The sequence below is a fragment of the Vibrio sp. 397 genome (genome assembly GCF_033339395.1).
Taxonomy (GTDB): domain Bacteria; phylum Pseudomonadota; class Gammaproteobacteria; order Enterobacterales; family Vibrionaceae; genus Vibrio; species Vibrio alginolyticus.
Map to the genome: position 1 here is coordinate 172508 of NZ_JAWOUN010000008.1, position 106479 is coordinate 278986.

General features: G+C 43.1%; 95 protein-coding genes, 1 tRNA gene and 2 pseudogenes (1 of these 98 running past the window's edge). 37 read left to right on the forward strand and 61 right to left on the reverse strand.

Annotated features, from left to right (window positions below; genetic code table 11):
- From R7P36_RS14765 to R7P36_RS14800, 8 genes are all read right to left on the reverse strand, one after another.
- Positions 1-19: the 5' end (the start) of a hypothetical protein gene (locus R7P36_RS14765; protein ID WP_318122206.1), read on the reverse strand. It extends 974 nt beyond the left edge of the window; only the first 19 of its 993 coding nucleotides appear in the window; its start codon is at positions 17-19; its stop codon lies off the left edge, out of view.
- 135 nt (positions 20-154) lie between these two features.
- Positions 155-664, reverse strand: a complete 510-nt coding sequence (locus tag R7P36_RS14770) for a hypothetical protein (protein ID WP_191116293.1) — start codon at positions 662-664, stop codon at positions 155-157.
- A gap of 148 nt (positions 665-812) precedes the next feature.
- Complete coding sequence (locus R7P36_RS14775; protein ID WP_054702902.1) at positions 813-1283, reverse strand: GNAT family N-acetyltransferase; 471 nt, start codon at positions 1281-1283, stop codon at positions 813-815.
- A 237-nt stretch (positions 1284-1520) separates the two neighbouring features.
- Positions 1521-1838, reverse strand: a complete 318-nt coding sequence (locus R7P36_RS14780; protein ID WP_318122207.1) for a DUF6232 family protein — start codon at positions 1836-1838, stop codon at positions 1521-1523.
- 657 nt (positions 1839-2495) lie between these two features.
- Positions 2496-3032: a nucleotidyltransferase family protein gene (locus tag R7P36_RS14785; RefSeq protein WP_318122209.1), complete on the reverse strand. Its 537-nt coding sequence runs from the start codon at positions 3030-3032 to the stop codon at positions 2496-2498.
- 132 nt (positions 3033-3164) lie between these two features.
- Positions 3165-3707: a hypothetical protein gene (locus tag R7P36_RS14790; protein ID WP_155604213.1), complete on the reverse strand. Its 543-nt coding sequence runs from the start codon at positions 3705-3707 to the stop codon at positions 3165-3167.
- Positions 3708-4951: 1244 nt separating this feature from the next.
- Positions 4952-5440, reverse strand: a complete 489-nt coding sequence (locus tag R7P36_RS14795; RefSeq protein ID WP_104975429.1) for a hypothetical protein — start codon at positions 5438-5440, stop codon at positions 4952-4954.
- Positions 5437-5850: a hypothetical protein gene (locus R7P36_RS14800; protein ID WP_050549549.1), complete on the reverse strand. Its 414-nt coding sequence runs from the start codon at positions 5848-5850 to the stop codon at positions 5437-5439. The genes R7P36_RS14795 and R7P36_RS14800 overlap by 4 nt, the downstream gene beginning before the upstream one ends.
- Positions 5851-6196: 346 nt before the next feature.
- Between R7P36_RS14800 and R7P36_RS14805 the strand changes: the two genes are divergently transcribed.
- Complete coding sequence (locus R7P36_RS14805) at positions 6197-7159, forward strand: integron integrase (protein WP_017636093.1); 963 nt, start codon at positions 6197-6199, stop codon at positions 7157-7159.
- A gap of 43 nt (positions 7160-7202) precedes the next feature.
- Here R7P36_RS14805 and R7P36_RS14810 read toward each other — a convergent pair whose 3' ends face one another.
- The 8 genes from R7P36_RS14810 to R7P36_RS14845 form a co-directional block, all read right to left on the reverse strand.
- Complete coding sequence (locus tag R7P36_RS14810; RefSeq protein ID WP_017636094.1) at positions 7203-7676, reverse strand: DUF2947 domain-containing protein; 474 nt, start codon at positions 7674-7676, stop codon at positions 7203-7205.
- A gap of 13 nt (positions 7677-7689) precedes the next feature.
- A complete protein-coding gene (locus tag R7P36_RS14815; RefSeq protein WP_005376917.1) occupies positions 7690-8277 on the reverse strand; it encodes an HD domain-containing protein in 588 nt (195 codons plus the stop codon).
- A 1-nt stretch (position 8278) separates the two neighbouring features.
- Entirely contained in the window at positions 8279-8863 is a 585-nt protein-coding gene (gene rimJ / locus R7P36_RS14820) for a ribosomal protein S5-alanine N-acetyltransferase (RefSeq protein WP_025767303.1), read from the reverse strand.
- Between the two features lie 36 nt (positions 8864-8899).
- Positions 8900-10444, reverse strand: a complete 1545-nt coding sequence (gene tyrR, locus R7P36_RS14825; protein WP_025767302.1) for a transcriptional regulator TyrR — start codon at positions 10442-10444, stop codon at positions 8900-8902.
- Positions 10445-10544: 100 nt separating this feature from the next.
- Complete coding sequence (locus tag R7P36_RS14830) at positions 10545-11585, reverse strand: YcjF family protein (RefSeq protein WP_005388274.1); 1041 nt, start codon at positions 11583-11585, stop codon at positions 10545-10547.
- On the reverse strand, positions 11582-12958 hold the full coding sequence (locus tag R7P36_RS14835; protein ID WP_064368575.1) for a YcjX family protein: 1377 nt from the start codon (positions 12956-12958) through the stop codon (positions 11582-11584). Before R7P36_RS14835 ends, R7P36_RS14830 begins: the two co-directional genes overlap by 4 nt.
- A gap of 256 nt (positions 12959-13214) precedes the next feature.
- Positions 13215-13400 carry a hypothetical protein gene (locus R7P36_RS14840; protein ID WP_005376906.1) on the reverse strand — a complete coding sequence of 62 codons (186 nt, stop codon included), beginning with the start codon at positions 13398-13400 and terminating at the stop codon, positions 13215-13217.
- Between the two features lie 174 nt (positions 13401-13574).
- Complete coding sequence (locus R7P36_RS14845; protein ID WP_005376905.1) at positions 13575-15092, reverse strand: fumarate hydratase; 1518 nt, start codon at positions 15090-15092, stop codon at positions 13575-13577.
- Positions 15093-15362: 270 nt separating this feature from the next.
- Here R7P36_RS14845 and pabB point away from each other — a divergent pair, with 270 nt between their 5' ends.
- On the forward strand, positions 15363-16727 hold the full coding sequence (gene pabB / locus R7P36_RS14850) for an aminodeoxychorismate synthase component I (protein ID WP_017820445.1): 1365 nt from the start codon (positions 15363-15365) through the stop codon (positions 16725-16727).
- Positions 16728-17092: 365 nt separating this feature from the next.
- Here the strand turns inward: pabB and R7P36_RS14855 are convergent, their stop codons facing one another.
- Positions 17093-18793 (reverse strand): ATP-binding protein, encoded by a 1701-nt coding sequence (locus R7P36_RS14855; protein WP_017820446.1) that lies wholly within the window; start codon positions 18791-18793, stop codon positions 17093-17095.
- A gap of 7 nt (positions 18794-18800) precedes the next feature.
- The gene (locus R7P36_RS14860) at positions 18801-19340 is read right to left on the reverse strand and encodes a heme NO-binding domain-containing protein (protein WP_005388282.1); all 540 of its coding nucleotides are present in this window, start codon (positions 19338-19340) and stop codon (positions 18801-18803) included.
- 231 nt (positions 19341-19571) lie between these two features.
- On the opposite strand from R7P36_RS14860, the gene R7P36_RS14865 reads away from it, so the two are divergent.
- From R7P36_RS14865 to R7P36_RS14885, 5 genes are all read left to right on the forward strand, one after another.
- Positions 19572-20171, forward strand: coding sequence for a CoA pyrophosphatase (locus R7P36_RS14865; RefSeq protein WP_005376901.1), 600 nt, complete (start codon positions 19572-19574; stop codon positions 20169-20171).
- Between the two features lie 345 nt (positions 20172-20516).
- The gene (locus R7P36_RS14870) at positions 20517-21770 is read left to right on the forward strand and encodes an aromatic amino acid transport family protein (RefSeq protein ID WP_005388284.1); all 1254 of its coding nucleotides are present in this window, start codon (positions 20517-20519) and stop codon (positions 21768-21770) included.
- 97 nt (positions 21771-21867) lie between these two features.
- Positions 21868-23229, forward strand: a complete 1362-nt coding sequence (locus R7P36_RS14875; RefSeq protein ID WP_005376899.1) for an L-serine ammonia-lyase — start codon at positions 21868-21870, stop codon at positions 23227-23229.
- A gap of 212 nt (positions 23230-23441) precedes the next feature.
- Positions 23442-25157 carry an EAL domain-containing protein gene (locus R7P36_RS14880; protein ID WP_042522777.1) on the forward strand — a complete coding sequence of 572 codons (1716 nt, stop codon included), beginning with the start codon at positions 23442-23444 and terminating at the stop codon, positions 25155-25157.
- Between the two features lie 94 nt (positions 25158-25251).
- Positions 25252-25719 carry a GNAT family N-acetyltransferase gene (locus R7P36_RS14885; RefSeq protein WP_017636099.1) on the forward strand — a complete coding sequence of 156 codons (468 nt, stop codon included), beginning with the start codon at positions 25252-25254 and terminating at the stop codon, positions 25717-25719.
- 89 nt (positions 25720-25808) lie between these two features.
- On the opposite strand, the gene queD is transcribed toward R7P36_RS14885, so the two are convergent.
- Positions 25809-26171 (reverse strand): 6-carboxytetrahydropterin synthase QueD, encoded by a 363-nt coding sequence (gene queD, locus R7P36_RS14890; RefSeq protein ID WP_005376896.1) that lies wholly within the window; start codon positions 26169-26171, stop codon positions 25809-25811.
- Positions 26172-26464: 293 nt separating this feature from the next.
- On the opposite strand from queD, the gene R7P36_RS14895 reads away from it, so the two are divergent.
- Both R7P36_RS14895 and asnS read left to right on the forward strand, forming a co-directional pair.
- Positions 26465-28090 carry a methyl-accepting chemotaxis protein gene (locus tag R7P36_RS14895; RefSeq protein ID WP_042522778.1) on the forward strand — a complete coding sequence of 542 codons (1626 nt, stop codon included), beginning with the start codon at positions 26465-26467 and terminating at the stop codon, positions 28088-28090.
- Positions 28091-28279: 189 nt separating this feature from the next.
- Complete coding sequence (asnS, locus tag R7P36_RS14900) at positions 28280-29680, forward strand: asparagine--tRNA ligase (RefSeq protein ID WP_017636101.1); 1401 nt, start codon at positions 28280-28282, stop codon at positions 29678-29680.
- Between the two features lie 91 nt (positions 29681-29771).
- On the opposite strand, the gene R7P36_RS14905 is transcribed toward asnS, so the two are convergent.
- Both R7P36_RS14905 and R7P36_RS14910 read right to left on the reverse strand, forming a co-directional pair.
- Positions 29772-29996 carry a hypothetical protein gene (locus tag R7P36_RS14905; protein ID WP_033905633.1) on the reverse strand — a complete coding sequence of 75 codons (225 nt, stop codon included), beginning with the start codon at positions 29994-29996 and terminating at the stop codon, positions 29772-29774.
- 98 nt (positions 29997-30094) lie between these two features.
- The gene (locus R7P36_RS14910; protein ID WP_042522779.1) at positions 30095-31486 is read right to left on the reverse strand and encodes a PLP-dependent aminotransferase family protein; all 1392 of its coding nucleotides are present in this window, start codon (positions 31484-31486) and stop codon (positions 30095-30097) included.
- 258 nt (positions 31487-31744) lie between these two features.
- Here R7P36_RS14910 and R7P36_RS14915 point away from each other — a divergent pair, with 258 nt between their 5' ends.
- From R7P36_RS14915 to R7P36_RS14925, 3 genes are all read left to right on the forward strand, one after another.
- Entirely contained in the window at positions 31745-31975 is a 231-nt protein-coding gene (locus R7P36_RS14915) for a hypothetical protein (RefSeq protein ID WP_318122211.1), read from the forward strand.
- 245 nt (positions 31976-32220) lie between these two features.
- Entirely contained in the window at positions 32221-32520 is a 300-nt protein-coding gene (locus R7P36_RS14920) for a hypothetical protein (protein WP_005376885.1), read from the forward strand.
- Positions 32521-32851: 331 nt separating this feature from the next.
- Positions 32852-34042 (forward strand): amino acid aminotransferase, encoded by a 1191-nt coding sequence (locus R7P36_RS14925; RefSeq protein ID WP_318122213.1) that lies wholly within the window; start codon positions 32852-32854, stop codon positions 34040-34042.
- Positions 34043-34131: 89 nt separating this feature from the next.
- Here the strand turns inward: R7P36_RS14925 and R7P36_RS14930 are convergent, their stop codons facing one another.
- Positions 34132-34773, reverse strand: a complete 642-nt coding sequence (locus R7P36_RS14930; RefSeq protein ID WP_025767291.1) for an outer membrane beta-barrel protein — start codon at positions 34771-34773, stop codon at positions 34132-34134.
- Between the two features lie 314 nt (positions 34774-35087).
- Here R7P36_RS14930 and R7P36_RS14935 point away from each other — a divergent pair, with 314 nt between their 5' ends.
- Complete coding sequence (locus tag R7P36_RS14935; protein ID WP_104979487.1) at positions 35088-36977, forward strand: DUF294 nucleotidyltransferase-like domain-containing protein; 1890 nt, start codon at positions 35088-35090, stop codon at positions 36975-36977.
- Positions 36978-36985: 8 nt separating this feature from the next.
- On the forward strand, positions 36986-37705 hold the full coding sequence (locus R7P36_RS14940) for a 3'-5' exonuclease (RefSeq protein ID WP_005376881.1): 720 nt from the start codon (positions 36986-36988) through the stop codon (positions 37703-37705).
- A gap of 69 nt (positions 37706-37774) precedes the next feature.
- Here the strand turns inward: R7P36_RS14940 and R7P36_RS14945 are convergent, their stop codons facing one another.
- The gene (locus R7P36_RS14945; protein ID WP_005376880.1) at positions 37775-39658 is read right to left on the reverse strand and encodes a methyl-accepting chemotaxis protein; all 1884 of its coding nucleotides are present in this window, start codon (positions 39656-39658) and stop codon (positions 37775-37777) included.
- A gap of 231 nt (positions 39659-39889) precedes the next feature.
- Positions 39890-41461: a BCCT family transporter gene (locus tag R7P36_RS14950; protein ID WP_005376879.1), complete on the reverse strand. Its 1572-nt coding sequence runs from the start codon at positions 41459-41461 to the stop codon at positions 39890-39892.
- A 387-nt stretch (positions 41462-41848) separates the two neighbouring features.
- Here R7P36_RS14950 and R7P36_RS14955 point away from each other — a divergent pair, with 387 nt between their 5' ends.
- Positions 41849-42325, forward strand: a complete 477-nt coding sequence (locus R7P36_RS14955) for a MarR family winged helix-turn-helix transcriptional regulator (RefSeq protein ID WP_005376877.1) — start codon at positions 41849-41851, stop codon at positions 42323-42325.
- 40 nt (positions 42326-42365) lie between these two features.
- Here the strand turns inward: R7P36_RS14955 and R7P36_RS14960 are convergent, their stop codons facing one another.
- The 6 genes from R7P36_RS14960 to R7P36_RS14985 form a co-directional block, all read right to left on the reverse strand.
- The gene (locus tag R7P36_RS14960) at positions 42366-43004 is read right to left on the reverse strand and encodes a response regulator (protein ID WP_005376875.1); all 639 of its coding nucleotides are present in this window, start codon (positions 43002-43004) and stop codon (positions 42366-42368) included.
- Positions 42997-44352: a cache domain-containing protein gene (locus R7P36_RS14965; protein WP_318122214.1), complete on the reverse strand. Its 1356-nt coding sequence runs from the start codon at positions 44350-44352 to the stop codon at positions 42997-42999. The genes R7P36_RS14960 and R7P36_RS14965 overlap by 8 nt, the downstream gene beginning before the upstream one ends.
- 151 nt (positions 44353-44503) lie before the next feature.
- Complete coding sequence (locus tag R7P36_RS14970; RefSeq protein ID WP_005376871.1) at positions 44504-45790, reverse strand: TRAP transporter large permease; 1287 nt, start codon at positions 45788-45790, stop codon at positions 44504-44506.
- Positions 45791-45802: 12 nt separating this feature from the next.
- The gene (locus tag R7P36_RS14975) at positions 45803-46342 is read right to left on the reverse strand and encodes a TRAP transporter small permease subunit (protein WP_005376869.1); all 540 of its coding nucleotides are present in this window, start codon (positions 46340-46342) and stop codon (positions 45803-45805) included.
- A 115-nt stretch (positions 46343-46457) separates the two neighbouring features.
- Positions 46458-47549, reverse strand: a complete 1092-nt coding sequence (locus R7P36_RS14980) for a TRAP transporter substrate-binding protein (protein ID WP_017636112.1) — start codon at positions 47547-47549, stop codon at positions 46458-46460.
- A gap of 414 nt (positions 47550-47963) precedes the next feature.
- Positions 47964-48368, reverse strand: coding sequence for a hypothetical protein (locus tag R7P36_RS14985; RefSeq protein WP_005376863.1), 405 nt, complete (start codon positions 48366-48368; stop codon positions 47964-47966).
- A gap of 273 nt (positions 48369-48641) precedes the next feature.
- Here R7P36_RS14985 and R7P36_RS14990 point away from each other — a divergent pair, with 273 nt between their 5' ends.
- Complete coding sequence (locus R7P36_RS14990; protein ID WP_005376857.1) at positions 48642-49307, forward strand: DUF2982 domain-containing protein; 666 nt, start codon at positions 48642-48644, stop codon at positions 49305-49307.
- Between the two features lie 18 nt (positions 49308-49325).
- Here the strand turns inward: R7P36_RS14990 and R7P36_RS14995 are convergent, their stop codons facing one another.
- The 15 genes from R7P36_RS14995 to nrfB all read right to left on the reverse strand — a co-directional run bounded on the left by R7P36_RS14995 (position 49326) and on the right by nrfB (position 63819).
- Positions 49326-49982 (reverse strand): MBL fold metallo-hydrolase, encoded by a 657-nt coding sequence (locus tag R7P36_RS14995; protein WP_318122215.1) that lies wholly within the window; start codon positions 49980-49982, stop codon positions 49326-49328.
- 129 nt (positions 49983-50111) lie between these two features.
- The gene (locus R7P36_RS15000; protein WP_031778936.1) at positions 50112-50660 is read right to left on the reverse strand and encodes a DUF882 domain-containing protein; all 549 of its coding nucleotides are present in this window, start codon (positions 50658-50660) and stop codon (positions 50112-50114) included.
- Positions 50661-50826: 166 nt separating this feature from the next.
- Entirely contained in the window at positions 50827-52368 is a 1542-nt protein-coding gene (locus tag R7P36_RS15005; RefSeq protein WP_005376852.1) for a L,D-transpeptidase family protein, read from the reverse strand.
- 153 nt (positions 52369-52521) lie between these two features.
- Entirely contained in the window at positions 52522-53604 is a 1083-nt protein-coding gene (locus R7P36_RS15010; RefSeq protein ID WP_318122217.1) for a DUF1513 domain-containing protein, read from the reverse strand.
- A complete protein-coding gene (locus R7P36_RS15015; RefSeq protein WP_318122218.1) occupies positions 53585-54622 on the reverse strand; it encodes an imelysin family protein in 1038 nt (345 codons plus the stop codon). The genes R7P36_RS15010 and R7P36_RS15015 overlap by 20 nt, the downstream gene beginning before the upstream one ends.
- Positions 54623-54632: 10 nt before the next feature.
- Entirely contained in the window at positions 54633-56015 is a 1383-nt protein-coding gene (locus R7P36_RS15020; RefSeq protein ID WP_318122219.1) for a di-heme oxidoredictase family protein, read from the reverse strand.
- Between the two features lie 92 nt (positions 56016-56107).
- Positions 56108-57370: an imelysin family protein gene (locus R7P36_RS15025; RefSeq protein WP_318122220.1), complete on the reverse strand. Its 1263-nt coding sequence runs from the start codon at positions 57368-57370 to the stop codon at positions 56108-56110.
- A 174-nt stretch (positions 57371-57544) separates the two neighbouring features.
- On the reverse strand, positions 57545-58141 hold the full coding sequence (locus R7P36_RS15030; protein ID WP_025767283.1) for a GTP cyclohydrolase II: 597 nt from the start codon (positions 58139-58141) through the stop codon (positions 57545-57547).
- 271 nt (positions 58142-58412) lie between these two features.
- Complete coding sequence (locus R7P36_RS15035) at positions 58413-58589, reverse strand: hypothetical protein (RefSeq protein ID WP_020480909.1); 177 nt, start codon at positions 58587-58589, stop codon at positions 58413-58415.
- Between the two features lie 146 nt (positions 58590-58735).
- On the reverse strand, positions 58736-59146 hold the full coding sequence (nrfF, locus tag R7P36_RS15040; protein ID WP_085569796.1) for a heme lyase NrfEFG subunit NrfF: 411 nt from the start codon (positions 59144-59146) through the stop codon (positions 58736-58738).
- The gene (locus R7P36_RS15045; RefSeq protein WP_054577026.1) at positions 59133-59666 is read right to left on the reverse strand and encodes a DsbE family thiol:disulfide interchange protein; all 534 of its coding nucleotides are present in this window, start codon (positions 59664-59666) and stop codon (positions 59133-59135) included. Before R7P36_RS15045 ends, nrfF begins: the two co-directional genes overlap by 14 nt.
- Positions 59644-61551 (reverse strand): heme lyase CcmF/NrfE family subunit, encoded by a 1908-nt coding sequence (locus R7P36_RS15050; protein WP_104975450.1) that lies wholly within the window; start codon positions 61549-61551, stop codon positions 59644-59646. The genes R7P36_RS15045 and R7P36_RS15050 overlap by 23 nt, the downstream gene beginning before the upstream one ends.
- A 9-nt stretch (positions 61552-61560) precedes the next feature.
- Entirely contained in the window at positions 61561-62532 is a 972-nt protein-coding gene (gene nrfD / locus R7P36_RS15055) for a cytochrome c nitrite reductase subunit NrfD (RefSeq protein WP_005386801.1), read from the reverse strand.
- A complete protein-coding gene (gene nrfC / locus R7P36_RS15060) occupies positions 62529-63215 on the reverse strand; it encodes a cytochrome c nitrite reductase Fe-S protein (protein WP_017636123.1) in 687 nt (228 codons plus the stop codon). The genes nrfD and nrfC overlap by 4 nt, the downstream gene beginning before the upstream one ends.
- Position 63216: 1 nt before the next feature.
- Positions 63217-63819 (reverse strand): cytochrome c nitrite reductase pentaheme subunit, encoded by a 603-nt coding sequence (gene nrfB / locus R7P36_RS15065; RefSeq protein WP_053306575.1) that lies wholly within the window; start codon positions 63817-63819, stop codon positions 63217-63219.
- Between the two features lie 450 nt (positions 63820-64269).
- On the opposite strand from nrfB, the gene nrfA reads away from it, so the two are divergent.
- A complete protein-coding gene (nrfA, locus tag R7P36_RS15070; protein WP_132936792.1) occupies positions 64270-65697 on the forward strand; it encodes an ammonia-forming nitrite reductase cytochrome c552 subunit in 1428 nt (475 codons plus the stop codon).
- A gap of 130 nt (positions 65698-65827) precedes the next feature.
- On the opposite strand, the gene R7P36_RS15075 is transcribed toward nrfA, so the two are convergent.
- The 3 genes from R7P36_RS15075 to gyrA form a co-directional block, all read right to left on the reverse strand.
- On the reverse strand, positions 65828-66382 hold the full coding sequence (locus R7P36_RS15075) for a hypothetical protein (RefSeq protein ID WP_132936793.1): 555 nt from the start codon (positions 66380-66382) through the stop codon (positions 65828-65830).
- A 42-nt stretch (positions 66383-66424) separates the two neighbouring features.
- Positions 66425-67048, reverse strand: coding sequence for a tetratricopeptide repeat protein (locus R7P36_RS15080; protein WP_165935359.1), 624 nt, complete (start codon positions 67046-67048; stop codon positions 66425-66427).
- A gap of 123 nt (positions 67049-67171) precedes the next feature.
- Positions 67172-69892, reverse strand: a complete 2721-nt coding sequence (gene gyrA, locus R7P36_RS15085; RefSeq protein ID WP_225495385.1) for a DNA topoisomerase (ATP-hydrolyzing) subunit A — start codon at positions 69890-69892, stop codon at positions 67172-67174.
- A 475-nt stretch (positions 69893-70367) separates the two neighbouring features.
- Here gyrA and ubiG point away from each other — a divergent pair, with 475 nt between their 5' ends.
- The 10 genes from ubiG (at position 70368) to R7P36_RS15135 (ending at position 84136) form a co-directional block, all read left to right on the forward strand.
- The gene (ubiG, locus tag R7P36_RS15090) at positions 70368-71075 is read left to right on the forward strand and encodes a bifunctional 2-polyprenyl-6-hydroxyphenol methylase/3-demethylubiquinol 3-O-methyltransferase UbiG (protein WP_017636129.1); all 708 of its coding nucleotides are present in this window, start codon (positions 70368-70370) and stop codon (positions 71073-71075) included.
- Positions 71076-71576: 501 nt separating this feature from the next.
- Positions 71577-73859, forward strand: a complete 2283-nt coding sequence (nrdA, locus tag R7P36_RS15095; protein WP_005376819.1) for a class 1a ribonucleoside-diphosphate reductase subunit alpha — start codon at positions 71577-71579, stop codon at positions 73857-73859.
- 203 nt (positions 73860-74062) lie between these two features.
- Positions 74063-75289, forward strand: coding sequence for a tyrosine-type recombinase/integrase (locus R7P36_RS15100; protein ID WP_047725734.1), 1227 nt, complete (start codon positions 74063-74065; stop codon positions 75287-75289).
- Positions 75286-76917: a site-specific integrase gene (locus tag R7P36_RS15105; protein ID WP_318122221.1), complete on the forward strand. Its 1632-nt coding sequence runs from the start codon at positions 75286-75288 to the stop codon at positions 76915-76917. The genes R7P36_RS15100 and R7P36_RS15105 overlap by 4 nt, the downstream gene beginning before the upstream one ends.
- 2 nt (positions 76918-76919) lie before the next feature.
- Positions 76920-79154: a hypothetical protein gene (locus R7P36_RS15110; protein WP_206953353.1), complete on the forward strand. Its 2235-nt coding sequence runs from the start codon at positions 76920-76922 to the stop codon at positions 79152-79154.
- The gene (locus R7P36_RS15115) at positions 79147-79545 is read left to right on the forward strand and encodes a hypothetical protein (protein ID WP_047725737.1); all 399 of its coding nucleotides are present in this window, start codon (positions 79147-79149) and stop codon (positions 79543-79545) included. The genes R7P36_RS15110 and R7P36_RS15115 overlap by 8 nt, the downstream gene beginning before the upstream one ends.
- Positions 79545-79988: a hypothetical protein gene (locus R7P36_RS15120; protein ID WP_047725738.1), complete on the forward strand. Its 444-nt coding sequence runs from the start codon at positions 79545-79547 to the stop codon at positions 79986-79988. The genes R7P36_RS15115 and R7P36_RS15120 overlap by 1 nt, the downstream gene beginning before the upstream one ends.
- Complete coding sequence (locus R7P36_RS15125; RefSeq protein ID WP_206953355.1) at positions 79988-82174, forward strand: ATP-dependent RecD-like DNA helicase; 2187 nt, start codon at positions 79988-79990, stop codon at positions 82172-82174. Before R7P36_RS15120 ends, R7P36_RS15125 begins: the two co-directional genes overlap by 1 nt.
- A gap of 313 nt (positions 82175-82487) precedes the next feature.
- Positions 82488-82718 carry a hypothetical protein gene (locus R7P36_RS15130; protein WP_047725740.1) on the forward strand — a complete coding sequence of 77 codons (231 nt, stop codon included), beginning with the start codon at positions 82488-82490 and terminating at the stop codon, positions 82716-82718.
- 299 nt (positions 82719-83017) lie between these two features.
- Complete coding sequence (locus R7P36_RS15135; RefSeq protein WP_024699245.1) at positions 83018-84136, forward strand: helix-turn-helix domain-containing protein; 1119 nt, start codon at positions 83018-83020, stop codon at positions 84134-84136.
- A gap of 448 nt (positions 84137-84584) precedes the next feature.
- Here R7P36_RS15135 and R7P36_RS15140 read toward each other — a convergent pair whose 3' ends face one another.
- Together R7P36_RS15140 and R7P36_RS15145 are read right to left on the reverse strand one after the other, a co-directional pair.
- Positions 84585-86027, reverse strand: coding sequence for a DUF4041 domain-containing protein (locus tag R7P36_RS15140; RefSeq protein WP_253651859.1), 1443 nt, complete (start codon positions 86025-86027; stop codon positions 84585-84587).
- Between the two features lie 3 nt (positions 86028-86030).
- Positions 86031-86312, reverse strand: a complete 282-nt coding sequence (locus R7P36_RS15145; protein WP_017789258.1) for a hypothetical protein — start codon at positions 86310-86312, stop codon at positions 86031-86033.
- Between the two features lie 322 nt (positions 86313-86634).
- Here R7P36_RS15145 and R7P36_RS15150 point away from each other — a divergent pair, with 322 nt between their 5' ends.
- Complete coding sequence (locus R7P36_RS15150) at positions 86635-87189, forward strand: hypothetical protein (protein ID WP_017789259.1); 555 nt, start codon at positions 86635-86637, stop codon at positions 87187-87189.
- A gap of 253 nt (positions 87190-87442) precedes the next feature.
- Here R7P36_RS15150 and R7P36_RS15155 read toward each other — a convergent pair whose 3' ends face one another.
- From R7P36_RS15155 to R7P36_RS15180, 6 genes are all read right to left on the reverse strand, one after another.
- Positions 87443-87580, reverse strand: coding sequence for a hypothetical protein (locus R7P36_RS15155; protein ID WP_158005881.1), 138 nt, complete (start codon positions 87578-87580; stop codon positions 87443-87445).
- Positions 87581-88462: 882 nt separating this feature from the next.
- Positions 88463-88825 carry a transcriptional regulator gene (locus tag R7P36_RS15160; protein ID WP_068864088.1) on the reverse strand — a complete coding sequence of 121 codons (363 nt, stop codon included), beginning with the start codon at positions 88823-88825 and terminating at the stop codon, positions 88463-88465.
- A gap of 13 nt (positions 88826-88838) precedes the next feature.
- Positions 88839-89036: a hypothetical protein gene (locus tag R7P36_RS15165; protein ID WP_047725753.1), complete on the reverse strand. Its 198-nt coding sequence runs from the start codon at positions 89034-89036 to the stop codon at positions 88839-88841.
- Entirely contained in the window at positions 89026-89235 is a 210-nt protein-coding gene (locus tag R7P36_RS15170) for a hypothetical protein (RefSeq protein WP_047725754.1), read from the reverse strand. Before R7P36_RS15170 ends, R7P36_RS15165 begins: the two co-directional genes overlap by 11 nt.
- 60 nt (positions 89236-89295) lie before the next feature.
- Positions 89296-90603, reverse strand: a complete 1308-nt coding sequence (locus R7P36_RS15175; protein WP_223976035.1) for a HipA domain-containing protein — start codon at positions 90601-90603, stop codon at positions 89296-89298.
- A gap of 1 nt (position 90604) precedes the next feature.
- Positions 90605-91198, reverse strand: coding sequence for a hypothetical protein (locus tag R7P36_RS15180; RefSeq protein WP_318122223.1), 594 nt, complete (start codon positions 91196-91198; stop codon positions 90605-90607).
- A 51-nt stretch (positions 91199-91249) separates the two neighbouring features.
- On the opposite strand from R7P36_RS15180, the gene R7P36_RS15185 reads away from it, so the two are divergent.
- The 7 genes and pseudogenes from R7P36_RS15185 (at position 91250) to yfaE (ending at position 96894) form a co-directional block, all read left to right on the forward strand.
- A complete protein-coding gene (locus R7P36_RS15185) occupies positions 91250-91459 on the forward strand; it encodes a helix-turn-helix domain-containing protein (RefSeq protein WP_039453138.1) in 210 nt (69 codons plus the stop codon).
- A 686-nt stretch (positions 91460-92145) separates the two neighbouring features.
- Positions 92146-92988 carry a hypothetical protein gene (locus R7P36_RS15190; protein WP_039453133.1) on the forward strand — a complete coding sequence of 281 codons (843 nt, stop codon included), beginning with the start codon at positions 92146-92148 and terminating at the stop codon, positions 92986-92988.
- Positions 92966-93370, forward strand: coding sequence for a hypothetical protein (locus tag R7P36_RS15195; protein WP_039453131.1), 405 nt, complete (start codon positions 92966-92968; stop codon positions 93368-93370). The genes R7P36_RS15190 and R7P36_RS15195 overlap by 23 nt, the downstream gene beginning before the upstream one ends.
- A gap of 524 nt (positions 93371-93894) precedes the next feature.
- Positions 93895-94508: pseudogene (locus R7P36_RS15200) on the forward strand (transposase); the annotation flags it as partial.
- 47 nt (positions 94509-94555) lie between these two features.
- Positions 94556-94924, forward strand: a pseudogene (locus R7P36_RS15205) (transposase); the annotation flags it as partial.
- A gap of 555 nt (positions 94925-95479) precedes the next feature.
- Complete coding sequence (nrdB, locus tag R7P36_RS15210; protein WP_005376818.1) at positions 95480-96613, forward strand: class Ia ribonucleoside-diphosphate reductase subunit beta; 1134 nt, start codon at positions 95480-95482, stop codon at positions 96611-96613.
- Positions 96613-96894 (forward strand): class I ribonucleotide reductase maintenance protein YfaE, encoded by a 282-nt coding sequence (gene yfaE / locus R7P36_RS15215; RefSeq protein ID WP_005376817.1) that lies wholly within the window; start codon positions 96613-96615, stop codon positions 96892-96894. Before nrdB ends, yfaE begins: the two co-directional genes overlap by 1 nt.
- 96 nt (positions 96895-96990) lie before the next feature.
- On the opposite strand, the gene R7P36_RS15220 is transcribed toward yfaE, so the two are convergent.
- Entirely contained in the window at positions 96991-98223 is a 1233-nt protein-coding gene (locus tag R7P36_RS15220; protein WP_033905660.1) for a CinA family nicotinamide mononucleotide deamidase-related protein, read from the reverse strand.
- A gap of 191 nt (positions 98224-98414) precedes the next feature.
- Between R7P36_RS15220 and R7P36_RS15225 the strand changes: the two genes are divergently transcribed.
- The gene (locus tag R7P36_RS15225) at positions 98415-99317 is read left to right on the forward strand and encodes a DUF3943 domain-containing protein (protein ID WP_033905662.1); all 903 of its coding nucleotides are present in this window, start codon (positions 98415-98417) and stop codon (positions 99315-99317) included.
- Positions 99318-99538: 221 nt separating this feature from the next.
- The gene (locus R7P36_RS15230) at positions 99539-100051 is read left to right on the forward strand and encodes a glycine cleavage system protein R (protein ID WP_005376814.1); all 513 of its coding nucleotides are present in this window, start codon (positions 99539-99541) and stop codon (positions 100049-100051) included.
- A 76-nt stretch (positions 100052-100127) separates the two neighbouring features.
- Here R7P36_RS15230 and nspC read toward each other — a convergent pair whose 3' ends face one another.
- The 4 genes from nspC to R7P36_RS15250 all read right to left on the reverse strand — a co-directional run bounded on the left by nspC (position 100128) and on the right by R7P36_RS15250 (position 106478).
- Positions 100128-101261 carry a carboxynorspermidine decarboxylase gene (gene nspC / locus R7P36_RS15235; RefSeq protein WP_213899816.1) on the reverse strand — a complete coding sequence of 378 codons (1134 nt, stop codon included), beginning with the start codon at positions 101259-101261 and terminating at the stop codon, positions 100128-100130.
- Between the two features lie 103 nt (positions 101262-101364).
- On the reverse strand, positions 101365-102609 hold the full coding sequence (locus tag R7P36_RS15240) for a carboxynorspermidine synthase (RefSeq protein WP_213899817.1): 1245 nt from the start codon (positions 102607-102609) through the stop codon (positions 101365-101367).
- Positions 102610-102627: 18 nt separating this feature from the next.
- Positions 102628-105504, reverse strand: coding sequence for a pyridoxal phosphate-dependent class III aminotransferase (locus R7P36_RS15245; RefSeq protein ID WP_213899818.1), 2877 nt, complete (start codon positions 105502-105504; stop codon positions 102628-102630).
- 898 nt (positions 105505-106402) lie between these two features.
- Positions 106403-106478, reverse strand: a tRNA-Gly gene (locus tag R7P36_RS15250).
- Between the last annotated feature and the right edge of the window lies 1 nt (position 106479).

The following is a 106479-nucleotide window of genomic DNA, read 5'->3' on the forward strand; positions in this document are numbered from 1 at the left end:
TATTTTCTGAATCTTTCACCAATTATCCTTGAGGTTATAACGCCTTGTTAAGGTGTGAGGCACGCAATACCGAAGCTTCCGCATACAACCTTAACCACTAAAGCCAACGCATAGTAAAAATGCCACGCGTGCCGAATCACTCTTGAACAATTTGTTATAACTTAGATGACACAGCATCTCTAAGTAACTCGATGACACCAACCAAACTTTCCGATTTATTGGTACTTTCAATATCGTCAGGGCAGATCCAATTTAAAAAGTCATCAGCATGTTGCCCACCAAACATTTCAATGATTTCTTTTTGCACTTCGGTCGGTGAAAGATGCACAGCTCTATCACTAACATGCGCAACGCAATGATTTCTCAGTTTGTTAATTGCTTTGTTCTTTTTGACGGCTTCATTAAATTTCCCTCTTACCTTATTGTGTTCAGGAATTAATTTATTGAGCTCATTGCCATACTTGGTGTTTAACTCTACATATTTACAGCAATTAATCACTAATGAAAATGTACACAACCGCCAAATACATTGCTTTTTTACAAAGTTCTGTGGTTCTTGCAGAAATGGCTTCGATTCATAGTCCTTTAAAACAGTCACAGCCATCGCCAGATCTCCAAGTAAATCTGTCAAAATTTGCTCTATTTCAACCCATTTTTTTGACATAGCTTCCTCTGAGTTATAACGCCTTGTTAAGGTGTGAGGCACGCAATACCGAAGCCTACGCATAGCACCTTAACCACTAAAACTAACGCATAGTAAAAATGCCACGCGTGCCGAATCACTCTTGAACAATTTGTTATGTAGCCGACTTTCAGCTTAGTGCTTTCTGCCCAATTAGGATTTTGGGGGCAATACCAGCTTTGCGATACAAACCTAAAGCAGATTCATTGAAGGAATATACTTCTAAAAACAGCTCTTCTCCGCCGTTAGAAATAGCCCTTTCCTCAAATGCCTCTATTAGCGCCAATCCAACGCCTTGGCTTCTAAAGCATGAATCCACTACTATTTGTTCAATGCTCGCGATTTTTCGCTGTTTGAGCGTCCAAGACTTACGAACCCATAGCTCACCAAAAACAAAACCTACTAACAGCCCTTTGCTTTCGGCTACCAGAAAAATCGAGCTTTCACTTTCGATTATCTTGTGCAGGTCTATTTTTTGTTCAATTTCTTCCGGTGATAAGAAGTCATCAGGTAAATTTGCTTGATGATACTCATTAAGCTGAAACTGTAGTTTCTTGATAACACTGATATCTTCAATGCGAGCTTGGCGAATATTTAACATATATAAATCCTTTTAACTTACCGTCCTCTCGTGGCTACATAACGCCTTGTTAAGGTGTGGGGCACGCAATACCGAAGGTTCCGCATAACACCTTAACTACTAAAGCCAACGCATAGTAAAAATGCCACGCGTGCCGAATCACTCTTGAACAATTTGTTATACGAATTTCTTCAGTGCCAACACTTGCTGTTCAAATAACTCACAATCTGACTTTGAGTATGACTTAGCGACATTAACTCATTGAACGCCCGTTTCATCTATGTGACGAAACTCGACTTGAAGTGCATATTTAGAACAACGAAAAAGAGCAAAAACCAAACCTACAACCGTCAGACTAAGAACTAAAACTAGTAGCCATTGTGGCACCTCTTCCAACCTTGGAATAACTAACCAAACTGCCCCTGAAAAAACACATACCCAGAATAAAACTTGACCTAAATTATCAAGAAAACTTAACTTTTTAACCCTAACATTGTTTATCTTAGACAAAGGATATGAGTCTTTCTTAAACCTGAACTCTTTTGAATCCAAGTTAAAATCATTACTTTTGTACATAATTTCCCTCTATTCGTATAACGCCGCGTTAAGTGGTGAACAACGCTGACACCAAACCTAAACCATTGTACCTTAAACACTTAACCCGACTAGAACTGAAATCGCCAAGCGTTGTGAATCCGCCTTAAACGCCTTGTTAGGCGAAGTTTTCCACCAGTGTTTAAGTTGTTTTGAAAGCAGATTACCCGAAACCAAATAAGCAACCAAACACCCACTGACTTTTTGTGATTCAAGAACTACTGAAGCCACTATGTTTCAGCCAAGATTTTAACAACCACGAAATGCTGACCTTCAGCAACAAAGCAGGTTTTGAACCCGAGAATGCCAAAGCTACAAACTAGCAGCAAAATCGAAAGCCTCAATTGACTTGCCCTTGCCACACTTTGAGCCAGTGAAACTCACAACCAACCGACTATGAAAGCCAATGAGGCAACCCGAAAACCTTGGCATGTTTTACGGCCAGAGAGATTCAAGAATTTGAACCGACAATCTTGAATTGCCGACTTAGAAAAACGAATGCTCAAAGAGACCTAAGAAAATGAGAACAAAGAACTTTCCTGCCCGTCGCCTAACGCCGCATTAAGGTGTGAGCGGCGCTTGGCTATACTTGAGCGAAGCGAAACTGCCAAGCGTTGCGAATCACTCTTAAATGCTTTGTTATGGCGCAACTCTCAAAGATGGCCACCTAACTAACCACCCTTTCGAATTTACACGATTTTCAAATATTGCTCGTGACCTTTTCGGATTATGCGTGATGCAGTAGCCAAATAAAGATTCGACCCCAAATGCTGATACAACTTCATATTGATTCACACCTGTTTGACGAACGCCAACGGCAGTTTCTTTTTCAGGCCAGTAGCTCATAGCATCCACTGAACTTTGATAAGGTTCATCACCATTACGTTCATGCATTTGAGCTTGATTTCGAACTTGCCAATTAAGCTCAGGCATACAACCTTTCAAGTACTCTTCATAACCCAGATAGGCATTAGGATTCGATTCATTAAGATCAAAGTAAATCACATCAACGTCATTCAAAGCAGTCGTAGATTCAAACCCATGTAACGAGTCCCAAACTAAATTTCGCACGAAACCCGCTGCTATATAACACTGAGGTAGGTTCAGCAGAGACACATGATTTAGTGCCTCAGTCCGTATTGGGTCACGTTTTATTAATTCTACGATTTCGTCCATTTTCGCCCTGCGCCATAACGCCCAATTAAGGTGTGAAGCACGCAACCACGACTCTCAATTTGACCACCGTAAACACCGAACTCAACCCAAACCGAAAATGCCAAGCGTGCTGAATCACTCTTAAATTGTTTGTTAGGTTTGTTGCAAATATGGTGCTATAAAGTCAACCAGAAAGCAGTATAACAATATAATACCGGCTCCAAATCCCGACAAAACTGTTGGAATAACTGTAAAAACCCAGACCCTAGCGTTAATCAGTGCGCTTTTTTGCTCAATACGCTGTATTTCACTTAGAGACGACATGTCGGGCTTTTGAAGCCGTTTTGAGACTCTGTGCATTTGTACTGAAACACTGATCATTTTATATAGTTCAAATCCTATAAATGTCATCAGTGATATCAGTATAAGTGCGCCTGAGCTTAAAATAGCCCATTGAGGTAAATCACTTTTTAGACTTGACCATAAAGTAAAGAAACCGACATAACCAGCAGCAATAATTACATTGCTGTAAGAGTTAGCTTTTCCGTATACGTGAGCAACTACTTCTTTTGTCGCCGCTATATTTTCGTTTGTCATGATACGAGCTTGCTGCTGACTCATCCGATTAATGTGACCCGCTAAATCATTGTGCCTATCAACACAACGTCGTTCCATATCGTATATTTCTCTGCTCAATTCACTATCTCCAGAAAACCTAACGCCGCATTAAGGGGTGAACAACGCAAACCACTCAACCTAAACCATTGTGCCGTAAACACTAAAGCCGATTCAAACCAAAACTGCCAAGCGTTGTGAATCCCTCTTGAATGCTTTGTTAGTTGCCAAACCTAAAGCTTTGATTTGAAGTCAATTGCCGTTTTGCCAACACTAGCTTTACGTGTTTTGGTAGACTCAAATCAGGCGCAGTTTCAAAGCGCCTGTCACTGAAACCACTTGGAGCACGCAACGCCGTAGAAAACGAACTGACAACACCAAAAAGCTCTTTTGGACAGACAATGTTACAGAGCTGACTTTCAACATATAAATCAGTTTCTGAAACAGAAAAACAAACCACACAAGAAACAAATCACGATTTCAAAAACCTAAATAACTAAAAATTGAAATACGTAAACCTAACCAAAAATACACGGGCATTAACCCTGAACATTCTGTTTTGGCTGCGTTTCCCTCGTTGGCAACTAACGCCCTGCTAAGGGGTGAACAACGCAATACCGAAGCCGCTGCATACCACCTTAATCACTAAAATCAACGCATAGTAAAAACGCCACGCGTTGTGAATCCCTCTTGAGCAGTTTGTTAGTTTGCAGACCCAAAACGTTGATTTTACGTTATTTTAAACTTTGCGAACAACAAACTTTATGTACTTTGATGCACTTAAGTCAGGCGTAGTCTAAAAGCGGCTAGTCAATGAAACCACTTGGAACAAACAACGCCGCAGAAAACGAACTCACAAAACCAAAAAGCGCTTTTGGAAAACCAATCTCACAATGCGGACTTTCAACAAAGCCGCTGAAACCACGTGAACTTACCACACCAGAGAAAACGCCATTTCAGCGAGTAAATCGGCTTTTGTACCAACAAACTCAACGAGCAGAGTTTCAGCAAAAAAGTTCGACTCAGTGAACCCAAAAATCGCCGCACCAAAGAACAAATCAACCGTTGAAACGATGCCAATTTTGGATTTTTACCACGCTAATTAAGACTGAAATTGAACGCCGATACGATAATTTCAATTTTGAGCTTTGACCACTAGATCTTGCGATATAGCTGCATTTTTCCTCTTGCAAACTAACGCCGCATTAAGGTGTGAGCAACGCTGCCACCTTACCTAAACCATGCACCTTAAACACGAAACCCAACGCAGAGACGAAAATGACAAGCGTTGGGAATCACTCTTAAATGCTTTGTTAGCAGACTATTCAGTCTTGCGCACGTTCATACATATCTAGCAAGTCAAATGGAGCAAGGTTTTTACCTAATTCCGTTAGAGTTAATTGTTTTTCATTGGGTAAATTTTGAAACTTTAATTCAAAGCGTAAATCGACTTTAGTAAAAAGTAACTTTTTGATCTCATTTACTCTTAACTTTGTTAATGGATATTCTTCTTTTTCAGAATTTTCAACCAATAAGAATAACTTCATCAAAGTACCTAACTCATGAAGTGAACACTGATACAAAGAGTTTTTATATAAGTACCCAATACTTATCGATAGATCCGTCTCAACTTGCTTAACCTTTTGGATTAAGTCATCACTTACAGATTGCATTTTTGATGATGCAATACATTGACTATTCTTACTTTCATACTCGATTAATGATTTGTTTACCGCATTGAGCATAAGCTCATCGGTAGCAGATGCTAAACGAGGTAATAGAAGAAAAAGTACTAGGATTATAATTTTTTTCATTCAGACACCTTACATCCGTAATGCACAGCTTTCCAAAACTGGCGTTCTTTATGACTAATCTTACCTCGTATCATTTGTAAACCTGCAATTGTACTGATTTGGTTTTTAGCATGGCGTTCTAATGCCCCAAAAGATCTAAAAAAGTACTCCCAGTTCGTTTGATATATACTCCAAGAAGTGGTGGCGACATCGTTAGACACTAGTTGAAATCCCAATGTTTTCTCTATAGGTCCGGCAGACGCTGGAGCTTTTACAGTTAAGCCACCAAAAATCACAGCCAAATGTCCCAAAGCTATAGCAACCCAACCATCATCAATCTTGGCATTCATTTCGTTTATAGCATTTAGCGCTTCTTGGCTTTCCTCATCAAATGTCAATCCAATTAATACTGGACACGGTTTGTTTTGCATTTCAAATACTCCTAGTAAAATCTAACTATAATTTTTTGGAGCGAGTTTTTTAAAAAAAATCAGAATATTTGCGTATCAGTTTTACTTATACTGAAAATGATAGATCTCATTGTTACTTGTTTTGGCTGCTAACGCTTTCTATACGGCGATTTGCCGTTTTTCTGGCAGGCTACCGCCTTCTTTCTTATCAAAAGCGCTATCAATCGTAGCACTTATATGCATGAAACAAATAGAAAAACAGTATGAATATGTGTGGTGGCGCGCGCAATTAGGCGGCGCACAGCACGCTAATTTCAAAAGTGGTGATACATTAACGGAGCTGTATAAATAAACAGGTTAATTTATCATGAAAAGTCAGTTTTTACTTAGTGTAAAAGAGCACATGCTTACTCGTCATTATGCGAATAAAACTATCGAAAGTTATCTATTTTGGATAAAACGTTTTATCACTTTTCACCAGCTCGCCCACCCATCAACACTAGCAGAAGATGATGTCATTCAATTTCTGAGTTACTTAGCGGTAGAAGAAAAAGTTGCGGTAAAAACGCAAGCTTTGGCGCTGAACTCAATATCATTTTTATATCGTGATTATTTTAAAACCCCACTATCACTTGATATGAGATTTCAGAAATCCTTGACCGAAAAGAAACTTCCCGTTGTGTTAACTAGGGAGGAGATCCGAAGATTCGTTCAGCATATCGACCCGAGGTATAGACTCCATATTCAGCTACTTTACGGCTCCGGGCTTCGAGTTATGGAATGTTTACGCTTAAGAGTTCAAGACATCGATTATGATTATGGTGCAGTTCGCGTTTGGCAAGGAAAAGGAGGTAAAAATCGTACAGTCACATTAGCCAAAGAACTACATGAACCACTCAAAGCTCAAGTTAATTTAGCAAGAAACTACTACTTTAAAGATAGGCACATGCCTGGTTATGCGGGCGTATATATCTCTGAAGGTTTACGACGTAAATACCCAAAAGCGGAGCTAGATTTTAACTGGCACTTTTTGTTTCCATCAACAAAGTTAAGCGCAGATCGAGACACTGGTGAACTCAGAAGGCATCATATCAATGAAAGCGCAATACAAAGAGCGGTAAAGCGCGCGGCAAGCGACGCAAGCATTGAGAAAACTGTAACTTGCCACACACTAAGACACAGTTTTGCCACGCATTTATTGGAATCTGGCGCAGACATTAGAACTGTTCAGGAACAATTAGGGCATACTGATGTAAAAACCACGCAAATCTATACTCACGTTATCGAGCGCGGGGCTGGCGGTGTGTTGAGTCCATTATCCAGCCTTTAGAAAAACAAAGCCACCTCGAAAGGTGGCTTTGCTTTACAACTCGTTATTGACGAACACCGAGTTTCACATTGCCTTTTGAATCAAACCAAAGTGCTTGCGAACGGCGACGTCCTATTAGTATCGGACCATCGTCATAAAAGAGAAAGTTCTTCCAGTGCTTTTTAAAAATAGACCATTTCGTTTCGATGACATTGTACTTCTCGTAGCAAAAGTAAACGGTTACATCGTCTTGCCAATCGATATGTGCCTCAGCTTCCGCTGGCATGTCAGGATCATCCGACTCCCACGCAGCCATCCAATCCACAGTTTCAGACCAATTCGCCTCGTTCATTGGCCAGTCTTGGGAACTTAGTCTATCCATATCAGGGCTTTGAGCACTGATATTTTCTTTCCAAAATTGTGCTGAGCGGGCTTGGCTCATCGGCTTAATAAAAGCCAAATCTTCTTCTGGCACAGGCATCGACTGATGCGTAAAAATCCATTTTCTTTGGTATTCGTCCAAAGGCAAATAAGACATTCAGTCTCCTTTATTACGATTTCAGCCAACCTTTCTCTGTGGCTTCTTCAATCAACTCTTTCGCTTTGTCCCATAAGGTAACAGAGCCAAATTCAATTCGTTTATTAATGGTAAGTGCTTGTTCGCGTGAGACACCATGTTCCTTCCAACTCTGACCATTATTATGGTAGTTCAAGAGCATTGGAATTAACCGATCGAGTGCTTTTGCATACTTAGCATCATCGGTCTGCGCGGCTTCAAATTCATGCCAAAGCGCCAATAGCTCTTGCTCCTGATCGCTGGGTAACATACCAAACAAGCGCTCTGCAGCTCTAATTTCTTTTTCTGCTTGCTCTTGAGACGCAGCAGTATCATAAACAAAGGTATCGCCCGCGTCGATCTCTACTACGTCATGTATCAATAACATTTTCATCACTCGGCAAATATCAACAGGTGCATTCGCATGCTCTTCCATCAATATTGCCATCAGTGCGACATGCCAACTATGCTCACCACTATTTTCGAGGCGCCCTTCAGCACTTTTAACTCGAGTTCGGCGCAAAATGCTTTTGAGTTTATCGAGCTCGATTACAAGTGCTAACTGCTTTTCCAATCGTTCCATACTATCGCCCTTCTTGCTGCCAATTCGGATTAATAAGCGACGTTAGAACGTGGTCTTGCCACTCACCATTAATCAAAAGGTAATCTTTTGCATACCCTTCTCGGTTGAACCCTACATGCTCTAGCACAGATTCACTGCGTTTATTGTGAGGCATGTAGCCAGCTTGAATACGATGCAGTTTCTGAACGTTAAACATGTAGTCGCAAGCCATGGTTAATCCACGACGCATATAACCATGCCCTTGCGCTTTTTCAGCGAGAGAATATCCGACGTTACAAGAATAAAAAGGAAAACGACTCAAACTACTAAAGGATATCGTACCTAGCATTTCACCCGAAGAGGCTCTGACTAAAAGGCAATAATACCCCAATCCCATTCGATGCAGCTCATTGAGCTTGATAAGCTTTTGCAACCAACCGTTCACTGAGAAAAAAGCCTCTTCACGTTTCGGTTCAAACGGTTTCAGGTATTCTCGGTTCGCTTGAAAATATTCGGCAATCATATCTGCGTCACCGATTTCAGCGGTACGAAGAAGCAAGTCACCGTCCAACATATGAACGGCGATAGATGAGCTGTTATCTTCCATTACAAATGATTAATTCCGTCTTTTCGTTCAATTCGATTAATTCTTACGGATACCGTAATCACGCAGTTTATTAGCGATTGAGGTATGCGATACATTTAAGCGCTTAGCAAGCTTACGGCTTGATGGGAATGACTGATACAAACGTTCCAGAACTTGAGATTCATAATCACGCATGATCTCATCCAAAGAACCGTCGATGTTAAGCGTTGCACTACCAGCGCCGACTGACTGAGGCTGAGGTAAATTGAAGTGACCCGCGTTTAGTATATCACCATCCATTTCCGTGAGCGCTCGAAGAACCATGTTATCCAGCTGGCGCATGTTTCCTGGCCACTGATAATTTGCAAGGGCATCAACTAGACCATCATCAAACTCTGGCTTATCAATCCCAAGCTGTTGAGCATGTTTCGCCACAAACAACTCAAGCAATGGTGCAACGTCGTTTGAGCGCTTACGTAACGGAGGAATGCTGAGCGTAAGTACGTTGAGACGATAATACAAATCTTCACGGAACATTCCTGCTTCAGAAAGCTCGGCAAGGTTATGTTTTGTTGAAGCGATGATACGAACATCGACATGCATCTCATCTTCTGCACCGACACGACGGAAATTACCATCTTGTAGAAAACGTAACAGCTTGATTTGAAGATGCGAACTCATTTCACCGATTTCATCAAGAAATACCGTCCCGCCATTTGCTTGCTCAAAGATGCCTTTGTGGCCTTGTTCATGATTAAATGAACCCGGCGCATGACCAAAAAGTTCGGTTTCTGCTACATCGTCAGGCATCGAAGCACAACTCAAAACTAGGAATGGCTTGCTCGCGCGGCTAGAACGGCTGTGGCAAGCTTTAGCAAGCATTTCTTTACCGGTCCCCGTTTCGCCCTCAATCAACAATGGTTGGTCAAGCACAGACAGCTTCTTAGCTTGGTTCATTAGTGCTTTATGACGGTTCGATATACCAACAAAGTGCTCAAAACCCAGAGGGTTATGCAGCGGTAGCGCTTCTTCAATTCTGGCAACTTGCTGACTAGAGCGAATCGTCATTAGAGTACTCGCTAGAGTCGAGTTTTGCGCTTCGTCTCGGATATAAACGGGCATCAACTCTAGAACATAGTCCAAGCCCTCAATCACAAGGTTTTCCCGTGTTCGGCCATTCACACCCTCAGACCAACGAGAGAAACGAACACTTGGTAACAAAGCACCGATTTGAGTACCAATCACTTCTTGCTTGTGAAGGCCAAGCAATGAAAGTGCAGACATGTTTGCCATGTCTACGGCACCTTTAAGATCAATGGCAAAAACCGGATCGGGCAAGTTATCAACTAACGAGAGCAGCTCCGTATTGTGGCGCTCCATCGGCATAAACTGGATTTTACGTACGTCTTTCACCCCCGGAATACGGCGGATTTCAGCCATCAGCTCACTAAACGTATCAAAATCAATATCTGGGCAATTCAAATAGATAATACCGCTAATATCGATTTCGATACCACGCAAGTCGATGCTTTTAGACGCTAAAATATCGAGCAGTTCTCGGGTCAAGCCGAGTCGATCTTCACATAAGACTTCAAGACGCACTTAAAATATCCCAATTCACAACTGTCAGGAAAAGTTGACAGTAGTTTCTATCATGCTTGGAATGGCGTCAAGCAATCCTATCCATCAAAGTTGATATTCGTTACGGTTTCATCGTAATTGATGCAACTTTCGCCGCCACTGCCTTGCGTATGGTGCCCAACTTAACCTGACGGTCAGGATACCAGGGTAGTGGACGCAATAAGGTCATCGCTTTCAAGCCCAAACGTGCCGTTAGAATACCAACACCTAGTCCCTGCCCTGCACGAGCAGAAACTTTGCCAGCAAGATCCATCGACATCAAATCCATACTGGCATCAATAGCGAGCTCACTGGCTCCAGCCGCCGCCATATTGACAAATACCGCTCTTAGTAACTTGATGCGAGAGGCATAACCTAGCTCTACCCCATATACTTTGGAGAGGTTGTCGATCATTTTGAAATTTCGCCACGCCACCAGCAACATATCAGCGGCAGCCAGAGGGCTCACGGCAACTAGGGCCGCACACTCGGTTGCGTGCTGTGATACGATTTTCGTTGCCAACTTGTCTTGTTGGCTCACCACCATCGAGTCATACATATCAAGAATTTCAGCGTCACTATGAGCAGGGTTAATACTGTTCTGCCAACGATCAAAGCCCGGATTCTCTGCCATCACACCACTTTGTTCTGCTACGGTTTCGCAAAAGGCTTTCCCTTTCCCAACGCTCTCACTATTAACAAGTGCTTCTGCTTCTTCTTGAACACTAAAATGATTTCGTAGTTTTCGCAGTTTCCAAAGCTCTTTACCCATAGCTCCTAAACCAAGCGAAGCGATCGCAGCAATAAACCCCGTCCAGCTTAAGGCCAGCCAATCAGAAGCCTGAATTGCGGTTATAACCGAGTCCACCGCTTGCCAGCCAACCAAACCAGCAAAAGTTGCAAATGCGCCAGTCGCGAGCCATTTTCTGCCCGATTTTGGACGAATGACATGCTCGAGTTGCAATTCCTGTTCGGTCTCCTGGTGCGCTTCTTTAACTTCAACAGGTACAAATGTTTCTTTTTCGCCGAATGTTTGCTGCGCCGTCAACTCCGGTTGATTCGATTGCTGCTCTTTTTCCATTACCTTTTCAGAGAAAACTTGTTTTTGCTTCAACTCACTCATTTCAATTTATCTCCAATCAGGTAATCCAGTGCTTTGTCTAAGCGTATGTGCTTCACTGGCTCATCATTCGGTGAGGGCATCGGACGAAACGACGTAAAATCAAACCCGTTGTTTTGCCAATAAGCTGCATTTGGTAGCTTTTTCGGCACCTCTCCGGGAAACATAGTCATCGGCTCACCACCCAATGTTGTTCCTTGTAACGCCGGGATGGTCTTATCTCCAGAGGAAATAAACCCCGTCGTGGTTGCTTGGATGGAAGCGATACTCATGCAGCTCATCTCAATATTCTCGTAGGCTGCCGTTTGCCATGCTGGATGCACCATTTGTTGGAGCAGAGACACCAAATTTGGGTGCTGATCGGGCGTGATATGATCCGCTTTTGTAGCAGCAAACAACACTTTGTCGATTTTTGGTGAGAACAAACGACGCAAAAAGCTACTACGACCATAACGGAAGCTATGCATGATCTGTTCTAGCGCTTGGCGCATGTCGTAAAACGCTTCATCACCAGCATTGAGAGGCTGCAAACAATCCACCAGTACAATCTGGCGATCGAAGGTCGCAAAATGATGCTTATAAAACGCTTTCACTACTTTCTGTTGGTATTCCTGAAAACGGGCTTCTAGCATCGCTAAGTTACTGCCCTTGGACGCTTTGCTTTCCGAATCAACGCGACACGGGAAAAACTGTAGTACCGGCGCACCTGCTAGTTCACCAGGTAATACAAAGCGGCCAGGCTGAACCCAATGAAGGCCAACGTCTTTACAAGCATGAAGGTACTCGGTGTATGTGTGTGCAACTTTCTCAAGTAGTTTCTCATTCACTTCTGCAAAGAGATCCACTTTCTCCAGTTCAGAAAGCCAAGCTTTGGCTAAATCGCCACGCTGGCCTTTAAGTGCATCAAACTGAGTTTGCGACCACGTTGCAAAGTCCATGTCCAATAAAGGCAGGTCGAGCAACCACTCTCCTGGATAGTCGATAATATCAACATTTAAAATTGCGGTTTTACTCAACAGCTTTTTCGTAGTTTTATTTGGTTTGTACTTGAGCGCTAAGCGAATCTCACTCACATCACGTGTCGGTACTGGCCACTGAGGTGGAGTGGCATGAATTTGGCTCATCGCCTCATCGTAAGCAAAGCGTGGCACCATCATATTCGATTGAGGCTCACGCTTCGCCCCAATAAGGCGCTTATCTCTAGCCGCAGTCAAAAGAGGCAAATTGTCATGGGTTGCAGTATGAAGAAGCTGATTCACTAATGACGTGATGAATGCCGTCTTACCGGCACGAGAAAGTCCGGTGACAGCAATTCGAACATTAGAGTCCATACCTCTGTTGATAAAGTCATTAACTTCTTTCTTTATTCTCTTCATTACGCTTCTTTATCTTACTCCACTTTAAAACAACGTTGTCAGCGACTTCGAATTTCGATCTATGAATACTGTTCTATCCCGAATTCTATGAGTTTAACTTTATATACCTTAATAAAAGATGAACAAAACATCCGGCTTGATGCTGTATTAAAAAAAGAAAAGCCCCTGAGTGGTTCAGAGGCTTACTTAATCTACAGCATTAGTAACTCTATATGCGCTGATTACTATGTTAAACAGGAACCCGCTTTCTTTAAGCCTAGTCGTCTTCGATCAACTTATAGATAACAAATAGAGCGATTTCCAAAATCAACCACAACACACATGTGATGGTTACGTACTTTTCATCAAAGATGCTGATACCGTGAAGAATCAAGTCATAGCCAACAAAGCCACCTATCACTACAGCAAGAATAATTTGTAGAATCTGAATAAAACGAGGCATGCCGTCTCCTAATTATTGTTCGCATAACGTTTGATTGCTATGCCTAAAGGTTTATATCCTTAATTATATAGACAAAAAGTGCAGGTTTCGCTGCACTTTTGTCAATTGTTTGCTAGGTAAATCAGCACCTTGTCACATTCTCTCTACTGAGACGCAGCAAGATTGCCCTTTGCCTTATGCTTCCATCTCTTGAATTTTCACTTTCCAAGTGTCTGGACCGATTTGGTGCGCGTTAACACCATTTGAGTCGACAGCCACTGTTACTGGCATATCTTCAACTTCAAATTCGTAAATCGCTTCCATACCTAAATCTTCAAATGCGACAACGCGAGCTTTCTTGATCGCTTTCGCCACCAAGTACGCAGCGCCACCGACAGCCATTAGGTAAACCGCTTTGTGATTCTTGATAGATTCAACCGTTGCAGGGCCACGCTCAGCTTTACCGATCATGCCCATGATGCCTGTTTTTTCTAGCATCATATCGGTGAATTTATCCATACGCGTTGATGTTGTTGGGCCAGCAGGACCAACGACTTCATCACCAACTGCATCGACAGGGCCTACGTAGTAAATAAACTTACCGTTTAGATCTACGCCTTCAGGTAGACCTTCGCCATTATCTAGCATGCCTTGAATACGTTTATGCGCAGCATCACGACCAGTCAGAATTTTACCTGATAGAAGAACCGTTTCGCCTGTCTTCCACTCTTGTACTTCTTCTTTAGTAATTGTGTCTAAGTTTACGCGACGCGTATTTTCGCCCGCTTCCCAAGTGATGTCTGGCCAATCTTCTAGTTTAGGTGGTGTTAGCTCTGCTGGGCCGCTACCATCAAGCGTGAAGTGCACGTGACGAGTCGCCGCACAGTTCGGTATCAAACAAACAGGCTTAGAAGCCGCGTGCGTTGGCGCAGTTTTGATTTTAACGTCGACAACAGTCGTCAAACCGCCAAGGCCTTGCGCGCCGATACCAAGTTTGTTCACGCGATTGAAGATATCCAAACGAAGCTCTTCTTCTGCGTTTTGTGGGCCACGGTCAATAAGCTCTTGAATATCGATGTGTTCCATTAGAGATTCTTTTGCCAATACCGCTGCTTTTTCAGCCGTACCGCCGATACCAATGCCAAGCATGCCAGGAGGACACCAGCCCGCCCCCATTGTTGGTAGCGTTTTTTCTACCCACTCAGCAATATCGTCAGATGGGTTTAGCATCACCATCTTAGTTTTGTTTTCGCTACCGCCGCCCTTCGCAGCGATCTGAATTTCAACTTTATCGCCCGGAACCATGTTGATATGTACGACGGCAGGCGTGTTGTCTTTGGTATTAATACGTTTACCAGCAGGGTCCATAAGTACTGACGCACGCAACGGGTTATCAGGGTTCGTGTACGCTTGTCGAACACCTTCATCTACCATCTGCTGAACCGTCATGTCGGTCGAATCCCATTGCACGCCCATACCGATGTTGACGAAACACGTCACAATACCAGTATCCTGACAAATTGGACGGTGACCTTCTGCGGACATTCGGGAGTTAATTAGGATCTGAGCAATCGCGTCTTTCGCGGCTTGACTCTCTTCGCGGTGATAGGCTTTTTCAAGAGCTTGAACAAAGTCTAGCGGGTGGTAGTAAGAAATATACTGTAGCGCATCAGCGACACTGCTGATCACATCCTGCTTGCGTATTACCGTCATTACATGCCTCGTTATAGTTATGCTTCCATTATTGGCTTGGCTTCAATCGTGTTTGTTAAGCTTATTGCTCTTTTGAGCTTCGTTTTTTATAAACAATTGTCGAACGGCTGATATCGACACACGAAATGCTGAAGTTGCCTACTTGTAAACCATCTCAAAACCCTATGAATAGAGGGAGTTTGGCTACACAGAGGAATATGATACTCTTGCTGCCCATGACATGCCATGCAGTGAACGATCTCTTTGTCACAAATTACACAAATGAACAACATGGACAATCAATTCATTGATTTTAAAGCGTTGGAATACGCACCAGAGTTTGCTCTTCACCTTTTTTCTCGCATTCAACACCTACCTTGGGCGATGTTGCTGCGTTCTGCATCAAAAACGCATATCGATAGCCGCTTCGATGTGTTGGTCGCCAACCCGATTGCAACGTTAGAAACCACTGCCGACAACACACAAGTTGAAACGCCATCGAATGCCTATTCAACTCAAGATGACCCATTCACGCTGCTTCATCAATTGCAAGAACAGTGGCTTCCTCACGTAGAGTTAAATAAAGAATTGGATTTGCCTTTTGTTGGTGGTGCGCTCGGTTACTTCAGTTACGATTTAGGTCGCCGCGTAGAAACGATGCCAGAAGTGGCAGAAAAAGATCTCAACACGCCGGATATGGCGGTAGGTCTGTATGAATGGGCCGTTGTTGTTGACCACAAGCTTAAAAAAGCATGCCTAGTTGGTCAGAATATCGAGCAAGCTTGGCAGTGGTTAAACGAGCAAAAAGCAGAACAAACCGTTGACTTCGCTTTGTCTGGTGCTTGGCAGTCAAACATGACGAAAGAGAGCTACGCTACTCGCTTTGACAAGGTGCAAGAATACTTGTTGAGCGGTGACTGTTATCAGATCAATTTGGCGCAGCGCTTTAACGCACCGTATCAAGGCAGCGAGTGGCAAGCGTATCTGAAATTGGAGTCCGCCAACCAAGCGCCATTCTCAGCGTTTATCCGTATGCCTGAGTCTTCGATTTTGAGTATCTCTCCAGAGCGCTTTTTAGAGCTCAAAGATCGCGTCATTGAAACAAAACCAATCAAAGGTACTCGCCCACGCAGCGAAGATCCAACGAAAGATAACGCTAATGCCCATGACTTGCAGACAGCGGAAAAAGATCAGGCAGAAAACCTGATGATTGTCGATTTGCTGCGTAATGATATTGGTCGAGTTGCATCACCGGGTAGCGTCCACGTGCCAAAGTTGTTCGATATTGAAAGCTTCCCTGCCGTGCATCATTTGGTGAGCACCATTCGTGCAAATTTGGATGAACAATACGCTCCTGCGGATTTGCTGCGAGCGTGTTTTCCAGGCGGTTCAATTACGGGAGCACCTAAAGTTCGCGCAATGCAGATTATTGAAGAACTGGAGCCGCATCGACGCAGCGCGTATTGCGGCAGTATTGGCTACATTTCACGCCATGGTCGTATGGACACCAGCATTACTATCCGAACTCTTGTAGCGGAAAAAAACAAACTTTACGCTTGGGCTGGCGGCGGCGTCGTGGCAGATAGCGATTGCGCCTCTGAGTATCAAGAAACGTTGGATAAGCTTTCAAAGATTTTGCCAGCGCTGCAATCGTAGGTTTCAACAGCACACAACGCCGCTTTAATGCTATTGACGAAAACAATCTAAAACGCCTCCAGAACGGATAATGCCGCTCATTTAACAGCGAGTGGCATATTTCTGTATCTCATCACCCTGCACAGCGACGAAGGAGCGTGATACAGGTTCTTCTATTCAAGCACTTTGTGGTCAAATTTGTTTCATTACCCGCTCATCGTGTTGCTACTAGATTCTTAGTCTCGCCAAGGCTCGCTAGAATGACCCAAAAAACATCGTTAAACGATCGGCATTATCCAGTTTGGTGCGTTTTTTTGTGTGTTTTATTTGCATGTACTTTAGCTTTTAGCCGTTGGCCAACAAACATACTTTTTAAGAGGCAGCGTCTACTGCTCAAGCCACTTACACATAATCTGTTCGATATCGGTTGCGGTGTACGGCTTAGTGAGTATGTCGTCCATGCCTGAATCAATGCACTTTTGACGCTCTTCGATGGTAGTGCCAGCGGTTAATGCAATAATAGGATGAGTAAAGCCACGCTCTCTCAGATACATCGTCGCCTCATAACCATCCATTTCTGGCATTCGGCAGTCCATGAATATCAGTTCGTAGTCTTTACTTTTCACCGCTTCTAATGCTTCTTTTCCGTTGGCTTTTAAATCAGGTGTAATGTCGAGTTTTTTCAGCATTTGAGTAACAATGACTTGATTCATTCTGATGTCATCAACCACTAATATTGAGCGTCCTGCTAAATCGCTTCGCTCTATAGTGACCAATTCCCCCTCTGCTGTGCCTTGTGCTTGCCCTTCCTCAAGAGGAATAGCAACTTTAAAAGTTGTCCCTTTGCGCTCTTCACTCTCAAAGCTAATTTGACCTTGCATCAAATCCACGAGGTTTTTACAAATCGCGAGACCTAAACCTGAGCCTTCAAAGCTGCGTTTCGCCGAGCGATCAACTTGGACAAATGGGTCAAAGAGTGACGGCTGTGCTTTTATTGGGATGCCAATACCAGTGTCTTCAACCTCAAAATAAGCCGTGCCGTTAAGCCATTCCACACGTAACACGACACCACCCAAGTGAGTAAACTTAATCGCGTTTCCCACCAAGTTAACCAAAATTTGTGTAATGCGCTCTAAGTCACCGACTAAAAATTCAGGGATCCCCAGCTTTTTGTCGATAGAGAAATGGATGCGTTTTTCCGCAGCCTTAGCTGCAAATACACCCATGATGGCTTTTTCAAGCTCCTCCCAGGCAAAAACTTTATGTATGATTTCCATCATACCGGCATTCATCTTACTGAAATCAAGAAGATCATTAATGATAACTCTCAATAAGTCCCCTGATTGAGTCAAATTGCTCAAGTATTGACGCTGCTCTTCTTCTAATTGGGTTCGACTCAATAACTCCGCACTACCCAATACGCCATTGAGAGGAGTTCGCAGCTCATGGTTAATCATGGCGACAAACTCCTTCGTCGCTTTCTCTGATTCCTCAGCCCGCTTTCTCAGCTCGACCTCTCGCTCTAAACTTAAGTGTCGACCAATAACACCATGAACTAAGTCAGACACGAGCTCCATCTGTTTGGAAATAAAAGACTGATCGATTTGATCTTGCAACACAGAGAAAATCAACTCCCCAACCGTTTCCCCATCAATGATAACTGGCAAATGCAAATTCTCTCCCTGCCAATTAGGAGTGGTGAAAATCTCGTTGTTATGACGAAGCTGTATGTGACCAAAGTGATGACGACGCAATGAGCTCAGCTTTGTAGCGTCAAGAAACAAGTAAGCCGCAGAAATGATCGAGTTAGAAGTGAGCTGCTCAATAAAGCTCGCTATCATTGCTTCATCGAACGTGCTCGATAAAAAAGTACGACCGAACTTAATCAACGTCGCATCAATTTGCTCTTCAAACTCAAACTTACGAAGATCCTTTTTAGATTTCAGCTCCAGCTTTTTCAATGCAACACTGAGTTGCTGGTTGGATTCATATAACTCTAAGCTTTTCTGTTCCAACAGCTGCTCAGCTGCTTTTCTTGATGCAACTTCTCGTTTGAGTTTCCTTTCTAATGAGGAACTTCCCGTCATATCGTTCTTATTGAGCCTCTAACCAAAAACGTACTTTGCTGCCATCCTCTGACTGGTTTTGATGTTTGATATGAACTACCTCACCAAAATGCGCAGCACAACCTTTTATCAATCCTAAGCATACGTGAGACATACATCTTGCGCTGTGGTAGTCAAATACCAATTGGGATTGGTTTTCACTAATGAAATCAAATTGCGGAGGGTTAGCATCAGGATAGAGCTTCTTAACTTCGACATGAATAAAGTCTTCAACATGGCGAACAAATTGAAACGTCGTTTCACACTGTTGCAAACTGGCGTGACTAGGAATGGAGCGAAGTAAATTCAAAAAGACGCACTCTCCAAACACTTCTTGCAGTTGCTCGGGGGGAACACCAGATACTTTACTGAGATTCACGATCAACTTAACCAAGTCTTTGTGATCGTAACTACCAACAGCAGTGTAAACACCTTCATCGTTAGAAAGGTCGAGAACTTGGTCTAACACATCAAGACCGAATTTCTCTTCCACTAACTCCATGAACTCGGTGAAAATAATCCCTTTCATTGGCCAATACTTGCCCTATAGTGACGTCCTAAAATAAAGAATGGTGTATAACCTTATAAGTTTCAAATTAATATGTTCAAGCAGAATGAGACACACAACACAAAGAGGGAAAGTGCTGGCGAGTGTTTTAATGCGAATGTTTTATTTGGTAACCAGTAACGATAACGCCATACGCTTTGCCGTCTTTGAGTATAATAAATAATGGTTAGGCACGATAAATAAGGACTCAGTTTGGTTATCGACAAAACTCATTTACTACAGAACTTTCAATTTCGGCTTCCAACGGGCTACCACAAAGAGTCCCTTGCACGACTGAAATGGATGAAAGAAAAGTCCCTGAGAGATGCGGCAGTCTTAATCGGTTTTGTGGAACGCGATGACGGGTTACAAGTCATTCTGACTAAGCGCGCAGCCCACTTACGCCATCATCCGGGACAAATCAGCTTTCCCGGTGGCAAATATGAGCAGGAAGATATTCAGCTCGTGAATACCGCTTTAAGGGAAACCAAAGAAGAAGTTGGGATAGAAGATGAGCATATTCATGTGTTTGGTCAACTGCCTACACTACCAACGATTAGTCAGTTTAATGTGACGCCTTTTTTGGCTTTTGTTTCTCCGGAATATAAAACGCATATTGACCCAAATGAAGTAGAGTCAGTTTTTGAGGTTCCTGCCAACCATATTCTGAACCCCAAAAAATTGTATAGCACCAAATTTGACCTAAAAAGAAGCAGTCATCGTGTATTTGCTATCCCATATAGACAGCATTTCATCTGGGGCATGACGGCACAAATTATCGAATCAATGCAAAAACATATTATTTCACATTAAACAGTTGTTGATATCGGTGCTTTTATAGGCGCGATCATTATGCGCATCAATATTAATAAAACGTTGCTTCATAAACATTCATTCACATTAGATTAATTTTCCATTTTCACCGCAAACGCTTGCGGTGAAATAAATTTATACAAACAGCCCTATTGATAAGTTTTTCTAATTTTACTCATTAGCAGAAATCACGAGTAGCACATCATTTTCGTGATAAAAAGCAGGTTTTTGACATATCATTCAATAAGCGTAAGCAATAAATGATTTAGATCTAATTTTCCTAGTGTAAAATCTTGCAAAATTACTCCCGACTTATTTCCTGTTCCCAAAATGAGTAACTAAAAAATGAATACAACTACTTCTGCGGTTTCTACCGCACAATCGTCTAGTAAGTTTTCTTACAAAGACTTTACCTGGTGTCTGTCCCTTTTTGGTACGGCAGTAGGTGCAGGTGTACTGTTCCTTCCTATTAAAGCAGGTGCAGGTGGCTTCTGGCCATTAGTAATCCTAGCCCTAATCGCAGCACCAATGACTTGGTTCGCACACAAATCTTTAGCTCGTTTCGTTCTTTCTGCGAAAAACCCTGAAGCGGACATCACCGACACAGTAGAAGAGCACTTTGGTAAGACTGGCGCAAACCTTATTACATTCGCTTACTTCTTCGCTATCTACCCAATCGTACTTATCTACGGTGTTGGTATCACAAACACAGTTGACTCTTTCCTAGTTAACCAAATGGGCATGGAATCTATTCCTCGCTGGCTACTTTCTGGTGCACTTATTGCTGCAATGACAGCAGGCGTAGTATTCGGTAAAGAGCTTATGCTGAAAGCAACTTCAGCAATGGTTTACCCTCTCGTGTTCATCCTACTAGCACTGTCTGTATACCTGATTCCTGGTTGGAACACTTCAATGATGGAAGTGTCGCCTGACTGGGGTGCAATGCCAGCTATCGTTTGGCTAGCAATCCCTGTTATTGTGTTCTCTTTCAATCACAGCCCAATCATTTCTCAGTTCTCTAAAGAGCAACGTCGTGTATACGGTGATGACGCAGTTAAGAAAACTGACGCTATCACCGGTGGCGCAGCAATGATGCTGATGGGCTTTGTTATGTTCTTCGTTTTCTCTGTTGTACTTTCTCTGTCTCCAGAGCAACTAGCAACGGCGCAAGAGCAAAACATCTCTGTTCTCTCTTACCTAGCAAACGTGCATGAATCTCCACTGATCTCTTACATGGGTCCATTGGTTGCTTTCGCAGCGATCACCTCTAGCTACTTTGGCCACTTCTTGGGTGCGCACGAAGGTCTAGTTGGTCTAGTGAAATCTCGTTCAAAATCACCAGTAAGTAAGATCGAGAAGATGTCTCTAATCTTCATTGTAATCACAACTTGGATCGTTGCTATCGTTAACCCAAGCATCCTAGGTATGATTGAAACAATGGGTGCACCGATGATTGCGGCAATCCTATTCTTGATGCCAATCTTCGCAATGCAAAAAGTTCCTGCGATGGCTAAGTACAAAACTTCAGCACCTGTGCAAATTTTCACAGCAATCTGTGGTCTTGCTGCAATTAGTTCTGTAATCTACGGCGCTCTTTAATCATCTCTGCCCAGTGCAGTATGATTAATCCAAAAATATAACGATAAAATTAAGCCTCCCAACTCCCCTTGGGAGGCTTTCTTCTGAGGTAATCGATATGATTAGTGTTTTTGATATCTATAAAATCGGTGTTGGACCTTCAAGCTCACACACTGTAGGCCCAATGAAAGCGGGTAAAGAGTTTATTGATGATCTTCGTGCAATGGGAAAACTGCGCGACATCACTAAAATCACCGTTGACGTTTATGGATCACTATCACTGACAGGGAAAGGTCACCACACAGATATTGCTATCATCATGGGTCTTGCAGGCAACACTCCTGAGAAAGTTGATATCGATTCTATCCCGGGCTTTATCGCTCGTGTAGAAGAAACTGAACGCCTTCCCGTTGGCATGCACTGTCACACAGTATCGTTCCCACGTGAAGGTGGAATGAACTTCCACAAAACAAACCTAGAGCTACACGAAAACGGCATGCAGATCCACGCTTGGATTGATGACGAAAAAGCGTACTCAAAAACTTACTACTCTATCGGCGGTGGTTTCATCGTTGATGAAGAAAATTTCGGTAAAGAAGCTGAAAACCCAGTAAAAGTACCTTACCCGTTTACAACGGCAGAGGAACTGGTTAACCAATGCCACGAAAGTGGATTGTCCATCAGCGCACTAACCATGAAGAATGAGCATGCGCTTCATTCAGATGAAGAAACTCGTACTTATTTCGCGAACATCTGGCGCACAATGCGCGAGTGTATGGATCGCGGTATGAATGAAGAAGGTATTTTGCCTGGTCCACTGCGTGTGCCTCGCCGTGCAGCAGCACTTCGCCAGCAGCTACTTACTTCAGAAAAGACAACAAATGATCCAATGTCTGTTGTTGATTGGGTAAACATGTTCGCTTTCGCAGTAAACGAAGAGAACGCAGCAGGTGGCCGCGTTGTTACAGCACCAACTAACGGTGCGTGTGGCATCATTCCTGCGGTACTGGCTTACTACGATAAGTTCATCCAAACTGTGACTGAAAAAGATTACATCCGTTACTTTGCAGCTTCTGGCGCAATCGGAGGTCTTTACAAGCGTAACGCGTCTATCTCTGGTGCAGAGGTTGGCTGTCAGGGTGAAGTTGGCGTGGCATGTTCTATGGCAGCAGCAGGCCTTGCTGAGCTTATGGGTGGTAGCCCAGAGCAAGTATGTATGGCAGCAGAAATCGCGATGGAGCACAACTTAGGTCTAACGTGTGACCCAGTTGCAGGTCAGGTTCAGGTTCCATGTATTGAGCGTAACGGTATTGCGGCAGTAAAAGCAATCAACTCTACTCGCATGGCACTACGTCGCTCTTCAGCTCCAACTGTTTCTCTAGATAAGGTTATCGAAACCATGCTAGAAACAGGTAAAGACATGAACGCGAAATACCGCGAAACATCTCAAGGTGGTCTAGCAATCAAAGTGATTTGCTAACACGCCTTTCTGAATACCAATCAAAACCCGAGTCTGTGCTCGGGTTTTTTTATACCTAAAAAACCCAGGAAAATGCGTTATCAGGACAAGTAAAAAAAAACCTAAAACGTTGAATATATCCAAATATTATAGATATCTCAGTAAAAAATCACATCTCTTCCCTAGCTTTATTGATAACGTAGCCAAAAATTAAACTTGGAGCACATCAACACATGATTAGGTTTGAAATTGGAAACCAAATCTGCGTTTGCTTGTCCGAAAACGAAATATCTCTAGAGCTCAATCAGTCACTCCACCACTCCATTCCTGTCAACCCAAATGAGTACGCCATTCTGTCAACTATCGCCACATACGGCAGTTTAAATACGCCGATTAGTCAGCGGTTAATAGAAAGCAAAATCACTCAACAATACAAAATGACACTGCCTGAAAATGGCTTTAAAAACGCGGTGGCCGCTCTAAGAAAGAAATTTCGCAAGCTCACGGAAGAACATTTAACCACTAACAAAAACATTATCGAAAACATTCACCGGACCGGATACTTCATCCCTTTTACTATGCAAAACAACCATCAGAATGGCATCGAACATCAACAGAAGATCAATCAATACACAACCAATAGTCTTCGCAAAGCGCTTCGTATTTGCCTGCGTAATAAAAAGATCTATTCAGAAGCAATGTGGGTTGTGTTGATCACTGCGATCATTTTCTTTGCTATCTGTTACTACGCGATAAACAGCATCGTTAAACATAATTATCTGGATAACGCCTTCGAAATTGCAGAGAACCTTTCCCGCAGGAGTTGCTTTGCTAATGAAAGCGAACTGAAGTCACTATTTGATAATGTGAAGTTGGTGGAGTCGAGCATGATGCTAGATCGTTTCAATATTCGATGCTTAGTCACTCCAGAAACCGTTGTCCCTGTCAGCAAAAAAGCGTTTGAAGAGTGGAGTAACAATAGCAATTACACTACCCAATCATTTGACTTAAATAACGCAACTGTTTTGGTTCGTGTTAAAAACATTAACTTATCCGACAATGTTGAAAATCATATTTCACGTTTTTTTCTTTCCGGTATGAAGCTATCAACGAATACCGGAACGTCGTTAGAGATTGGTAACACCAATGAACGCTTTTTCAATTATCACGTAAAGAATAGTGGCTATAAAGAGGTGTATTACATCTCTGGGCCGTTTCAAAGTATCATTCTACTGAGCTTACTTTTTCTCATTATACTGCGTCACCGCTCCCTACAAGCCTTTATGGCTTACTTGTGCGCAATTCGACAGTTCAAAATAAAACTGGAGCCGATTTATAACACTTCGGCACAAAAGATTGTGCACTACGAAGCTCTCTCCCGGTTTAAGGTAAAAAATACGCAACGGTTTATTGAAACACTGATCCGCAATGGATTGCTGCTAACTCATACCTTACTGGTGATTGATTCCATCTACACCAAACAAAAAGCGTTGCCCATCCCTATCAGCATTAACGTTTGTCCTTCTTTGCTGCGAGGGCGTAACTTTTCAATCCTATATAGAGAGCTATCTAATCGGGATTGCCGTTTGCTGACAATCGAAATCACAGAAAATGCATCGATGTACTATACCTCTGAGATTTATGACAATGTCGCGAAACTAAAAGCTCTGGATTGTAAAATCAGTATTGATGACTTTGGCACCGGCAATAATAATGTGGCGCTTATCAGCAAGCTGAATCCGGACTACCTCAAAATCGACCGAGAATTTGTTATTGGCCTAAAATCTGATGATAAAAAGATAGAAACCTTGCGTCAGTTAATTGCTATGGGCAATACGTATCGCTGCACGGTCATTGTTGAAGGCGTAGAAACGGCAGACAGTGCTCACTTACTCACAACATTGGGCGCCTATATTCACCAAGGTTATTATTACCCTCTTCATTGCTAGCTTTTCTTCACTCGGTTAGTTACTTAAAATAGATCTAATACTCTATAAAAACTCGTGGTCGCATAAAGGTATGCCGCCAATTTGTGATTGAGCGATGATTGCGATTAAACCCACCAAACTGAAAGATTTTTCAAGTTTGATGCAATTGGATGTGCAAGAAGAGCAAAAAGGATTTTTTACACCGTTTGAAATGGCTTATCAAAAACGTAGTAAGTCAGAGGCGTTCTTTACGATTTATTCTGATGATCTATTAGTAGGCTATCTTGTTATCGATAAAGGTTTCTCCCAACATGCGCCGTTTGCTAAACGATACGAACTGGAGCTTAAGTACTTGATGATTGATCAACGTTTCCAACGTCAAGGGGTTGGGAGTGAGGCATTGCGTAAACTGTTCCTTTATGCGTATACCATTAACCCTAAAAGCACCTCTCTTTGCGCCACTGTTCCACAAAGTCAGCAATACGCTATCAGTTTTTTTGATGCGTGCGGATTCATTAATACAGAGGAAACAACATTGGGTGATAATGAAAAAGAATGGATTCTACGACACCCATTAAGCTAACTGGTGAAGCATAATCAAAATTGGGCCATTCAGATACAACAAAGGCAAGCTTCTCGCTTGCCTTTGTTTAATGCTCAATAGAAAGTGACTTATTCGCCTTTGTAAATACAACCCGCTGTGCACGTTTCTTTGATTTCTACTTTACTTAGCAGTGGTAAGCTTGGCTTAAGCTGCTGCCAAATCCATTTTGCTAACACTTCGCTAGTCGGGTTCTCTAACCCTTCAATGTCGTTTAGGTAGTAATGGTCTAAGCGATTGTAAATTGGTTTAAATGCAGCTTTGATCTCTGCAAAATCCACTACCCAACCTGTATGTGGATCAACTTCACCTTCTACATAAAGACGAACAAGGAAAGAGTGTCCGTGCAAACGACCACACTTGTGACCTTCTGGTACGTGTGGCAAATGGTGTGCTGCTTCGAACATAAACTCTTTGTATAATTCTGTTTTCATCTTGATTCTCAGGCTTTAAAAAGACAGGCAATACTAAGGAATTCGCTGCCAAGAGACAAGCGTTACCCCATACAAGCGTAGCAAAAACTTCCGCTAGTTCCCGGCCTCTTTGCTATCACTCACACCAAAGCGCCGTATTTCTGTCACGCGCCAAACATTTGATTACACAGCACTCACATCACAATTACATATCCCCAACATGTGTGGGGTCACAATCATTCATTTCGTTGTTCGCAGTGCGCATTTGTGCACATTAATATTGTGCAGTTCGTTCCAATTACACTTATAAATTTATGCGCTCAACTATCACTTTTAAGCTCTTACTGGCGTTAATTGCTGTCTTCAGCTGCGTTCTAGCTGCCTCTACGGCTTACCAATACCATCAACAAAAAACCTTAATCAATGATGTTCTTAGTGAACAACTCCATGATAAGGCTAGTAATTATTTCGATAGCCTAAATATGATGATGCTTACGGGCACCATGTCGCAAAAAGAGACCTTACGTCAAAAAGCCCTGGCCCAAGAAGGCATTGAAGCAGTTCGCGTGTTGCGAGCTGATACTGTGACCAAACTTTACGGACCTGGGCAACAAAACCAGCAGCCTGTCGATGATATTGATCAACGAGCGTTGAATGGTGAACTGGTGATTGAACCAATCTCAGCCGATTGGGGCAAAGGGTTAGTAGTCGCGCTACCAATGAAATCGAGCGAAAATTACCGTGGCACCAACTGCGTTTCTTGCCACGTTGCACCAGCAGGAGAAGTGTTGGGCGCGATTCGCTTGGAATACAACATGAATCATGTCAATTCAATGATCAGTAAACAGGCAATGTTTGCGATGGGAATAATGGCCGTAATCGCATTTGTGGGCTTCATCATAACGATGAGTTTGATTCAGAAAATCATTGTACGACCAATTCAAAGAACGTCGAAATTCATGTCGAATGTGAGCCATAGCAAAGATCTATCTCAACGACTTATGCATCACCAACAGGATGAAGTGGGCCAACTTTCTACTGCCATCAATTCATTCATGGATACGGTCTCCGAAAGCTTAGAACGTGTGCAAGACACCTCTCACTCACTTGCCGACTCCGCGAGTAAACTAACTGCTGTCGCGCAGTCCACAGATAAAGCTGCCAATAACCAACAGCTAGAGACCAGCGAAGTACAAAGCAATATCACCGATATGCTGCAGCAACAAACTGCGGTTGAGGACTCGACTAACAACGCTACTGTTTTGGTCAATCACACCGTTGATGTCGCCACTCATAGTGCAAGCCAAGCACACAATGTAAGTGAAGACATCAAACAACTAGTAAGTAACATTGATACCGTACGGGAAAAAATCAGCTCTCTAAATCAAAGAACCGAAGAAGTGTCGTCCATTCTTGTGGTTATTAAGGGTATTGCAGAACAAACCAATCTGCTCGCGTTGAATGCTGCTATTGAAGCCGCCCGAGCCGGAGAGCAAGGGCGCGGTTTTGCGGTCGTCGCGGAAGAAGTGCGTAACCTGGCTTCTAGGACGGCTGAGGCCACTGGTAATATTGAACATATCATTTCTCAATTCCAGCAAGGAAGTGAAGAGTCATTAACTTCTGTTGATACCGTCTGCCAGTTTGCTCATCAACGCTCTGTCGATGTCGAGGCACTATCAGCCACAATGCATAACGTTGTTGACGAAATGCGCCAAGTGCTCAGACATGCAGAAGATATCCAAAACCAGACGCAAACCACATCTGATGTAAGTCAGCATATTCAATCTAAAATAGATGTGATCACACTGCATGCTAACGACACATCGCAATCAGCATCGCACACGCGTGATATTAGTGTTGATTTAGAGCATCTATCCGAACGTTTAGAGCAATTACTAAACCAATTCACACTTTCAGAGCACAAAAGAGTGAATAAATAGAGAGATTCTCCCCATCAAAACGAATATAAAGGTTGATGCGAGCGAATTGACAGGTAATATGTCTCGTTGAATCTGTAAAATGCTACCCAACTCAGCGCTTAGCTTGTTTTTTGAACAAAAATGTTATTAGACAAGTACTTTAAGTAAGCGTTGAGTTGAATTTTTACCTCAATGGAGAATATTGAAAACATGACTTACGCGCCTGTATCAGACGTATTGAAAGGTCAGCTAGCAGTAGACAGCGAAGTGACTGTTCGTGGCTGGATCCGTTCACGTCGTGATTCCAAAGCTGGAATCTCTTTCCTTGCCATATATGACGGCTCTTGTTTCGACCCGATTCAGGCCGTGGTCCCAAATAATCTTAATAATTACGAAGACGAAGTATTAAAGCTAACGACTGGCTGCTCTGTTGAAGTAACTGGTAAGATTGTTGAATCTCCTGCAAAGGGTCAAGACTTCGAACTTGCTGCCACTGACGTTAAAGTGGTTGGTTGGGTTGAAGATGCTGAAACTTACCCAATGGCAAAAACTCGTCACTCAATCGAGTACCTACGTGAAGTTGCGCACCTACGTCCGCGCACAAACGTAATCGGTGCAGTAGCACGTGTACGTAACTGCCTATCTCAAGCAATCCACCGCTTCTACCACGAGCAAGGTTACTTCTGGGTATCTGCGCCGTTGATCACGGCTTCAGATGCTGAAGGCGCTGGTGAAATGTTCCGCGTATCTACGCTAGACATGGAAAACCTTCCTCGCACTGACGCTGGTAAAGTGGACTACAACGAAGACTTCTTCGGTAAAGAGACGTTCCTAACCGTATCTGGTCAGCTAAACGCAGAAGCTTACGCTTGTGCGCTAAGCAAAGTTTACACTTTCGGCCCTACTTTCCGAGCTGAAAACTCAAACACAAGCCGCCACCTAGCAGAATTCTGGATGGTTGAGCCTGAAGTTGCGTTCGCAGAACTGGATGATGTAGCGAAACTGGCTGAAGACATGCTCAAGTACGTGTTTAAAGCGGTGCTTGCAGAGTGTCGTGATGACCTTGAGTTCTTCGCTCAACGCATCGACAAAGAAGCAATCACTCGTCTAGAGCAGTTCGTTTCTTCTGACTTCGCACAGGTTGACTACACTGACGCAATCCAGATTCTTCTTGATTCAGGCCGTGAGTTCGAATTCCCAGTTGAATGGGGTATCGATATGTCTTCTGAGCACGAGCGTTTCCTTGCTGAAGAACACTTCAAAGCACCTGTAATCGTTAAGAACTACCCGAAAGATATTAAAGCATTCTACATGCGTGCTAACGATGACGGTAAAACAGTTGCAGCGATGGACGTTCTTGCACCGGGCATCGGCGAAATCATCGGTGGTTCTCAGCGTGAAGAGCGCCTAGACATTCTAGATGCACGTATGCGTGAAGTGGGTATCGATCCTGAACATATGAGCTGGTACCGCGACCTACGTAAATACGGTACAGTGCCACACGCAGGCTTCGGTCTAGGCTTCGAGCGCCTAGTATCTTACGTAACTGGTATGGGCAACGTTCGTGACGTGATCCCATTCCCACGTACTCCTCGCTCTGCGAACTTCTAATCACTTTTTAGTGATATTGAATTAAAAAGACCTCCCATGTGGAGGTCTTTTATTTTGTACGATTGATTTTCTAGCAACCGGTGTATGCACTCTAGTTGTTATCTTCGTCGTCATCCTCATCTGCTCGCGCTGCGTATTTTACTCCAACCACACACAAGCCAAACATCACAAATGGGATAACGGCAGCAGTGTATTCCGTCCAAACCATATGAGAAAAAGATTTCGCCAATATCAAATGTGCAAACACCAACAAAAATGCGCTAAAAATAGCAACACCCATCAACCTAAGTTCATGCTTTACCAACTGCTTTTTCATTACGGCTCCTAACCTAAATGGTTGTCTGCCCATGATTGAAACACAGCTTCGGTATCGTCCACTGATACAGTTTGAGCAAAAAACAGGTAAACAGTTGGCTAATGAAGTAATTCTCCGACCGTCTTCACGGCTTGTTCTAATTCATCATTTACAGGTAACGATGTATTAAGCCTCAGGTAGTTCTCATAATTTGGAGCGACAGAAAACAACTGACCAAATGCTACAGTGATGTTCGCTTCCAATAACTTTTGATAAATCGCTTTTCCGCACTTTGTTTTCGGCAGTTCTATCCAAAGAAAATAGCCGCCTTCCGGTTGCGTGTAACGAATCGATTGGGGAAAGTACTTATCAACCAGTTCAATAAACGCCAATTGCCGCTGCTCAAGATTCTTTCGCAGTTTTCTAAGATGGCTATCATAACTATCGTTTTGCAAGTAATGCGCGATACCCTGCTGGATTGGTGCACTGCCTGACAACGTCGAGATAAGTTGCAGCTTTTGAAGTTGCTCATTGAAGCGTTTGTTTACCACCCAGCCCAGCCTATAGCCAGGACAAAGGCTTTTTGAAAATGATCCACAATGCAACACGCGCTCTTGTGTATCAAAAGCTTTAAGTGAGCTTGGCTTTTTTTCAGAAAAATAAAGCTCTGAATACACATCATCTTCGATCAAGTACACATCGTATTTATCAGCCAGTTCGACGATACGTTGCTTCTGCCCGTCACTTAATAAGGTTCCTGTTGGATTGTGAAAGTTAGTCATTAACCAACATGCGCGAACATCATTGTCGGCAAAAGTCGCTTCAATTTGATCCACTGAATGTCCAGTTAACGGATCCACCGTTATTTCTATCGCCTTTAGACCTAAACGTTCAATCGCTTGAAGTGCGCCATAAAACGTCGGTGATTCAACTACAACAGTATCTCCAGGCTGGGTCACGGCCTGAAGGCTTAAATTCAACGCTTCTAATGCGCCAGAAGTAACGACAATATCATCATGGGTAAACACCATACCTTGTTGGATGTACCGTTGAGCAATCAAACGGCGTAGAGACTCACAGCCCGGCGGCAAGTTATCCAATAACGTCTCTACCCCCATCTTCCTGCCTGAGCTGGCTAGGTTGCGGTTTAGCGCTTCTAATGGGAACAATGCTGGGTCTGGAAACGCGGAGCCAAACTTCACCGCATTCGATGAGGCCTGATTTTTGAGGTAGTCGTAAAGTTCATCGTTGATGCTGGAGCGATAAACGGAAGTGGCTGGAGAACTCGGTTCGAAGCGGTCCAACTCCGCAGTCACAAAGTATCCAGACTGAGGTTTCGCTGCGACCCAACCTTGTGCTTCGAGCAGCTGATAAGCTTGTAATACCGTACCTGCGCTGACAGAATGGTTTCGGCTTGTTACACGCACTGATGGCAGCTTTTCCCCTGCTCTCCAAGTATTTTGCTGAATCTGCGTTTTGAACAGCTCAGCCAGTTGACGGTATCGGTTCATGTTTCCCTCATTTCACTTACAGCCGCACCATAGCATACTTCGCGCCAGCATTCTGATATGGGAGTATTCAATTTAGCAACGTAATTTATCAAGCTTATAATAGATATTTCAGCCACGAAGTGAGCGTTTATATCCCATACTTTGACCGTTACACACATATTGCCTCACATCTTTGCAATACCTAAAAGCCAAGGTTTTACGTTGGACTGAGTGCGTTAAACTCACTTCGAACTACTGTCTTTAAATCAGGAGGAAGCGATGAAAGTTTTTCCAATGGACGATCTCTCGTATCGCGGAAAACATAAAGGTGTACATAGTTGGGACCATCCTGGCAGTACCACCCCTTATTATTGGCATCCTGATTGGCTGCATATCGCTGAAGATACTTTGGGTGAACACAAAAAGGCTGACCTTGAAGTCCCTGATGGAGAAACAGCGACAGAAGAGCATGCAAAAGCGGCGATTCTCAAACACTTGAATGACGAGTAGTTTAGGCTCTATCACCGTTCAAGAATAGCATTAGGTAGGCGAATCCATCGTTGTATGCTTTAAACACAAATAAAGCTAAAACCTGCCAAATAGTAAATTCTTCTGAATGAGAAGTACGCATCTTCTATAGCGTTCAAAGGGCAAAATAAGTCGATTGTTATCACATTAATTTTCATTACATCTGTTACATTTAAATAGTAATGGTGATGCACACCTCAACTCATGGATTATGAGAGAAAACAATAATGGCGAAATACAACGAAGAAGATATTAAATACAAAGGTGAATCCAACGGCGTACATTCTTGGAGCTCTCCTTCCGGCCAACCTTATTACTGGCACCCAGATTGGCTACACGTTGCGGAAGATGCGACGGGTACGCATCCGAAGCAAAAACTTGAAGTTGAAAAGACAGAAGTACCAACCGAAAAGCACGCATTAAAAGCGATCTTAAAGCATATGAACGACTGGGCGACTGAAAAACTTTCTTCTAACCCTGACATCGAAACCAATGCGGTTGAGTCGGAAATCAATCTGAAGAAATAACCCCAACCGATATCCATACTCTAACAGTAAACGCTCCACCTTTGGTGGGGCGTTTTTGTCTCAACAAATCCTCACTAGACAATTATAAACGTGTTAACGCAAAGCACTGAATTGAAACGATTGGGATGTGTGCAAAACTTCTCCAACCATGGCATAAATGCCCTTCAAACTCTGTGCCTACCAAACGTTTTCATGGCAAAAACTTTAGTTATGTTAGAATTCTGTTTCAAATCGCAACTTTTTTAGGTTTTCTTTTCAGTAACGGTTGTAACCAATATTGCTGAAAGGTATAAATGTTAGCACACCCCTTCGATTAACATGGATGAAGATTATGTTTGAAAAAGTAGTTGCCGCTCCGGCTGACCCTATTCTTGGCCTTACTGAAGAGTTTAAAAAAGATGCTCGCGCAGACAAAATTAACCTTGGCGTAGGTATTTACAAAAACGAGCAAGGCGAAACTCCCGTTCTTGCGACAGTAAAGAAAGCTGAAGCAGCACTTGTTGAAACTGAAAAAACCAAATCTTACCTAACCATCGAAGGCACAGCAGAGTACGGCATTGCAGTGCAAAAACTGCTTTTCGGCTCTGATGCAGAAATTGTAAACGAAAAACGCGCTAAAACAGCTCAAGCTCCGGGTGGTACTGGTGCACTACGTGTTGCCGGCGAGTTTATTAAACGTCAACTAGGCGATGTAAAGATCTGGATCAGCAACCCAACATGGGCGAACCACAACGGCGTATTTACTGCTGCTGGTATCGAAACGGCACAATACAGCTACTACAATGCTGAAACAAAAGACAAAGACTTCGATGCGATGCTAAATGATCTGCAATCTGCATCTGAAGGCGACATCGTGCTTCTACACGGCTGCTGTCACAACCCTACAGGGATCGATCCTACGGCTGAAGAATGGGAAACATTGGCGAAACTTGTCGCAGAGAAGAAATTGCTTCCTCTGTTCGACTTCGCCTACCAAGGCTTTGCTAAAGGTGTGGAAGAAGATGCTGCAGGTCTTCGTACTTTTGCTAAATACAACAAAGAAATCCTAGTCGCGAGCTCTTTCTCGAAAAACTTTGGCCTATACAATGAACGCGTAGGTGCCTTCACGTTAGTAGCTGAGTCAAAAGAAGTCGCAACAACCGCTTTTTCTCAAGTTAAAGCCATTATTCGCTCTATCTACTCTAACCCACCTGCACACGGCAGCGCTGTCGTGACTCACATTCTTGGCAACGCCGAAATGCGTGCGGAATGGGAAGCTGAAGTAGCAGAAATGCGTGACCGCATTCAAGAAATGCGTGAACTATTTGTAGCGACACTAAAAGCAGAGGGTGTGGACGCAGACTTTAGTTTCATCGAACGTCAAAATGGTATGTTCTCTTTCTCTGGTCTTTCTAAAGAGCAAGTTAACCGCCTTAAAGAAGAGTTCGGTATTTACATTGTCGGTTCTGGCCGAATCAGTGTTGCTGGTATGACGAAGTCAAATATGGGCCCTCTGTGTAAAGGCATTGCAGCGGTTTTATAATCGACTGTCGCATACTTTATTAAAAGGAAAGGTCAGCATAAGCTGACCTTTTTTGTTTTAACTTAACGCCAAAAGCGAACCCGTCCGATCTAGTAGACAAACTTCAAACTCAGCCCTACTTCATTGACGTAATCTGAGCTTTCACCGCTGTAATCAGTATCTCTAAACTGATAAAAAAGACCAGTGCCGATGACTTTATGCCATTGGTAGTTAAAACCGATCTTAAAATTGTTCTCATCAACGATATCACTACGGTTCAACTCCACTTCAGCTGTCGCAATAAGCTTTTCACTGAGCAAGTAATTCACCCCAACAGTTACAGCTTGAATCAATTCGCTATCGGAAGACAACGTATTATCCGTTTTGTCGTCCGTCGCTTTCGCTTTGATTGCGCCTATTCCATATATCCCGTAGATATCGAATTGCTCTGTAACTCCATAACGGTAACCACCACCAAACAAAAGGCGGTCAATGCGAAGAGTAAAATCATCCGGATGGAAAAACTGCGCTGAGTAATCAACATTAAACAACCAGTTCTCAGTAAACAAATAGTTACCACCGAGTCCAACTGTGGTCGCATTAGAGTTATCTAACCATTCTTCGTTTGTCGTTCCGGCACCAACATCCAAATGAATGTGTTCGTACCCAAATTTTTCTGCTTGGTCCATGACCGCTGCGCTTGATATCGCCGGCAAAGCAGCTAAAGAAACAAGCAATAAATTTCTCACCATTCGACTTCCTTTCATGAGAATTATCTAAACACTGTATTCCATCGCCTGAGCTACTTGGCTCAAGAAGAATAGCTTAATCTAAAGACGTGATAACGATCTGAAACAGCCAAAGATCTAATCAGTCATCACGAAGAAAACATATCGACGACGTCTTTTTCAATTGAGGTGACCATATAGTAGTAAAAATGAAGCTCCCTTATCGTGCGATATGTCAGAATCTTATGACTGAGCACGAAAATCGCGGTTCAGATAAGACTCTGTTTTAAAACTAAGTTAAGATTACTTTATTATTTGCGAACTAAAAGGCGCCTTCGATGGATGCAGAACTTCTCGAGATTTACAACTTTCTCGCCAAGTATCCCCCGTTCAATGAACTCCCTGAAGAAACACTAAACAAGGTGACAGAGAGTGTCGAAATCTCGTACTACCGAGAAGATACCCCCATCATCCATTTTGGAGACTATATCCAAGATTTATACGTGGTGCGAAGCGGTGTTGTTGAAGTTTATCGACGCAAAGGTGAGCTGTATAACCGCCTTGACGAGGGTGACCTATTTGGCCAGATGGGCATGCTCACCAATAACAAAGTCCGCTTTCCGGTAAAAGCCATTGAGGATACCCTGCTCTACTGTATTCCTGGTGACATTTTCCAAGAAATTTACGATAACTTTGATTCCTTTGCGGATTTTGTTGAAGTTGAAAATAGCGCTCGTTTACGCCAAGCCATTTCAGAAAACAAAGACGCCAATGACCTGACGACGTCGAAAGTGAAAACCTTGCTAACTGGCGATGCTCATACGATTGATCGTGGTCAGACAATCCAGCAAGCCGCGCAGCAAATGGCGAATGACAACGTATCGGCTTTACTTATCGTCGACCCAGATTTCGTTCGTGACGAAGACGATCCACAGTCCCCAGTACTTGGTATCATTACTGACCGCGACTTGTGTACCCGTGTGTTAGCTGAAGGTTTGTCCCCACAGGACGATGTGTCCAGTGTGATGACCACGGAGGTCATGTCACTTGACCACAACGCTTACATCTATGAAGCAATGTTAACGATGCTGCGTTACAACGTACATCACCTACCAGTGGTAAAAAACCAATTACCAATCGGTATTATCGAAACAACCGACATTGTTCGTTATGAATCTCAGAATTCGTTGTTGTTGGTGAGTAGTATTTTCCAACAACAGACTATCGAAGATTTAGCCGTTGTTGCCGAAGAAGTGAAAAGCAGCTTCGTGCGTTTGGTCAATGAAGATGCCAACTCTCACATGGTGGGTAGCGCGATGTCGGTCATTGGCCGAAGCTTCAAACAGCGTCTGCTAGAAATGGCAGAAGAAGAGCTTGGCCCACCGCCAATTCCTTATTGTTTCCTTGCACTTGGCTCAATGGGGCGAGATGAGCAACTGTTGGTAACTGACCAAGATAACGCCATCATTCTAGATGAGACCTATCAAGAAGAGAAACATAGTAAATACTTCGAAGCCCTAGCAAAATACGTCAGCGATGGTTTAGATGCCTGTGGCTACAAATATTGCACAGGCGATATTATGGCAACCAACCCACTATGGCGCATGACTCGTTCAGAGTGGGAAGAGTGTTTTGCTGACTGGATTGATAACCCGAACCCGAAAGCACTACTCAACGCCTCCATCTTTTTCGACTTGGATGGCGTCTATGGCCGCTTAAAATGGGCAGAACAGTTAACTAGCTTTATTGTTCGTCGCGCTCGAAAGAACAACCGCTTCTTAGCGTGTTTGGCTCGTAACGCACTAAACAGAACACCACCTCTAGGCTTTTTTAAAGACTTCGTGATGGAAAAAGATGGCAGACACAACAACTCCATCAACCTCAAACGTCGCGGTACTGCTCCTCTGGTCGACTTAATTCGCGTTCACTCTCTGGCGGTTGGTTCACGTGCACAGAACTCGTTTGAGCGTCTTGACGACATTATTGATGCTGGCATTTTGCCAAAAGGTCGAGCACAAGACTTAAAAGACGCGTTAGAGTTTATTTCCATGGTGCGTATTCGTCACCAAGCGACGGATGTGGAACTAGGCATTGATCCTGATAACAATATCGAACCGGAAAACCTCTCTGAGTTTGAACGTCGCAACCTAAAGGATGCATTCCAGATCCTAAGCAATGGTCAAAATTTCCTTAAGTTCCGCTACCAAGCGAACAAGAGCTTTAAGTGAGGTTTAGCATGATTAAAAAGCTCTTTCAGAAGCCAACCATTCAGTGGCCAACGAAGTTTGAACAAAAGCTGGAGATGGCGAAGGATGAGAATTTAATTGCGTTTTATAGCAACAAGCCGCCTGCTCCAGAAACACCGTTATCTGAGGTGGAGTTCGTGGCGTTAGATTTCGAAACGACGGGTTTGAATCCTGAAAAACATGACATCATTACTATTGGTTTAGTGCCGTTTAACCTGAAGCGAATTTTCCTACGTAACTCGCGTCATTGGAAGGTACGTCCACAGCGTGCACTCGATGAAGACTCAGTCATTATACACGGTATTACTCACAGCGAATTGATCGATGCGCCTGACTTAGGCGATATCTTAAGCGAGCTGCTACCATGCTTAAGCGGGAAAATCATTGTTGTTCATTACCGTCGTATCGAGAGAGAGTTTCTGGATAAAGCGCTCAAAAGCCGTTTAGGGGAAGGTATTGAGTTTCCTGTTTTAGATACGCTGCACCTTGAAGAAACGATTCAACAGAAACGTTCAGGCTCTCTCTGGGAGCGTTTAAAAGGGAAAAAACCAGAATCGGTTCGGCTAGCGCAATCTCGACGCCGTTATGGGCTGCCAGACTATACGCCTCACCATGCATTAACCGATGCAATTGCTACCGCAGAGCTACTGCAAGCGCAAATCGCCCATCATTACAGTGAAGAGCAACCCATCAGTGAGTTCTGGCTGTAATATACTTCACGCTTAATAGCGATCAGAAAAGGAGCCAGATGGCTCCTTTTTACTTAGCTTGAGACAAGATTACAGCTTAAAGCGTTGAATCTCTTGTTCAAGTTCGTGTGATAGCTCAGACAGGTGAGCAGCTTGTTCTGCTGCTTGATGAGCTTCGACTGACAACTCGTTAGACACGTCACGAATACCTTCAGTGTTACGAGTGATCTCAGTGGTTACCGATGCTTGCTCTTCTGCTGCTGAAGCAATCTGCGTTGCCATATCACTGATACGCTCAACAGCAGTGTGGATTTGCGTCAAGCTCGCTGCAGCCGCATTGGCATCATCAACACTGGTATCAGCTAGACGACGACTGTCACCCATAATACCGACCGCTTTGGCCGTTGTGCCTTGTAGCATCTCGATAGTTTCTTGAATCTCTTGCGTTGAAGCATGAGTACGTTGGCTCAATACGCGGACTTCATCTGCAACCACAGCAAAACCACGGCCTTGCTCACCTGCACGTGCCGCTTCGATCGCCGCGTTAAGTGCAAGTAGGTTCGTTTGCTCTGCAATGCCTTGAATCGTTGATAGAATCGTATTGATGCTATTTCCGTGTGCTTCTAGCTCTTGAATCACATCAGTAGCAACTTGAACTTCTTGCGCTAAGTTCTGAATAGAGCCTTGCGTTTGAGTTACTTGGCTTGAACCGTGTGAACAAGCTTGAACCGCTTCTTCTGAGTTACTTGCCGTGCTATCAGCATTACCTGCAATTTCTTGTGTCGCTGCTGCCATTTCGTTCACGGCCGTCGCCACCATGTTGATTTCATCTTGCTGGTAAGAGATACGCTGACTACGCTCCTCAGCTTGCTGTGCTGTCGTGCGTGCTTGCTCTGAAAGCGCAGAAGATACGTGGCTAAGCTTAGTAACCATTGTGTGCATGTTGCCAACAAAACGGTTGAAGTTTTCCGCCAGTTTACCTACTTCATCATCACTGCGTGGTTCTAGGCGTTGCGTTAAGTCACCTTCACCAGATGCAATTTCTTCCAGTGCATTTGATACGCGGTTCAAGTCACGGAACAAGAAACCAACTAGCCAAGAAACTGCAAGAATAACCACAATCGTGATCGCCACAGCAGTAAACAATAGATCTCGTAGCAATACCGCATGACCTGCTTCTTCTGTTGCGCGATCCATTTCAATCGCAAACATCCAATGCGTACCAGGAACTTTATTGAAGTAGTAAAGCTTCTCTTTTCCTTTGATTACCGTATCTTCGATACGACCTTCATCGGCGGCGCGCTCAATTGCCTCTTCTGAAAAATCTTTTAGAACACTGGTGATAGGCTTAAGCGTCAAGCTTTTATCTGGATGCGCTAAGAAGGTGCCTTCATTCATGTCGATTAGCATCGCATGCGCGTTTTCACCTGCATCTAAGTTAATCACATCGCTGATAAGCTGATCGATCAGTACGTCCGCACCAACAACACCAACAAACTGACCATTTTTCATTACTGGCTCAGCAATGGTCACAAGTAGTGCATTCGTGATTGCGTCTTGATATGCGGCTGTGATGATTTGCTTACCCGCGGCATCAGCATCCTTGTACCAAGGACGTGTGCGAGGGTCATAATCAGCACGGTTACGCTCCGGATGAGAGCGGTACATATCACCGTTTGGTGTACCAAGGAAGATGTCATCGAAGCCACCAGCCTTGCGAGCTTGTTGTAGGAAAGGAACAACGTCTTGCTCGGTCGAGTAGTCGTTGAACGCAGTGGCAATATCTTTACGGATATTGACCCAATCAGAAATTCCCTCTGACGCAGTAGTACTAAGACTTTGCGCACGTGAATAGACACCTGAACGAGTCTGATCAAATAATTGACCAGCCGACAACCAAGTAAGTGCTGTTGCCATCACAACAACAGCAGAAAGGCTTGCGCCTATAAGCTTTTGTTTTAATGATAATTTCATATTTATAGTTTTTTGAGTTGGGAGAACAGTTAAGGTGCATGAATATTACACACTTTTTTACGACTATTCACTAATTTTTAAAAAACAAAATAGCACATTAACTCTTTGTAAAATATGAACTTTCATGTGTCATTTTTTTGTCTCGAGCGTCATAAAAACCGCACAAAAAAAGCCAGCAAATTGCTGGCCTTTTGATTGATTGTTAGTCAAACGGTTTTATAAAATGCCGAATTACTGACGCTCAGTTCGCATACCCATCAATAAGCTCACACACATTGCAAGCAGAATGAAGGTAAATGGCAGTGCTGTAGAAATGGCACCAGCCTGAAGAGCTTGAACCGCCTCGGAGCCACCAATCCATAGCAGAGCAACCGCAATTGCACCTTCCATGAATGCCCAGAAGACACGTTGAAGTACAGGTGCATCGACTTTACCACCTGCCGTGATACTGTCGATAACAAGTGAACCAGAGTCAGAAGACGTAATGAAGAACACAAGTACCAACACAACAGCGATGATAGAAAGCATGCTACCAAATGGAAGAACATCAAACATTTGGAACATAGCAAGTGATACGTCAGTCAAGCCATTTGTGCCCAGCTCACCTACTTTATCAACAACTTGCTCGATCGCCAGGCCACCAAATACAGACATCCAAACAACGGTAACCGCAGTTGGAACCAGTAGAACTGCTGTGATGAACTCGCGAACGGTACGACCACGAGAAACACGCGCGATGAACATGCCTACGAATGGCGACCATGAAATCCACCAAGCCCAGTAGAACACTGTCCAGCCTTGGAACCAAGCTTCGTCCGTACGACCAAACGGGTTACTTAGTGGGATGATATTCTCTACATATGCCATAAGTGTGGTTGGAATCGAACCTAGGCTCGCCGCCCAACCGATAAGACCAACAAGGAGAAGTAGCAAGAACGCCACAACCATGTTGATGTTACTAATGACTTTAACACCACCATCGATGCCGCGTACGACTGAAACAACAGCAAGTAAAGTCACCACGGTAATAACGACGATTTGCAGACCTAGGCCTGGCTCAACACCAAATACGTGATGAATCCCACTTGCTGCTTGCTGCGCACCTAGACCTAGGGATGTAGCAAGACCAAATAAAGTCGCAAGCACAGCCAGAATGTCCACAATGTGGCCAGCCCAACCCCATGCACGATCACCCAGAAGTGGGTAGAAGATCGAACGCATAGATAGCGGTAAACCTTTGTTGTAGGCAAAGAATGCTAAAGAAAGTGCTACAACACCGTAAATTGCCCATGGGTGAAGGCCCCAGTGGAACATCGTTGCACCCAGTGCCAATCTCGCGGCTTCTGGTGTATTTGCCTCAACACCAAGTGGCGTTTCATACCAACCGGTGAAGTAAGCGACAGGTTCTGCAACACTCCAGAACATTAAACCGATACCCATACCAGCTGCAAATAGCATTGCAAGCCATGACATAAACGAGTAATCGGCAACAGCGTCTTTACCACCTAGTCGAATCTTACCCATTGGTGAGACGATAAGCGCCAAACAGAAAATAACGAAAATGTTACCTGCAATAATGAACAACCAATCGAATGAACCAATAATTTTCCACTTCAGCCCATCAAGTGCCGTCTTTGCGGTATGTGCATCTAGAACTAATGCAGCGACAAGAAACAGCGCAATTAAACCTGCACTAATACCAAAAACTGGGTTATGAACATCAAAACCCCATTTTTGAACGTTGTCCTGACCTACCGTATAGTCGGTACTATCGATACTGTACTTATCTATACCCTTTGTCATCGTTCCTCTCTATTTTTGTAGTGTTTTTACGTACCAAACAAAAAAATCTTTCGAACACGATACGTTTTGCATTCCGTGAAGGCGCAAGATCCTATCATTTGACACGTTTTTGTCTATCTTTTTGCTATTAAAAAATCCAATAACTTACTTTTCACTGTGTGGTTACGGCCTTTGATAGAACAAATCACTACTACAATAGTTAGACCACAAACATTTATTGCTATAATAATTTTAGCTCTTCTTATTTTGTCGAAAAGGCGCGACAAAATGGTATTGAGGACACGGCGTAAAATTGTAGGGGTAATTTTTGATTTCCCCCCTTTAAATAAGGGCGCATTTAAGTTAGTGTCGCCTCGATAAATGTTCCCTACAGACTGGATGAATAAATTGGAAAAGTACGAAGAAGTATTGGTCTCGATTCGTCAGATCATCCGCGCTATTGATTTACATTCTAAAAAGCTGAGCAAAGAGTCTGGATTGACTGCTCCACAGTTGATTTTGATGCGCGCTATCAATGACTTAGATAACGTGACGATTAAACAGTTGTCTAGCCACACTAACATGAGCCAAGCGACCGCAACGACCATTCTAGATAGACTAGAACGAGGCCAGTTTGTTGAGCGTCAGCGCAGTGTTCAAGACAAGCGTAAAGTGCATGCTGTACTTACGAGCAAGGGCCAAGAAGCCTTAAAACAAGCACCAACGCCGCTGCAAGAGCACTTCATTAATCGATTCCAAAAATTGGAAGAATGGGAGCAATCCCTTCTACTATCTTCCGTTCAACGCATCTCGACGATGATGAATGCAGAGGACATCGATGTTGCTCCAATGCTAGAGCTTGGTAGCATTACCAAAGCCGATTAGTTTCGCTCCCACGTGCTCGCTTTTTGCGGGCACTACTCTCCTACTCAGTCAAGCCAGTTTCAAACGCATATTTTGCTAACTCTGCCGTCGAATGTAAGTCCAACTTGTGCTTAATGTTATGGCGATGCGTCTCTACCGTTCGATAACTAATATTGAGTAAAGTGGCGATTTTTTTGCTGCTGTTTCCTTGAGCAACTAATTTAAGTACCGCTTCTTCCCTGCGGCTGAGAGGATTCGTTTTTTGCGTGGCAGGCACCACTTCTTGGGTAAAGAGTGTTTGTGTGACGGATTCACAGAAATACGTCGAGCCTTGGTTCACCGTTTTTATTGCTTGCACCATTTTCTCGGCCGAGATTTCCTTGAGCATATATCCTACGGCACCAGCTTGCATGACCTTCATGATGTACTCGCGATTATCGTGCATGGTCAACATAAGTATTTTGCTCTCTGGGCGCGCTTCTTTAATTACACCAGTCGCTTCAATACCGTTCATTATAGGCATGCTGATATCCATCAATATGACATCCGGTTGCAAGTGCTTTGCGACCTCTATCGCTTCCAAACCATTACTTGCTGTACCCACCACTTCGATGTCAGGCTCTAACTCCAAACGAGCCATGAAGCCATCCAACACCACTTGATGATCATCGACAATCACTACACTAATCGGTTTATCCATAAACTATTTCATCCAAATTAAGCAGCACGGTAATCTCTGTTCCCAAGCCAAGCTCACTCATTAGCTCAAATTCACCACCGATGAACTCTACACGCTCTTGCATATTCCTTAACCCAATCCCTTGTTGGTGCACTGCTTGGTTAACCACAAACCCAACGCCATCATCACGTATGAGTAATTGCAGCATATTGCCCATTTTTTGCAAAGTAACCGTTACTTTTTTCGCTCGCGCATGTTTTTCAATGTTATTCAAAGACTCCTGAGCGACGCGATATAGCGTCGTTGCGACTTCCGAAGTCAGTTTGTGCTGCTGAGTATCGAAATTGCTCTCGATATCAATCCCGGAATGGGAATGAAAATCCTGTAGCAAGGTCGTCAGTGCTGCTTCTAAACCGATATCATCGAGGGCGCTTGGACGGAGCTGATGAGAAATATGCCGCACCTCATTTATCGCGGTGACGAGCGATCGTTGTGATTTATCTAAGTGGGATTTGAGTTTTTCGTCTTCCAGTCTATGACTCATTAAGTCTAAATGACATTTACTGGAGACTAACAACTGATTGATTCCATCATGCAGTTCTCGCGCTAAATGCTTTTTCTCATCTTCTTGGAACATCACGGTTTTATGTGCCAATTCTTTCAGGTTCTTATCAGCGAGGCGATGCTCGTGCAGATTGATCGCCAAAGTGAGAACAATGATTACAGCAACGGTCACCGCTAAGATCACGACGACTGAGAAAAATGTCGTTTCGATATTTTTGTTCACTGCCGCGCGCATATTGGCGACTTCTCGGCTGACATCCTCAATATACAGCCCAGTCCCTATCATCCATTCCCACTTATCGAGCCATGCAGCGTAACTAAGCTTAGGGACGACTTCACCCGTAGATGGCTTTTGCCACAGGTACTGATGAAATCCGCCACCGGATTGCGCTTGATACAATAAAGCTTCGATTAAGCGATCGCCATTTTCGTCTTCAAGATAGAGTAAGTTTTCCCCGACAAGCTCTGGAAGAACTGGGTGTACAAGGTTGGTACCATATTTATCATAAGCAAAAAAATAGCCGTCAGACCCATAACTCAAACGATTTAAAATCGCTTTCACACGCGTTTTGGCAACACTCTCTTCTAATGTCGGATCGTTGTAGATGTAAGAAATGGAGTCAAAAGCGACTTCGACCGTATCTTTCAGCGCCGCTTCTTTTGATTGGATCAGGTTTTGATGAAAGATCTCTACCTCCCTTTTGCCAAGGGTCTTGGTTTGATAGATAGAGATCCAGCTGATACTCGCTGACACCAATACCACGGGTATCAGTGTCAGCAGAATTAACTTTGCTTTGAGAGGCATCCCTTCCCTCCATGAAACGCTGCCTTTACAGCTTACTATCTTAGCAGTACAAACCAATCGATTGTGTCTGCATAGACATAATTAACAGCTTAACAACTTGTCTCAAAAGGTAAAAACTCTCAGTTCACAAAATCTCTTTATTATCGAGTGATTAACTCATACCGTAAAAACCTGGGAAAAACAGCAAAGACGCCAACACAACAATCTGAATCGCGATGAATGGCATCACACCTTTGTAGATATCACGCGTAGTAACCCCTGCTGGAGCGACACCTTTTAGATAAAACAAACTAAAGCCAAATGGCGGTGTGAGGAACGACGTCTGCAAGTTCATCGCAATAAGAATCGCAAACCACGTCATATTAATGCCCATCAATTCAGCGACTGGCGCAATAATTGGCACGATGATAAAACAGATTTCAACGAAATCGATAAAGAAACCTAAAATCAGAATCACCACCATGGTAATAATAAGGAATCCCCACTTTTCACCCGGCAGTTCTAACATCCACTCTTCAACTAAATAATCACCACCAGTGTAGGTAAATGCCATTGAGAAGGCGGTCGCACCAAGTAAGATCGCAAAGACCATTGCGGTTACTTTAACTGTCTCTTTTGATGCATCATAAATCATCGACCAACTAAACTGCTTATACAATAGCGATAAAATAATCGCACCTGCACCACCCAGTGCCGCTGACTCTGTTGGTGTTGCAATCCCTGCAAAGATGGAGCCCAATACCACGATGATCAATGCTAAAGGTGGCAATACAGCTTTCAGTGCGGTGAGCACTTCTTGTTTACGACTGATCGACTCATCACGCTCTATCGCCTGTGCGGCTTGAGGGTTCAACTTCGCGTAGATGAGAATATAGATCACATAGGCGCCAACAAGTGTAATACCGGGCCAGATCGCAGCTTGAAATAGGTCCCCTACCGGTACGCCAAGTACATCACCCAACAAGATCAACACGATAGAAGGTGGGATAATTTGGCCCAACGTGCCAGACGCACAAATAGTCCCACACGCTAAACCTTTGTCGTAATTGTACTTGAGCATCACAGGAAGAGATATTAAGCCCATCGCAACAACTGATGCGCCTACCACACCCGTTGAAGCTGCAAGCAATGCGCCAACTAACACGGTAGAAATAGCGATACCACCGCGAACGCCACCGAACAAACGCCCCATTGATTCTAGTAGCTGTTCAGCAAGCTTCGTTTTCTGTAGCACTAGCCCCATAAAAACGAACAGCGGTACGGCCATTAGCACCGTATTTTCCATAATGGACTGAATTCGATATGGCATAAAAGCAAACATCTCGATGCCTTCAGCCCAAACACCAAAAATCAGCGCGATACCACCAAAAGTAAAGGCAACGGGAAATCCCAATAGAAGCGCAAAGAGCGCAACAAAAAACATCACTATACCGATCATAATGACTTCCTTTTACGACTTACCGTTATTACCGGCATAGATGAGATGAGGGTTGACAATTTTGTTGATTGAATGAAGTAACAATCCAATACCACTCACCGCCATAAAGAAAAATGACAGCGGAATCATCGCTTTAATAATCCAACGATATGGTAAGCCACCTGGGTCACCAGACGTCTCGCCTAACGCGTAACTCTCCTTGGCGAAATCAATACCAAACCAAGCGACCAGTAGGCAAAAAGGGAATAAGAAAAATAGTGTGCCTATGATGTCGATGATGGATTGTGCTTTGTAAGATAAGCGTTCATAAAAAATGTCGACGCGGACATGGCCACCGGACTTAATTGCGTAAGGCACACCAAGCAAGAACACGGCAGAGAATAGATGCCATTCCATTTCTTGGAATGCGATAGACACATCATTAAACACGTAACGCATGACAACGTCGTACACAACGTTTGCTAACAACAAAATAAACAGGATGCTGGATAACCATCCGAGAAAATCGCTAAAGCGGTTAAATAATCGCTCAATATAAATAAGACTTCTCATTCCGAACTCCGTGGAACGTTTAGATGCGCTCCGCTATGGTGCGGAGCATTCATTATGAAGTTTTCTTGGGCTTCGATAGCAGGCTAAACCTCTCGGCATCGCCTGCTTCATAACGTTATTGTTGAGCTTGACTGTTTAAGTACGCTCGGTGCGAAATATCTGACCATGGTCGAACTTGATTCATATAGTTCGCTTGCGACTCTTGAATCTCTTTCGCCAAAGCATCTTTTTCTGCATGTTCTTTCAACAAACGATCGTTTGCTTCTCGCAACGCAGCTACTACTTCAGGTGGGAAATCTTTTACTTCAACATTTGGGTATTCAGACTTAATAGATGCCCAGTTTTTGCCGCTTTCGTGTTTCGATTGCGTGTACATATCGTAAGCGGCCGTTTTCATGGCTACTTGCAAAATCGCTTTTAGATCATCAGGTAGACGGTTCCAGGTGCGCTTGTTAACGAGGAACTGAAGCTCAGTCGCTGGCTCATGCCAACCTGTGTAGTAGTAAGGCGCGATTTTGTGGAAGCCCATACGTAGATCCAGCGATGGACCAACCCATTCCAAGGCATCAATTGTGCGACGCTCTAGAGAAGTATATAGCTCACCAGGGGCGATATTCGTTGGCTTGGCACCTAACTCAGCCAAAATCTCACCAGCAAACCCTGGGATACGCATTTTCAAACCCTGTAAGTCCTCGACGGACTTGATCTCTTTTTGGAACCACCCGCCCATCTGAGTATCGGTATTACCGCCAGGGAAAGACATCAAGTTATGTGGAGAGTACACTTTTTCCATCAGCTCCATACCACCGCCGTAGTAAAACCATGCATACTGCTCAGTTGGCAACATACCGAAGGGCATAGAAGTGAAGTAAAGTGTGTTTGGAACCTTACCCTTCCAGTAATAAGACGCTGAGTGACCCATGTCATACTGACCCGACTTAACCATATCAAACACCCCAAAAGGCGCTTTATGCTTGTTTGCGGAATCAATGCGGATTTGCAAACGTCCGTTGGACATCTCTTCCGCCATTTTGGCCATGTTTTTTGTGGTATCACCAAAAATTGGGAAATTAGGCCCCCAAGTTTCAGCAAGCTTTAAACGATAGACTTTTTCAGCAGCGTTTACAGAAGTCGCTGCGAGTGCCATCGCGGCAGCGACAGCGGTTGTTTTGAGCACTCGTTTTAAAGATTTTTGGATTAGACTCATCGTTCACGTCCTTTATCACCAAGGTTATTGTTGTCATCCATTTCATTAGGATTGGCTGTATTCGGTATAAAAGATGTAACAATGTTGTCTAATGCGAAATGGGCATGAACACGGAAGCGAGTAATTCATCAATAAGGCATTAGCCTAAGGTATTACGTACAAGTACGTAGGATAATCGTCATGACAAAAGACTGTTAATAGCAAAATCAGTAAATTATATTTTTATCTATGAATGAAAATAAAAGACAATACGTACGTATTTTTCTGCCAAAAAATTTACATAGTATTTAAGAAAATGTGACAAACCACTTATTGGTAGTGTTAAAGTCAGTACTTAATGCATTATTTCCAATACCAAGATAAAAAAATACCTCGGCATCGGCCGAGGTATTCAATCTAGAACGGTAGCGGTAATTAAACTGCTTTGTAGATAACTTTGTTACCTGCTAACTGCTCTTTTTGAACTAGGTTTTCTTCAAGAAGCTTCTTTAGTGCGCCAGTAGCCCATGATGCCGCTTTAGTATCTTCTTGACCTGCAGCTAGACCGATGCCTTTAGGGTTAATACCTTCAGCATTCGCCATAACGATGTCTAATACTTGTTGTTGCTTAGGAGTAAGGGCAACATCAACTGTTTTCACTGCAGCTACTTTTTTATCAGCTACTACTTTCTCCGCAACAGCTTTTTCAGCAACAGAAGGTGCTACTGCTTTTTCCGCAACAGGCTTCACTGCTTTAGGTGCTGCAGCTAAGTTTGCTACTGTCGCTTTAATGCGTTTTTGCAGTTTCATCTGCACTTTACGCTTATGAGCAAGTCTCATTGAATATTTCTCCAGTTCACTGCATCTCAGCAGGGATGAAAATTTGAAGCGCGTTTTATACCAAAATTCACAAGCAATTTGTAGGTTTTAGCGGCGAAACGCGATGAAAAATGCGCTCAAAGCATAGAACGTCTACTATTTAATCAGATATTTTATGAACGGATTTATTGAATACTGGGTATAAAAACAGAGGTTTGTTTTATTTTGAATGCAAATCAATGCACATAAAGCTACCCACTTATTTTTGGACAAGTATTCGATGAGGTTATAAGCATGGAAACGCTGCACCTAACAAATTCACATTTCAAACCCGACTCCCCTATCAACAGAATACTTTTGTTGCTCGTTGCACTCATCACTTTGTTTTTGGTTGCCATTTCTCCGGGATGGAAGCAAGCCATGTTGTCGGTCATTTTGATGTCTGCAATCGTTGGTTTCGCCATCTTGATGATTAAGAAAAGCCAAGTCACTTTTACGCTGACAGCTTCTCACTTTCAGCAACACCTTTTTAAAGGAGGTTGGGTCGTCCGATGGCGAAATATTGAGTCAATCGGTATTTGTAGCTACCAACAGGAAGGGTGGCACCAACCGCTACCTTGGATCGGTATTCGTCTAAAACACTACTCACCCTACTTAAATTCAATCTGCCCTCGTATAGCGACAGAAATTCTCCTCAGCCAGCGAGCACTGCTTTACTTAGGCGCGAAACAAAATCAGTGTGAAGATAAGTTTGAGGATATGGTGCTTGACCCTAAACCGTATATAAACAGAGATGGGATTGAGTACAAAGGTTTGTTAGCGATGCTCGCCAACCGGATGAAGTATCAGAGAGGTTTCTACGGCTACGATCTATTTATATCAGCAAGTGATCTAGATCGTGAGGCTGAGGATTTTGTGGGACTGACTCGGCGATACTTAGCTGCCGCCGAGCCAGAATAATGCTTAGTACACGCACTTTTAGTAAAGCGGCATCTCGTCAGCAACGAACGGGTTAGTTTTACGCTCATGACCGAAAGTCGATTGAGGGCCGTGACCAGGGACAAACGTGACATCATTGCCTAAAGGCCACAATTTCTCTTTGATAGAGCTAATCAACATATTGAAATCACCTTGTGGGAAGTCAGTTCGACCAATGCTACCGTTAAACAAAACGTCACCCACAAACGCTAAACGCGCTTCTTCACTGTAAAGCACAACGTGACCAGGTGTATGACCAGGTGTGTGGAATACGTTCAGCACTTGATTACCGAAAGTGACAGTGTCACCCTCATTTAGCCATTGGTGCGGTTCAAACGCTTCTGTCAGCGGGAAACCAAACATTTGGCTCTGACCTTCCAAACCTTGCAACCAGAAGTTATCTGCCTTGTGAGGACCAACAATCTCTGTACCGCCAAGCAGTGCAGACAGCGGCTCCGTGCCACCTACGTGGTCCAAGTGACCGTGTGTTAGCACTAGGTTTACCACGTCAACACCCAACTCTTTGATAAGCATAGCGAGCTGCTTTTCATCGCCGCCTGGGTCAACCACAATGCCTTTCATGGTTTCGTCACACCAGACAATAGAACAGTTTTGAGAGAAAGATGTTACTGGAACAACTTGGTATTTCAGAGCCATAGATAACCTATACCGAATAAATTTGCGTGAAAACTGCCGCAACTATGACACTAAGGCCTAGCGACTTCAAGCTTTGAACTGTGGGTAATCGACGACGTTCTGAGACTAGAAACCTTGTCTCAACTGGCACTACCAGGAACGAACAGCACCCGTATCGATATGAACAAAGTTACTGCCTGGATAATAACCCACGCCACCGGCTTTTAGGCTTAATGCAGCATCACGAACCGTTGAAAGCTTCACGCCGTCTAAACGGAAATCAATGGCCTTTCCTTCCATGTGCATGCTCTTTTTCGCTACACGAGAAGACCCGTTGCGCAGCGAGGCGTTAGTGGCAGGAGAACGGTAACCTGAAATGACGATCACCTCTGCTTCTGTACCAATTAACTTTTGAATTTGACTTATTTGATCGAACAAGCGTCTATCCATGGGATGAACCTCATTTCGTCGATGGTCTCGACAAAACTCATTCAGCCTTTGAAGTTCATCATTAATGTATCGTTTTCCATCGAAATAGCATGTTTCGAGGATCTCTCCAGTATTAAGATTGTTCATCGCCAGCGCACGTGGCTCGTCAGGGAGTGAAGCCCAAGAAAATGATGGCAGGGCAGACGCCAACACCACACCACCAGCGGTCATTTTAAGGAAATCTCGGCGGGAAAAGTTACGACTTACCATTTCAAAATACAGTGCTCAACAACTAGACAAGTCGTGGACATTAACCAAACACATTTGTCACGTCAAATGCATAAAACGCTCCATCTTGATTTTCAGATGCAGCAATTATTGCTTAATTATTGAACGAAAAGAGAATTCTTCGTTTTGTAAATTTTCCTTAAAGATTTCAACTGCGGTGATCGTACTTATAGATATCATCACGGTAGTAAAGCGTTCCCTCTTCCAACCATGCTGTTTGATAAATGATGTGTACTTGAATGCGCTCTCCCAAAGGAACTGACGTGTTAGACCGACGAGAACTTTCTCGCTTTTTCGCTAAACGTTCTTCCAACCCCTGAGTTTTGAACAGAAGTTCTGCTAACTGGTCTGCATGTTCTACACGAACACATCCTGAGCTGAATGCGCGTCTGTCCTGTTCAAACAAGTTCTTACTTGGCGTGTCATGCAAATAAATAGCTTGTGGGTTAGGCATATTGAACTTGTACAATCCCAGTGCATTTTGTAAGCCTGACGCCTGTCGCATACGATAAGGAAATGTTCTCGGATTCACCGTTGCCCAATTGATGGTTGTAGGGTCAATAATTTCGTTCGAAGTCCAAGACCGAATGATTTGAATGTTATGGTTAATCAAATACATCGGATTACGTTTTACTTTAGGAATAATGTCTTTAACCATGATAGTCCAAGGCACGTTCCAAGTTGGGTTGAGAATGACTGAATCCAGTGCTACCGACATGATGGGCGTTTTTCTTGATGCTCTCCCTACCACAACTTTAGACTCAAACAAGGGTTGACCGTCATGCCAATACGTGACTTCGTATCCAGGCACGTTAACAAAGACAACATTATCCCTTTCTTTCGACCAAATTCTTGAACGCTCAGAATTCAACGCCAGCAGATGCAATCGCTCTTGAGGAGAAAAGTTGATCCATCGAATGGTATTCGGGCCGATAACGCCATCTTCTTTCAAACCATGAATACGCTGGAACTCTTTTATCGCAAGCTCTAATTGTTCGTCATATTCTTCAGTGACTAAATCCAAGTAAGAAACATCTACGCCTACGATCTCCATTCGCTCAATCAATAGGGGTCTGTTTTCTAATATATCGCCAACACGTGCTAGCCCAGTTTGTTGATAGGCAGGATATTGGTACTGAGAATGTTCCGATAGCGAAGAATAGGCGGAGTAGAAAGCATCATCTGTTTGTAATGGAGACCGGAGACTTGCCAAAAACTGACCAAGTTTGCCAACCGTAATCTCATTACTCAGAACCGATAAAGTATCGATGCTAGGAGCGGGTAACGTAACATGGGCTTTGTCTGTAAATAGCCAATTAATCCCTTCTTCGGGGAGTTGCTCAAGATAACTAAGGTACATCAAGAGTGAATCTGTCATCACTAAATCGAAGTCGAGATTATCTCCCTGCCACCTTACTTGGTTTATCCGGTGAAGTTGATTTTCGAATTCATCGGTGACATCCGCAAGTGCAACCAGGTTTACTTGAAAAAGAAACTGCTCAATATCACTTTCATTTTCCCAGTTCAAACGGTAATTGGTGCTTTGATACAGTTGATCAATCACCTCTGGATAATGGATCATTTTTTCTACAGACAGCTTTTGTACCGCTCCCTCTTGCTCGACTTGCGCTGAAGCTTCGAGAGAAACGACGGTGGAAAAGCTGCAAAACGGCACCAGAAGTGCCGTCATGATTAAAAACCTAGCAAACACTGAAATGATCCTTGCGCTACTTGCCATAATAAAAAGTATGGCAAATATCTCACAGCTTGCAGGTTTAAAATTAAGAATCTGATGCCGAAAACGACAACAAAACTCTCTATAAGTAATTACTCAATGATCTTTCTAGATAATTCTCGACCAATGGTTGTCCCATTGCACTCCGCTTGCGAAGGTACTTTTTGACTCCTCTGGTCTTTGCTCCACCACTTTTCCCGCCCCAGAGCTGACTCGGAACTCATCGCCATAGACCACAACACCAGAGGCGTCTGGTAACGCACTTAGCTCTACCAATTTGCCCGTAGATTTAGACCATATACCATAACAACTGCCCGGAGGCGAAGTGGCTAAGATCCATTCATCGGTTGCTGCAATACTCGCAACGTAGTGATTGAAACGCGCCCACTCTTCAGGCTCAGCTTGAAGATCTTGCATTTCACCACCACGCGTGTGCATGGCGATCAAGGCTGGATAATCGTCCGGCTCACCACGATATTGCTGACCACAAAGCACGGTTTCCGCACCATCATGAGCTAAATGGCGAATACTCAACTTATGATCCGGTAAAGACACTTGATCCAATAGCTCCCCTTCCTGTGAAAGGTAACTCAGACTCGGTCTCATGCTATCAAGATTGAGAGGTTCACGGCCGTTGGTGTGTACGCCACCGACGCCAATCGCTAATGCGCCATCAGGCATCATGATCACTTCATGAGGACCAAGACCAAAACCCGTTAACTCATCGATTTTTTGATATTGCTTCTGCACATCATAAACACCAATGATCCCACGACTTGTCCCCCTCTCCCCTTCTGTGGCAAATAGCAACGTGCCATCGTGGGAGTAAACGCCATGCCCATAGAAATGACGATTTGATTTTGCTAGTTGCAGTTTGATCATCTGCTCTGAGCGATAATCAAATACCATGAAGAAAGTACCTGGTCGACGACCAAAAACTACGGCGTGGCCTTGTTGGTTGGTTGCCACACCGTGACCACGCTCAGGAATCGGCAATGAAGATAGCGGCATACCATGCTCATCCGCCACCACCGCTGCATATTTATCTCTGCCAATGATAGAGCAGCCGATCAACGCAGGCTCACGTGAGCTTGTTGAGGCACAACCAAATGGCATCATAGGTGTAGCTGCCCCGAATAGAGCAGCTTTCAGTAAGTTTCGGCGGGTTTGATCAGTCACCATCGGTTGCATTAAATCCTATAACCACGCCAAGCTCGATCGCCACCTCTTCGTGAATCAGGTACTTCAATTGCTCTAGCTTATTGTATTGAGAGAGCACCATGCGATAGCCTTCTTTTGTTTGTAGTGCGGCAAACAAGCTCTTATCTTCCGGCCATGTATCTAACGCCATCTCGAACTGATGAACAACACGATCAGCTAAATCCGCATGACCTTGTTCTCTTAATAGCGCATCTAGCCCGTTACCGTCGGCAAAATAGAGTGCTTCCATTGCGGTAAGGTTCGCTTTCAAGTTCGAAAGCGACGTCTCTGAACGCCACGATTCTGAGAAATAAGGGCGAGGCTTGCCAATCTTCGCCAATGGGCGACTCAACTTCTTCATGCTGTATTCAAGCTGATTAGAAAGCAGTGAAATGTACTCAGATTCCCATTCTGTCATCTCTAGCGATTTCCAAGGGTTTTCTGCCCAAGAATCCGCGATGATCTGCGCTTTGTTATCGAGGTTTTCTGCAATCGAAATGCCTGTCGCACAGGTATTGCTGTTGCTAGATAGGGTCGACGCTTTATCGTAAAGCAGCCATTCCAGAGCCCCTAAACCTTGCACGGTGACACTTTGGGTGGAAATATCTTCTGCACTCCAAGCTTGGCCAGATTTCGTCAATACAGACATTTTACGACCAGTAGTGTTCTTTTTATCTGGCCAAAACTGAACATTCCAGCTTTGCTCCAACGCCGTAGCAGGGCCACGTTCTTGACCTTGTAATGCCATCCACGCCAGCATCGTTTGATGCCACTGCTGTTTTACTTGTGCATCATCTTTCGACTCTGATGCGCAGTAATCTGCGAAGCGTTGTTCAAGTTCTGTGGTTTGCGCTAAAAACGTCTGAGCTGATTGAAACTCCACCTCGTACACGCTTTGAGAAATATGACTTGTACTCTCAGGCTTGGCAACGCTCGAACCGATGGTCGATTGGCAACCAACCAAACTTAACGTTGCGGCAATCGCACTCACTAATAGTGTTTTTTTCATGGTTGCTTCCTTATAGAGAATTCAGAAACGCAATCAATGCGTCACGTTCTTTTTTGTTCAGTGCTAAGACGTTTTGTTTCGCCGTTTCAGCTTCGCCGCCGTGCCACAACACCGCTTCCATCAGGTTACGAGCGCGGCCATCATGTAGAAAGTAAGTATGTGCGTTTACTTCTTCGGTATAACCAATGCCCCATAGCGGTGCTGTTCGCCACTCGCGGCCGTTTGCTAGGTATTCCGGACGGTTATCGGCTAAGCCTTCACCCATGTCATGCAAAAGCATGTCGGTGTATGGGTGGATAAGCTGCTCAGAAAGCGCTGGTAACTCTGGTCGTTTCGCCGTTTTAACACTGGTCTTGTGGCAGCTTTCACAGCCAGACGCAGCAAAGATTTGCTGACCAAGTTTCACGTTAGGGTCATTGACATTACGGCGAATAGGTACAGCTAAGTGCTGGCTGTAAAACTCTACGAAGTCGAGAATATTTTCACTCACTTCTGGTTTGCCGCCATTTGGCATGTCGTCACAAATGCTTTGTTTCGAGGTACAGTTTTCATTTGGGAATAAATGGCTCGTAAGACCCACATCACCATTAAATGCTGCTGCATTTTGCTGCATTAGCGTCGGTTGTCCTGCTTTCCAGCCAAAACGACCAATCGAGAAGTCGTCCTTCTCAATATCCCACACCTTATTGACTTTGCCTGAGATACCGTCTTTGTCGGCATCTTGTTCATCAGCCCAAGCAAGTAGCGTTTCGTCGGGAATACTCTCTAACAAACCAAGGCCGATCATTGGCGGTGCCACGCGTGCTGAGAACTCGGTATCAGGGTGCATATCGCCGTAACCCAGATCGGTAATGTTCAAATGAGGTTTTCTTAGCGTCACCGTCGTACCGTCTTTAAATTTCACTGGGACATCGGTGTAAGTGATTTCGATTTTGCCTTCTGGCGTTTGATCCTGCAGGGCGAAATCTTGAAGCTGACCACCATAAGTCGGCTCAGGTATGCCACCGCCTTTGATGTAGGCTTTCTTTTGTTCTGGCGTCATCGCAGGAATGCTTAAGCGCACTAACATAGACACGGCATGTAAATCATCTTTCTCTGGCGGATGACCACGACCGTCTTTGATGTGACAGTTCTGACAACCATTGGTGTTAAAAAGCGGACCTAGGCCATCACGAGCGTCTGTTGACGCTGGCGCTTGTACCCAAGGGTTGCGGAAAAAGCTGTTACCCACACTAAAATCTAGGCGTTTGCTCATCGGCAGGTTGGCAGCAGGAAGAGAATAGGCATTCGCGCCATCTTTTTTAACACTGGTTTTGCCACCAGACTTAACATCGTAAGCCATGGCAGAAGAAGAAAGGATCGCGGCTAGCGCAGAAATTAGGTATGGCTTCATATCATTGCTCTACATAGACAACAAGGGTGATAACAACGAGCTCAAACGGCAAAAGGGCTCACAAAGAGCCCTTATTTATTATGGTTTTCTTATTAAAACTCGTGGTCAGCAGTATCAGGGCTTAGGCTGTCGATGCCGACAATGTTTGCCGCTCGCTCAATCGCACCAGTTTGCGCTACCAACGACATGATGGTGTCGTTTACCAGCGCGTTGCCTTGTGCGTTACCCGCCGCAATAAGTTGGTCAAAATGCTGGTTATTCTTCTCTGCAGAAGTCACTAGCTCACCAACTTGGCTAAGTGTTGTATCAAACTGCTTTTTAATGTCGGTCGCGGCTTTCTTATCTTTTTGAGCAACAAGATCAGCAATACTTGGACCAGATAGTTCTGTGCCGTTTACACCTTTGTATGTACCTGTGTAAACGTTGTAGATGCCTTGCTCATTGTAGTAGTGAGAATTATGCGTGTTGTCTGAGAAACAATCGTGCTCGTCTTCAGTTGAGTTCGCTTCTAGTGCCACTTTCATGCGCTCACCCGCTAGCTCACCTAGAGAAAGAGAACCCATGCCGAATAGCATCTTACGTAGACCATTGTCCGCTGAGTCGTTCAGTAGCTCTTCACGGTAGTTACCTTTTACTTCAGCAGACCACTGCTTTTCCATCCACTCAAGGTCTTGAACCAGTAGATCAGCGGCTGCTTTTAGGTACTCTCCACGACGCTCACAATGGCCATTCGTACACTCAGAACCCACAACGAAATCAGTGTAAGCGCGTTGACCTGCGCCTGCGTTAGTGCCGTTTAGGTCTTGGCCCCAAAGCAAGAATTCAATCGCGTGGTAACCTGATGCAACGTTTGCCTCAGAACCACCTACTTCGTTTAAATCTGCTAGTAATTCTGGCGTAATTTTTGAAACGTCCAGTTTAGAAGCACCGATCTGTAGGCTAGTGTTCGCGATGATGTTGGCAGCAGCGCCCTCGTTACCCAATTCGTATTGGTAATCAGCCGCTACGTAGTCAATCAAACCTTCATCAAGTGGCCATGCGTTCAGCTGACCTTCCCAATCATCAACAATCGCGTTACCAAAACGGAAAACTTCAGACTGTTGGTAAGGAACGCGAGAATCGAGCCAAGCTTGTTTTACTTCTTCAAGCTTTTTCGCTGATGGTGATTTTAGGAATTCGTCGATTTTTACATCCAGCGCTTTCGCTGTTGTTACTGAATCAGCAAACACAGCATGGGCAACGTCCGCGTAATGTTCGACAACTTGTTGTTTAGTTACTGTAGCAGCAACGGTAGAACCACTGGCAATGAGGAGTGATGCAGCAATAGATTGGACTAAAACTTTTTTTGCATTCATCTGAAGCATCCTTGTTGAGCTTTTCAATTATCATATTGGTAGTGCTAATTATTCTTATTTGCACTTTAGTCTCGAGATAATACAAATTTACAATTTATTTGCAACTCCAGATACAAAAAAACCTCATAAAAATGAGGTTTTTAACAGGCTTTATTGTCAGTTTTATCTTTAAGATTAAACCTTTAGGTCATGTTTTCCGTGAGAGACTTTTGCCTTCAGATAATTTTCGTTGCCATCTTTGATATGTGCAGAGGTATTGACAACCTCGCCAATTTCAATTCCGTACTCAGATAACTCACGAATTTTCTTAGGGTTGTTCGTCACGAGGCGGATCTTATTCACGCCTAAAGCTTCTAGCATTTGTGCTGCTTCTGTGAAATCACGCAGGTCATCATCAAAGCCCAAATGGTTGTTAGCTTCGTACGTGTTCATGCCCTGGCTTTGTAAGCGGTATGCATCGATCTTATTGTACAAACCAATACCACGACCTTCCTGACGGAGATACAAGATGATACCACCGGACTCGCCCATGCGATTGATCGTCTCTTCTAGTTGCTCACCACAGTCACAGCGTGAAGAGTGGAACACATCGCCTGTCAAACACTCAGAGTGCATACGAACTAAAGGCATGTCCTGAGTTTGGTCCGCTTGTTTAAAGATAATAGCAACATGCTCTTTGTCTGTCTTCAGACCATGGAAAGACAGAATTTCGGCATCAATGTTACTTTTTGCCCCGACTTTAAAATCTACTCTGGCACGTACTTCCGCCATATCTATACTCACTCGATTTATTGCTTGATGCGCTTGATGCGTTTTCGTTATTGCATTCATGGGATTTACTCGTTGCTCTTCAACTATGGGGACTGATACCGCATTTTGCAATATAGAGATCACAATTGAGGGCAGTTATCCACTCAAGACAGCAAAAGAGAAACACTCTCCAACTGAACAATTGTTATATTATAACAATTTAAAAAAACTACAATAAAAAACCCCAGACAAATTTTGTCTGGGGTTTCAAGAAGGTCGTTTGGTCTATCTTTTAATGGGTCTGACTGCGCTTCCAAACGGCGAGTTCAATCCAAACTGCTTCGAGTTCTTGGATTTCCTCGTCGGTCAACACGGCGAGCGTTGAAGTAACTTGAGGCAGGTTCGGTGATTGCAATGCACGAATCTGCGAATAGAAGTCTTTTTTAAGTTGTAATATAACTGAATCCACTGCGTGCACCTATTTCGTTCTTTTATTACTTATCCAGCTCAAAATTTTTATTTTCTTTATACTGGAAACTTCATAAATTCGGAAAAATGATAACATTCTGCTTGTGAAGTGCACAATTTATTTTTAATAGTGGAATAACGGTCACATTAATTACGCTTCACCATTCGGATCGAATATAAGACAAAAAAGATCAAAAATAGCACAGGAAAGATCCACAACAGCGCCGTGGAATAATTTAATGGTGGTTGATACAGAACAATATTCCCATAACGAGCAACTAGATAGTCCTTTATTTCTTGATCTGAGCTGCCTTCATTGGCCATCGTATACACTTTCAACCTCAGGTCTTTGGCCGCCTGTGCATTAGACTCGACAAGGTTTTGGTTTTGACACTGCGGGCAGCGTAATGTCTTGGCTAGCGAGGTTGCACGCTGTTGCACTTCAACAGAATGAAAATCAAACAGATCAACATTCTGTTCTAAATCCGCACTTCTCGTGAAAGGAGAAAATAGTATAAATAGGATTAAAGTGAGGAGAAGATTATTAAATCGAAACATTCAAGTATCCTGAAAATATATCGTTCCATTTATCTGCCGTTAGCTCTCCACGATATTTGATCAATATACGACCATTTTGATCAATCAAGTAAGTTTCCGGCGTTCCTATAACACCTAGCTCCACAGCGAGCTTTCCATTAGGGTCACTAATTACTTCAATATATGGGTTTCGTTTAGAGCTCAAATATTCACGGGCAGCTTGTTTTTGATCTCTATAATTCAGCCCAATAATAGGCACACCGAGTTCTGCTAACTGCAATAACTCTTCATGCTCTCGCTTGCATACCCCGCACCAAGATGCCCAAACATTCAATAATTTATATCCGTCGCTTTTGAACAATTGCTCAGAAACTATGTCATCAGAGATCAGAGAAGTAGAGCGAAAATTAGGTGTCTCTAAATTTCGTTGTGGGGACAATTCGACATGTGGTCGCTCAGACAAGGCCACCGCAGTAACTACAGCAAACACGGCAACAGCCACAACGAGACCTGCGAGTTTAAGCGTATTTCTCGATCGCATTGATAGCCTCTCTCCTTTTCTTTAGGCCTGTTAATAGCGCACCAAACACAGCTAATAGCCCGCCAGACCATATCCACCAAATGCCTGCGCGGTACTGAACTTTAATCGCATAAGCATGAGTGTCGACTTTGTCACCCAATGTCACGTAATAATCGCCATGCCATAGTGAACGAATCGCAGGCTCGGTCATATTCATCACTCGCACAGGGTAATGACGCTTTTGCGGGTTGAAATTGAGCATGCGGCCATCTTCCAAGTGCAAGGTGATCTGTCCTTGTTCAGCGGTGTAGTTTGGCCCCACCAGCCATTCGATACCATGATAATCGATAGTGATCCCCGCCCTTTGTTGAGAACTGCCGGGTTCGACACGTAAATTGTGTTCATATGAGTAGTGACTGTTGAATACAGCTCCACTCACCGCCAGCGCAAAACCGATATGTGCCATCACGATTGGCATGAGTTTGCGCTTATTGGAACAACGAAACAGCATAACGAGATGCGCCGCAATCACCCAAGTAGCCAACGTTATGGTTAGCAATACTTCGAAATGCAGTGCGTGCACTAAGAAGATAAACCCGATCCCAGAGACAAGAGATAACGCAATACTGATCGCAATATCAGCGCTTACACTCGGCACTGTGCCTTTTGTCCATTTCAGCAGCGGCGTGAAAGCTAAGGAAATCAGAGCCAGTATGCTTAATGGGAAGATCAGACTATTAAAATAAGGTGCGCCAACTGAAATGTTCCCTAAACCGAGCAGTTGATAAACCATCGGATAAAAAGTGCCAAGAAAAACGATAGCAGTCGCAATAACCAGCAGCCCTTTGGCGATGTAAGCAGTGTAAGCTCGGCTCGCTAGAGATTGAAGTTTGAAGCGAGGGAGTTGTTCTCCTCGCAAAATCAATACGCCAAAAGTGATGATGATAAGCAAGCTCAATACACCAAGCAGCACTAAACCCTTAGTTGGGTCCACCGCAAAAGCATGCACTGAAGTCAGCACGCCAGAGCGCACCACGAATGTCCCTAAAATGCTTAGGCTGAACGTAGCAAACGCCAGTGCATAGGTGCTCCAAATTGCGCCTCTGTTACGTGTTGCGACAACACCGCTGTGCAACAAAGCAGTACCAGTAAGCCAAGGGAGTAGAGAAGCGTTCTCCACAGGGTCCCAAAACCACCAGCCGCCCCACCCTAGCTCATTGTACGCCCACCATGATCCCACCAAGATACCCAACGTGAGCGTTCCCCATGCAAAAAACGCTGCGCTTCGAGCAACCACATACCAATCGCTCATCGGTTGTTTACCCAATAGCGCTGCTAATGCAAAAGCTAATATTGCTGCGTAACCGACATAACCGAGATAAAGCAATGGTGGATGAATGATAAGCCCAACATCTTGCAACATTGGGTTTAGATCTCGTCCTTCCGACGCCAATACTTGGGCATACTCGAACGGGTTAGAGGTCATTAACGTGAACCAAGCAAATGTCGCAATAAGAACGTTCATGATTCCTAAACAGTCACAAGTATATTGGGCGTTGAGCGGTGACTTAAATGCAATAAACGACGCCCATAAACTCAAGGTGACGACCCAAAACAACATGGAGCCTTGGTGCCCACCCCAAGCGGCAGCAATTTTGAACGCCACGGGAAGTTGACTGTTGGAATGCGTAACAACATATTCCAACGCGAAGTTGTCTTGCACGAAGCAGACGATCAGAAGTGCTAAACAAATGATGGAAGCTAAGCTAATGATGTGGGACATCGCGACTTGATGCGGCAATGTCGCCTTCTTACCCATAGCACGACGTAGCCAATGCAGCAACGATGCACAAGTCGATGTTACAGCCACCAATATCAGTAAGAAGAACCCTAGCTCAGCCTCCATTTTTCCCCCTTACACTATGGTCATTTGACCGGCATAGAGAATGAAAGTACGTAGCATAAGTACGCCAACCAAGCTCAACGTCGTGACCACAAAAACGTAACTGCCTTTGTGGCGCACTTCTGAAGGCGTTAACCAATTGAGAGTCAAAGGCGTAATCATGCCGATGAACACTACGCCAACCCAGAACCATTGAGCCCAGAATCCACTCGAAATAGCATTCCAAGCCGCGACTTCGTTCTGACCACCGCTGAAGATCAGTCCAGTAAAGAATGTCACTAAGACAAACAACTCAAACAACACTACAGGGCGTTCAAATCCGTGCACCCAAGACACACTTGGGCTGCTGGTCGACTCTTTAAACACCAAGATGCCGAACATCAAGCATGCCGCTGCACCCGAGGACAAACTAGAGAACAGGAACAAGATTGGCAGTACTGGATTGTTTAGCATTGGGTAAGTCTTCAATGCAGACAATAGAAAGCCAGTGTACGCTGCAAGCACGATGGCTAAGAAGCCCAAGAACAATTCAATTGCGTTGTTGGCTTTCCCCGCCTTAATCAAAATGCCATCGGCAAAATCCAACAGTTTGCTCGGTAACTTACCCTCACAAAAGCTGATGATTTGATGGCGGAAGATAACGCCGATCCAAACAAACAGCACCAGCATGTACACTTGGAACAAGATCACGCCCATCGACATCACAGACGTTGGGTTGTAGTAGATCATGATCTTCCAAAACTCTAAAGGCTTGGTTAAATGGAAAATCAAAATTGCCAACCCAGCAATGATGCCAAATGGCGCAAGCCAAGCCATCGCTTTCATGATGCCGTTGTTTGCGGGATCACCTTCAATCACTTTGCGTTTTAAATAGATAGAAATCATCACCGCACCTGCTGACATCCCAGCAAGGAATAAGTAAATCGCGATGATCCAATCCCAGACTAACGAGTCAAAGTGGAATGCACTTTCGAAGCCGTTCATGATGACACCTCCCCTTTGCTATGCGGAATTTTGTACAGTTTAGGTTGCGTACCTAAATGCGATTTATCGCGATAGACAACATGGCTTTCGATAGCTTTGCTCACCTCGCTAGTTGGGTCATTCAAATCACCAAAGATGAGTGCTTTTGTTGGGCAAGATTCCACGCAAGCTGGCTGTTTACCTTGCGCTAGGTTGGTATCACGGCAGAAGTTACATTTATCCGCAGAGTGATCGACTGGATTAAAGAAGCGCACTTGGTAAGGGCAAGCGGCAAGGCAATAACCACATCCGACACATTTCTCTTTGTGCACATCCACGATGCCGGTCGCTTCATCTTTGTATGCAGCGCCTGTTGGACAAACGTACACACATGGTGGGTTATCACAGTGCTGACAGGATTCGCGAGTAAACTGGTATTCCACATCTGGAAATTCGCCAATCGGTTCACTGCGATGAATTTTAAGTCGCGTTACGCCTTCGGGGACTTTATTTACTTCGCGACAAGCATCGGTACAAGCGGTACAGCCAATACAGGCATTTTCATCATGAACCATACCCATGCGTTTCGCTTGTTCACTGTTGCTGGCATAGAGAGAGGAGCTAACAACGGAAGTGCCTGCAACGCCTGTAGTTAAAATCAACGCGCCGCTGCCGGCTAAAAAGTTTCTTCTCGAACATTTCATGCTATCTCTCCTCTTCTTTGGCAAGTTCAGGTTCGACGGCAAATTCAGAGTGACAATCCACACACTGCTTGATCAGTTGTTTTCTGTCGTACGACAACGCTTTGGTTTTCGCTGCGTGTACATCGTGGCAATTTGAACAAGTGAGGTTTTTGGCGTGCACATCGTGCGTCCAGTGGCTTTCTCTCAGCTGTGTCGGTGCGTGGCAATCCACACATTGGCCGTTGGCTTTAAGAATCATGCTTGGATCAAGGAACACTTTGTCGTGTACCTCTTTCGATTGCGCGGCAGAAAACTTAATCACATCAGGCGCACCTTCACGATGGTCGGGACCAATGTTGCTATGGCAATTGGTGCAATTAAGTTGCTTCCCTTGGCTGAGTAGAGCTTGCGGGTCATGCGAAAGGTTCAGAGTCTCTTTTGCATCCTTATGACATTGCAGACACTTGTAGTCACGGTCACGGATCAACTCGACTTGATGACGCTCAGCTTGAGCACCTTCAATCGGCTCTGAAGAAGTCGCATGGGCGGCGATGGAGAAACCATAGATGGCAAAGACGAAGAGAAGTTTCAGCATTGTCTCTATGGTCAATTTTATATTGCCCATATTGTTCTTTCCTTAGCTCGATAATAATTGATAACTATTCTCAATTATTTATTTGAGCGACAATTAATTTCCTCTGAAGATATTTTTTAGATCTTCAAATGACATCAATTCTTATTTCGGAAAGCCACAACGCTAAACCTATATTTATAATACCTCTATTATTCATAAGGGGTAGAAACGCCTGCTCAAAAAGCGAACTAAATCACCCTATTTTTAAAAAGGTTAAAAACCAAAAGCATTGCAGAACAATGACTTAACAACTACCACTTTAGAGGTATATAAATTCAAACATGACTGAGATCACTGGTGTAAATTGATCTAAAACAAGACAAGATTCACTCACTATTTCATCTATCCAATTAAGCAATATTATTAATCGTAGATCTCCAGTTCTTATTTGGAATAGCTCCTCACAACGCTGCTAATAAAAACGAATATGGAGATAACACTGTGAGCATAAAACACTGGATGAGCGCACCTATTGCGGTTGCGACCTTATTCGCCAGCCAATTATTTTTGGTCGGCGCTCCGTTAGCGGCAGAAGAGAAGGATTTTATCGATCCTCGTAACGATGTCTTTGAACAGAACCACTCTGATCAATACCATTCTTGGAAAGCAACATCCGAAAGTGAGCACATTGAAGATGCTCTAAGTGAAGACCCAAACATGGTTATCCTGTGGGCAGGTTATGGCTTCGCGAAAGACTACAACAAAGCGCGCGGTCACTTTTACGCACTTGATGATGTTCGCCAAACCTTACGTACCGGCGCACCAACCGACGAGAAGTCCGGGCCTATGCCGATGGCGTGCTGGAGCTGTAAAAGCCCAGACGTTGCTCGCGTGATTGATGAACGTGGTGAAGACGGTTATTTCGAAGGTAAATGGGCACGCTTAGGCTCAGAAATCGTCAACCCTATCGGTTGTTCCGATTGCCACAACACAGGCTCTGAAGCCTTCAAGAAAGGCGAACCTGCGCTAGCACTGACTCGCCCATACGTCGAGCGTGCTTTTGATACTATTGGTAAAAACTTTGATGAACAGTCTCGCCTAGATAAGCAAGCATCGGTCTGCGCTCAATGTCACGTTGAATACTACTTCACCGGCCCAACTAAAGCGGTTAAATTCCCATGGGATATGGGCACCACCGTTAATGACATGGAGAAATACTACGACGCGTTGAATTTCAAAGATTGGACGCATGCCGTATCTAAAGCGCCGATGCTAAAAGCGCAACATCCAGGTTTCGAAACTTGGAGAGCGGGTATTCATGGTAAAAACAAAGTGGTGTGTGTGGACTGCCACATGCCTAAAGTGACCAAAGAAGACGGTACGGTGTACACAGACCACAAAGTGGGTAACCCATTTGATCGTTTTGAAGACACCTGTGCGCAATGCCATACCCAAACTAAAGAGCAGCTACAAGGCATCGTCTCGACTCGCAAAGCGCAAGTACTGAACATGAAGCTAACCGCCGAGAAGCAAATCGTAGCGGCACACTTTGAAGCAGGAGCAGCGTGGAAAGCAGGTGCAACAGAAGCAGAGATGGAACCTATCCTACAAGATATTCGCCATGCACAATGGCGTTGGGACTACGCGATTGCTTCTCACGGTGTTCACATGCATGCTCCTGAGGTAGCACTTGAAGTACTAGGTACTGCAGTTGACCGCGCTGCTGACGCCCGTACCAAATTGGTTCGTTTACTGGCAACCAAAGGCATTACTGACCCTGTTCAAATTCCAGATATCTCGACCAAAGCGAAAGCACAACAAGCACTGGGCATGGATATGGATAAGATGAACGCAGACAAGAAACACTTCCTAGAAACAGTAGCGCCAGAGTGGGATAAAGCAGCAGCTGAACGCGAAGCCACGTATTAGTCTAACTGGCAACGGTTAACTTATAGATACAACAAGGGGCGTACTGAACGCCCCTTTTTTTTGTTTATTTGTTTCTTTGTTATCTTTATTTCTTCATCCCCGATTCTATCGAGAGACAAAATCGAACGTACTAGCGACGAGGAAGCCTCGGTCTAGGCTGAATATTTGGACGTGCTTTAGGTATCTGCACATTTGGACGAGCAACTGGACGCTGGATCTTCGTTTCCGGTAATGCTTTTCTTTGTTGAACCTTTTCTTTTACCGCCTTGTCTTGTAAAGTCGCTGGCTCAATACGTTCCGGACGATTCTCCCATTTGGTTTTAATCTCTTGCTTTTGCTCGTCAGGCAATGATTGCCAATGATCGTCGAGTTGGCGTTTCATGTTATCGATATTGGCGGACATATCGTCGTCTTTCCAATCTTCGATTTTGTCTTTGATGGATTGCTGTTGGTCTTCATCTAAACCATTCCACCACTCTTCCAGTTTCTCTTTGTATTCATCGTCGTTATCGCAACAGCCCGGATAGTAATAAATCCAGTAGTCGTCATGATCGTACCACCACGGGTCGTAGTAACCCGATGAATAATAAACCGTAGAGGAAGAGCCAGAATGATCGGAAGAGCTACAACCCGCCAGCACAGAGCCGCACAGCAAAACCAATATGCTTAGTGCTTTATTTTTCATTCGTTGCCCACCTTTCCCTCTATTGCTTGTTAAATTGTACGCTTACAACAGCTCTTTTGCTTTGTTAATAGAGTTAATGATTTGCACCCTATCTAAATTTGGATCATTAGAATCTAATAATAGTACCCAGGCATCAATCGCTTCCTGAAATCGGAATGACAGAAAATGATCATTTGCGATCAAAGACAAAGCGGCTTCATTGTGCGGTTCTATCTGCAAAGCTTGCTCCAAAAGCAAGCTAACTTCTTGCGTCATTGATTGCTGGTGAATGTAGTACAAGGTCGTCGCTTTTGCGGCAAGTTGCGTGGCACTGACTGGCTCAGTCAGTTGGATCGCGTAATCAAAACAAATCAGCGCGCCATCAAATTCCCCCTCTAGCAGGTAGCCCTGCCCGAGTTGGAACCACAATTCAGCGTTGTTCGGATCTTCACGCAACTGGTCTTGAATCTCTTTCATGATGTCACGAGCAGTCATCATTCGTGACATTTCCGCTTGTATTGGTTTAGGCGGAGTTTGATGCAGCAATAAGAAACTGGCACTCGTCACGACAAATACTAACAGGCAAAAGCCAAACCATTGAGCGGGTTTAACTTTTGATGCACTCAGTGATAAGAGTACGATAAACAGCCCCATCAGAGTGATGGCAGCGAAAAACCAAACAGACATAACACGTCCTGTAAACAAAGATAACGTCAGTGTACGCATTTCTTACTTTAAATGCGTTGATACAGATACAAAAAAGCCGAGCAACTAAGGCTCGGCTTTTCATATCAGGATAACGATGTAAGATTACTCTTCGTTACCTTCCTCTGCATCATCAGCAGCTGGAGCTTCTGAAGCGTCTTGCTGCGTATTTTCGTCTGTTGACTCTAACGCTTCTGCATCTTCATCAGCAGGCAGCTCTTCATCATCAACTTCTTCAATACGTTGCAAACCAACAACTGATTCATCTTCCGCAGTACGGATAAGCGTTACACCTTGTGTGTTACGACCAACCTGGCTAACTTCACCCACACGAGTACGTACTAACGTGCCAGCGTCGGTGATCATCATCATTTCATCACCTTCAACAACCTGGATAGCACCAACTACCGGGCCATTTCGCTCAGAAACTTTGATAGAAACTACACCTTGAGTGCCACGACCTTTTGTCGGGTACTCGCTAAGTGCTGTACGTTTACCATAACCGTTTTCTGTAACCGTTAGGATGTCGCCTTCGTGCGAAGGAACAATAAGTGATACAACTTGGTCATTTTCAGCCAGTTTCATACCACGAACACCAGAGGCGGTACGACCCATAGGACGAACACCTTTAAACTTGATCTCTGGCTGACCATTCTCATCAAGAACTGGTTTACCATTTTCATCAAGTACTGGAATCTCTTCTGCTTCTTTAAAGCGAACCACTTTACCCGCTTTAGAGAACAGCATGATTTCATTTTCGCCGTTAGTGATATCCACACCGATTAACGAATCGTCTTCACGTAGGTTCACAGCGATTAGGCCGTTTGAACGTACGTTTGCAAACTGGTTCAACGGCGTTTTCTTAACCGTACCGTCACCTGTTGCCATGAAGATGAATTTGTCTTCAGAGAATTCATCAACACGTAGAATCGCGGTAATGCGCTCACCTTCTTCGAGCGGAAGGATGTTCACAATTGGCTTACCACGCGCAGTACGGCTCGCTAGAGGCAATTGGTAAACTTTCAGGCGGTATGTCTTACCACGAGTAGAGAAACACAAGATGTTATCGTGGGTATTCGCCACTAGAAGACGCTCGATATGGTCTTCATCTTTCATCTTAGTCGCACTCTTACCTTTACCACCACGGCGCTGTGACTCGTAGTCGCTCAGTACTTGGTACTTAACGTAACCACCGTGAGATAGAGTAACCACAACGTCTTCACGTGCGATCAGCTCTTCCATGTCAATATCATGGCTCGCAGCTGTGATTTCTGTACGACGAGCGTCACCAAAGCCGTCACGAACCGCTTCAAGTTCTTCACGGATCACTTCCATCAAACGCTCAGTGCTCGCAAGGATATGCATGAGTTCAGCGATTTCTTCTAGAAGTGTTTTGTATTCGCCAAGAATCTTCTCGTGTTCTAGACCTGTTAGTTTATGTAAACGTAGATCTAGGATAGCTTGTGCTTGTTGCTCAGTCAGGAAGTACTGACCATCACGAATACCATATTCAGGCTCTAGCCATTCAGGGCGCGCAGCATCTGTACCAGCACGCTCTAGCATTGCTGAAACGTTGCCTAAATCCCAACCACGAGCGATAAGACCCGCTTTTGCTTCAGCCGGTGTAGGTGCCTTACGGATAAGCTCAATGATTTCATCAATGTTAGCAAGCGCTAGAGCTAAACCTTCAAGGATATGAGCACGTTCACGCGCTTTACGCAGTTCGAAGATAGTACGACGTGTCACAACTTCACGACGGTGATCAACGAAGCACTTCAGCATATCTTTTAGGTTGAATAGCTGTGGCTGGCCATTGTTTAGGGCCACCATGTTGATACCGAAAGTGGTTTGCAGCTGAGTCTGAGCGTAAAGGTTGTTTAGAACTACTTCGCCCACAGCATCGCGCTTACATTCAATAACAATGCGCATACCGTCTTTATCTGACTCGTCGCGCAGTGCACTGATGCCTTCTACTTTCTTATCTTTAACTAGCTCAGCGATCTTTTCGATCAAGCGAGCTTTGTTCACCTGGTAAGGAATTTCAGTGACGATAATGGTCTCTTTACCATTCTTCTCCACTTCGATGTCCGCTTTCGAACGCATGTAGATTTTGCCACGACCTGTTTTGTACGCGTCTACAATGCCTTTACGACCGCTGATAAGCGCCGCCGTTGGGAAATCAGGACCAGGAATGTAATCCATTAGTTCATCAATAGTGATTTCTTCATTATTGATGTATGCAAGACAGCCATCAATCACTTCGCCAAGGTTATGAGGCGGGATGTTGGTTGCCATACCTACTGCGATACCAGAAGCACCGTTAACCAATAGGTTTGGAATTTTAGTTGGAAGAACCGCTGGGATCTGCTCAGTACCGTCGTAGTTTGGTACGTAGTCTACGGTTTCTTTGTCTAGGTCAGCCAATAGTTCATGGGCAATTTTTGCCATTCGAACTTCGGTGTAACGCATTGCCGCAGCAGAGTCGCCATCGATCGAGCCAAAGTTACCTTGACCATCGACCAGCATGTAACGAAGCGAGAACGGCTGAGCCATACGTACGATTGTGTCGTACACAGCAATATCACCATGTGGGTGATATTTACCGATTACGTCGCCGACAACACGGGCTGATTTTTTATATGGTTTGTTCCAATCGTTGCCTAGTACGTTCATCGCGAATAAAACGCGGCGGTGTACTGGTTTTAGGCCATCACGCACATCTGGAAGAGCACGACCCACGATGACTGACATCGCATAGTCTAGGTATGAACCTCTAAGCTCATCTTCAATGTTTACGGGCGTGATCTCTTTAGCTAAATCGCTCATAGAGCCATTATCCCTCTATTATCTGATCGTAATTACGATACGTGTAAGGTGCAAAAATATAACACACAATTCATCACTTCGGCATCACTTTCCCTCTCCTTTTATCAGGTTGTGAGCTTGGTTATGAATCAAATGTCGAGAATTTGCACACTCATCCCATATCTTTCTGATTAGTGGTTATATTTCGGTCAATATTGAGCAAAATCGGACCCTTTACGCGGAAAAGCGAGGTAAATTCCTTTAACCACACAACGCGAAAATGCAGGTTTTAGAGTTATTATCACTGGCACCAGTTCAAGGATGAACCAAAAACAATAGTTAGCGCTTTACAAATTACAGGCACCTGTCTCGATTGCCGCGCCAGTGAACTCTGTCATTGTCCCTTAACTAAGCACATCGAGGTTGTTTGGGTGTAAAACGTTGGAGTATACTGGCGCCCTCTAAAGGACTCAGATTGAATGCAATAAAACCAATTATGACTAAAGCACAAAACGTCGACCCAAGTGAAATTAAGAAATTCGAGGACATGGCTTCTCGATGGTGGGATTTAGAAGGCGAGTTTAAGCCGCTTCATCAAATTAACCCACTTCGTTTGAACTATGTACTTGAAAAAGCAAATGGCTTGTTTGGCAAGCGAACACTTGATGTCGGCTGTGGTGGTGGCATTCTTGCTGAAAGCATGGCAAAAGAAGGCGCTATTGTGACGGGGCTTGATATGGGTAAAGAACCATTAGAAGTCGCGCGACTACATGCATTAGAAACAGGCACTCAACTGACCTACATTCAGAGCACAATAGAAGACCACGCTATAGAAAACGCAGGAACTTACGATGTCGTGACTTGTATGGAGATGCTTGAACACGTTCCAGATCCTCTCTCCGTTATCCGCTCTTGTGCTGCGCTAGTCAAACCCGGTGGTCACGTGTTTTTCTCAACTTTGAACCGAAACATTAAGTCGTACTTATTTGCTATTGTCGGTGCTGAGAAGCTTCTTAAGATTGTTCCTGAAGGCACTCATGAGCACGATAAGTTTATCAAGCCAGCCGAAATGATGAAGATGATAGACCAAACTGACCTGACGGAAATGGGCATTACTGGGCTTCATTACAACCCTCTAAATGATAGCTACAAACTCGGTCGTAATGTAGATGTAAACTACATCGTTCATACTAAAAAATACTGAACGCTATTAAGTTAAAAAATGAGTTTTGTGATTGACATTTTTTAAAGAAAATGAATCGGAAGCGGTAGCACAAAGTTGCCGCTTTTTTTGTCTTTTTATGGCTAAAATTCGTGCTCTAGATTCCATTTTGACCAAGCCATTTTTCGTAGATAAAAACGGCCAAAGATCAAGGAAAATATTTTTGCATGCGGTTATTTCTAAACCGATCTCGAAACCGTACTTTTAACCATTCAAGTCTGCCCTTTTCTCATCGGTTAGTGTTCACTTACTGATTTTTTTCATTTTGTCAGTTATCCACAAGTCATCCCAAACCTGTACCTTGATAAATCAGTGTAATAGCACTATCTTGTAACCCGCAAACAAATGAACCCCTATATGTTGTGTTTAAGCGACAATATATAGATAGACTTTGATCACAAAGCCGCCGCAAGCTTTACTCATATTGCACATAAACAAACAAAAATACGGCTTTTATCAGTTTTCTTAGGGAAATAAAGCAGAATGAACCAACAACTTACCGTCACCAAGCGTGATGGCCGTAAAGAAAGTATCGATCTGGATAAAATCCACCGCGTTATCACTTGGGCTGCAGAAGGTCTAGATAATGTTTCGGTTTCTCAAGTAGAACTTCGCGCTCACATCCAGTTTTACGACGGCATCACAACGACAGATATTCACGAGACAATCATCAAGTCTGCGGCAGACCTGATCTCTGAAGAGACTCCGGATTACCAATACCTAGCTGCTCGCCTAGCGGTATTCCATCTGCGTAAAAAAGCGTATGGCCAATACGAGCCACCAACGCTTTATGATCACGTGTCTCGCCTCGTCGATATGGGTAAGTACGATCAACATATTCTAGAAGACTACACAAAAGCAGAACTCGACGAACTTGATGCGTACCTCGACCATAAACGCGACCTAAACTTCTCATACGCGGCAGTTAAGCAGCTAGAGGGTAAGTACTTCGTACAGAACCGTGTTACGGGCCAAATTTACGAAAGTGCTCAGTTCTTATACATCCTTGTAGCAGCGTGCTTATTTGCGAAATATCCAAAAGCGACGCGTCTTGATTACATCAAACGTTTCTACGATGCGACATCGACATTTAAGATTTCTCTACCTACGCCAATTATGTCTGGCGTGCGTACCCCTACTCGCCAGTTCAGCTCATGTGTTCTGATCGAGTGTGGCGATAGTCTTGATTCTATTAACGCAACAGCAAGCTCAATTGTTCGTTACGTATCTCAGCGCGCTGGTATTGGTATCAACGCAGGTCGTATCCGTGCATTAGGCTCAGAGATTCGCGGTGGTGAAGCATTCCACACTGGTTGTATTCCGTTCTACAAGTACTTCCAAACAGCAGTAAAATGTTGTTCACAAGGTGGTGTACGTGGTGGCGCAGCTACTGTGTTCTACCCAATGTGGCACGGTGAAGCACGCTCACTAATGGTACTTAAGAACAACCGTGGTGTTGAAGAAAACCGTGTTCGTCACATGGACTACGGTGTTCAGTTAAACAAACTGATGTACCAACGTTTAGTTGAAGGCGGCAATATTACGCTATTCTCACCATCTGATGTACCTGGTCTGTACGACGCATTCTTCGAAAACCAAGAAGAGTTTGAGCGTCTATACGTGAAGTACGAGAACGATCCTTCAATCAAGAAAGAAACGGTTAAAGCGATTGAAATGTTCACTCTGCTAATGCAAGAGCGTGCATCAACGGGTCGTATCTACATCCAGAACGTGGACCACTGTAATACTCACAGCCCATTTGATTCTGAAGTCGCTCCAGTTCGTCAGTCGAACCTATGTTTAGAAATCGCACTGCCAACGAAACCATTAACTAACGTTGAAGATGACTCAGGCGAGATCGCACTGTGTACGCTTTCTGCATTCAACTTAGGTGCTATCAAGTCTCTAGATGATTTCGAAGAGCTATCCGATCTTGTTGTTCGTGCGTTAGATGCACTGCTTGATTACCAAGATTACCCTCTACCAGCGGCATACAAATCGACTATGAACCGTCGTACGCTAGGTGTTGGTGTGATTAACTTTGCTTACTACTTAGCGAAGAATGGCGTGAAATACTCTGACGGTAGCGCGAACGGCCTAACTCACCGTACGTTCGAAGCAATGCAGTACTACCTATTGAAAGCATCTGTAGCACTGGCGAAAGAACAAGGTAAGTGTCCTTCATTCGACGAGACGAACTACGCGAAAGGCTTACTGCCGATTGATACGTATAAGAAAGATATCGATCTAATTTGTGACGAAGCGCTGCACTACGACTGGGACAGCCTACGTAAAGAAATTATGGAGCACGGCCTACGTAACTCAACACTGACTGCACTAATGCCTTCTGAGACTTCTTCTCAGATTTCAAACGCAACTAACGGTATTGAGCCACCACGTGGTTACGTTTCAGTAAAAGCTTCGAAAGACGGTATCCTGAAGCAAGTTGTACCTGAGTTCACAGAACTTAAAGACAGCTATGAACTGCTTTGGAATATCGGTTCGAACGACGGTTATCTACACCTTGTGGGTATTATGCAGAAGTTTGTTGACCAAGCTATCTCTGCTAATACTAACTACGACCCGTCACGTTACGAGACTGGCAAGGTTCCAATGAAGAAACTACTTCAAGACCTGCTAACAGCGTATAAGTTTGGTGTGAAAACGCTTTACTACCACAACACTCGTGATGGCGCGAAAGATGAACAGAAAGACGCTGTTCAACCACAAGATGACGATTGTGCTGGCGGCGGTTGTAAGATCTAGGGGGTTAGTTTCTCTCAATGTAACATTTTTTGTGGATAACCTATAAAAAACCATTAAAAACAACTAGATAAGAGGGCATCAATTCGATGCCCTCTTTTTTTGTTTGGAAAAAATATTTTACTTCACTTGTACATGTAACATATGTGACTTAGGCTAAATTCAATAAAGTTATTTCACCTTACTATTTTATGTAACAATAGCCTATGCGATACACAGTCAAAAAAATCCGTCACCCTAAATACAATAATCAATTGCTTCCGATGCTAGTTGATACCGAAGATAATGATTGTCCACTACCATCTGCGGCATTGTGGGGCTTTGACCTGTGGCACGAAAAACCTCTAAATACTGTCGAGGCTCGTTTACAGGACTTGGCAGCTTTCTATGAATATGTCGATAGGCATCACCCATCATTTTTTGAAGATGCAGCAGCGATAAAAATACTTACGCATAGGCAGATTACAACCCTCAGTTCAGCTTTATTAATTAACTTCCATTACACGGTAGAGGAAGGAGTTTCGGTTAAGCCTTCCACTTTCAATCGTCGTATTGATTCAATAGCTCAGTTTTTGAATTTTCACTATTCACGTTATGTTAATAGATTGAATGACTTAGAAAGAATGGATGATCGGCAAAAACATGTTTTCGCAATGATCGGACGGTTTAGGAAAAAACGCTATTCCAAGTCAGAGGTTGAAATCCATACGAATCAAGCAAAGTCATTATCAATGGATGAAATCGAAATAATTAGAGATATAGTAAGACCCTCAACTGAGGACTTTTTTAATGAAGTAAACCCTTTTACTCCAGAACTTCAAAGAAGAAATGCTTGTGCGATTTTATTACTCATTGAGCTAGGTTGTCGTGCTGCTGAGCTAGTTTTAATTAAAAACAACGACGAGCATCTGAAACTGACAACCAATCCAACTGTGGTGATTACCGCAGAAGATAAAAACAATAAAAGTTTTCGGGGTCGAGCAGATGGAGCTTCGCATAAAACCTTAGGGCGAGAATTACCCATATCTCAAGGTTTGTCACACTTAATTATTGATTACATTGAAGAAGATAGACCTAAGTTACGTAAACCATTTAATGACCAATTAACAGACTACCTATTTGTAAGTAAATCAGATGGCGGGGCAATGACTACCGATGGGCTATCATATTTAATCGGCAGCCTTTATCGGAAAGTGCCTGAATTGGTTAACACTATTCATCCCCATCGCTTACGAGTAACTAAAGGGATTGAAGTTCGCGATGCCGTTAATAAAGATTATGAAGATTCCAACTCTAGTATGATTAAGTCAGGTGACATGCAAGATACATTAACGACTTGGGGCGGCTGGTCTTCAACCAGTAATATGCCTAAGCACTATACAAAAGAACTTCTGCAAAGAAAATTATCTGAATACTTAGCAAAGAGTGAATGATTATGGGGCATGCGGCTACACAGTATTTATCACAAGAATCATTTGACATTTATTCTCAAATGTATGATTTAGTGTCGAGTTTAAATGGTGATTGCGAAGCTTTCCCTTCCAAGATTGAGACGTACTATGGCCAAACGATTCACCTAAGAAACTCGAATGGAAGACTGATAAATCGAATTAGACTGGTTAATGTCGCCAAAGATGAGAAAACCTACAACCTGAGTGACTCATACTCAGGTCACGTATATCTGGATTATATCGCTGCTAAGTGTTGGATAAATACAGCTATTGAGAATACACCAGCATCTATAAATCAAATATCGGTAGGTTTTGAAGCCCTAAAAGATATTACTTTCACAGTAGACGCCTATTCCAACGAAAAAACATTTGCCAGAGAACTTGGATCTCAATTATCCTCTATCTTACTGAAAAATAAAGATAAACAACGAATTTTCTTATCGATTAGGAAACTTGTAAAGTTTGGTATCGCTAACGATTATTGGGGCTTCACTGATGAGTTAGAATTAAAAGTTTCTGAAGTTGCCGTTAAAGCAATAGGACGTCGAGAGCGAGTATCTATGCTAGATCATGAGTATGGACCGTTCACTCGTTCAGAAATCGCTCAAATAACTTCGGCAATACAAAGTGAAGACATTAAAACCGAACATCGAGTATTGGTCAGTTTAGCCCAGAAGTTTGGTCTTAGACCGATACAACTTGCTTTGCTTCGTGAAGACGATATTTATTACGATAAGACTAAGTTAGCTTGGTATATTCTTATCCCACGAGTGAAAGGTCGTGTCGCGCAATTACGCCGAACTGAAGGTAACTTTACTTTGCGTGAACTACCAGCAGAGTTAGCAGAAGACATCGTTCAATTAATTCAAGAGCATTCCAATCTAATTGAAACAGATAAAGACGGAACACCATTGCCTAGACCATTATTTAAAGCCCAAACAATAAATAAAGATTATCTCGAACATGACCAATTAAAACCCTTTGCTTGGCATCTTACCTCAACGAAAATCGCACTGTTTTTTACTCAACAACTTCCACCTCTGTTAGATATTAAATCCATGCATTGTAAGGATGAAGACGGTAATCCTTATCCACTTAAAATGAACGCCTATCGTTTCCGTTATACGTTAGGCACTCGCATGGTGATGGAGGGCAAGACACCTGAAGAAGTTGCGTTAGCTCTAGACCATTCAACAACAGCATCAGTACAGCACTATTTTAAATACAATCAAGATCTTATTGATTTTATCGATGATACGTTTGAAGTATCTACTGCTCTAAAAAATGCCGCTTTACGATGGCAAGGTTATTTTATCGATGAAGACGATAATCTTGAAGGTAGCCTAATTCGTGTATCGGATGTTCTCTCTATTGGGAAGTGTTTAAAAAAGACCTTATGTGAATATCATCCAACAGTGAGTTGCTATGGCTGTAGCCGCTTTAGACCCTTCAAGGACGCTAATCATCAAAAACAACTAGAAGTAATCGAGAAAGAAGTCGAATTTGTCAAAAATAATTCAACAGGAGCGGTTCAACATCAGTTAAGCGAAGCATATGAAGGTGCTTTACAAATTGTTGAAGCTCAAAAAATTATGAGGGGTGAAAAATAACGATGAACCCTATCGATTTTCGCTCTCAAAAAGTAAATAAGGCTCTACAAACACTAATAGACCGTGTTCATGAAGAGAGGAATTTAGCACAAGTTGACTTCGACACATTAGTGTCGAAAGGAACCATAAAAGGTCAATGGGATGAGAGCGGTTGGCAGTATCGCGGTCGCACTATCTATTTTAGAGGATGTCTTGATATAAATGGAGCAATCGTTACTTCCCATACAAAAATTGAAGATAGCGTCTTGATGCAAGGGATATGGGGAGACATATATCGCCTTTTTACACTACATAGTATTAAAAAACACAAATCTGGAAATGAACGAACTATTCCAGGCTTACTTAGTCGTATCGCCTGGCTAGGAACTTCACTAAACTTTGATGAAAACGCATTGCTATCAATGGATCAAAGTAAAATTGATGCCCTAATACCATTACTACAAACCTATTATGAAAAGCCCAGAGGCACCTTTGAGCGTTATAAAGACTCGGTATCTTTTATCAAGAATTTTGTAGTTAAGAAGAGCTTTTGTAAGACCTTTGTGCCTAAAGTTAACATGAAAAACCCTGCATTGGAACGTAATGACGTAACCACGAATACAAAAAAGGAAGCTCAGAAAGAAAAACATGTTGAAGATATTGGTCTGTACTTTGGGCGCATAAAACAAAAATTTGATGCGGCTAAACGCCTTGTCGAATCAGGCGGTACACCAGAATACTTTCAACCAAAAGATGGATATGATGAGCTTAGATTGCTAGCTACACCTTTTATGGAAGGTCTAGGGCTACGTATCGGAGAAGTACTTCGTCTTCACAAAGATTGCCTTGGGTTCGATGAAGACAGACAGCGTTATTTCCTCAGAGTGCCAGTCGAAAAAGGGGAACTTGCTTTCGCTAAGTCTATCCCTAAAATTTGGGAAAAAGTGATAGTAGATGCCCATGCAAGAATCCTTGAAATAACAAAGCCTCACCGAGACTTTGCTCGTAAAGTTGAGCAAGAAGGTGCTCAAGCATTTATAAATTCATTTACCTTTCCAGATCGACCTGAGAATTTTGAGAATGCTCTCAAGGAACATGGATATGACCCCGATCTTCATTTTGCTCGTAGTGAAATAGGCACAAGTGGTGACATACATGTTTCGGGACTAACCGTAAGTTTGTTGAGAGAAAGTAAAGCTATTCAGGGTCGATACTCACAATCAATTGTCGGTAAATTAAAGTGTAAGTATGGTGACGAAAGAGCCGCAAGACAAAGAGTCATTATCTCAAAAGAAGAGCTTAGCAAACTTTGTTTGAAAGAGTATGAAGACACCAAAAGGATGGTGTATCGAGCTAATGATAACGTTGATGCAAAAGAAGAGATTGTATCAACCTCCTATACAATTGATATGCCTTTTAGTGAATTTTTGTTTATTGCTAAGAATGATACTTTTGACGCAGGGACAAAATCTCATGGCTTAATTCCATGTCCTTTGACATATAGGGCTTACACTCGATGGATAAACAATGACGAAAAAGGAAGCCGCCATAAAACGATATTCGAAAACTACGATATTAAATATGAAAACGGTGACGTTGTTTCTTTGAATTCACATCAAATACGCCATTGGGTTACTACAGCCCTAATTCGGGCGGGAAAAAACGAATCAGCAATTGACCTATGGATGGGGCGAACGCCTGGACAAACAAGACATTACGACCATCGAACAGCGAAAGAACGAGCTGAGGCAATGCGTAAACGGTATATGTCTGAAAATCCACCCGATGATGTTCTGGGCAGACGCATAAAGCGTATGAGAAATAATAACGTTTCGCTAGATGAAATAGAGACAGCTCTAAATCACACCATGTCTGCTGTTCATTACACCCCTTGGGGAACTTGCGACAGAGATTTAGACGTATCACCGTGTCAAAAAGGAATGATGTGTCTACGGGGTAATGATGGTGAAACATGCAATCATTTTGGAATAGATCCAACCGATAAAGAAGCTCTAGTTAATATTCACAATACAAAGGTTCATTATGAAAATCAGCTAAGTGCGCTATTGCCAAACTACGATGAGCTTTCATTGAAACTGAATAACCAAGAACCTCTAGACCAACATGTACAGTTTTGTATAGACACAATAAACGGTTGCATTGCTGCACTAAAAGCCTATGAAAACGCAGAAAAAAATGAAGCTCATAAAATTCCTATCGTTCAAATATTTAATCCAGAGAATATAAAAGATGAGTAAGGCTCCAGAGTGGCAAACTATTGCGCTGAGTAGTTTAGAGTTTTTTATTAAAAACCCAGAGTATAAGCACGAATTTGGACATGATTACATTGCTGACAGATGTGGTGTAACTCGTATGACTTTGAATCGCAACACACCATATATGAAGCGGTATAAAGAAGTCAGAGAATTTCTGCGAGGATATAAAACCGTAGATCCTTCGCAAGGAGCAACGCCTATTGATGGCTACAAGGAAAAGTATGAAGCACAAAAGGAAGCGAATCAGGAATTGACCCGTAAGATTGAAGCCCTTCAATTACGCTTAAATGACTGTTATCAAATGCTGGAAGATCAAGGTATTGACCCTGAGTTTATTTATCCGACAAAGCTGAAAAAACATAAGGAAAATTAATGGCGAATCCTCAAGCAGAAGTTAATTACCAAAAGTTCATAACATTTGTGAGAGAGCGAGAATCTGAGGGAGATTGGGAAGATTATCGCTCTAGAGACAATCACAGTTTGAACAAACAAGCTATCGCTAAAGAATGTGGCTTTGACAGGAAAAGAATTAATGAAAATTCTAAAATCATTGAAAAATTTGATGAAGTCGTCACTGATTTATTAAAGAAAGGGATACTCACCAAGGATTCAAGAACTGGTACAGACAAGGTAAGTGAAAAATCTGCCGCTATCTCAAATAGTGTAGATAAAAAGACTCTGAAATTTGCTCAGGAATGCAATGCTGCACTAGAACAAGAACTTAGAGAAACCAAAATTCAGCTTCAAAAAACTGAAGAAAAACTGAAGCATCTAGAAGTGATTGAAAGCTACATGATGGAAACAGGACGCTTGTAATGGAGCAATTCTCTGGTGATGTGCAAATTCGTTCCATTCGTAGTAAAGGGGCAAAGGGAGGAATTATATTTTCTGCTGTAACTCTTTGTGGTAGTCCCACGCGTTTTGTCATTAAAGCTGGATTTGATGTAGCACCCACTCCTTCAATATTCAAAGAAAAGCATTTTTGGCATGTCGAAGGCACCGTAGAAAAACAAAAAATAACGTGGAAAGATGGCACGTCAAAGGAAGAAAAAGTCATAAAACCCACAAAGATATCTTTTGTTAAGGCTGCAAACGAAAATTTAAAGAGACTCCTGTCAGAATCCAAAGTATTCAAAGGGATAAGTGGAGTAAAGGCTGAAAAACTAGTGTCCTTTTATGGCGACGAACTATACCAAATTGCGGCTAATAATGATGCTGATAGGCTGACCCCAATCTTAGGCGCACACGTTGCTCAGACGTTGATCGATGGTCTGAATGCGTATCAAGAGTTACATTGTCTAAAGCTATTAGACGACTTAGGTGTACCAGCATATGTGGGTGAATCTGTCTTAAAAATATGGGGGCTAAGTGCTTATGACAAGATTAAAGCTAATCCCTATGTGCTTGTAATGTTTATGGCGAGTTTAGAAGCCCTGGATGAGTATGCAATAAATCGGCTTGGCTTTAAATCTGACTCCCCAGAACGCCTTGTAGCGTATGCAAAAGAAACACTTTATGAAGGATTCAAATCAGGTAACACGTGCCTACCGCTTGCAGAATTAAGGCAGAAACTAAGAAGAAAAATTGGTGACTTAGCCCTGACAGCTATTGATATCTCGATTGAAGATAAAGAAGTAATTGTTGACGAAGACATAGCGCAGGTCAGAAGCATGGATATCGTTGAATCAGGTGTCGCTTCAATAATATCTAGTCTTACTAAATATCCATTAAATCCAATTGTTAGCAAGCATATTGATGCCATTATTGCGCAATACGAATCACGAGTTGGTTTTGAGCTTACTGAAGAGCAACAACATGCAGTATCGATTTGTACTGCTGCCAGACTATCTGTCCTGACAGGCGGTGCTGGATGCGGCAAAACAACCGTACTTGAAGCTATCTGTTTCGCATTGGAAAGTTTAAAACTGACTAGCAAAATCTATTTGATGGCATTGTCTGGAAAAGCCGCCATGAGAATTACGGAGGCTACAGGACGTCAAGCCATGACAATTGCAGCGTTCATGTATCACGTCAATCAGGATGACATTCCAGAGGATGCTACATTCATCATTGATGAAGCGTCCATGATAGATATTCTTTCTATATATCAATTACTAAAAAGAATTCCAAGTAATGGGAGAATTATACTGACGGGAGATGAAGAACAGTTACCACCAGTCGGAATCGGTCTTATTTTCCATGCTCTCGTTGGTGTAGAAAATATTTTCAATCCTAACCTGACATCGGTTAAGCGACAGTCAGAAGCCTCTGGCATACCTACGGTAGCAAACAAAATGAGATGCTATCCAATGACGAGAGAACCCATCCCTTTCGCTCCCTATAAAGGTATTGGGCAAGGCGTTAGTTTCGTTCAGTGTAGCAACGCAGATATTGAGACAGAATCATTGCGGCTATACGAAGAATTAGGTGGAAACGGTGAAAATAATGATGTCCTTCTCTTGTCTGCAATTAAATCCTCCTCAGGCGGCGTTCTAAGCCTAAATACGCTCATACATGACAAGTTTTCCAAGGGAGATGCTATAGAGTTTACAGATACCGAATATGGAACAGTACAACACGCTATAAATGGTAGCACCTTGAGGGTTGGTGAGCTTGTCATGTATACAAGAAACGATTATTCCAAAGGGATTAGAAATGGATCTATTGGTAAGATAATCAACTCAACCAATCAAGAGGTTTTTGTGGACTTTGAAGGTACACAAGTAACCTTAAACCCGTCAGAGTTAAAGCACTTAGAGCATGCATACGGACTGACAGTTCATAAAAGCCAAGGTAGTCAATTTGACCGTGTAATTGTTGTAATCAAAAAGTCGAGGGTCATTGACCGACATCTAATTTATACAGCGTTAACCAGAGCAAAGCACCAAGTTGTGTTTGTAGGAGATGTGTCGGTTCTATACGAATCTCTCCTTATATCAAAGGCTTTTAGCCGCCATACAAAGATATCAAAATTTATAGATGAAGCGTTAGTCACTAATTAACGCTGAAGATAATGCATAAACTCGCCAGGTCACCTAGAAGTTATATCTAGGTCATTTAGATGAATTAATCTGACTCTAAACTGTCAGTTTCGTTACTTCGATGTGACAAGATCTGACAGGTTACCCTAAATGGTTCTTCCCCAACCACGCGCATAACAAACATTTTAAGAGAGCACTAGACAGCAGCGACACTATCTCAAATTTCATGGGATTGAAGAGGAGCTAGAGCACTATCATAATTCTTCTGAAGACAAGTTTGTGATGCAACTAACTTCTCTTTTTCGAGATAAGATCTCCATTCGTGCTATTAACGATGACCAATCAAAAACAATCAAAGCCAAGCGAACTACTATCCACTACTCTAGTGCCGATCAATGGTCATACCGTCGCTTGGGTTAAGATAAGGCCATCAAAAGATTACTTATTCTTTTACCAAGAGAAGGTGGGTAGAGAGCACTTCTATATTCGCTCTGGTCGCAATAAGCAAAAAGTAAAGCCTGATGATATCGAGTATTATCTGGCCCTACAAAAGGCTGTTCGATGAAGGATAATGTCCTGCTCTGTAGGGTTCAAACTTACTTTATTAATCGAAATCGGCTGAGCTAGAGTAAAACCTAAAACACATCTGCCCCAAAATGAGCTAGTGCGAGATTTAACCTGATTCCAATCCTCGCAATTTGACTTACCTTTCCTTATGACTAGAACTCTAACTATAGAGTCAAATTTGCTAATCCACCATACCCTCACTCATATGTGGCTGACTTTCTGAGCTTTTGTGTGATGTGGTATAATTTGAACAGCTCGCTTGTGGCTTCAATTGAATTAACTTGATCGGACTTTATTATGACAGATGCGTTAATGATTCGAGATGTAGATACTCAGCTTCAGAAAATATGCGATACATTCGAAAGAGTTAATAGCGGTAAAATTAATGGAGTTGGGCCTTGGTCTACCTTATACAAAGAATCATTTTTATGGGATAAACTCAGAATACACTCTCCATATTGGTGGTCTTATGTATATGAAAGATCACCACTTTTCCCAGAGGTACATTCTATACTCCAGTTAATACGACCGACCCTAGAGCAACCACTTGAAGTTGCAGCTCCACCATTGATTCAAGAAAAACTGTACGAACTGAGTAATTTAGCTTTCCAAATTAGGTTAAATGGAAGAAGCGAAGATCGTGAAAAATACATAAGAACAGCGGCTTCACTAAAATGTTTTCCTCCAACTCTACGCTATTACATTGAAGCAGTTGAAGCTCATGCAAAATTTTCTGACTATTTGCTTTACGCTACCCCATTACCTAACGAGGTTGAAAAGGTATTAAAGCTCATAGAGGGCATCTCAAGTTGCCCTAAAGGGGGGATTAGGTATTTAGAAAAATTTCAGCATCTTAACTTGGACTATACTCCACCTCTACATAAGGATGCATTAGAGATCATTCGAAGTGATGAAGGGCAACACGTTGAGTTTAAATCATGTTATTTGTCTTCCAACACTATTCGGCGCTATGATAAAAATAACATGGACAAACAACGAATTACCTCTGTGGTAGCTTTTCTAAACTCAAATGGCGGCAATTTATTCATTGGTGTTGATGATGACTTGTCGATTCATGGGATTGAGGAGGAGCTAGAGCACTATCATAATTCTTCTGAAGACAAGTTTGTGATGCAACTAACTTCTCTTTTTCGAGATAAGATCTCCATGCGTGCTATCAACGATGACCAATCAAAAACAATATCAAAGCCAAGCGAACTACTATCCACTACTCTAGTGCCGATCTATGGTCATACAGTCGCTTGGGTTAAGATAAAGCCATCAAAAGATTACTTATTCTTTTACCAAGAGAAGGTGGGTAGAGAACACTTCTATATTCGCTCTGGTCGCAATAAGCAGAGAGTAAAGCCTGATGATATCGAGTATTATCTGGCCCTACAAAGGGCTGTTCGTTGAAGGATAATGTCCCGCTCTGTAGGGTTCAGACTTACTTTATTAATCGAAATCGGCTGAGTTAGAGCAAAGCCTAAAACACATCTGCCCCAAAGTGAGCTAGAGCGAGATTTAACCTGATTCCAATCCTCACTATTTGACTTGCCTTTCCTTATGACTAGCACTCTAACTATGTAGTCAAATTTGCTAATCACCACTATCCAGCATTGAAAGCCGTAGGAAAGGGAGAGTCTACTACAAAACATTTAATTTCTGGGTGGACTTTTAACATGACTTTAGGAGAAGAGGCGGCAGTGAAAACCTCGGCTCTAGTGATTATAAATATATAAAATTTAACCACGATGATCTTTACATGGCATATAACACTTTCTAGTCTACCTCCATACATACGAATAGCGATTAGATTAGAAGTAAAGTTCCTAGTCCCAACTAAGAACTTTACTCTAAGTATTTATGCTGCATCGCTCAATCTTAGGCTTTCATAATAGTCTTCAGCCAGTGCAGTCATCTTAAACTCTGCCTCTACGCCAGCAATCTTCTCAACTGCTTCCTTGATATCATCTAAATCGACACTAAAGAACTCTTTACGGAGGTTTACTGCGTTGACACGCTGAGCATGGAATTCACGGTGTAGTGCCGTTTCTAGGGCAGGAGCATCGTCGGTATAAATCATAGCGTGAACGTCAAATGGGAACGGTACGCTGGCATCACCAAGCTCTTTAACCCTATCCATAGGCTCTAGTCTTCGAGTTAAGCCTATCTTATAAACATCTTCACCAAAAGAACCTATATTGCTGATCACGTACACATGACCTTTACGTGTTTGTTCTGCCATGCTCTTAGCACGTTCTTCTTTGGCCTCTGCTTCAGCTAGTTGCTGCTCAAGAATGGCAATCCTTTGCTCCATGTCACTACGTTCTTGCTCAGAAGCTTTAGCAAGCTCTTGCTGTGCTTTATCAAGAAGATTGCGATACATCTTTTCCTCTTTCTCTGCATCAGCAATCGCTTTTTGAAACTCTTTGATAGCCCGTTGCTCTTCACGGATCTGCTCTTTGATGAGTTTCTGCTCCGCAATTTCTTCCTGTTTCTTCAGCGTGAATTGGTATTGGAGTTTGCATTCTTCGAATTTGAGTTCGATGTAATCAATGTCAAAACCACATTCAAGAGTCGCTGCCGACTTCTCAAGATTGTTCGCCAGTTTTTCAATTCGCTCGAGCGTTCGACCAAACGAGCTTGGAGAAACCTTGCCAATAAGCATGTCGCATTCAATATTAAATGCGGAAAGCATCAACTTAACTTGACCGTTTAGGATCTTCTTATTAAAAGACTTATCATTAGAGATGACTGTTGTATCTGGGAATGTGATAGCAGTCTTGTCTTTAATCATATCTTTCTGCTGCTGCCTGATATCTTTGATCTCTTCAGCATATCGAGTAGATGTTTCATAAAGGTATTGTGGCATTTCAAAATGACCATGAGCAGTGTATTCATCGAGGCGAGAATACAGGTCTATATCACCCATTAACTCGTTTAGGTCGAGTTCGCCTTTTTCAATGTTCGCATTAAGTACAACTAAAGTACTCTTGGCAGTATCAAGATGGGCTTGCTGCTCTTGGATACTAAGCTTAAGTGAATCGTCTTGCCTTTTTAAATCCTGTAGTTCAGCAGTTTCAGCGTTAACTATCTCCAGTTCGTTTTTAGCTGTTACGATGGATTGCTTAACCGATTCGTTAGTTTGTTCTAATGCTTCAAGTTCTTTCTTGGTTTTGGTTAATGCTTCATCTAGAGACTTGTATTGGCCTGCTTTTTTATCCGCTGCTCGTTTCGTCAATACATAGGTCAATATAATTGCGACTAAAGATAACCCTGCCAATATCAGTATGTTATTTTCCATTAGTTATTTTAAAACCTCTTGTATAAATCGCTTTCTAAGTGCTGATCGTTCTTCACAGCGTTCCTGATATTCTTCGCTCGCGCTAGCTATAGCATCTTTAAAAGCTTGCTTTGCTGCTGATTTTTGTGCTCGCTCATGCCTTTTAATATCTTTCTCCAGTTCACGCACGGCTCTTTTTTGATCTCTTATCTCTTGAGCTAAAGCACGTTGTTGAGCCTTTTCTCTGCGCTGAGCTTCACGAGCAGCTTGCTTGTTGGCACGATCTATTGCCTTAGCAACCTTCATTACTGTTCTTAAGCCACTACCTCGTCTAGCCAATACGTCCTCCTAAAAAAACTGACATTTAAATGTCGATGGTAGCATAGAGAAACTGATATGATTGTTATTTATATCAAACCAATGGAATAATTAAGGTGTATCTGGAGAGAGGGAGTGTCGAAGTAAACTTTCTAAAAAATTATGCAGCTTTTTTCAATCTAATACCCAATAGCTCCCATTAACCTATTGATTATAAATTGAACTGTGAATGGAATGGCTGCATGATAGGGGCATGAAAGGCGTATAAAAAGCGTTATAGCTCATCAACTTCAAATAGGTGAAACTGAAAATGGAAAATGTTAAATGGTTAGTCAAGCTTGCATGTGTTGCTGGAGCATCACTTCCCTTTGCATCAAACTTTCTACAGTTAAAGTCTGAGTTAGAAGGTATTGCTCTAGAGAAGCGCCTTCAAGCACTTGAAGATCCAATATCATCTTTGCACCCAAGTGTCCCTGAAGTTTCCAAGTTTCTATATGACAAAATAAAAGCTGAAAATAGCCATTTTATCGATGTGGTTGATGAAGAGTTAAGTCCTGAGTTCCGCAAGGCTATATTACTTCTCTCTGGTGCTGGTTGGCTTAAAAAATCAGGTATTTTTATTGAGCCTTTAAATCCAGCATATGTTGTCTATATGGCAGGCTTATGTGAACCTGATTCAACACTAAACGAGTTAGTTGGTTATGTCGATGACTGTGAGTCGGGTGTAGTAATCACGGCAAAAGAGCTATGTGAATCTCTTAAAGTACCTTCTATTTTAGTGCTTGCTTTATTTCAGCTATATTCCGACAAAAACTTAGGACTGTACGACAAAACGATCAATCATGAATCTTATGTCGCTAAATGAGCTATAACAAGTGTTTAAGTTTTCAAGATACTTTTACTAATCTGGTATAAGCGGTTTCCCAGAGTACGCGTAACTCATCTTTGCCCCATTGTGTGCCAGTACGGAATTGAGCTTGAATGTAATTGTTGCCGTTGGACTTAATTTTCCTTATGTCAAGAACTTTAACAAGTTGCATGGATAAATAAGTGAGCGTTGAAATCGTCTCCATAAAAAAAGCCCCCATATTAATGGAGGCTCGTTGTTCTTCTTTTTCTTACAAGTCGTAGTACTCTGCTAGGTATCCGATCAAATCACCGCTCTTCAGAAGTAAGAAGGCAATGACCATCATGACGCCTAAACCAACCGCAAAGCTTTTCATTCGGTCTTTTATTGAAATGTAATCATCTGACATGGGTATCTCCGTTTATTTTTCTTTTAAGCAGTTTGAACGTTGCTTGAAATCGGGTTTTTAGAGTTGATTTACCAACCGTCTCGATTTTCTAAGTCGATATCCCAATAGTACTTAGCGCAAGCTTTCAATTCCCAGCTTGAATTTTCATCAATACTAGTACCGAAGGCCGCTCGACACCAACTGTTAGCAAATAATTCAAGAGTTATATATGTCAAAACAGCTAAAGCCAGCAGTGAAAGAATCAAACGCAGTAGTTTTACAATTGGGTGTTCTCGATTAGTGTTTTTTGTCATTTTTTAATAAAAATCAGAAACTTATATAATTTAATTATGCAACTAAATATCTTTTAATACAAGATTGAAAACAGCAATATATTGTTTTTTTATGGTTTTTTCTATGGAGACTGTCTTGAAGTTGAACAAAGGTGACTGCTAGAGTGATTTTTATACATCCTTGTCATCAATCGTTAGGCAATTTTTAGCAAAATCAATCGCTTTTTCGTGATGCTGCATCTTGCACAAGAAAGAGTCGTAGTTCTCTTTATTAACTACCAGTTTTAAACGTTTACCCTCCAAGTAATAATCAATAAAGCCACGATAAATCAATGCATCAGGGTGCGGCTTACCAACAATCTTACATTGATTATGGAAGTTCAGTGTCCAGAGGCTCGCCTCAAAAATTAATGATCCGCACCAGCAGTTTTGGACACTGAGTTAAGTGAGTTGGACTGCTGCCACCGATCTTCTAGACAAATTTCGCCTATTAGCTTAATGAAGTGTCCAATCTGAGTGGAGCAGATCATTGACATACTTTCCCTAACCCTAGGCGGACAAGTTAGAGTTTTGTATCTAACTCGATTTTGTCCAATTGTATGTTAGCAATTCAAAGTAAAAGAGACCTGCCCATAACGATCTCGAACGTTGTAAACAACGCAATTGGTCGAGATTGACCTCTCTTCGTATCTATACAAGCAAAACCTTTAGATGAAAGAGCTTCGAAAGTATCAGTAACATCCTTGATACTGCGCCCACTCTTTTCAGCAAGCTCATCAAGACTGTTTGGCTTTTCGCGAGCAATCAAATTCAGCAGCTCAACATTTTCGTTAGACAACAGTTGTGAAAGCACAGCCAGTGACTCAAACAAAAATTGAGGATAATGTTCTTTAGACGTCACTTTTCCTTCTGCAATCCGAATCATGCGCTTACGAGCAAGCTCTTCTGATAGAATGCCGATTTTTGCTTTCATACTATCCTCACTCCTAATAGTCGCCATCTAAATCGACTGAATAATCACCGACGCTCTCATCTAATTCTTCTTTCATTTCATGAGAAGGAACGACTAATTTATCTGTATGCTGCTCGATGTCTTTTTCGAGCAAGGCTAAAAAGCGAGCTACGCCCAGGTTCTCACAAGAAGGTTCTGTTAGCTCTTTACTCTTATCTTCCTCACGTTCCATTGTTAGCTGCTTCCGTTTTTATTGACGCGATCACTTTTAACAAATCTGTTGCGATTGCTGGGCATTTGTCGTTCATAAAAACCGTTACTTCATCACCAAATTTCATCGTTACGATTCCATTCTTATCGACACTTAACAGAGCGAAAGACTGCTTCAAATCAAGAGTCGTGTTACTTCCATTGGTCGTGGTTTCAGCCATCTTTCCCTCACTGCTAACGAGTATGTTTACAAAATGGGCAATAATTGTTACCCGAGATGTTTACTTAATTGATCTGTTTAACTTTTCGACGATCTTAGTGGCATGTTGAAATATTGCGTCCTTTACTAGCGAAAATTCCTTTTCAGGAAATCGATTGTCTACAGAGCTAAGTGCGCTACTAAATTGAGCGAGAAAGGCAGAGACGATTTCATGACAGTTCGTATTGCTGATACCGAACTGATTAGCTGTCTGCTCTATATGCCGTAAGCAAATTTTGCTGATATGATATTTGTATCCTCGTGATGCTTTCAGTCCCATTGCTAGCTTTAGCTTACGCTTATTTAAGCCTCTATTACCGATAGCGGGGTAAGCTGATAGCAAATCGTAGAACGGTGTAAGTTGATAGTGTCCGCTAGGAGCAATATGTACGGAAAAGTTCTTGAGATGACCGTCAGTTGCACCAATAAAATACTGAAAAACCATAAACTTAAAAAAGTCATGATTGTTCGCCTTACTTTCCGCAGAGAGACTTAAAGCATCAACAATTTTGGAGACACTTAGGTTGTTCTCCGATTGATATTTTTGATGTTCAGGTACACCAAAAACCTGGCAGAAATCTTCTTGGTGTCTACGAGTCACAACTCCGTCACCAAAACATCGGTCGAACCGTTTTACTGCAAGGGCTTTAGCTCCTGATTCAGTCGTTATTATCTCCATATCGGGCACTTTAAAACCAAGTTCCTTCGCTATTTGAGTACAGATGAATTCATTCTCAACACTGCTGCTCATATCCAGTACTGAGTTGCTTTGCGCAATTGCATCCATTGGGTATTTGATAATGTGGCTACTTAGTGATTTCTCTTGAGGTACATACCATTTACCGTTCAACCTAGTTAGAGTTGTTTTTCGCTGTGTTCCCGAAATACAAGGTCGATAATCCCCAAAAAATGGAAGAAATGACTTACGCTGGGTAACGAGTTCATTTAATTCACTTGCCGAGATCTCTCGATATTTCCATCCTATCTTTGGCGGCTCCCTACTCTGACTAAATGAAATGCCGCCCGTGCAATCATGACCTATCTTGGAGAGTAAATTGAATGCATCGTTGGATTGCACACCTACCGAGTGAGCAAGGCTTAATCGTTCTTCTTTCAAGTCAGGAAGCAGGTTGTGAATAAAATTCAGTGTATTAAATGATGAGCATTGTCCCTTTACGAGCGGCAGGCTCAACGAGATAGGGAAAGCTGAATCATATGCTAACCACTCATCAGAGTATGAAAATGACCAGTAGGTCTTCGACTGTTGGACAAACTGCCCCACGAGCATGTTGTTGTTTGTGGCATGTGCGTAAAGTATAGAATTGTGCAAATTAGCTCCCACTTTCTACTGGGTGGGCTGTATTTTTGTAGAAGGTAATTGCGTTTTCTACTGCAAGCATTTCGGCTTTGAGATCCAATCTACGATTGTCATACTCGGATATATACTCGTCTAAACACAGCCGAAGTTCTGAGTGTTGAGCACACAACTGATTGAAATGCTTCCATGTCCTTTTATGAAGAGAATAGGACTCTGACAGCTCTGACTGTTTATCTTGCAAAATCGTCAAAAGACTTTCTCTTTTGAAAGAAAGGCAGTTGGAGTCCTCACTGTAATTGTCGCAATCCACGACCTCCCAGTCGATATGGTTAAACATAAAACCTTTGGAAAATTCTTCATCACCATGCTTGTCGAAACCGCATGAAAGGACTGCGCCGATCAACGACATTTCCTTCAATTTTTTTTCGACGTATTCATCCGATAAGTATTCTTTTTCATCACTGTCTAATGGAAAGGATTTTAGGTCGTTGGCAGAGAAGTGTTCATTGTAATAAATGGCGAGAAATAGCTCTTTTCTGATTCTTACCTTCGTTTGCATAAAAAATGACCAATTGAGTTGATTTTGAGGATTATAATCCGTGGTCATATAGTCCGCAAGTGTGCATTGTTCAGGAAATTAATTTCATAAATAAAAAACATGAACACGAAACTTGCCGAAGCTGTAGGCCAACGTATTGTACAAATGAGAAGATCCAAAGGTTTACCTCAAGAGAAACTAGCCCTTCTCGCTGAGATAGATAGAAGCTATATGAGCCGCATAGAACGCGGTAAAATCAATATCACGCTTGAAAAGTTGTATCAGATTGCAGACACTTTGGGCTGTGATGTGAAGGAACTTCTGCCTTAATGAGTTAGGTTTGTATGCAGTTCGGACTGAATCGATTGGAGTTTATTTTAGGGATAGGGCTGTTTTTCACAGCTATGTTGCGGAGAGTTCAATGACAACGAAAGATCATGGGGTAATCTCTTTCGATTCTCTTGCCTTTTGGCTACAGCGTATTAACCACTTCCGCTGTTTCAACGTATAACGCACCTTATGCGAATTCACGTATGCTCATCATGCTGATTACCTAGCACTCACCCAATTTTGTGGTTATCAGGAGGATCGTCCTCTCACGATTTAGATCCCGATTGGCGAATGCCAACCTTCGTTACATTGTCGGATCCGCTACTTTATTCAGGCTCTTAGGTTCATCTGGTGATACTGATGGTTCACACATTGAGCGGTGAACAGCGCTTCATACGACCTCACATCGCACGCCCCAAACCGTTTTAGTCATATCGCACTTTTATGTCCTGTTAATCGTTAGTGCTAATTTGCCCTACTAAATGTTATCCAATAAGCGTGAGGTAAGTCGGATAACAATGAAGTTTGATCACATATGACTTTAAAAAATCGAGGTCGATTCTGGTAGGCAAGTTAAGAAGCCAACATGTTTAGTCTAGCTAATGGTGAGGTCAAACATTTGTTGGCACTTAAATATGATGTAAAATTCATAACCATATGAACAATAATGATTAACGGACTAGGCAATGGAAGCAACGGTTTTAGAGTTTCACCTTGAATACAACTCTAACAGGAAGAATCCTGCGGAAGTATTTCACGCTATGGGGGATTTCATTTCAGCGTATCAGGAGATGGGGCAAATTATTGCTCAGGCTGTTGATTCAGAGATGATTTTTGATGTTGAGTTGCAAGAGGTTACTCATGGTTGCATTCTCGCTAAGTTGTTATTAAAGGTTGAGGAGTGGACAAGGCCTGACTCCCTTTTCAGGGAGTTGACTGGTGAGATGTCTCAAAAAGAGCAGGTTCAACACGTCACTAATAATGAAAGAGATAGACTGAAGAATGAGATGGCTATAAGAGGTCGTTCAAGTCGCCTTGATCCTTACATTAGTGATTTAGATGTTGCTTTAGTTGCTGAGAAGTGGTCTGAGGGCAATAAAAAGCTGTTACCTGATGAGTATCTTAAAGTTTGCAATGAAGGTGCTAAGTTAGCTGAGGTAATCCCTTTTGATCCTAACTTTAGATTCACTGGTAATGTCAAAAAGATGTTCTCTAGTGACCGAGGTCACTTTGACGGTGAAGAAATCGTTGAAGTTTTTAAACCTTGTAAAAAGGCTACTTCTAAGTGGGAAGTAATTAGCACTAGGACTCATAAGAGATACAGCGCAGAAATTACACACAAAGAGTGGTTGGATGAATATCTGAACTCTGAGGTTCGTCTGGGGGGAAGTGACTATCTGCGAGTTCACGCAGAGTATGACGTTGTCGTTGAGAAAGGTGAAGAACGTATCAAAAATGCAAAGATAAAAGAGATCAAAGAAGTCATTACTTATCGTGGAACTCAGAATGAAATACCAACATCAGAATGAGTTTAAGGCGGTAGCTACATCTTATCTGTTCATTATCACCCCATTCATCTTGCTTGTCTTGGTTAAGGTCTTGACGGGGAAGTATGATGATTTGTTGCTTACAGGCGATTGGTCTATTGCTAGTGCGATGATTTATTCAAGTTCAATTATCAATGTTCGAAGTGCTACTAGAAAGTATCATGGCGAGCTAAACGAAGTTGGTCTTGATTGGTTTATGACGGTTACCAGTGTGATGTCAGCAATTAGCGTTACGATTTATGTTGTTGCTTTAATGCAACCTAGTAAATGGGTCGGCGTGTTGCAGATAACTCTATTCGTTGCTGCTTCATTTGCCCACATGAAATACGGGAGGTTAGCTTATCGCCTTAGAGGTGAGAGTTAAGAGACTTTCCATTCCTGAGTTAATTAATGGTTTGCCAATGCAGAAAAGTGGCAGCCCCATTCCAAGTTAATGTTAATACTCAGTGCAGCTCACGATACTGAGTTTTGACGTACATAAAGTAATGAATAGATAAAAGGCCTATCAGGGCTTCCTTATTTGGTTCACTGGCACTATCTATCTCGCTCTGTGAGTTTAAAAGGTGTATTCTGACTTAGTACCATATAATTTGGCAAGTTTTTGATATTATTGTAAATATAAGGTGTGGCGATGAATCAATTGTTCTCTACTCTGACTACATCGAGTTACGATTGGAGTATAGATTTTAAAACAAAGAAGGATTTTATAGCGGTAGCTAACGAAATAGGTTACACCTTCACTTCTTCTAAAACGACTAATGAAGTATCGGACTTTATAAAGAGAAAAGTAGTATCGTTATTAAGTTCAAACGAATGTCCTTACGAATGATCCGTCCCAGCAGTTTTGGACACCGAGTTAAGTGAGTACAATCACTAACGAGGTGAACAATGACAACTAAGAAAACTAGAATTAAACATTCCCCTGAATTTAAGGCAGAAGCCCTGAAGCTAGCAGAGAAAGTGGGAGTAGCTGCGACAGCAAAACAGCTTTCTTTACATGAATCTCAAATCTACGGGTGGCGGAAGAACTCGAAGAAAGACACCAATACTAGTCAGCGAGAGCAAGAGCTAGCCGCAGAGGTTGCCAAGCTAAAAAGGCAATTGGCTGAGCAAGCAGAAGAGCTAGAAATTGTAAAAAAGGCCGCCACCTACTTCGCGAAAAATCTAAAGTAAATTGCTATGAATTTATGCTCGAACACCTGCTGAGCTTCAGTATTGTGCGTATGGCTAAGGTGTTCGGGGTATCCCGAAGTGGGTTTTATTACTGGGTTAAGCATCGCCATAAGGCCATCCAATAAGAACTGTCTGAGAGCGGTGATAACTACAATGTTAAAACCATTGCTGCCAGTATGAAACGTCAAGATTTAACGCCGAAAGCTACACGCAAGTTTAAGTGCACTACGGACAGCAAGCATCAAATGCCTGTTGCTCCAAACTTGTTGGCTCAGAACTTTAGCGCATCGGCTCCGAATGAAAAATGGGCTGGAGACATCACCTATATCATCAACCTACGATCTGATCAGCTAAGTTCATTCAAATACTTAGACCAATGGCCAAGCCTCACTACAAAACAACCAATTGGAAACACTATCACCAGGCTTTAATCAATTGCAGTTCACTGACATTTTAGATTGATGAAGAAGCTATCCAGTTATGGAAGCAAATCAGACAAGGTAGCGTGGGAGGCCTCGTTTGTTTAGTGATTACGACTGCTCTTATGATTAAATGAGTATTTTCAATGCAGTCGAGAGGTCTGCAAGGGTTCATAAAGTCTATTTTCAAGCTCGCACAACTGCCGTTGTCATGCCCTCATTACTCATGTATTAGTAAGCGAGCCAAAACAGTTAACGTCGCATTCAAAACAAAGACTAAAGGAACAGTCCTGCATCTAGTCATTGATGCTACGACGCTAGGTATTCCTGAAGCGATAGTTATTGCCTAAGAATTCGTCATATTAGGCTCGTTTTTAACTGAACTCGAATTAGTAAATAAAGCATCGAATAGCACAAATGTTTCAAACATTGAGTCACTCCAACACTTTTAACGGGATAGCTCCATGTTACGAGGAGATACACTCCTTTTACGCACAACACTTTTTATCTTCAAATATGTAACATTTTTTCCTGAGAACTGGCAAATATGCAAGTTTGTTCTTACCGACATTCGAGTAACATACTTGGGAGAGATAACATCTGATTTTAGTCAATTTATGTTTATATTATGGGTAAGGTTCATGTTACAATAACAACATTATACATTACCTTGCTGCTATAGGGTTGTAAGAGGTGGGCTAGATAGGTTTAATTATGTACCGCACATGGGCTGAATGATATGATACCGACCCACCCACTCGATGTTACATTCAAAACTCGCGGCATAACAAGATTTAATCTTCCCGTACCTAGCGAACCCGTAAAGACAGACTATCGATAACCTCCCCCTTACGGGGAGGTTTAAAAGGAATTGAGGCATTATGGCTTACAGTACTTTTAACCAAAAAAAGAATGACCAATTGAAGGAGCCAATGTTCCTAGGTCAATCAGTAAACGTTGCACGTTACGACCAACAAAAGTTTGAGATTTTCGAAAAACTTATCGAGAAACAACTTTCTTTCTTCTGGCGTCCAGAAGAAGTAGACGTATCTAGCGACCGTATCGATTACAACAAACTGCCAGATCACGAGAAGCACATCTTCATCTCTAACTTGAAGTACCAAACGCTTCTTGACTCTATCCAAGGCCGCAGCCCTAACGTGGCACTGCTGCCGCTTGTGTCTCTACCAGAACTAGAGACTTGGATTGAGACTTGGTCTTTCTCTGAAACGATTCACTCTCGTTCTTACACACACATTATTCGTAACATCGTGAACGACCCTGCTGTAGTGTTTGATGATATCGTTGAGAACGAGCACATTCTGAAGCGTGCAAAAGACATCGCGCACTACTACGACGATTTGATTCAAGCGACGAATGATTACCATCGCTACGGTGAAGGTGAGCATGTCCTTAACGGTGAAACGGTTAAGGTTAGTCTGTACGATCTTAAGAAGAAGCTGTACATCTGTCTGATGTCTGTTAACGCATTAGAAGCTATTCGTTTTTACGTAAGTTTCGCATGTTCTTTCGCTTTCGCAGAACGCGAACTAATGGAAGGTAACGCGAAAATCATCAAGCTGATCGCTCGTGACGAAGCACTTCACTTAAACGGCACGCAGCACATGATCAACCTGCTACGTAACGGTCAAGATGACTTCACTTTCATGCAAATCGCAGAAGAGGCAAAACAGGACTGTTTTGACCTATTCAAAGAAGCGGCTGAGCAAGAAAAAGAGTGGGCAGAGTATCTATTCAAAGATGGCTCTATGATCGGTCTAAACAAAGACATCCTAAGCCAATACGTTGAATACATCACAAATATTCGTATGCAAGCGGTAGGTCTACCAGCAGCGTATCCAGAAGCAACAACCAACCCAATTCCATGGATTAACGCTTGGTTGTCTTCAGATAACGTTCAAGTTGCGCCTCAAGAAGCAGAAATCTCTTCTTACCTTGTGGGTCAAATTGACAATGAAGTTCGCGCAGATGACTTCGAAGGATTCGAGCTGTAATGGCAACACTCAAAATCAACAAACTGATCAGCATTGAATCCAACCCTTCCAATACGATTTTGGAAACAATGGAGCAAGCTGGCCTATTACCAGAATACAACTGCCGTGATGGGCACTGCGGCGCCTGTCGCTGCAAATTGGAGTCTGGTGAAGTGGAGTATGTTGGTTTTGCCATGGCTTACACACAAAGTGATGAAATATTACCTTGTATCTGTAAAGCAAAATCAGATTTGTCACTTAGCGGCGTTAACTACGCGATGAAAGAAAAGCAGCGCGCATAACGTTGACTCGACGGTATAAAATGCAAAAGCCAAGGTAATCACCTTGGCTTTTTTGTCTCTGTTTTTTGTCTCTCAGACTACTGTAGAGAGCTTTGGTTATAAAGCACTGCTCGGGAGGTGCATCTCTTTAACTTTCTCTAAAAATGCATAATGCGCAAACATCGGTTTACGTTCTAGGTAGCGACGCAACAAGTCTAGTGCTGCCGTGCTGATCACTTTAACTTGATCATTGCGCTGATACTTTTTCGAGAGTTTATATAATGCTCCCCACTCGCCTGACGGTGTCGATAAAGCGACGGAAAAAACGCCCTCTTCAATATGGCCAGTGACGAGTGATAAATCCGTCCCACACTTCTCTCGCGTAGCACCAGCCAGAGCAAACGTTTCTGCTAATGGATCTCCGCTGTTGCCCATCGCCTGAGTCAGGCTCGGTAGTACCCAACCATGCCCTAGTTGCTTTTCAGCGTTTTCATCACTGTTTAGCCAGTACGTTAAGTATCCCCTGCTACTTTTTTCGGAGGTCGACACTGTTAGTCCTTTATCGACCAACAACTGGCCGACATTTTCAACCATAGGTAAATCAATACTAACGGTATTACTCTCAAGGTGTTTATTAATTATCTGTACGAGTTTCAAACGCTGTTCAAGCTGATCTGAAGGACCAAAAAGTTTCACTTCAATAAAAGGCAAGTAAGAGCGATACCCTAGCTCATAGCCTTGAGGAAGTTTTAGCTGATCTAGCTTATCTGAAATACCGGATTCAGACAGACCAAACGTGTAGATTCGGCTACAACATGAACCTTGCACATCGGGAAACACTCTTCTCAGATCGGGAAGAATTTGCGTCTCTGCCATGAGCTTAAATTCACTTGGTACACCCGGTGTGAAATAAAAAATGGCATCATTAATCAGCATTTTGAAACCGCAAGCAGTGCCTATCGGGTTGTCCAATATCTCTGCCGTTTCTGGCAGCATTGCTTGCTTTAAATTACTGTCCGGCATAGGGATGCCACGTCGAGCATACAAACTTTCTAGATGCTGCAACCACTCTTTGAATAGCACCAGTTTACAATCGGCGGCTCTCGCGGCGGCGGCAGCACTCATGTCATCCGTTGTAGGGCCTAAACCACCATTAACAATAACCACATCGTTGTTAAAGCTGAGCATTAAAAACTCTTCAACCAAACTCGATAGGCTATCACCAACCGTTGAGCGCTTTGTTAAGCCAAATCCATGTTGATAAAACAGGCTAGACAACCATGCCGCATTAGTATCAACAATATCACCGTGGAGGACTTCCTCACCAGTACTAAGCATTGCTATTTTCACAACTGACTCCTGAACGTAAGCACAATCCTATTTTCGTTATAGCGCTTATTTTTCTTTTTATTTGGACAAATCTCGCCGAGGTTTGTTGGGACTAAATAAGGGTCAAGTGTTTAAATGATTGATGTTTTGAGGGATAATTACGAGCCCGAACATACACCATTAACTCGGAGACCTTTGTGTCAAAATCATCCATGTTCAAGACGACTCTAACAGGCCTTTGCTTGGCTTCGTCAGCGCTTGCGCAAGCAAGTCACTATGACCTAAGCCGTCATACAGAGTTTTCTTACACACCTGATTGCTTGTCAGGTTACTGCGAAACGACGACTCTGTACACCTTCGAGGCTCAAAATCGCGGTGTTATGTATGAACAGAATAATGATGATTCGCTAAACCTTGACGCAGGGCTTCAGCCTAAACATCTCATCATCCCTCAAGATAAAGACTGGGATTATCTGATGGGTCAAACCTACACCATTCTAGGTCTCAGTATCGCGACCGTAGGCATGATGACTTTTCTTCCAGAAAGTATCACCAAATGGGACGAAGAAGACCGAGACATGAGTAAGTTGGGGCAAAAGTGGAAAGATAATGTCTCTGACGGCCCCGTTTGGGATCGCGATGAACATGTCCTCAACTACATCATGCACCCATATTTTGGCGGCGTTTACTACACGGCAGCACGTCACGCTGGCTATAATGAATTTCAATCGTTTTTGTACTCCGCAACTATGTCGACGTTCTTTTGGGAGTATGGCGTGGAAGCGTTCGCAGAAGTACCATCTTGGCAGGATATTTTTATCACACCATTCTTTGGTGCTGTTGTTGGTGAAATGATGTTAACGGCTGAGCAAGACATTATTGCAAACGGCGGCGAAGTTATGGGCTCTGAAACCGCAGGTGATGTTTCGCTCTTCTTCTTAAACCCTGTTGGACATATTCATTATTGGGTAACTGATGCATGGGGCGGTAGTGCAGAACTACAATTCAATTCATCACCTTGGTTTGGAAACCAAGATGTTGCAAAATTCGCCATGGACGCAGGCGCAAACTACGACAGTCAATTTTATGGTGTCGAGTTAAAAGTAACGTTCTAATCCTAAGTTGATACTCGGTAAAAAGCAGCCTTACGATGGCTGCTTTTTTGTGCTCTGAACATTGTTTTAATTATTTGCATCACGAATTAGTGTTAAAAATTGACTTTCATCAAACATTACCTGCCCTTAGCACCTACACTAAATAAAAGGATTTATTCCAATAACTTAAGTAGCACGTTTATTCGTACTGCGTCCAAACCTTGATTCCAGGAGGGGACATTATGAACACCGTATTTATTGTTAATTTTGTCGGACAAGCGTCACCCGCCACGATTAAAGAGCTCGCTGCAATCACACACGAAAACGGCGGGAAATGGCTGATCAGCAAAGTAAACTTTATCGAAGACCAAGTTGCAGGTGTCATCAAAGTAGAGCTTCCAAGAGAAAATGCCGACATCGTTAAACAAGCGTTCTCTTCTTGTCAGACTCTTGTTGTTAGGTTCGTCGACTCTGAGCCTCACTCATATCGTGAAGACACTATCTTCCAACTTCGTTTAGATGCCAACGATAGAGCGGGTATTGTGAATGAAATTACTCACGTTCTCGATAATCAAGGTATCTCAATTTTAGATATGGATTGTCAGCGTGTATTCATTGCAGGAGGCGGAGGGGTAAGCTCTAGCTTATTCAGCGCTAAAATGGCGATAAAACTGCCTAGCGAGCTAGAAATTGAAGACATAGCCAATGAGTTAGAATCTCTGAGTGAAGACACTCGTGTAATTGTAGAAAGCTAACTGCTACCTTTAACGCTTCCCCAATAAAAAGAGCAGCAATTCAGCTGCTCTTTGTCGTTCTAATACTCAATACGTTTTATTTCACTGACCACTGAGACAGTGAACGTTTGAAATCAGAGTAGTCAAATTCATTCAGTTTTTGAATGTCACCACTCGAGCGTTCACAGTAGACCGACGGCATACGTAGACCGTTAAACCAGTTCAGTTTCACCATGGTGTAACCGGCACTATCTAGAATATGCAGACGCTGTCCTATCTCTAGAGGCTGTTCGAAGTTCGCCACGCAGAACTGGTCACCAGCCAAACAAGAGCACGAGCCGATCACATACTCATGTTCACCATTTTCAGATGCTTCAAGAATTGAAGCTGGCTCATTGTAGATCAACGTATCTAAGCGGTGAGCTTCTGTGGCTGAATCGACAATCGCCGTCTTCTTTACGTTCTCTACAATATCAACCACTGTTACAACGAGATCAGTTGTCTTAGTAATTATCGCTTCACCCGGCTCTAAATACATTTGTACGCCGTGTTTCTCTGAGAACGCTTTAAGTGCTAACCCCAACTTCTCGATATCGTACCCCGGCCATGTGAAGAACACGCCGCCGCCCATGCTTACCCAGTCCAGCTTATCTAGGTACTCGCCAAACTGATCTGAAATAGCATCGAGTAAGCCGATAAACGCATCCACGTCTTTGTTCTCACAGTTCATGTGGAACATTACGCCATCAATACCATCAAAAATTTCCGGTTTGATGTGATCAGCCTGAACACCAAGACGAGAGAATTGACGCGCTGGGTTTGCTAAGTCTTGCCCTGCATAGCTCACACCTGGGTTTAGGCGCAAGCCAATCGATGCTTTACCTTCGACAATATGACGATAAGCCGCTAGCTGTGACTGAGAGTTAAAGATCATCTTGTCACAGATGTCCGCCACATCGCGAACGTCATCTTCGCTGTAACCCACACTGTATGCGTGTGTCTCACCACCGAACGTTTCGTAGCCAAGCTTCACTTCAAACGGGCCAGAACTTGTTGTTCCGTCTAGGTAAGGCTTGATGATGTCGAATACACCCCATGTTGAGAAGCACTTCAGTGCTAATACAAGCTTCACACCAGAGATGTCTTTTAGCTGTTTTGCTTTCTCTAGATTCTCAATCAGCTTGTCTTCATTGATCATGAAGTATGGCGTTTTTAGTTCGTTTTGTTGCATTTTGATACCTTACGTCCCTTCGCCTTAGCAAAGGCACTATAAAATCGAACAAAGCCGACGCAAGTGCATCGGCTTAAACGTACAAATAAGAGTCGCTAAATTCTTACTTCAATTTATGGATAACAGGTTGTCCTGGCTCCAGTTCTTGAACATGCCAATCTAGACCAATAGATGGCATGTTTTCTAGGAATGGGTCTGGATCTAGCTGCTCCATGTTGAACACGCCTTTGTCTGCCCATTTGCCACGGAAGAACTGCAAAGCCGCAGTGATCGCTGGTACGCCAGTGGTGTATGAGATAGCTTGGTGTTCAACATCTTCGTATGCGACTTCGTGATCAGCGTTGTTGTAAATGAATACACTGCGCTCTTTGCCATCTTTCTTACCTTGAACCCAAGTACCAATACACGTTAGGCCAGTGTAGCCTGGCGCGAGTGACGTTGGATCTGGTAGTAGTGCTTTTAGCACGTGCAAAGGTTGAACAACCGTACCGTCGTGAAGCGTTAGTGGATCTGGGCTGAGTAGACCGATGTCGCGCATCACATTGAAGTAGTTTAGGTAACGGTCACCAAAGCCCATCCAGAATTCGATGCGTTTCGCCGGGATGAACTCTTGCATAGATCGAACTTCGTCGTGCGCCATTGAGTACACTTTGTGTGAACCACAATTCGGGAATTCAAACTCAAGCATACGTGAGTGACAAGGTACTTGTTTCCACTCGCCGTTTTCCCAGTAGAACGAATCGCCTTGAATCTCAAGCATGTTCGTTTCTGGATCAAAGTTAGTTGCGAACTTCTTACCGTGGTCGCCTGCGTTTACATCCATTACGTCGATAGTATCGATTTCATCGAACAGATGCTTCACTGCGTATGCGGCAAACACCGATACTACGCCCGGATCGAAACCAGCACCAAGAATACCTGTAATGCCCGCTTCTTCAAACTTCTCACGGTAACCCCACTGCCAATCGTAAGCTTGAGGTACTTGTTGGCCTTCAGAGCACAAATCAACCGCAACAGATGTATCAAGGTATGACACTTTAGCTTGGTAACATGCTTCCATAATAGACATGTTCACCCAAGGAGGACCTGCGTTGATCACTAAGTCAGGTTGTACTTCTTTAATTAAAGCAACTAAAGAATCTACGTCGTCCGCGTTTACCGCTCGCGCTTCTAATTTCTTAGTTGAATCTTTCAGATTGTTTTTCTTCTGAATCGATTCGATGATTTTCTCACACTTACCTACGGTACGTGATGCGATTGTGATATCACCCAGAACGTCGTTGTTTTGTGCTGCTTTATGTGCAACTACCCAGCCAACGCCGCCTGCACCAATCTGTAGAATTGCCATAGTTTTCCGTTACCTTTGTTAAACTAGCTCTGCCGCTAGCGTATTGATTTTTGAGAGCAAAGATTCAAAGTCCGCCGTCGTCAGACACGGGTTCAAAATCGTAAATTTCAATGCAGTTTTATCGTCGACAATGGTTTCACCCAATACCGCGATACCGCGTGTTAACGCTTCTAAGCGCAACGTTTTGTTCAGTTCATCAAGATCCGCTGATTCATGTGTCGCGCGGAACAGAACCGTAGATAGTGATGGTTCAGCCAACAACTCAAAGTGTTTGTTATCTCGAATCATGTCCGCCACTTCAAGCGTCTGTTCAAGCAAATGATCATACATATCGCCTAGGGCTTTTGGCCCTACGCTTTGCATCGTCATAAACACTTTGAGCGCATCAAAACGCTTAGTTGTCGCAATAGACTTATCCACCAAGTTCGGTAGTTCGTCGTGTTCGCGGTTCAAATAGTCTGCATGGTGAAGCAGGAATTTAAAGTTAGACTTGTCATTTACCAATAGCGCACCACAACTGATGGTTTGGTAAAACAGCTTATGGAAGTCTACGCTGATGGAATGTGCACGCTCACAACCTTTCAGACGCGCTTTTTGGCTACTTAGAATCAGAGCTCCACCGTATGCACCGTCGACGTGCATCCACATGTCATGTTTCGCTGCGATATCGGCGATAAAGTCTAAGTCATCAATAGCACCGTGGTCCGTTGTACCCGCTGTACCAACAATGGCAAATGGGATCAAACCTTCTGCTTTGGCCTGATTGAGAACTTCGTCTAATTTAGTGACATCCATCGTTCCATCGGCATTAGCATCGACGGTCATGACCGCTTTTTCACCCAATCCCATCCAAGACGCTGATTTTTGAACCGTGAAGTGGGATTTTTTCGAACATACAATACGTAGCTTGTCTGCGTATTCAGGAAGGCCAAGCTTTTGAATTGAGTGTGCACTGAGTTTGTCAACAATCCAATCTCGCGCAAGCATCAAACCCATTTGGTTACTTTGCGTGCCGCCGCTCGTGAAGATACCGTCCGCTTTTTCACCTAACTCATATTTATCGCATAGCCAGTTCACAACTTTCTGTTCAACATAAGTCGCTGATGAAGCTTGATCCCATGAGTCCATCGACTGGTTCAAAGCCGCAATCATTGCCTCTGCCGCAATCGCTGGCATCAACGGTGGAGTATGTAGGTGAGCAATACAATCTGGATGTTGAGTAAAAATTGCGTTTTTCGCGACCAGCTCAGCAGCATCGTCGATAACGGTTTTAAGAGGCGCATTTCCATTATCAAGATCAACGTCGTGAATCGCTGCTTCCAATGCTTTTGGATCCATACCTGAATACGGTGCAGTCACTTGTTCAAACACTGACTTCATTGCCGTAGTAGTGTGGTTCATCACCGAAGCAAATTCATTGCTGCCCATCTCTCCTGTGTGGATGAAATGCTTCTTCCATTCATCTTGTGGCTGAGTTTCGATGTGACTACCGCCAGCGGCTAAAATCGCGTCTTCAAATACACGTAAAGCAAAGTCGATTTGCTCAAACGAGATGATAAGAGGAGGAAGGAAACGAATTACTGCGCCTTCGCGTCCACCTTTCTCAACGATCAAGCCACGCTCGAGTGCTGCGCGTTGAATAGAAAGTGTGAGTTCACTATCCGCTTGAGGTTCACCAAATTTATTGAGCTCACCGTCTGGATTTTTAATCTCCACGCCTAGCATCAAACCTTTGCCACGAACCTCTGCGATACAGTTCACACGCTTTTGAATACTTTCAAGGCCGTAGCGCAAGTACTGACCCGCAATATTGGCATGCTCAACAAGATTATCACGCTGGATAATTTCTAATGCTTTCGCACCAGAGACCATAGCTAGCTGGTTACCACGAAATGTACCTGTGTGCTCGCCCGGCTTCCATGTATCATGTTGCTTGTTGATAACCAATAGCGACATTGGTAAGCCACCACCAATTGCTTTTGATAAACACAGAATATCTGGAACAATGCCCGACTCTTCGAACGCGAAATTGTAGCCAGTTTTACCAACACCACACTGGATCTCATCGAAGATCAGTAAGATACCGTGTTCATCACAAATACGACGTAACTCTCGTAGCCAGAATGCTGGCGCAGGAACAACACCACCCTCACCTTGCACTGGCTCCACGATAATCGCGGCAGGCTTCATAATGCCTGACTCATCATCGTTTAAAAGACGATCGATATAGCGAATACTTGCTTTCGCACCTTCATCACCGCCAAGCCCAAAAGGACAACGCAGGTTGTATGGGAAAGGCATAAAGTGCACATCCGACATCAAACCAGTTCGACGAGCTTTCGTGCCTAAGTTACCCATCATCCCCATCGTACCATTAGTCATACCATGGTATGCGCCACGGAAGGCAAACATAGTGTTGCGACCGGTAGTCTGTTTCGCGAGCTTGATAGCAGCTTCAACCGCATCAGCTCCAGACGGGCCACAAAATTGGATAACGCTGTTCTCGCTTAACTCTTGAGGAAGAAAAGACTTAACGGATTGAATAAACGTCGTTTTTGCTGATGTTGCAATATCTAGCGTCTGATATGGCAGTCCTGAATCTAATTGTTCTTTCAGCGCTTGGTTTATTTCAGGATGGTTATACCCCAAAGCTAGAGTGCCTGCCCCCGCAAGGCAGTCTAGAAAGATCTGTCCACGCGTATCTTCAACCAAGCACCCAAAGGCTTGTTTAATTGCGATCGGCAAACGACGTGGATAAGAACGTACTTCAGATTCATGCTCAGCCTGATCAATCAATACTTGATCTGGCGTTAAGTCATACGTTCCCTCAACGATAGGAACCTGAGACGAAAAAATGTTTGCGATATTGCTATCGACTTCAAAGGCAGTGCTCATACTACATAATCCCTTGAATTATAATAATTCTGTATCCTGTATTAATAATCATTAGAATGAAATTACAGGAGGTGTGAATACCCCTCCGCATTTGTCAGTGCATAAATGACAAATACAGATCATCCGCCACGATACTCGCGGCTTTATATGTAAAAGGGATTAATCAAGGTTCTGTAATGCACCCGTTTTGTAAAACAGGACATTTCGGCAGTATGAAGCTGATTAGTGTGTGTTTATTCAAAGGTTTCAATGTTGGGTTTCCCATTAATATGCCGCGTTTACAGCATTAGTATCCCGTCTATCGACAAAAGGCTTTGCCGATACCTACCCTACGCAGTGTCACAATCAGCTTGAATGGTCACTACGCGTATCCCCCAGAGATCAAACGTTGTTAATTACGCTCCGAGATTGCGCGCGAATTTATCACAAAATAAAATCTTCTGGCAACGATTTTTCATATTAGTAACAGTGATGTAAATCACAACAAAACATACCCCATCGCAACTCGCATGTTCATATTCATGATCTATGCTTTTCTGCTTCTCTCAAACACCTGTTATTTAAACAAATATTCTTGAGATATCATCACCTCATCTAAACAGAGATGTAAGGTTGTGCTGCTTAATCGTAAAACATTCCTTTCTATATCCGGAACATTTAAAAAGATAGCATTCTCGTCACAGCTTTGCCTGGAGCAAGAGTGGTTATTCTCCACAAGTGATGGTTTAAACATAGACTAGTAGGAATGGCTAAGATGTTTTGCAGTGGCAGAATGAACAATCACTTGAGTCAATGAGACAAAGGGTTCGTTACTTAACGAAGTCTGTGACAGAAAAGAAATTTGAGATTTTCAAAAAATACGAAAAAGGCCTAACATTTTCATGTTAGGCCTTAAATCTGGAGCGACACACGAGGTTCGAACTCGTGACCTCAACCTTGGCAAGGTTGCGCTCTACCAACTGAGCTAGTGTCGCA

Excerpts from the sequence above, each read along its gene's own strand:
- R7P36_RS14770 (WP_191116293.1), bottom strand. The coding sequence starts at position 664 with ATGTCAAAAAAATGGGTTGAAATAGAGCAAATTTTGACAGATTTACTT.
- R7P36_RS14775 (WP_054702902.1), bottom strand. The coding sequence starts at position 1,283 with ATGTTAAATATTCGCCAAGCTCGCATTGAAGATATCAGTGTTATCAAG.
- R7P36_RS14780 (WP_318122207.1), bottom strand. The coding sequence starts at position 1,838 with ATGTACAAAAGTAATGATTTTAACTTGGATTCAAAAGAGTTCAGGTTT.
- R7P36_RS14785 (WP_318122209.1), bottom strand. The coding sequence starts at position 3,032 with ATGGACGAAATCGTAGAATTAATAAAACGTGACCCAATACGGACTGAG.
- R7P36_RS14795 (WP_104975429.1), bottom strand. The coding sequence starts at position 5,440 with ATGAAAAAAATTATAATCCTAGTACTTTTTCTTCTATTACCTCGTTTA.
- R7P36_RS14800 (WP_050549549.1), bottom strand. The coding sequence starts at position 5,850 with ATGCAAAACAAACCGTGTCCAGTATTAATTGGATTGACATTTGATGAG.
- R7P36_RS14805 (WP_017636093.1), top strand. The coding sequence starts at position 6,197 with ATGAAAAGTCAGTTTTTACTTAGTGTAAAAGAGCACATGCTTACTCGT.
- R7P36_RS14810 (WP_017636094.1), bottom strand. The coding sequence starts at position 7,676 with ATGTCTTATTTGCCTTTGGACGAATACCAAAGAAAATGGATTTTTACG.
- R7P36_RS14815 (WP_005376917.1), bottom strand. The coding sequence starts at position 8,277 with ATGGAACGATTGGAAAAGCAGTTAGCACTTGTAATCGAGCTCGATAAA.
- rimJ (WP_025767303.1), bottom strand. The coding sequence starts at position 8,863 with ATGGAAGATAACAGCTCATCTATCGCCGTTCATATGTTGGACGGTGAC.
- R7P36_RS14830 (WP_005388274.1), bottom strand. The coding sequence starts at position 11,585 with ATGAGTGAGTTGAAGCAAAAACAAGTTTTCTCTGAAAAGGTAATGGAA.
- R7P36_RS14835 (WP_064368575.1), bottom strand. The coding sequence starts at position 12,958 with ATGAAGAGAATAAAGAAAGAAGTTAATGACTTTATCAACAGAGGTATG.
- R7P36_RS14840 (WP_005376906.1), bottom strand. The coding sequence starts at position 13,400 with ATGCCTCGTTTTATTCAGATTCTACAAATTATTCTTGCTGTAGTGATA.
- R7P36_RS14845 (WP_005376905.1), bottom strand. The coding sequence starts at position 15,092 with ATGACGGTAATACGCAAGCAGGATGTGATCAGCAGTGTCGCTGATGCG.
- pabB (WP_017820445.1), top strand. The coding sequence starts at position 15,363 with ATGGACAATCAATTCATTGATTTTAAAGCGTTGGAATACGCACCAGAG.
- R7P36_RS14855 (WP_017820446.1), bottom strand. The coding sequence starts at position 18,793 with ATGACGGGAAGTTCCTCATTAGAAAGGAAACTCAAACGAGAAGTTGCA.
- R7P36_RS14860 (WP_005388282.1), bottom strand. The coding sequence starts at position 19,340 with ATGAAAGGGATTATTTTCACCGAGTTCATGGAGTTAGTGGAAGAGAAA.
- R7P36_RS14870 (WP_005388284.1), top strand. The coding sequence starts at position 20,517 with ATGAATACAACTACTTCTGCGGTTTCTACCGCACAATCGTCTAGTAAG.
- R7P36_RS14875 (WP_005376899.1), top strand. The coding sequence starts at position 21,868 with ATGATTAGTGTTTTTGATATCTATAAAATCGGTGTTGGACCTTCAAGC.
- R7P36_RS14880 (WP_042522777.1), top strand. The coding sequence starts at position 23,442 with ATGATTAGGTTTGAAATTGGAAACCAAATCTGCGTTTGCTTGTCCGAA.
- R7P36_RS14885 (WP_017636099.1), top strand. The coding sequence starts at position 25,252 with ATGATTGCGATTAAACCCACCAAACTGAAAGATTTTTCAAGTTTGATG.
- queD (WP_005376896.1), bottom strand. The coding sequence starts at position 26,171 with ATGAAAACAGAATTATACAAAGAGTTTATGTTCGAAGCAGCACACCAT.
- R7P36_RS14895 (WP_042522778.1), top strand. The coding sequence starts at position 26,465 with ATGCGCTCAACTATCACTTTTAAGCTCTTACTGGCGTTAATTGCTGTC.
- asnS (WP_017636101.1), top strand. The coding sequence starts at position 28,280 with ATGACTTACGCGCCTGTATCAGACGTATTGAAAGGTCAGCTAGCAGTA.
- R7P36_RS14905 (WP_033905633.1), bottom strand. The coding sequence starts at position 29,996 with ATGAAAAAGCAGTTGGTAAAGCATGAACTTAGGTTGATGGGTGTTGCT.
- R7P36_RS14910 (WP_042522779.1), bottom strand. The coding sequence starts at position 31,486 with ATGAACCGATACCGTCAACTGGCTGAGCTGTTCAAAACGCAGATTCAG.
- R7P36_RS14915 (WP_318122211.1), top strand. The coding sequence starts at position 31,745 with ATGAAAGTTTTTCCAATGGACGATCTCTCGTATCGCGGAAAACATAAA.
- R7P36_RS14920 (WP_005376885.1), top strand. The coding sequence starts at position 32,221 with ATGGCGAAATACAACGAAGAAGATATTAAATACAAAGGTGAATCCAAC.
- R7P36_RS14925 (WP_318122213.1), top strand. The coding sequence starts at position 32,852 with ATGTTTGAAAAAGTAGTTGCCGCTCCGGCTGACCCTATTCTTGGCCTT.
- R7P36_RS14930 (WP_025767291.1), bottom strand. The coding sequence starts at position 34,773 with ATGGTGAGAAATTTATTGCTTGTTTCTTTAGCTGCTTTGCCGGCGATA.
- R7P36_RS14935 (WP_104979487.1), top strand. The coding sequence starts at position 35,088 with ATGGATGCAGAACTTCTCGAGATTTACAACTTTCTCGCCAAGTATCCC.
- R7P36_RS14940 (WP_005376881.1), top strand. The coding sequence starts at position 36,986 with ATGATTAAAAAGCTCTTTCAGAAGCCAACCATTCAGTGGCCAACGAAG.
- R7P36_RS14945 (WP_005376880.1), bottom strand. The coding sequence starts at position 39,658 with ATGAAATTATCATTAAAACAAAAGCTTATAGGCGCAAGCCTTTCTGCT.
- R7P36_RS14950 (WP_005376879.1), bottom strand. The coding sequence starts at position 41,461 with ATGACAAAGGGTATAGATAAGTACAGTATCGATAGTACCGACTATACG.
- R7P36_RS14960 (WP_005376875.1), bottom strand. The coding sequence starts at position 43,004 with ATGGATAAACCGATTAGTGTAGTGATTGTCGATGATCATCAAGTGGTG.
- R7P36_RS14965 (WP_318122214.1), bottom strand. The coding sequence starts at position 44,352 with ATGCCTCTCAAAGCAAAGTTAATTCTGCTGACACTGATACCCGTGGTA.
- R7P36_RS14970 (WP_005376871.1), bottom strand. The coding sequence starts at position 45,790 with ATGATCGGTATAGTGATGTTTTTTGTTGCGCTCTTTGCGCTTCTATTG.
- R7P36_RS14975 (WP_005376869.1), bottom strand. The coding sequence starts at position 46,342 with ATGAGAAGTCTTATTTATATTGAGCGATTATTTAACCGCTTTAGCGAT.
- R7P36_RS14980 (WP_017636112.1), bottom strand. The coding sequence starts at position 47,549 with ATGAGTCTAATCCAAAAATCTTTAAAACGAGTGCTCAAAACAACCGCT.
- R7P36_RS14985 (WP_005376863.1), bottom strand. The coding sequence starts at position 48,368 with ATGAGACTTGCTCATAAGCGTAAAGTGCAGATGAAACTGCAAAAACGC.
- R7P36_RS14990 (WP_005376857.1), top strand. The coding sequence starts at position 48,642 with ATGGAAACGCTGCACCTAACAAATTCACATTTCAAACCCGACTCCCCT.
- R7P36_RS14995 (WP_318122215.1), bottom strand. The coding sequence starts at position 49,982 with ATGGCTCTGAAATACCAAGTTGTTCCAGTAACATCTTTCTCTCAAAAC.
- R7P36_RS15000 (WP_031778936.1), bottom strand. The coding sequence starts at position 50,660 with ATGGTAAGTCGTAACTTTTCCCGCCGAGATTTCCTTAAAATGACCGCT.
- R7P36_RS15005 (WP_005376852.1), bottom strand. The coding sequence starts at position 52,368 with ATGACGGCACTTCTGGTGCCGTTTTGCAGCTTTTCCACCGTCGTTTCT.
- R7P36_RS15010 (WP_318122217.1), bottom strand. The coding sequence starts at position 53,604 with ATGCAACCGATGGTGACTGATCAAACCCGCCGAAACTTACTGAAAGCT.
- R7P36_RS15015 (WP_318122218.1), bottom strand. The coding sequence starts at position 54,622 with ATGAAAAAAACACTATTAGTGAGTGCGATTGCCGCAACGTTAAGTTTG.
- R7P36_RS15020 (WP_318122219.1), bottom strand. The coding sequence starts at position 56,015 with ATGAAGCCATACCTAATTTCTGCGCTAGCCGCGATCCTTTCTTCTTCT.
- R7P36_RS15025 (WP_318122220.1), bottom strand. The coding sequence starts at position 57,370 with ATGAATGCAAAAAAAGTTTTAGTCCAATCTATTGCTGCATCACTCCTC.
- R7P36_RS15030 (WP_025767283.1), bottom strand. The coding sequence starts at position 58,141 with ATGGCGGAAGTACGTGCCAGAGTAGATTTTAAAGTCGGGGCAAAAAGT.
- nrfF (WP_085569796.1), bottom strand. The coding sequence starts at position 59,146 with ATGTTTCGATTTAATAATCTTCTCCTCACTTTAATCCTATTTATACTA.
- R7P36_RS15045 (WP_054577026.1), bottom strand. The coding sequence starts at position 59,666 with ATGCGATCGAGAAATACGCTTAAACTCGCAGGTCTCGTTGTGGCTGTT.
- R7P36_RS15050 (WP_104975450.1), bottom strand. The coding sequence starts at position 61,551 with ATGGAGGCTGAGCTAGGGTTCTTCTTACTGATATTGGTGGCTGTAACA.
- nrfD (WP_005386801.1), bottom strand. The coding sequence starts at position 62,532 with ATGAACGGCTTCGAAAGTGCATTCCACTTTGACTCGTTAGTCTGGGAT.
- nrfC (WP_017636123.1), bottom strand. The coding sequence starts at position 63,215 with ATGAAATGTTCGAGAAGAAACTTTTTAGCCGGCAGCGGCGCGTTGATT.
- nrfB (WP_053306575.1), bottom strand. The coding sequence starts at position 63,819 with ATGGGCAATATAAAATTGACCATAGAGACAATGCTGAAACTTCTCTTC.
- R7P36_RS15075 (WP_132936793.1), bottom strand. The coding sequence starts at position 66,382 with ATGAAAAATAAAGCACTAAGCATATTGGTTTTGCTGTGCGGCTCTGTG.
- R7P36_RS15080 (WP_165935359.1), bottom strand. The coding sequence starts at position 67,048 with ATGTCTGTTTGGTTTTTCGCTGCCATCACTCTGATGGGGCTGTTTATC.
- gyrA (WP_225495385.1), bottom strand. The coding sequence starts at position 69,892 with ATGAGCGATTTAGCTAAAGAGATCACGCCCGTAAACATTGAAGATGAG.
- ubiG (WP_017636129.1), top strand. The coding sequence starts at position 70,368 with ATGACTAAAGCACAAAACGTCGACCCAAGTGAAATTAAGAAATTCGAG.
- nrdA (WP_005376819.1), top strand. The coding sequence starts at position 71,577 with ATGAACCAACAACTTACCGTCACCAAGCGTGATGGCCGTAAAGAAAGT.
- R7P36_RS15100 (WP_047725734.1), top strand. The coding sequence starts at position 74,063 with ATGCGATACACAGTCAAAAAAATCCGTCACCCTAAATACAATAATCAA.
- R7P36_RS15105 (WP_318122221.1), top strand. The coding sequence starts at position 75,286 with ATGATTATGGGGCATGCGGCTACACAGTATTTATCACAAGAATCATTT.
- R7P36_RS15110 (WP_206953353.1), top strand. The coding sequence starts at position 76,920 with ATGAACCCTATCGATTTTCGCTCTCAAAAAGTAAATAAGGCTCTACAA.
- R7P36_RS15115 (WP_047725737.1), top strand. The coding sequence starts at position 79,147 with ATGAGTAAGGCTCCAGAGTGGCAAACTATTGCGCTGAGTAGTTTAGAG.
- R7P36_RS15120 (WP_047725738.1), top strand. The coding sequence starts at position 79,545 with ATGGCGAATCCTCAAGCAGAAGTTAATTACCAAAAGTTCATAACATTT.
- R7P36_RS15125 (WP_206953355.1), top strand. The coding sequence starts at position 79,988 with ATGGAGCAATTCTCTGGTGATGTGCAAATTCGTTCCATTCGTAGTAAA.
- R7P36_RS15130 (WP_047725740.1), top strand. The coding sequence starts at position 82,488 with ATGACCAATCAAAAACAATCAAAGCCAAGCGAACTACTATCCACTACT.
- R7P36_RS15135 (WP_024699245.1), top strand. The coding sequence starts at position 83,018 with ATGACAGATGCGTTAATGATTCGAGATGTAGATACTCAGCTTCAGAAA.
- R7P36_RS15140 (WP_253651859.1), bottom strand. The coding sequence starts at position 86,027 with ATGGAAAATAACATACTGATATTGGCAGGGTTATCTTTAGTCGCAATT.
- R7P36_RS15145 (WP_017789258.1), bottom strand. The coding sequence starts at position 86,312 with ATGAAGGTTGCTAAGGCAATAGATCGTGCCAACAAGCAAGCTGCTCGT.
- R7P36_RS15150 (WP_017789259.1), top strand. The coding sequence starts at position 86,635 with ATGGAAAATGTTAAATGGTTAGTCAAGCTTGCATGTGTTGCTGGAGCA.
- R7P36_RS15155 (WP_158005881.1), bottom strand. The coding sequence starts at position 87,580 with ATGTCAGATGATTACATTTCAATAAAAGACCGAATGAAAAGCTTTGCG.
- R7P36_RS15160 (WP_068864088.1), bottom strand. The coding sequence starts at position 88,825 with ATGAAAGCAAAAATCGGCATTCTATCAGAAGAGCTTGCTCGTAAGCGC.
- R7P36_RS15165 (WP_047725753.1), bottom strand. The coding sequence starts at position 89,036 with ATGGAACGTGAGGAAGATAAGAGTAAAGAGCTAACAGAACCTTCTTGT.
- R7P36_RS15170 (WP_047725754.1), bottom strand. The coding sequence starts at position 89,235 with ATGGCTGAAACCACGACCAATGGAAGTAACACGACTCTTGATTTGAAG.
- R7P36_RS15180 (WP_318122223.1), bottom strand. The coding sequence starts at position 91,198 with ATGACCACGGATTATAATCCTCAAAATCAACTCAATTGGTCATTTTTT.
- R7P36_RS15185 (WP_039453138.1), top strand. The coding sequence starts at position 91,250 with ATGAACACGAAACTTGCCGAAGCTGTAGGCCAACGTATTGTACAAATG.
- R7P36_RS15190 (WP_039453133.1), top strand. The coding sequence starts at position 92,146 with ATGGAAGCAACGGTTTTAGAGTTTCACCTTGAATACAACTCTAACAGG.
- R7P36_RS15195 (WP_039453131.1), top strand. The coding sequence starts at position 92,966 with ATGAAATACCAACATCAGAATGAGTTTAAGGCGGTAGCTACATCTTAT.
- nrdB (WP_005376818.1), top strand. The coding sequence starts at position 95,480 with ATGGCTTACAGTACTTTTAACCAAAAAAAGAATGACCAATTGAAGGAG.
- yfaE (WP_005376817.1), top strand. The coding sequence starts at position 96,613 with ATGGCAACACTCAAAATCAACAAACTGATCAGCATTGAATCCAACCCT.
- R7P36_RS15225 (WP_033905662.1), top strand. The coding sequence starts at position 98,415 with ATGTTCAAGACGACTCTAACAGGCCTTTGCTTGGCTTCGTCAGCGCTT.
- R7P36_RS15230 (WP_005376814.1), top strand. The coding sequence starts at position 99,539 with ATGAACACCGTATTTATTGTTAATTTTGTCGGACAAGCGTCACCCGCC.
- nspC (WP_213899816.1), bottom strand. The coding sequence starts at position 101,261 with ATGCAACAAAACGAACTAAAAACGCCATACTTCATGATCAATGAAGAC.
- R7P36_RS15240 (WP_213899817.1), bottom strand. The coding sequence starts at position 102,609 with ATGGCAATTCTACAGATTGGTGCAGGCGGCGTTGGCTGGGTAGTTGCA.
- R7P36_RS15245 (WP_213899818.1), bottom strand. The coding sequence starts at position 105,504 with ATGAGCACTGCCTTTGAAGTCGATAGCAATATCGCAAACATTTTTTCG.